The sequence below is a fragment of the Citrobacter sp. Cpo074 genome, assembly GCF_030332745.1.
Lineage (GTDB): Bacteria > Pseudomonadota > Gammaproteobacteria > Enterobacterales > Enterobacteriaceae > Citrobacter > Citrobacter portucalensis.
Genome location: NZ_JAOWHG010000034.1, coordinates 121,558 through 236,900, shown reverse-complemented (window position 1 = coordinate 236,900; position 115,343 = coordinate 121,558). Strand labels below are relative to the sequence as shown.

The 115,343-nt window shown below is 53.0% G+C and carries 106 protein-coding genes, 2 tRNA genes, 1 other RNA gene and 2 pseudogenes (2 of these 111 only partly in view); 64 read left to right on the top strand and 47 right to left on the bottom strand.

Features of this window, described 5'->3' with window-relative positions:
• A pseudogene (locus OGX83_RS19280) lies at window positions 1-65 on the top strand (VasL domain-containing protein) (it extends 1,388 nt beyond the left edge of the window).
• Window positions 1-456 carry the 3' portion of an Hcp family type VI secretion system effector gene (locus tag OGX83_RS19275; protein ID WP_047408701.1) on the top strand. 24 nt of this gene lie to the left of the window's left edge, so the window shows 456 of its 480 coding nt (coding positions 25-480); the start codon falls outside the window, past its left edge; the stop codon is at window positions 454-456. Before OGX83_RS19280 ends, OGX83_RS19275 begins: the two are co-directional and overlap by 89 nt.
• A 228-nt stretch (window positions 457-684) precedes the next feature.
• Here OGX83_RS19275 and OGX83_RS19270 read toward each other — a convergent pair whose 3' ends face one another.
• The 3 genes from OGX83_RS19270 to OGX83_RS19260 form a co-directional block, all read right to left on the bottom strand.
• A complete protein-coding gene (locus OGX83_RS19270; protein ID WP_048236740.1) occupies window positions 685-1,467 on the bottom strand; it encodes a lipoprotein YafT in 783 nt (260 codons plus the stop codon).
• Between the two features lie 633 nt (window positions 1,468-2,100).
• Window positions 2,101-2,176: transfer RNA gene (locus tag OGX83_RS19265), tRNA-Phe, on the bottom strand.
• Window positions 2,177-2,281: 105 nt separating this feature from the next.
• Window positions 2,282-2,989 (bottom strand): DUF554 domain-containing protein, encoded by a 708-nt coding sequence (locus OGX83_RS19260; RefSeq protein WP_008785781.1) that lies wholly within the window; start codon window positions 2,987-2,989, stop codon window positions 2,282-2,284.
• Between the two features lie 468 nt (window positions 2,990-3,457).
• Between OGX83_RS19260 and OGX83_RS19255 the strand changes: the two genes are divergently transcribed.
• Entirely contained in the window at window positions 3,458-5,593 is a 2,136-nt protein-coding gene (locus tag OGX83_RS19255; protein WP_191238137.1) for an ornithine decarboxylase, read from the top strand.
• Window positions 5,594-5,645: 52 nt separating this feature from the next.
• Here the strand turns inward: OGX83_RS19255 and OGX83_RS19250 are convergent, their stop codons facing one another.
• The 4 genes from OGX83_RS19250 to mutY form a co-directional block, all read right to left on the bottom strand.
• Window positions 5,646-6,902, bottom strand: coding sequence for a nucleoside permease (locus OGX83_RS19250; protein ID WP_071445575.1), 1,257 nt, complete (start codon window positions 6,900-6,902; stop codon window positions 5,646-5,648).
• Window positions 6,903-7,112: 210 nt separating this feature from the next.
• Window positions 7,113-8,198, bottom strand: a complete 1,086-nt coding sequence (gene mltC, locus OGX83_RS19245) for a membrane-bound lytic murein transglycosylase MltC (RefSeq protein WP_008785777.1) — start codon at window positions 8,196-8,198, stop codon at window positions 7,113-7,115.
• Between the two features lie 86 nt (window positions 8,199-8,284).
• Entirely contained in the window at window positions 8,285-8,554 is a 270-nt protein-coding gene (locus tag OGX83_RS19240) for an oxidative damage protection protein (protein WP_003027126.1), read from the bottom strand.
• Window positions 8,555-8,581: 27 nt separating this feature from the next.
• On the bottom strand, window positions 8,582-9,634 hold the full coding sequence (mutY, locus tag OGX83_RS19235) for an A/G-specific adenine glycosylase (protein WP_286588905.1): 1,053 nt from the start codon (window positions 9,632-9,634) through the stop codon (window positions 8,582-8,584).
• Between the two features lie 160 nt (window positions 9,635-9,794).
• Here mutY and trmB point away from each other — a divergent pair, with 160 nt between their 5' ends.
• From trmB to ansB, 4 genes are all read left to right on the top strand, one after another.
• A complete protein-coding gene (gene trmB / locus OGX83_RS19230; RefSeq protein WP_003825406.1) occupies window positions 9,795-10,514 on the top strand; it encodes a tRNA (guanosine(46)-N7)-methyltransferase TrmB in 720 nt (239 codons plus the stop codon).
• Window positions 10,514-10,840 (top strand): YggL family protein, encoded by a 327-nt coding sequence (locus OGX83_RS19225; protein ID WP_003027115.1) that lies wholly within the window; start codon window positions 10,514-10,516, stop codon window positions 10,838-10,840. Before trmB ends, OGX83_RS19225 begins: the two co-directional genes overlap by 1 nt.
• Before the next feature lie 49 nt (window positions 10,841-10,889).
• A complete protein-coding gene (locus tag OGX83_RS19220) occupies window positions 10,890-11,609 on the top strand; it encodes a YggN family protein (protein WP_003825409.1) in 720 nt (239 codons plus the stop codon).
• Between the two features lie 188 nt (window positions 11,610-11,797).
• The gene (gene ansB, locus OGX83_RS19215; RefSeq protein ID WP_003027108.1) at window positions 11,798-12,844 is read left to right on the top strand and encodes an L-asparaginase 2; all 1,047 of its coding nucleotides are present in this window, start codon (window positions 11,798-11,800) and stop codon (window positions 12,842-12,844) included.
• Window positions 12,845-12,958: 114 nt separating this feature from the next.
• Here ansB and hemW read toward each other — a convergent pair whose 3' ends face one another.
• The 5 genes from hemW to OGX83_RS19190 are packed head-to-tail and all read right to left on the bottom strand — an operon-like array spanning window position 12,959 to window position 16,265.
• A complete protein-coding gene (gene hemW, locus OGX83_RS19210; RefSeq protein WP_003825412.1) occupies window positions 12,959-14,095 on the bottom strand; it encodes a radical SAM family heme chaperone HemW in 1,137 nt (378 codons plus the stop codon).
• On the bottom strand, window positions 14,088-14,681 hold the full coding sequence (locus OGX83_RS19205; protein ID WP_048236734.1) for an XTP/dITP diphosphatase: 594 nt from the start codon (window positions 14,679-14,681) through the stop codon (window positions 14,088-14,090). The genes hemW and OGX83_RS19205 overlap by 8 nt, the downstream gene beginning before the upstream one ends.
• Before the next feature lie 7 nt (window positions 14,682-14,688).
• Complete coding sequence (yggU, locus tag OGX83_RS19200) at window positions 14,689-14,979, bottom strand: DUF167 family protein YggU (protein WP_003027101.1); 291 nt, start codon at window positions 14,977-14,979, stop codon at window positions 14,689-14,691.
• Complete coding sequence (locus tag OGX83_RS19195; RefSeq protein ID WP_003825417.1) at window positions 14,976-15,542, bottom strand: YggT family protein; 567 nt, start codon at window positions 15,540-15,542, stop codon at window positions 14,976-14,978. Before OGX83_RS19195 ends, yggU begins: the two co-directional genes overlap by 4 nt.
• Before the next feature lie 18 nt (window positions 15,543-15,560).
• Window positions 15,561-16,265: a YggS family pyridoxal phosphate-dependent enzyme gene (locus OGX83_RS19190; protein ID WP_057067562.1), complete on the bottom strand. Its 705-nt coding sequence runs from the start codon at window positions 16,263-16,265 to the stop codon at window positions 15,561-15,563.
• A 17-nt stretch (window positions 16,266-16,282) separates the two neighbouring features.
• On the opposite strand from OGX83_RS19190, the gene OGX83_RS19185 reads away from it, so the two are divergent.
• The gene (locus OGX83_RS19185) at window positions 16,283-17,251 is read left to right on the top strand and encodes a type IV pilus twitching motility protein PilT (RefSeq protein WP_286588903.1); all 969 of its coding nucleotides are present in this window, start codon (window positions 16,283-16,285) and stop codon (window positions 17,249-17,251) included.
• Window positions 17,252-17,259: 8 nt separating this feature from the next.
• On the opposite strand, the gene ruvX is transcribed toward OGX83_RS19185, so the two are convergent.
• From ruvX to metK, 8 genes are all read right to left on the bottom strand, one after another.
• The gene (gene ruvX, locus OGX83_RS19180; protein ID WP_008785771.1) at window positions 17,260-17,676 is read right to left on the bottom strand and encodes a Holliday junction resolvase RuvX; all 417 of its coding nucleotides are present in this window, start codon (window positions 17,674-17,676) and stop codon (window positions 17,260-17,262) included.
• Window positions 17,676-18,239: a YqgE/AlgH family protein gene (locus OGX83_RS19175; protein WP_003027086.1), complete on the bottom strand. Its 564-nt coding sequence runs from the start codon at window positions 18,237-18,239 to the stop codon at window positions 17,676-17,678. The genes ruvX and OGX83_RS19175 overlap by 1 nt, the downstream gene beginning before the upstream one ends.
• Window positions 18,240-18,415: 176 nt before the next feature.
• Window positions 18,416-19,363, bottom strand: coding sequence for a glutathione synthase (gene gshB, locus OGX83_RS19170; RefSeq protein WP_003027083.1), 948 nt, complete (start codon window positions 19,361-19,363; stop codon window positions 18,416-18,418).
• 19 nt (window positions 19,364-19,382) lie between these two features.
• Window positions 19,383-20,114 (bottom strand): 16S rRNA (uracil(1498)-N(3))-methyltransferase, encoded by a 732-nt coding sequence (gene rsmE / locus OGX83_RS19165; protein WP_008785768.1) that lies wholly within the window; start codon window positions 20,112-20,114, stop codon window positions 19,383-19,385.
• A 74-nt stretch (window positions 20,115-20,188) separates the two neighbouring features.
• The gene (gene endA / locus OGX83_RS19160) at window positions 20,189-20,896 is read right to left on the bottom strand and encodes a deoxyribonuclease I (protein ID WP_008785767.1); all 708 of its coding nucleotides are present in this window, start codon (window positions 20,894-20,896) and stop codon (window positions 20,189-20,191) included.
• 94 nt (window positions 20,897-20,990) lie between these two features.
• Window positions 20,991-21,488 (bottom strand): SprT family zinc-dependent metalloprotease, encoded by a 498-nt coding sequence (locus OGX83_RS19155; protein WP_003825440.1) that lies wholly within the window; start codon window positions 21,486-21,488, stop codon window positions 20,991-20,993.
• 76 nt (window positions 21,489-21,564) lie between these two features.
• Window positions 21,565-22,959, bottom strand: a complete 1,395-nt coding sequence (gene galP / locus OGX83_RS19150; RefSeq protein WP_008785766.1) for a galactose/proton symporter — start codon at window positions 22,957-22,959, stop codon at window positions 21,565-21,567.
• 398 nt (window positions 22,960-23,357) lie between these two features.
• On the bottom strand, window positions 23,358-24,512 hold the full coding sequence (gene metK / locus OGX83_RS19145; RefSeq protein WP_020996311.1) for a methionine adenosyltransferase: 1,155 nt from the start codon (window positions 24,510-24,512) through the stop codon (window positions 23,358-23,360).
• Window positions 24,513-24,930: 418 nt separating this feature from the next.
• On the opposite strand from metK, the pseudogene yqgG reads away from it, so the two are divergent.
• The 4 genes and pseudogenes from yqgG to speB form a co-directional block, all read left to right on the top strand.
• Window positions 24,931-25,032, top strand: a pseudogene (gene yqgG / locus OGX83_RS19140) (small protein YqgG); the annotation flags it as partial.
• Window positions 25,033-25,290: 258 nt separating this feature from the next.
• The gene (gene yqgB / locus OGX83_RS19135) at window positions 25,291-25,437 is read left to right on the top strand and encodes an acid stress response protein YqgB (protein ID WP_071692618.1); all 147 of its coding nucleotides are present in this window, start codon (window positions 25,291-25,293) and stop codon (window positions 25,435-25,437) included.
• Window positions 25,430-27,406: a biosynthetic arginine decarboxylase gene (gene speA / locus OGX83_RS19130; RefSeq protein ID WP_071692619.1), complete on the top strand. Its 1,977-nt coding sequence runs from the start codon at window positions 25,430-25,432 to the stop codon at window positions 27,404-27,406. The genes yqgB and speA overlap by 8 nt, the downstream gene beginning before the upstream one ends.
• A gap of 207 nt (window positions 27,407-27,613) precedes the next feature.
• On the top strand, window positions 27,614-28,534 hold the full coding sequence (gene speB / locus OGX83_RS19125; protein WP_003027056.1) for an agmatinase: 921 nt from the start codon (window positions 27,614-27,616) through the stop codon (window positions 28,532-28,534).
• Between the two features lie 99 nt (window positions 28,535-28,633).
• On the opposite strand, the gene loiP is transcribed toward speB, so the two are convergent.
• Entirely contained in the window at window positions 28,634-29,392 is a 759-nt protein-coding gene (loiP, locus tag OGX83_RS19120; RefSeq protein WP_003825452.1) for a metalloprotease LoiP, read from the bottom strand.
• Window positions 29,393-29,671: 279 nt separating this feature from the next.
• Between loiP and tkt the strand changes: the two genes are divergently transcribed.
• The 8 genes from tkt (at window position 29,672) to srsR (ending at window position 39,294) form a co-directional block, all read left to right on the top strand.
• Entirely contained in the window at window positions 29,672-31,663 is a 1,992-nt protein-coding gene (tkt, locus tag OGX83_RS19115; protein ID WP_003825453.1) for a transketolase, read from the top strand.
• 491 nt (window positions 31,664-32,154) lie between these two features.
• Window positions 32,155-33,183, top strand: a complete 1,029-nt coding sequence (gene epd / locus OGX83_RS19110) for an erythrose-4-phosphate dehydrogenase (RefSeq protein WP_008785759.1) — start codon at window positions 32,155-32,157, stop codon at window positions 33,181-33,183.
• A 39-nt stretch (window positions 33,184-33,222) separates the two neighbouring features.
• Complete coding sequence (gene pgk, locus OGX83_RS19105; RefSeq protein WP_003027032.1) at window positions 33,223-34,386, top strand: phosphoglycerate kinase; 1,164 nt, start codon at window positions 33,223-33,225, stop codon at window positions 34,384-34,386.
• Window positions 34,387-34,474: 88 nt separating this feature from the next.
• Window positions 34,475-35,554, top strand: coding sequence for a class II fructose-bisphosphate aldolase (gene fbaA, locus OGX83_RS19100; RefSeq protein ID WP_003027029.1), 1,080 nt, complete (start codon window positions 34,475-34,477; stop codon window positions 35,552-35,554).
• A 191-nt stretch (window positions 35,555-35,745) separates the two neighbouring features.
• Window positions 35,746-36,606, top strand: coding sequence for a small-conductance mechanosensitive channel MscS (locus OGX83_RS19095; RefSeq protein ID WP_003825461.1), 861 nt, complete (start codon window positions 35,746-35,748; stop codon window positions 36,604-36,606).
• 192 nt (window positions 36,607-36,798) lie between these two features.
• Window positions 36,799-37,434 carry an arginine exporter ArgO gene (gene argO / locus OGX83_RS19090; RefSeq protein ID WP_003027005.1) on the top strand — a complete coding sequence of 212 codons (636 nt, stop codon included), beginning with the start codon at window positions 36,799-36,801 and terminating at the stop codon, window positions 37,432-37,434.
• Window positions 37,435-37,527: 93 nt separating this feature from the next.
• On the top strand, window positions 37,528-38,274 hold the full coding sequence (locus OGX83_RS19085; RefSeq protein ID WP_003825465.1) for an oxidative stress defense protein: 747 nt from the start codon (window positions 37,528-37,530) through the stop codon (window positions 38,272-38,274).
• Between the two features lie 123 nt (window positions 38,275-38,397).
• Window positions 38,398-39,294, top strand: coding sequence for a LysR family transcriptional regulator SrsR (srsR, locus tag OGX83_RS19080; RefSeq protein ID WP_003026999.1), 897 nt, complete (start codon window positions 38,398-38,400; stop codon window positions 39,292-39,294).
• Here the strand turns inward: srsR and scpC are convergent.
• From scpC to argP, 5 genes are all read right to left on the bottom strand, one after another.
• Entirely contained in the window at window positions 39,291-40,757 is a 1,467-nt protein-coding gene (scpC, locus tag OGX83_RS19075) for a succinyl-CoA:acetate CoA-transferase ScpC (protein ID WP_008785758.1), read from the bottom strand. The genes srsR and scpC overlap by 4 nt on opposite strands.
• A 24-nt stretch (window positions 40,758-40,781) precedes the next feature.
• Entirely contained in the window at window positions 40,782-41,567 is a 786-nt protein-coding gene (gene scpB, locus OGX83_RS19070; RefSeq protein ID WP_060683268.1) for a methylmalonyl-CoA decarboxylase, read from the bottom strand.
• A 10-nt stretch (window positions 41,568-41,577) separates the two neighbouring features.
• Complete coding sequence (gene meaB, locus OGX83_RS19065) at window positions 41,578-42,573, bottom strand: methylmalonyl Co-A mutase-associated GTPase MeaB (RefSeq protein ID WP_186413012.1); 996 nt, start codon at window positions 42,571-42,573, stop codon at window positions 41,578-41,580.
• On the bottom strand, window positions 42,566-44,710 hold the full coding sequence (gene scpA, locus OGX83_RS19060; protein WP_186413013.1) for a methylmalonyl-CoA mutase: 2,145 nt from the start codon (window positions 44,708-44,710) through the stop codon (window positions 42,566-42,568). Before scpA ends, meaB begins: the two co-directional genes overlap by 8 nt.
• A 233-nt stretch (window positions 44,711-44,943) precedes the next feature.
• Complete coding sequence (argP, locus tag OGX83_RS19055; protein WP_003825477.1) at window positions 44,944-45,837, bottom strand: DNA-binding transcriptional regulator ArgP; 894 nt, start codon at window positions 45,835-45,837, stop codon at window positions 44,944-44,946.
• Between the two features lie 170 nt (window positions 45,838-46,007).
• Between argP and rpiA the strand changes: the two genes are divergently transcribed.
• Entirely contained in the window at window positions 46,008-46,667 is a 660-nt protein-coding gene (gene rpiA, locus OGX83_RS19050; protein ID WP_003825479.1) for a ribose-5-phosphate isomerase RpiA, read from the top strand.
• A gap of 271 nt (window positions 46,668-46,938) precedes the next feature.
• On the top strand, window positions 46,939-48,171 hold the full coding sequence (gene serA / locus OGX83_RS19045) for a phosphoglycerate dehydrogenase (RefSeq protein ID WP_003825480.1): 1,233 nt from the start codon (window positions 46,939-46,941) through the stop codon (window positions 48,169-48,171).
• A gap of 121 nt (window positions 48,172-48,292) precedes the next feature.
• Here serA and OGX83_RS19040 read toward each other — a convergent pair whose 3' ends face one another.
• The 3 genes from OGX83_RS19040 to zapA all read right to left on the bottom strand — a co-directional run bounded on the left by OGX83_RS19040 (window position 48,293) and on the right by zapA (window position 49,463).
• A complete protein-coding gene (locus OGX83_RS19040; RefSeq protein ID WP_003825482.1) occupies window positions 48,293-48,889 on the bottom strand; it encodes a 5-formyltetrahydrofolate cyclo-ligase in 597 nt (198 codons plus the stop codon).
• A gap of 19 nt (window positions 48,890-48,908) precedes the next feature.
• A non-coding RNA gene (ssrS, locus tag OGX83_RS19035) (6S RNA) lies at window positions 48,909-49,092 on the bottom strand.
• A 41-nt stretch (window positions 49,093-49,133) separates the two neighbouring features.
• Window positions 49,134-49,463 carry a cell division protein ZapA gene (gene zapA, locus OGX83_RS19030; protein ID WP_003026980.1) on the bottom strand — a complete coding sequence of 110 codons (330 nt, stop codon included), beginning with the start codon at window positions 49,461-49,463 and terminating at the stop codon, window positions 49,134-49,136.
• A 167-nt stretch (window positions 49,464-49,630) separates the two neighbouring features.
• On the opposite strand from zapA, the gene OGX83_RS19025 reads away from it, so the two are divergent.
• The 8 genes from OGX83_RS19025 to OGX83_RS18990 all read left to right on the top strand — a co-directional run bounded on the left by OGX83_RS19025 (window position 49,631) and on the right by OGX83_RS18990 (window position 59,836).
• Window positions 49,631-50,209: a YecA/YgfB family protein gene (locus OGX83_RS19025; protein WP_003026978.1), complete on the top strand. Its 579-nt coding sequence runs from the start codon at window positions 49,631-49,633 to the stop codon at window positions 50,207-50,209.
• Between the two features lie 24 nt (window positions 50,210-50,233).
• Window positions 50,234-51,559, top strand: coding sequence for a Xaa-Pro aminopeptidase (gene pepP, locus OGX83_RS19020; protein WP_286588898.1), 1,326 nt, complete (start codon window positions 50,234-50,236; stop codon window positions 51,557-51,559).
• Window positions 51,556-52,734, top strand: coding sequence for a 2-octaprenyl-6-methoxyphenyl hydroxylase (gene ubiH / locus OGX83_RS19015; RefSeq protein ID WP_241176419.1), 1,179 nt, complete (start codon window positions 51,556-51,558; stop codon window positions 52,732-52,734). Before pepP ends, ubiH begins: the two co-directional genes overlap by 4 nt.
• A gap of 115 nt (window positions 52,735-52,849) precedes the next feature.
• A complete protein-coding gene (gene ubiI / locus OGX83_RS19010) occupies window positions 52,850-54,052 on the top strand; it encodes an FAD-dependent 2-octaprenylphenol hydroxylase (RefSeq protein WP_008785748.1) in 1,203 nt (400 codons plus the stop codon).
• Between the two features lie 452 nt (window positions 54,053-54,504).
• Complete coding sequence (gene gcvT / locus OGX83_RS19005) at window positions 54,505-55,599, top strand: glycine cleavage system aminomethyltransferase GcvT (protein WP_048215585.1); 1,095 nt, start codon at window positions 54,505-54,507, stop codon at window positions 55,597-55,599.
• A gap of 25 nt (window positions 55,600-55,624) precedes the next feature.
• Window positions 55,625-56,014, top strand: coding sequence for a glycine cleavage system protein GcvH (gene gcvH, locus OGX83_RS19000; RefSeq protein WP_003026965.1), 390 nt, complete (start codon window positions 55,625-55,627; stop codon window positions 56,012-56,014).
• A 127-nt stretch (window positions 56,015-56,141) separates the two neighbouring features.
• On the top strand, window positions 56,142-59,015 hold the full coding sequence (gene gcvP / locus OGX83_RS18995) for an aminomethyl-transferring glycine dehydrogenase (RefSeq protein ID WP_128611722.1): 2,874 nt from the start codon (window positions 56,142-56,144) through the stop codon (window positions 59,013-59,015).
• Window positions 59,016-59,092: 77 nt separating this feature from the next.
• Window positions 59,093-59,836 carry an SDR family oxidoreductase gene (locus OGX83_RS18990; RefSeq protein ID WP_149334914.1) on the top strand — a complete coding sequence of 248 codons (744 nt, stop codon included), beginning with the start codon at window positions 59,093-59,095 and terminating at the stop codon, window positions 59,834-59,836.
• 93 nt (window positions 59,837-59,929) lie between these two features.
• Here OGX83_RS18990 and bglA read toward each other — a convergent pair whose 3' ends face one another.
• Together bglA and OGX83_RS18980 are read right to left on the bottom strand one after the other, a co-directional pair.
• Window positions 59,930-61,363, bottom strand: coding sequence for a 6-phospho-beta-glucosidase BglA (bglA, locus tag OGX83_RS18985; protein WP_267445172.1), 1,434 nt, complete (start codon window positions 61,361-61,363; stop codon window positions 59,930-59,932).
• A 120-nt stretch (window positions 61,364-61,483) separates the two neighbouring features.
• On the bottom strand, window positions 61,484-62,212 hold the full coding sequence (locus OGX83_RS18980; RefSeq protein ID WP_071445579.1) for a MurR/RpiR family transcriptional regulator: 729 nt from the start codon (window positions 62,210-62,212) through the stop codon (window positions 61,484-61,486).
• A gap of 52 nt (window positions 62,213-62,264) precedes the next feature.
• Between OGX83_RS18980 and yqfB the strand changes: the two genes are divergently transcribed.
• Both yqfB and trhA read left to right on the top strand, forming a co-directional pair.
• Window positions 62,265-62,576 (top strand): N(4)-acetylcytidine aminohydrolase, encoded by a 312-nt coding sequence (gene yqfB, locus OGX83_RS18975; protein ID WP_048225466.1) that lies wholly within the window; start codon window positions 62,265-62,267, stop codon window positions 62,574-62,576.
• Window positions 62,577-62,739: 163 nt separating this feature from the next.
• On the top strand, window positions 62,740-63,402 hold the full coding sequence (gene trhA, locus OGX83_RS18970; RefSeq protein ID WP_060683277.1) for a PAQR family membrane homeostasis protein TrhA: 663 nt from the start codon (window positions 62,740-62,742) through the stop codon (window positions 63,400-63,402).
• A 131-nt stretch (window positions 63,403-63,533) separates the two neighbouring features.
• Here the strand turns inward: trhA and ygfZ are convergent, their stop codons facing one another.
• A complete protein-coding gene (gene ygfZ, locus OGX83_RS18965) occupies window positions 63,534-64,517 on the bottom strand; it encodes a tRNA-modifying protein YgfZ (RefSeq protein ID WP_153752296.1) in 984 nt (327 codons plus the stop codon).
• 257 nt (window positions 64,518-64,774) lie between these two features.
• Between ygfZ and sdhE the strand changes: the two genes are divergently transcribed.
• Both sdhE and OGX83_RS18955 read left to right on the top strand, forming a co-directional pair.
• Window positions 64,775-65,041: an FAD assembly factor SdhE gene (gene sdhE, locus OGX83_RS18960; RefSeq protein WP_003825514.1), complete on the top strand. Its 267-nt coding sequence runs from the start codon at window positions 64,775-64,777 to the stop codon at window positions 65,039-65,041.
• Entirely contained in the window at window positions 65,022-65,429 is a 408-nt protein-coding gene (locus tag OGX83_RS18955; RefSeq protein ID WP_213752655.1) for a protein YgfX, read from the top strand. The genes sdhE and OGX83_RS18955 overlap by 20 nt, the downstream gene beginning before the upstream one ends.
• 101 nt (window positions 65,430-65,530) lie before the next feature.
• Here the strand turns inward: OGX83_RS18955 and fldB are convergent, their stop codons facing one another.
• Complete coding sequence (gene fldB / locus OGX83_RS18950; RefSeq protein ID WP_003026933.1) at window positions 65,531-66,052, bottom strand: flavodoxin FldB; 522 nt, start codon at window positions 66,050-66,052, stop codon at window positions 65,531-65,533.
• A 113-nt stretch (window positions 66,053-66,165) separates the two neighbouring features.
• On the opposite strand from fldB, the gene xerD reads away from it, so the two are divergent.
• The 5 genes from xerD to lysS all read left to right on the top strand — a co-directional run bounded on the left by xerD (window position 66,166) and on the right by lysS (window position 72,255).
• Window positions 66,166-67,062 carry a site-specific tyrosine recombinase XerD gene (xerD, locus tag OGX83_RS18945; RefSeq protein ID WP_003825519.1) on the top strand — a complete coding sequence of 299 codons (897 nt, stop codon included), beginning with the start codon at window positions 66,166-66,168 and terminating at the stop codon, window positions 67,060-67,062.
• Between the two features lie 23 nt (window positions 67,063-67,085).
• The gene (dsbC, locus tag OGX83_RS18940) at window positions 67,086-67,799 is read left to right on the top strand and encodes a bifunctional protein-disulfide isomerase/oxidoreductase DsbC (protein ID WP_003825520.1); all 714 of its coding nucleotides are present in this window, start codon (window positions 67,086-67,088) and stop codon (window positions 67,797-67,799) included.
• Between the two features lie 5 nt (window positions 67,800-67,804).
• Window positions 67,805-69,538: a single-stranded-DNA-specific exonuclease RecJ gene (gene recJ / locus OGX83_RS18935; protein ID WP_168978773.1), complete on the top strand. Its 1,734-nt coding sequence runs from the start codon at window positions 67,805-67,807 to the stop codon at window positions 69,536-69,538.
• Between the two features lie 91 nt (window positions 69,539-69,629).
• Window positions 69,630-70,728 (top strand): peptide chain release factor 2 gene (prfB, locus tag OGX83_RS18930; RefSeq protein ID WP_100194817.1). Its coding sequence is split into 2 segments (ribosomal slippage): window positions 69,630-69,704 and window positions 69,706-70,728, totalling 1,098 coding nucleotides; the frame shifts between segments, so codons are not numbered across the junction.
• Window positions 70,729-70,737: 9 nt separating this feature from the next.
• A complete protein-coding gene (lysS, locus tag OGX83_RS18925; protein WP_003026911.1) occupies window positions 70,738-72,255 on the top strand; it encodes a lysine--tRNA ligase in 1,518 nt (505 codons plus the stop codon).
• 77 nt (window positions 72,256-72,332) lie between these two features.
• Here the strand turns inward: lysS and idi are convergent, their stop codons facing one another.
• Window positions 72,333-72,887 carry an isopentenyl-diphosphate Delta-isomerase gene (idi, locus tag OGX83_RS18920; RefSeq protein ID WP_265639208.1) on the bottom strand — a complete coding sequence of 185 codons (555 nt, stop codon included), beginning with the start codon at window positions 72,885-72,887 and terminating at the stop codon, window positions 72,333-72,335.
• Between the two features lie 166 nt (window positions 72,888-73,053).
• Between idi and actS the strand changes: the two genes are divergently transcribed.
• Both actS and OGX83_RS18910 read left to right on the top strand, forming a co-directional pair.
• Window positions 73,054-73,812, top strand: coding sequence for an amidase activator ActS (gene actS / locus OGX83_RS18915; protein ID WP_103285965.1), 759 nt, complete (start codon window positions 73,054-73,056; stop codon window positions 73,810-73,812).
• Between the two features lie 79 nt (window positions 73,813-73,891).
• Window positions 73,892-73,965 (top strand) — tRNA-Gly (locus OGX83_RS18910).
• A gap of 34 nt (window positions 73,966-73,999) precedes the next feature.
• On the opposite strand, the gene OGX83_RS18905 is transcribed toward OGX83_RS18910, so the two are convergent.
• A complete protein-coding gene (locus OGX83_RS18905; RefSeq protein WP_100271941.1) occupies window positions 74,000-74,536 on the bottom strand; it encodes a GNAT family N-acetyltransferase in 537 nt (178 codons plus the stop codon).
• A gap of 816 nt (window positions 74,537-75,352) precedes the next feature.
• Between OGX83_RS18905 and pgaA the strand changes: the two genes are divergently transcribed.
• The 6 genes from pgaA (at window position 75,353) to OGX83_RS18875 (ending at window position 82,277) form a co-directional block, all read left to right on the top strand.
• Window positions 75,353-77,815, top strand: a complete 2,463-nt coding sequence (gene pgaA / locus OGX83_RS18900; RefSeq protein WP_057067439.1) for a poly-beta-1,6 N-acetyl-D-glucosamine export porin PgaA — start codon at window positions 75,353-75,355, stop codon at window positions 77,813-77,815.
• A 9-nt stretch (window positions 77,816-77,824) separates the two neighbouring features.
• A complete protein-coding gene (gene pgaB / locus OGX83_RS18895) occupies window positions 77,825-79,846 on the top strand; it encodes a poly-beta-1,6-N-acetyl-D-glucosamine N-deacetylase PgaB (protein WP_048215612.1) in 2,022 nt (673 codons plus the stop codon).
• Window positions 79,843-81,177 carry a poly-beta-1,6-N-acetyl-D-glucosamine synthase gene (gene pgaC / locus OGX83_RS18890; protein ID WP_048236716.1) on the top strand — a complete coding sequence of 445 codons (1,335 nt, stop codon included), beginning with the start codon at window positions 79,843-79,845 and terminating at the stop codon, window positions 81,175-81,177. Before pgaB ends, pgaC begins: the two co-directional genes overlap by 4 nt.
• Window positions 81,174-81,680 carry a poly-beta-1,6-N-acetyl-D-glucosamine biosynthesis protein PgaD gene (gene pgaD / locus OGX83_RS18885; protein WP_003825542.1) on the top strand — a complete coding sequence of 169 codons (507 nt, stop codon included), beginning with the start codon at window positions 81,174-81,176 and terminating at the stop codon, window positions 81,678-81,680. Before pgaC ends, pgaD begins: the two co-directional genes overlap by 4 nt.
• Window positions 81,681-81,762: 82 nt before the next feature.
• Entirely contained in the window at window positions 81,763-81,993 is a 231-nt protein-coding gene (gene yjdI, locus OGX83_RS18880; protein ID WP_003825544.1) for a 4Fe-4S mono-cluster protein YjdI, read from the top strand.
• 11 nt (window positions 81,994-82,004) lie between these two features.
• Window positions 82,005-82,277 (top strand): GNAT family N-acetyltransferase, encoded by a 273-nt coding sequence (locus OGX83_RS18875; protein WP_003033869.1) that lies wholly within the window; start codon window positions 82,005-82,007, stop codon window positions 82,275-82,277.
• A gap of 42 nt (window positions 82,278-82,319) precedes the next feature.
• Here the strand turns inward: OGX83_RS18875 and OGX83_RS18870 are convergent, their stop codons facing one another.
• Entirely contained in the window at window positions 82,320-83,249 is a 930-nt protein-coding gene (locus tag OGX83_RS18870) for a LysR substrate-binding domain-containing protein (RefSeq protein WP_003825551.1), read from the bottom strand.
• Window positions 83,250-83,639: 390 nt separating this feature from the next.
• Between OGX83_RS18870 and OGX83_RS18865 the strand changes: the two genes are divergently transcribed.
• The 7 genes from OGX83_RS18865 (at window position 83,640) to OGX83_RS18835 (ending at window position 92,143) form a co-directional block, all read left to right on the top strand.
• The gene (locus OGX83_RS18865) at window positions 83,640-84,245 is read left to right on the top strand and encodes an ankyrin repeat domain-containing protein (RefSeq protein WP_038633392.1); all 606 of its coding nucleotides are present in this window, start codon (window positions 83,640-83,642) and stop codon (window positions 84,243-84,245) included.
• 15 nt (window positions 84,246-84,260) lie between these two features.
• Window positions 84,261-85,160 (top strand): oxamate carbamoyltransferase subunit AllH family protein, encoded by a 900-nt coding sequence (locus OGX83_RS18860; RefSeq protein WP_502873523.1) that lies wholly within the window; start codon window positions 84,261-84,263, stop codon window positions 85,158-85,160.
• On the top strand, window positions 85,138-86,685 hold the full coding sequence (fdrA, locus tag OGX83_RS18855) for an acyl-CoA synthetase FdrA (RefSeq protein WP_258735722.1): 1,548 nt from the start codon (window positions 85,138-85,140) through the stop codon (window positions 86,683-86,685). The genes OGX83_RS18860 and fdrA overlap by 23 nt, the downstream gene beginning before the upstream one ends.
• Window positions 86,685-88,103, top strand: a complete 1,419-nt coding sequence (locus OGX83_RS18850) for a YlbE family protein (RefSeq protein ID WP_008785728.1) — start codon at window positions 86,685-86,687, stop codon at window positions 88,101-88,103. The genes fdrA and OGX83_RS18850 overlap by 1 nt, the downstream gene beginning before the upstream one ends.
• 117 nt (window positions 88,104-88,220) lie before the next feature.
• Window positions 88,221-89,771 (top strand): xanthine permease, encoded by a 1,551-nt coding sequence (locus OGX83_RS18845; protein WP_286588891.1) that lies wholly within the window; start codon window positions 88,221-88,223, stop codon window positions 89,769-89,771.
• 26 nt (window positions 89,772-89,797) lie between these two features.
• Window positions 89,798-90,748 carry a carbamate kinase family protein gene (locus OGX83_RS18840; RefSeq protein ID WP_008785727.1) on the top strand — a complete coding sequence of 317 codons (951 nt, stop codon included), beginning with the start codon at window positions 89,798-89,800 and terminating at the stop codon, window positions 90,746-90,748.
• Between the two features lie 12 nt (window positions 90,749-90,760).
• Complete coding sequence (locus tag OGX83_RS18835; RefSeq protein WP_286588890.1) at window positions 90,761-92,143, top strand: amidohydrolase family protein; 1,383 nt, start codon at window positions 90,761-90,763, stop codon at window positions 92,141-92,143.
• Window positions 92,144-92,188: 45 nt separating this feature from the next.
• On the opposite strand, the gene OGX83_RS18830 is transcribed toward OGX83_RS18835, so the two are convergent.
• Window positions 92,189-93,076, bottom strand: coding sequence for a nickel/cobalt efflux protein RcnA (locus OGX83_RS18830; protein WP_286588889.1), 888 nt, complete (start codon window positions 93,074-93,076; stop codon window positions 92,189-92,191).
• A 120-nt stretch (window positions 93,077-93,196) separates the two neighbouring features.
• On the opposite strand from OGX83_RS18830, the gene rcnR reads away from it, so the two are divergent.
• Window positions 93,197-93,469 (top strand): Ni(II)/Co(II)-binding transcriptional repressor RcnR, encoded by a 273-nt coding sequence (gene rcnR / locus OGX83_RS18825; RefSeq protein WP_003825567.1) that lies wholly within the window; start codon window positions 93,197-93,199, stop codon window positions 93,467-93,469.
• A gap of 784 nt (window positions 93,470-94,253) precedes the next feature.
• On the opposite strand, the gene OGX83_RS18820 is transcribed toward rcnR, so the two are convergent.
• Both OGX83_RS18820 and OGX83_RS18815 read right to left on the bottom strand, forming a co-directional pair.
• A complete protein-coding gene (locus OGX83_RS18820; RefSeq protein ID WP_008785724.1) occupies window positions 94,254-95,483 on the bottom strand; it encodes an amino acid permease in 1,230 nt (409 codons plus the stop codon).
• Between the two features lie 142 nt (window positions 95,484-95,625).
• Complete coding sequence (locus OGX83_RS18815) at window positions 95,626-96,081, bottom strand: multidrug/biocide efflux PACE transporter (RefSeq protein WP_008785723.1); 456 nt, start codon at window positions 96,079-96,081, stop codon at window positions 95,626-95,628.
• Window positions 96,082-96,182: 101 nt separating this feature from the next.
• Here OGX83_RS18815 and OGX83_RS18810 point away from each other — a divergent pair, with 101 nt between their 5' ends.
• From OGX83_RS18810 to araE, 5 genes are all read left to right on the top strand, one after another.
• Window positions 96,183-97,067: a LysR family transcriptional regulator gene (locus tag OGX83_RS18810; RefSeq protein ID WP_008785722.1), complete on the top strand. Its 885-nt coding sequence runs from the start codon at window positions 96,183-96,185 to the stop codon at window positions 97,065-97,067.
• A 102-nt stretch (window positions 97,068-97,169) separates the two neighbouring features.
• Window positions 97,170-98,348, top strand: a complete 1,179-nt coding sequence (locus OGX83_RS18805) for an acetyl-CoA C-acetyltransferase (protein ID WP_286588888.1) — start codon at window positions 97,170-97,172, stop codon at window positions 98,346-98,348.
• Window positions 98,349-98,832: 484 nt separating this feature from the next.
• Window positions 98,833-99,669, top strand: coding sequence for a 5-dehydro-4-deoxy-D-glucuronate isomerase (gene kduI, locus OGX83_RS18800; protein ID WP_048215619.1), 837 nt, complete (start codon window positions 98,833-98,835; stop codon window positions 99,667-99,669).
• Between the two features lie 58 nt (window positions 99,670-99,727).
• Window positions 99,728-100,489 (top strand): 2-dehydro-3-deoxy-D-gluconate 5-dehydrogenase KduD, encoded by a 762-nt coding sequence (gene kduD / locus OGX83_RS18795; RefSeq protein WP_003033923.1) that lies wholly within the window; start codon window positions 99,728-99,730, stop codon window positions 100,487-100,489.
• Window positions 100,490-100,804: 315 nt separating this feature from the next.
• Entirely contained in the window at window positions 100,805-102,223 is a 1,419-nt protein-coding gene (araE, locus tag OGX83_RS18790) for an arabinose-proton symporter AraE (protein ID WP_003033926.1), read from the top strand.
• Window positions 102,224-102,329: 106 nt separating this feature from the next.
• Here araE and OGX83_RS18785 read toward each other — a convergent pair whose 3' ends face one another.
• A complete protein-coding gene (locus OGX83_RS18785) occupies window positions 102,330-102,656 on the bottom strand; it encodes a cupin domain-containing protein (protein ID WP_003825583.1) in 327 nt (108 codons plus the stop codon).
• Between the two features lie 141 nt (window positions 102,657-102,797).
• Here OGX83_RS18785 and OGX83_RS18780 point away from each other — a divergent pair, with 141 nt between their 5' ends.
• Window positions 102,798-103,505, top strand: coding sequence for an aspartate/glutamate racemase (locus tag OGX83_RS18780; protein ID WP_284960931.1), 708 nt, complete (start codon window positions 102,798-102,800; stop codon window positions 103,503-103,505).
• Here the strand turns inward: OGX83_RS18780 and OGX83_RS18775 are convergent.
• Entirely contained in the window at window positions 103,477-104,412 is a 936-nt protein-coding gene (locus OGX83_RS18775) for a LysR family transcriptional regulator (RefSeq protein ID WP_008785717.1), read from the bottom strand. The two genes, OGX83_RS18780 and OGX83_RS18775, sit on opposite strands and share 29 nt — an antisense overlap.
• A gap of 118 nt (window positions 104,413-104,530) precedes the next feature.
• On the opposite strand from OGX83_RS18775, the gene lysA reads away from it, so the two are divergent.
• On the top strand, window positions 104,531-105,787 hold the full coding sequence (lysA, locus tag OGX83_RS18770; RefSeq protein WP_286588887.1) for a diaminopimelate decarboxylase: 1,257 nt from the start codon (window positions 104,531-104,533) through the stop codon (window positions 105,785-105,787).
• Between the two features lie 107 nt (window positions 105,788-105,894).
• On the opposite strand, the gene OGX83_RS18765 is transcribed toward lysA, so the two are convergent.
• Window positions 105,895-106,905: a LacI family DNA-binding transcriptional regulator gene (locus tag OGX83_RS18765; protein ID WP_008785715.1), complete on the bottom strand. Its 1,011-nt coding sequence runs from the start codon at window positions 106,903-106,905 to the stop codon at window positions 105,895-105,897.
• Window positions 106,906-106,918: 13 nt separating this feature from the next.
• Window positions 106,919-107,947, bottom strand: coding sequence for an HTH-type transcriptional regulator GalR (galR, locus tag OGX83_RS18760; protein WP_048215625.1), 1,029 nt, complete (start codon window positions 107,945-107,947; stop codon window positions 106,919-106,921).
• Between the two features lie 597 nt (window positions 107,948-108,544).
• On the opposite strand from galR, the gene aas reads away from it, so the two are divergent.
• Both aas and lplT read left to right on the top strand, forming a co-directional pair.
• The gene (aas, locus tag OGX83_RS18755; RefSeq protein ID WP_286588886.1) at window positions 108,545-110,704 is read left to right on the top strand and encodes a bifunctional acyl-ACP--phospholipid O-acyltransferase/long-chain-fatty-acid--ACP ligase; all 2,160 of its coding nucleotides are present in this window, start codon (window positions 108,545-108,547) and stop codon (window positions 110,702-110,704) included.
• Window positions 110,697-111,890 (top strand): lysophospholipid transporter LplT, encoded by a 1,194-nt coding sequence (lplT, locus tag OGX83_RS18750; protein WP_008785713.1) that lies wholly within the window; start codon window positions 110,697-110,699, stop codon window positions 111,888-111,890. Before aas ends, lplT begins: the two co-directional genes overlap by 8 nt.
• Before the next feature lie 215 nt (window positions 111,891-112,105).
• Here the strand turns inward: lplT and OGX83_RS18745 are convergent, their stop codons facing one another.
• The 4 genes from OGX83_RS18745 to mutH all read right to left on the bottom strand — a co-directional run bounded on the left by OGX83_RS18745 (window position 112,106) and on the right by mutH (window position 115,100).
• Window positions 112,106-113,146, bottom strand: a complete 1,041-nt coding sequence (locus OGX83_RS18745) for an NADP(H)-dependent aldo-keto reductase (RefSeq protein WP_032944858.1) — start codon at window positions 113,144-113,146, stop codon at window positions 112,106-112,108.
• 106 nt (window positions 113,147-113,252) lie between these two features.
• A complete protein-coding gene (gene ygdR, locus OGX83_RS18740) occupies window positions 113,253-113,471 on the bottom strand; it encodes a lipoprotein YgdR (protein WP_000758660.1) in 219 nt (72 codons plus the stop codon).
• 144 nt (window positions 113,472-113,615) lie between these two features.
• Window positions 113,616-114,329: a TerC family protein gene (locus OGX83_RS18735; protein WP_003033961.1), complete on the bottom strand. Its 714-nt coding sequence runs from the start codon at window positions 114,327-114,329 to the stop codon at window positions 113,616-113,618.
• A gap of 75 nt (window positions 114,330-114,404) precedes the next feature.
• The gene (gene mutH, locus OGX83_RS18730; RefSeq protein ID WP_003033965.1) at window positions 114,405-115,100 is read right to left on the bottom strand and encodes a DNA mismatch repair endonuclease MutH; all 696 of its coding nucleotides are present in this window, start codon (window positions 115,098-115,100) and stop codon (window positions 114,405-114,407) included.
• Window positions 115,101-115,343: the final 243 nt, after the last annotated feature.

Genomic DNA, 115,343 nt, shown 5'->3' with positions numbered 1-115,343 from the left:
TTGAACGGCGACCTTCAGGGGCTGATCTCCGCAGGCTGTTCTTCCATGGCCTCCATTGGCAATAAAGCGCAGATTACGCATACGGATCAGATTATGGTGCTGGGTTTGTCCCACGCACTGACTCGCGCACAGAATGTGAATCATCAGACGCTGGTGATCCAGAAGCCGGTGGATAAATCCTCCCCGTTACTGACTAAAGCCATCAGTGAGAATGAGTGTCTGACCTGCGATTTTGAGTATTATCGTACCAACCGCTTTGGCATTAATGAACTGTATTACAAAGTGAAGCTGATTAATGCCCGTATCGCCAGCATCAAGCATGTTGTGCCGCACACCATTAATAACAGCCAGGGGCAACCGGAAGAATCATTGTCACTGAGCTATGAAAGTATTACCCAGGAGCACTGTATTGCTGGAACCAGCGCCTATAGCTTGTGGGAGGAGCGGCTTTTCTGAGGAATATACATTGTGAAGAGTATTTATTTCGATCCAATCATCATTGCAGCTCTTGTCTGCAAAAATATCTGGGGTCTATAGCAAAAGTCGAAGTTGTCTGGTTAATCCCCGCATAGATATTCTGCGCGGTCAATGGCATTATCTGTCAGCAAAAAAGGTGAGCCGTACACCCTGAAATTTTCATATCGATGGCTACCGCCGCAAATTATCGGCGGTAGCCAGGACGGATTACTGGTAACGGTTCACCAGGTCTTTAACCATTGATGCATAGGCTTTTTGCTTAAGCTGCGAAATCTGTTGTTCAGTCGCTATGTCTGCGGCATTTTTTTTCCCTGACAGCGGTAGTAGTACTTTATCTTCATAATTGACCGGCGACCAGGTAGCCCATTCACCTGTTGCCACGTCCACTAGAGTGAAACGCACCAGATAACGTAGTGATGTATTGTCGATTAGTTTTTCATTTTTATAATCTGACCAGACTATGCTTTTTGTCGCAGCGTCATATTTGCCTGACTGCAATGTATCCTGATAAACGATGATTGCTTTCTGATGACCTTTCGCGGCGACATAACGCAGAGCCTGCATCCAGTTCATGTTTTCTACAACAGCAATATCCTGGCTCTCGTCTTTATTTTTATCTTTATTACAAGTCACGGTCTTTTGCCTGTCCGGGATACCGGAGAAGGTTGCGACGGTATAATATCGACTCATTTCCTGCTGCATGATGGCTTCCGGTGCTCGGCTACCGGACTGTACCAGAATAACAGGCGAACTCAGAGGTACGCGAAATACATTCCCTTCCAGCGCAGCCTGGATCTCCTCTTCGGACACCGCCAGCGTAGTTTCATTGCCAAAAATATCCTTGTCCGTCAGTTTCTGTGCTGAAGCAGTCTTACTTACGCCGTTCTCTGTCCGTGCCCCTGCTTTCTTTACATCAATAGGAGAGTGTGGCGCGCAGCCAGCTAGCAGAAATACTGCTGTACATAAAAATACTGCTGACCTGGAATTCATATTTGCATCCTCAATGGCGTCAGGTGTTTCCTGCAATTATTTATCTGAAAACTCAAACTGAATTATACACATGAAATAAAGACCTAAAAAGAGAGTTGCTGTTTATTAAAACATTCGGTTAAATAATAATTGATGGTTTTGTATGTATTATTTAAATATATGCAATCCTATTGCAGAGTACAGTTTATCCGTGTGGGGCTGGCTGGCAGTATTATTGGGAGAATTATAACAGTACGAAGAGTTTTTAGGGGGATGCAATATTCGGGAGCGAAACTATATTATTGCCTTAGCACTAATATTGGTTTGTTCTCCTGAATGAATTTAAGCCGGAAATACATGATGAAAATTCTGGAATATACAACATCAGAGTAAGACAAGAAGCGTCTCCTTCGGATCAGATTTTAAGATTTCGGGTATACAGGTGGGGGGGCGGTGTGTCTCAACGTCCTGGATTCGCCCATGCTCTTGAGTGTTGCCGAGAAAGGTAGATGCCAGCAGCTTACGCGCGACTTCTGCCAATCTAATTTGTGTATAAGAGTAGACGAATTGGAGGTGAGCAGCTGGCGAAGTTCGATGGAGAGTCCGCTTCGCCAAAAGCAAAAAACCAGCCCTAAGGCTGGTTTTTCTAAATAGTGGTGCCCGGACTCGGAATCGAACCAAGGACACGGGGATTTTCAATCCCCTGCTCTACCGACTGAGCTATCCGGGCAACGAGGCGCATTAAAACCGATTCGCTTCGTTTCGTCAACGAAATTTCTTCAAATCAACGCAGACTGCACAATCTATCACCACATTGTTGCTATTGCACGCATTCTCAGGCAAAAAATGCCGTCCACGCGGCGGAAAGCGGCATTGCCAGCAGAAGGGCAGGAAGCATATTCACAACCGCAAACATTTTGATTCCACAAATACGTAAACCGGTTGCCAACAACAGTAGCCCACCTACGGCGCTGAAATCGGCCATCATGGCTGGCGTCGTTAGGGGCAAAATCATTGCCGCGCAGGTGGCAAGCGTTAACTGGATTGCCAGCATTGGTACACAAATTGCCGATACCGCGATACCTAATGAACAGGCAAAAATGATGGCCGTGAAGAAATCAAGAAACGACTTGGCGATTAAAATATTTGGATCGCCGGTCATCCCTTCATGTATTGCCCCGAAGATCCCGGTACCACTGGCGCAAAATAGCACGATGATGGCCACATAGCTCTGGATGAAGGATTCGTGCGTGGTGTTGGCATCCGACTGGGTGAAAAGCTGCTGCGCTTTGGCAACCGCGGTATTGATCCCTTTTTCCAGATAACAGAACTCGCCAATTAATGCACCGACCAACGTAGCCAGAACCATCACCGGTAGGTTAGCGCACTTGATAACCAGCAAAATACCAATTCCCAAAGAGCACAGTCCGAATATGGAGGTCATGGAGGCACGAATGCGTTCCGGTAAATGCTGGCTGAGTAGTGCGCCGAGAACACCACCAAATAAAATGGCGCCAGCATTAATAAAGGGTCCAATTACCACGTTTGCTCCTGCATACCCATTATCGTCTTGATGCTAAAGGCAATTCTCTGGGTAAAATATGTTTTCAGATTGCATTATTATGCCGCGATTGACAGGCGGATTGCTTGTTTATCTGTGAGGTTCAGGCTCCGGATTTTATCTTGCGCCTGAAAGTGAAAGGTGCCATGATTGCGCGAATTTTCTCCTGTCTGAATGGGGCTGCCTGGGATGATATTACTCCCCCTACATCGCCTTCAACATCGCCTTTTTGCGCGACGTTTGCCCCTTCCTGCGACTTATCTTTACGCTCCCACCATGCGGTGAGGGCAGCGCACGCTCACTGCAGGATAACAGTAAAATCAGAGGCTATCTGCTTTTACTGATGTCTGGCGGTCGGGGCTGGTAACCAGTTTGACCTGTCATTTCGTGGGCAAAGCAATATGGCTTTGTCCGGGACTTTTGATTTTCCCGAAACGGGTTATTGCGCTTATGAAATCAATGAAAATTGCCGCCAGTGGAGAACTGGTTTCTCGTCTGTCCAGCCATCGTCAGGTGGTGTCGCTGGACAGTACTGATTTTACTGACGTTGCGGCAGTCGTCATTACCGTTGCGGATAGCCGCAGCGGGATCCTTGCTTTGCTGAAACGCACCGGTTTTCATATACCCGTGTTTCTGTTCGCAGAGTCGGATGTTGATCTGCCGGCGGGCGTGAATGCGGTCATTCGCGGTCAGGCGCAGGACTGGCTGGAGCTGGAGTCTGCTGCCTGTCAGTATGAAGAAGATTTGCTGCCGCCGTTCTATGACACGTTGACTCAGTATGTCGAGATGGGGAACAGCACATTTGCCTGCCCAGGACATCAACACGGTGAGTTCTTTAAAAAGCATCCCGCGGGGCGCCATTTCTACGAGTTCTTTGGCGAGAATCTGTTTCGCGCGGATATGTGCAACGCCGACGTTAAGCTTGGCGATCTGCTGATTCATGAAGGCTCGGCGAAACATGCGCAGAAATTTGCTGCGAAAGTTTTCCACGCGGATAAAACCTACTTTGTGCTGAACGGGACCTCTGCGGCCAATAAAGTAGTAACCAATGCGCTGCTGACGCGCGGCGATCTGGTGCTGTTTGACCGTAATAACCATAAGTCGAACCACCACGGTGCGCTGATCCAGGCGGGTGCGACGCCGGTGTATCTGGAAGCGGCGCGTAATCCGTTTGGCTTTATTGGCGGTATTGACGAGCACTGCTTTGATGAGGAGTACCTGCGCCAGCAACTTCGCGAGGTTGCGCCGCAAAAGGCCGATCAACCGCGCCCATTCCGTCTGGCGATCATTCAGCTCGGCACCTATGACGGTACGATCTACAACGCCCGGCAGGTGATCGACAAGATCGGTCATCTGTGTGATTACATCCTGTTTGACTCTGCATGGGTCGGTTACGAGCAATTTATTCCGATGATGGCCGATGGGTCACCGCTGCTGTTGGATCTCGATGCTAACGATCCGGGGATCTTTGTCACCCAGTCGGTACACAAACAGCAGGCCGGATTCTCGCAAACTTCGCAGATCCACAAAAAGGATAACCATATTCGCGGTCAGGCGCGGTTCTGCCCGCATAAGCGTCTGAATAATGCATTTATGCTGCATGCTTCTACCAGTCCGTTTTACCCGCTGTTTGCGGCGTTGGATGTTAACGCCAAAATCCATGAAGGCGAGAGCGGCCGTCGGCTATGGGCGGAGTGTGTGACGCTGGGCATTGAGGCCCGTAAAGCGATTCTTACCCGCTGCAAGATGATTCAGCCGTTTATTCCCCCGGTAGTTGATGGCAAACCGTGGGAAAGCTATCCGACGCAGGTGATTGCCAGCGAGCGCCGCTTCTTTAGCTTTGAACCGGGTGCTAAATGGCATGGTTTTTCCGGCTACGCGCGTGACCAGTATTTCGTTGACCCTTGCAAACTGCTGTTAACCACTCCAGGCATTGACGCACAAACCGGGCAATATACCGAGTTTGGTATTCCGGCGACGATTCTGGCGCATTACCTGCGTGAAAACGGCATCGTACCGGAGAAATGCGACCTTAACTCGATTCTGTTCCTGCTGACCCCGGCAGAAAGCGCAGAGAAACTGGCGCAACTGGTGGCGATGCTGGCGCAGTTTGAGCAGCATATTGAAGACGATACGCCGCTGGCAGATGTGCTGCCCACTATCTTCAACAAGTATCCGGTACGCTATCGGGATTACACGCTGCGTGAACTGTGCCAGGAGATGCACTCACTGTACGTCAGCTTTGATGTGAAAGATCTGCAAAAAGCGATGTTCCGTCAGGAAAGTTTACCTGCCGTGGCGATGAACCCACAGGATGCGAACAGCGCTTTTATCCGTGGTGATGTTGAACTGGTGCGGATTAGTGAAGCAGCTGGCCGCATTGCGGCGGAAGGTGCGCTGCCTTATCCTCCGGGCGTGCTGTGCGTGGTACCGGGCGAAGTATGGGGTGGGGCGGTACAGCAATATTTCCTGGCGCTGGAAGAGGGCGTAAACCTGCTGCCAGGCTTCTCGCCGGAGCTGCAAGGAGTTTACAGTGAAACGGATGCAGACGGTATTAAGCGTCTGTATGGATATGTGGTGAAGTAAGCGCAAAAAAAGCGGGTTACCTTTTGGCAACCCGCTTTTCTCTGCGTAAACGTTAGTGCGCGATAGTCTGGGTGCCTGCTGGAACGCGTACGTGTTTGTATTTAAACAGCGCAACGAAGGCAAAAGCCAGAACCAGCGAGTAACCTGCGAAGATCAACCACACGGTCTGCCAGTCGGTAATACCGTTCAGCGTATAGTGTTCAACGACTTTACCGCTCACCAGTCCGCCCAGAATACAACCGAAACCGTTGGTCATCATCAGGAACATACCCTGTGCGCTGGCGCGGATTTCAGGGCGTACTTCTTTCTCCACGAACACGGAACCAGAGATGTTGAAGAAGTCGAAGGCGCAGCCGTAAACAATCATCGACAGAACCAGCAGCACGGTACCGAACGGCGTTGGATCGCCGTAGGCAAACAGGCCGAAGCGCAGCATCCACGCCACAATACTGATAAGCATCACGTTCTTAATACCGTAACGGCTTAAGAAGAACGGGATGGTCAGGATAAACAGCGTCTCGGAAATCTGTGAAATCGACATCATCACTGATGCGTGTTCCACGATAAAGCTACCGGAGAACAGTGGGTTGTTATCGAAGCTGTGCAGGAAGGTGTTACCAAACATATTGGTAATCTGCAGCTCTGCGCCTAGCATCATTGAGAAGATGAAGAAAATCGCCATACGCTTGTTTTTAAACAGCGCGAAAGCATCCAGACCGAGCATTGATGTCCAGCTCTGGTTTTTCTGCTGATTGGCAACCGGAATATGCGGCAGCGTCAGGGTGAACAGTACCAGTACCAGGGACAATGTCGCACCGATGTACAGCTGCATATGGCTCAGTTCAAAGCCGGAGAAGCTCACTGCCCACATCGCCAGAATAAAGCCGATGGTGCCCCAGATACGAATTGGCGGGAAGTCGGTAACGATATCCATCCCGGCAGATTGCAGGCGATAGTAGGAGATGGTGTTGATTAGCCCCAGTGTTGGCATATAGGCCAGGGAGTTAAGCAGGATCACAAAGAACATGGCCCCTGGCGTGGTGACTTCGGCTGCGGCAAACAGCGTTCCTGCGCCGACCAGGTGGCAAAGGGCGTAAACCCACTTCGCACTGATCCATTTATCGGCCACGATCCCTAACAGCGTTGGCATAAGCACGGCGGCGATCCCCAGCGAGCTATACACCGCACCAATGGATGCACCATCGAATTTAAGGGTGACAAACATATAGGAGCCGAGGGTAGTGAGCCAACTACCCCATAAGCAGAACTGCAGAAACGAGAGAACTTTCAGCTGCAGCTTAAGATTCATGTTAATTTCCTCACACCGTAATGCGGATGAATGTTTTAAAAGGCACATTTGCCGTGGCTATATGATGTGATTCTATCAATGAGAGGCACTCTTTTTTTGTTACCTGTGACAAATATTTGCAAACAATTTCTGATTGCAAAGCAAAAGAGTGATGGAGTTAACATTTTTGGTGCTTCAGGCCCCCGTTTTAGGGGGCTGAAGAGGAATACATTAGCGGCGTCGATAGGATTTTTGTGCGGAATTGACCTTGTAAAGGTATCGGCGTGATTCAGCAGATGGATGTCGGGTGGTCAGCGTTTGATAAACGTCACCTGGAGACATGCTGTTAATGATATTCGCGGCCTGAATTTTATCGTTCGAGAACACGCGCAGCACGCTGCCCGCACCGCCGTTGTACGCGGTGATTACCGCATAGCGGCGTGAGGTCGGATTATCGATACCACCTAAATAGACATTGTTGAGCATTGCCAGATAGGCCGTGCCGGTATCAATGTTGCTGGCCGGATCAAACAAGAAGCTACGGCTTGGTGTGCCTGAGCGCCCTTGCGAGCGGAACACATCTTTCCCGGCGCTGTGCTGTACCACCTGCATCAGTCCCAGCGCATCGGCATGGCTCACCGCATACGGGTTAAACGAGGATTCGGTTTGCATGATAGCCAGAATCAGCGACTCGTCGACGCCATACTTACGTGAAGCCTGACGCACCATACCGACGTATTTATGCGCGCGCTTATCAAGGTGGTTCGGCACCAGATTGATCGTCACGCTATAGATGATACGCAGGCCATTGCTGCGGCTTTTAAGTCGTGTTTGCAGCAGGTAGTTGGCAAAGTTGGTGGCACGCCCCTCCCAACGAATGGGCTGGCCGGTATTATCAACCACCTGTCCGTACAGGAATGGCTCTTTGGAAATCTTAATGTCGTCGACATCGGAATAGAGGTCGATAGAACCCGGATCATCGCCCATCAGCAATGTCTTGATAATCGCCCGACGCAGGTGTCCGGCGGGATCTGTCCCGGCAATGGTCTCGACGGTTATCGTACCGTCATCAAAGTTGATATGGCTGCGGGTTTGATACTGATCGGTATACTTGACGTAGTCCTTCGGACCCGCAATCAGCACTTCCTTAAATCCCCACAAATTCTCAATATTATGGGCAAATTGCCCCATCAGAATATCAAAACCGTTGGTATCCTTGACCCAGGCTTCGTTATAGGAATCGCCTTTTTTGGTCGAACTGGAACAGGAGATGAGCAACGGCGCAATAACGGCAAGCGCGAGAAATTTTTTCATCATTCCGGGAGTGCGTGTTGTGTTTGTTGTTTGCAAGGACCAGATTAAAACGTAGGCCGGATAAGCGCAGCGCCATCCGGCAACGGTTCTTATGACTCTGGCGTATAGCCTTCAATATGCACATCCTTACCTTCAAACAGGAAGTTAATCATCTCCTGTTCCAGTAACTTACGGTGTTCGACGTTCATCATATTGAGTTTTTTCTCGTTAATCAGCATGGTCTGTTTATGCTGCCATTGCGCCCATGCTTCTTTAGAAATCTCGTTATAAATGCGTTTGCCCAGATCGCCCGGGTACAGCTGAAAATCCTGGCCTTCTGCTTCGCGTTGCAGGAAAGTGCAAAAAATCGTTCTGCTCATAAAAAGTCCTCTCTATCGTCCGGTACGTTAAACGTGTGTACCGGCACGTAATTGCTGTAACAAACGCTCCACGGGAGCCGCCAGTCCGACCGACGGCGGTTGCGCTAAGTTATACCAGAGCGCGTTGCCTTCATCCATGCATGAGGTGAATGAAGACACGGGAAGCCACATAGGCACAATATCTAAGTGGAAATGGCTAAAGGTATGGCGAAACGCATTAAGTTGGGTCAGATTATCTGCGTTAATTTGTCGTTGCGCCAGCCAGTTGCGCAGTCCATCTTCGTCGTCAAACTGCGGAAAACAGTATAAACCACCCCACAAGCCGCTGGGCGGTCGCTGTGAGAGCAGCACTTCGTCATCATGCTGCATCAGTAAAAAATAGCCCGTTCGTTCCGGTAACGTCTGTTTGGGCTTTTTACCGGGATACAACGCCCAACTTGCATTGGCGCTCGCCACACAGCCATTTTCCAACGGACACAGGGAACATTTAGGTTTTGAGCGCGTACAGACCATGGCGCCTAAATCCATCATCGCCTGATTAAAACGCTCAACACCCTGGGCCGGCGTAACTTGCTCGCTCAGCTCCCACAGCTTCTTTTCGACCTCTTTTTTACCCGGCCAGCCGCTTACAGCATAACAGCGAGCCAGCACGCGTTTGACGTTACCGTCGAGAATCGGAAAATGCTGACCCAGAGAGAGAGAAAGGATCGCGCCTGCGGTTGAACGTCCGACGCCAGGTAGGGCGGCTACTTCATCAAAGGTTTGCGGAAATATACCGCTATGCAGCGTCCCAACCTGCTGCGCGGCTTTATGCAGATTACGCGCACGGGCGTAATAACCCAGCCCGGTCCACAAATGCAGAACTTCATCCAGCGGCGCATGGGCCAAATCCGTTACCGTTGGGAAGCGCGCCATAAAGCGCTCAAAATAGGGGATAACGGTCGCAACCTGAGTTTGTTGCAGCATTACCTCAGAGAGCCATACTTTGTAAGGCGTCTTGTCAATTTGCCAGGGCAGCGTTTTCCGCCCGTATTTGTCGTACCAGCTCAAAACCTGAGCCGAAAATTGAGACGCTTGCATGATTACCGTTTCATTATTGCCGGGGGCAAGATTGCAGCACAGCGGCAACGGGGTGTAAACCGGAACTTTCCGCTGCTCACTTTCTTCCTTTACTTGCATCCGGCAACTAACTTTGGATAATGCCCGTTTTCAGAACTCAAACACAGCAGACTAAACTTTTATGAAGAACGACGTCATTTCACCGGAATTTGATGAAAACGGCCGCCCTCTGCGCCGGATTCGTAGTTTTGTTCGTCGCCAGGGGCGACTGACGAAAGGGCAGGAACACGCGCTGGAAAACTACTGGCCGGTGATGGGCGTTGAGTTCAGCGAAGAGCCTGTAGATTTCGCAGAACTGTTTGGCCGTGACGCGCCAGTCACGCTGGAAATCGGTTTTGGTATGGGAGCGTCGCTGGTTGCAATGGCGAAAGCGCGTCCGGAACAGAATTTCCTCGGCATTGAGGTTCACTCACCTGGCGTTGGTGCGTGTCTGGCTTCAGCCCATGAAGAGGGTGTCGAGAACCTGCGCGTCATGTGCCATGATGCCGTTGAAGTCCTGCATAAAATGATTCCTGACAATTCTTTATCTATGGTTCAGCTGTTTTTCCCTGACCCGTGGCATAAAGCACGTCATAATAAACGCCGTATCGTTCAGGTACCGTTTGCTGAGCATATCTTAAGTAAGCTGAAGCTGGGCGGCGTGTTCCATATGGCGACCGACTGGGAAGCGTATGCGGAGCACATGCTTGAAGTGATGTCCTCGATTGACGGGTATAAAAACCAGTCAGAGAGTAACGATTATGTACCGCGCCCGGAATCGCGCCCGGTAACCAAATTTGAACAACGTGGTCATCGTCTTGGCCACGGCGTATGGGACTTAATGTTCGAGAGGGTGAAATAATGGCAAAGAACCGTAGCCGTCGTCTGCGTAAAAAGATGCACATCGAAGAATTCCAGGAAGTAGGATTTTCGGTTGCATGGCGTTTCCCGGAAGGTACATCTGGAGAGCAGGTCGATCAAATCGTTGATGACTTTATCAATGAAGTCATCGAACCGAACAAACTGGCTTTTGACGGCAGCGGCTATCTGGCCTGGGAAGGTCTGATCTGTCTGCAGGAAATCGGCAAATGCACCGAAGAACACCAGGCAATCGTGCGTAAGTGGCTGGAAGAGCACAAACTCGAAGAAGTGCGTACCAGCGAACTTTTCGATATTTGGTGGGACTAAGTAGCACAGGGTCGGCAAATGCCGACCCGATTTGTATTGAGGGAAAGATATGATGCGCAAAACGCTGCTGGCGGCAGTCCTAACGTTCACGGCGATGGCCGCACATGCAGATTACCAGTGCAGCGTCACCCCGCGTGACGATGTGATTTTGAGCCCACAAACGGTGCAGGTGAAGGGCGAGAATGGCGACCTGGTTATTACCCAGGCTGGCGATGTCACCTTCAACGGTAAACAGTACAACCTGAACGCCGCACAGCGTGAGCAGGCCAAAGATTATCAGGCGGCGTTGCGTAGCAGCCTGCCGTGGATCGACGAAGGTGCCAGAGCGCGCGTAGAGAAAGGTCGCGTGGCGCTGGACAAAATCATCGCCAAAGAGGTCGGTGAAAGCAGCAACATGCGTGGCCGCTTAACCAAGCTGGATGCGCAATTGAAAGAGCAGATGAACCGCATCATCGAGCATCGAACTGATGGCCTGACTTTCCATTATAAGGCGATTGATCAGGTCCGCGCGGACGGACAACAGCTGGTGAATCAGGCGATGGGCGGCATTTTGCAGGACAGCATCAACGAGATGGGAGCGAAAGCCGTGCTCAAAGGCGGTGGTAATCCACTGCAGGGCGTACTCGGAAGCCTCGGTGGTTTGCAGACCTCAATTCAGAACGAATGGAAGAATCAGGAACAAGACTTCCAGCAGTTTGGCAAAGATGTTTGTTCCCGCGTTGTGACGCTGGAAAACGATCGTAAAACGCTGGTTAGCACTCTGAAATAATCTTCACCTCTTATTAACGGCACAGAAACATTCTGTGCCGTTTTATTTTGTATATTTCTGTTTTTTTGATATCCATCTCTAAGAACGGCAATTTGGTGGAGATATAAATCTGGTTAATTGGAACTCGTCACATTATTCATCTGTAGGATAGACATAATGCTGCAAATTCAAGTAACTGGAGAAATAACATGGAGTTTTTCAAGAAAACGGCACTTGCCGCACTGGTTATGGGTTTCAGCGGCGCGGCGCTTGCACTGCCAAACATCACCATTTTAGCTACTGGCGGAACGATTGCCGGCGGTGGTGATTCCGCGACAAAATCTAACTACACGGCAGGCAAGGTTGGCGTAGAAAATCTGGTTGAGGCCGTACCTCAATTGAAAGATATCGCTGTCGTTAAAGGCGAGCAGGTGGTGAATATCGGCTCCCAGGATATGAATGACGAAGTCTGGTTAACGCTGGCGAAAAAGATTAATACCGAGTGTGATAAAACCGACGGCTTCGTGGTAACACATGGTACGGATACCATGGAAGAAACCGCCTATTTCCTCGACCTGACCGTCAAGTGCAACAAGCCGGTGGTGCTGGTCGGTGCAATGCGTCCGTCTACGGGGATGAGCGCTGATGGCCCGTTCAACTTGTATAACGCGGTAGTAACTGCCGCAGACAAAGCCTCTGCCAACCGCGGAGTGCTGGTGGTGATGAACGACACCGTTATGGATGGTCGTGACGTGACTAAAACCAACACTACCGACGTCGCTACCTTCAAATCCGTTAACTACGGCCCGCTGGGTTACATCCATAACGGTAAAATCGACTACCAGCGTACGCCTGCGCGTAAGCACACCACGTCTACTCCGTTCGATGTGTCTAAGCTGACCGAGCTGCCGAAAGTTGGGATTGTTTATAACTACGCTAATGCCTCCGATCTGCCGGCAAAAGCGCTGGTGGATGCGGGTTACGCCGGGATCGTCAGTGCGGGTGTAGGTAACGGTAACCTGTATAAAACCATTTTCGATACGCTGGCAACCGCCGCGCATAAAGGTACCGTTGTAGTGCGTTCATCCCGTGTACCAACGGGCGCCACTACACAGGATGCAGAAGTTGATGATGCAAAATACGGATTTGTGGCTTCAGGTTCCCTGAACCCGCAAAAAGCACGTGTTCTGCTGCAGCTTGCGCTGACTCAAACCAAGGATCCTAAGCAGATCCAGGAAATGTTTAATCAGTATTAATCGATGAAGGTGGCTGCGCTTACCGCCCTAACCCTGTAGGCCGGATAAGACGCAGCCGCCATCCGGCAATTTTCCTGATGGCGCTACGCTTATCAGGCCTACGTTCACCAGCCATCACTCCGCCAGAAACAGCTCCAGCAGCGAATTCAAGAACAGCTTACCGTGTTGGGTAATCTGCCAGTACTCATCGCATTCACTCAGGTAGCCCTGGGAAATAGCCTCATCGATCTGTCGACGAATAACGTCTTCGGTAAGACCGGTATATTGCGTAAACTCCGCGCGAGGCGCGGCTTCCAGCAGCCGGAAACGATTCATGAAGAACTCGAACGGCTTATCGGCTTCGGCAACATCGCGCTGGCTTTCGAGATAACGCCCTTGCATATACCCACGCGGATGCCGTGTTTTGGTGGTGCGCAGGATGCGTCCGTCAGGGAATGTGATCTTACCGTGTGCGCCGCAGCCAATGCCAAGATAGTCGCCAAAACGCCAGTAGTTAAGGTTGTGCTGACACTGATAACCCGGTCTGGCGTAGGCTGAGGTTTCGTACTGCTGATATCCCGCGGCGGTCAGTAGCTGGTGGCCTTGCTCAAAAATATCCCACAGCGCGTCATCGTCCGGTAAAACCGGCGGTCGGGAACCGAACAGCGTGTTGGGTTCGATGGTCAACTGATACCAGGAAAGATGCGGTGGGTTGAGCGCGATGGCCTGCTGTAAATCACCCAGCGCCTCTTCCAGCGTCTGATCCGGCAAACCATGCATCAGGTCGAGGTTAAAGCTGCGTAGCCCCAGACCGCTCGCCAGGTGTGCTGCTCGTTTGGCTTCTTCCGGCCCGTGAATACGTCCCAGACGTTCGAGTTTGGCGGAGCTAAAGCTCTGTACGCCAATCGAGATACGGTTGACGCCAGCGCGTTGATAATCCACAAAGCGATCGGCTTCCACCGTCCCGGGATTCGCCTCCATCGTGATTTCTGCATCTTCGGCCAGATTCAGCCGTGCTCGCACGCCGTCGAGCAGCGTTTGCATCGCCGGGCCAGAAAGCAGGCTCGGCGTGCCACCACCGATAAAAATCGTCTTTACTTCACGGCCCTGGGCATGGGCCACCTCAGTATCCAGATCGCTCAGCAGATGCTGCACATAGTCGTCATGAGGGACTTCGCCCTTTAGCGCATGCGAGTTGAAGTCGCAGTACGGGCATTTCTGCACGCACCACGGGATGTGAATATAAAGACTTAGCGGCGGAAGCTTAACCATTACGCAGGGCATCCAGCAGCAGCTTCAGCGCCTGGCCGCGGTGAGAAATTGCACTCTTTTCTTCACGGGTCAGTTCGGCTGCGGTTTTCCCTTCAGACGGCACAAAGAAGATCGGGTCGTAGCCAAAACCACCGTTTCCGGCAGGTTCACGGGTAATCACGCCCGGCCAGCTTCCGTGGCACACAACAGGCGTTGGATCGTCTGCATGGCGCATATACACCAGCACACAATGGAACTGCGCCTGGCGCTTGTCATCAGGAATATCCTGCAGGGTGTGAAGCAGTTTTTCCAGGTTCTGCTGATCGGTCGCATCTTCGCCGGAATAGCGGGCTGAATAGATACCCGGAGCGCCGCCAAGGGCATTTACTGCCAGACCTGAGTCATCAGCTATGGCCGGTAAGCCGGTAATTTGCGCGGCATGACGCGCCTTCAGAATGGCGTTCTCAATAAACGTCAGCCCGGTCTCGTCTGCAGAATCAACACCCAGATCCGTTTGGGCAACAACATCAAGACCGAAATCACTCAGAAGAGAGGCGAGTTCACGCACTTTACCGGCATTGCCGGTCGCGAGGACAACTTTTTGCATGGGATACCTAATCAGTTAACGCCGCAATTTCGGGCGGGATCTGTTGCGGATGAATGATTTTAACCTGTTTGTGACGACCAAGCTCGCCCTTCTCAATGACGACCTGGCTTTTTGCCACACGGAACTGTTTGCCGAGAAACTTCACCAGATGGCTATTGGCCTGGCCATCTACTGGCGGGGCGGTAATGGCGACTTTAACTTCGTCGCCATGTAAACCCACAATACTGTCACGGCTGGCTTTAGGCTGAATGTAGAGCCGTAAAACCAGACCGTCGTCGCAGGGTGTAACGGCACTCATAGCGCCATCCACAGCCCCGGCAGCAGCATGTTGCCTGTCGCCTGTAACACTTCCGCGATGCCCATGTTAATAACGTAGAGCAGCAGAACCAGAATCATTGGGGAGAAATCGATCCCGCCCATGCCTGGAAGTATGCGACGGATAGGACGCAGCAGCGGATCTGCCAGTTGAATCAGCACGTACTCTACAGGACTGCGGCCCTGGCTGACCCAGCTCATAATCGCCATCACAAGCAGCACCCAGAAAATCAACAGCCCGATAGTCTTCAGGACAATCAGTACGGCGGCGATCCAGATGATCGGCTGGAACGTGACCACCTTAAACAGCACGATTGCTTTGATAAAGCTGAGAACGAGCGCAACTAATGCCGATGCGCTGTCGATCGGTCCCATAGGGGGAATAATGCGGCGTAACGGCCCAATAATGGGCTGAGTGATTTTCACTATAAACTGCGAGAACGGGTTGTAAAAATCGCAGCGAGACCATTGCATCCACACGCGCAGCAGCAGCGCCATGGTATACAGCTCAATTACCGTTGAGAGCAGGAAGGTCAACGTATTCATGGTGTTCCTTAGTTTTCCTTATTTTTTAGTGTAATCACGAGCACCAAAAATGGCAGTGCCAATGCGCACCATCGTGCTACCCGCCGCGATGGCGGCATCCATATCATCAGACATTCCCAGTGAGAGAGTGTCGATGCCTGGGTAGCGTGTTTTCAACCCGGCAAATGCTACCGCCATTTGCTGTGCAACTTCAAACTGCCTTACATAATCTGACTCTGGAGCCGGAATCGCCATCAGACCACGCAGGGTAATGCGCGGTAGTGCAGCGACTTCAGCGGCCAGTGCATCAAGCTCTGCCAGCGGAATTCCTGACTTACTGTTCTCATCGCTGATATTAATTTGGATCAGTACATTGAGCGGCGGCAGTTCCGCCGGGCGCTGTTCGCTCAGACGGGCAGCGATACGCAGACGGTCGATCGTATGGCACCAGTCAAAGTGCTCAGCGACCAGACGACTTTTGTTGGACTGCAGCGGGCCGATAAAGTGCCACTGCAGATCGTTGACGCCTTTTTCCTGGAAGTAGCGGATTTTATCCACCCCTTCCTGCACATAGTTTTCACCGAAGGCACGCTGCCCTGCGGTAATGGCTTCTTCGATGGCGCTCGCAGGTTTGGTTTTACTGACTGCAAGCAACGTAACTTCTTCTGAAGACCGCCCGCAACGCGTCGCGGCGGCTGAGATTTTGTCCCGGACATGTGCCAGGTTATGCGCGATATCGTTCATTTTCCGAGGATGTTCATATGAATATGGAAGAAATAGTGGCCCTTAGTGTAAAGCATAACGTGTCGGATCTACACCTGTGCAATGCATGGCCTGCGCGCTGGCGCATACGTGGAAAAGTCGAAATCGCACCATTTACTACGCCTGACGTGGAGAATCTGCTGATGTGCTGGCTCAGTGAGCAACAACAGGTACAGTGGCAGGAACAGGGGCAGATTGATTTTGCTATTGCGCTGGCAGGTTCCCAGCGGCTGCGCGCCAGTGCTTTTGTTCATCAACAGGGAACCTCACTGGCGCTAAGATTGCTCCCGCTTGATTGTCCATGTTTAGACGATCTCCAGACCCCTGACGTCATACCTGAACTGCTGCGCAGTGAAAATGGGTTAATTCTGGTGACAGGCGCTACCGGTAGCGGTAAATCAACGACCCTGGCGGCGATGGTAGAGTACCTTAATCAGCATGTTGCGGGGCATATTCTGACGCTGGAAGACCCGATTGAATATCGTTACACCAGCCAGCGTTGTCTTATTCAACAACGGGAGGTGGGCGTACACTGCGCTTCTTTTGCCGCCGGTTTACGCGGCGCGCTGCGTGAAGATCCCGACGTCATTTTGCTGGGCGAACTGCGCGATGCGGAAACCATTCGTCTGGCATTAACGGCAGCGGAAACCGGGCATCTGGTGCTGGCAACGTTACATACGCGAGGGGCGGCACAGGCTATCGCGCGGCTGGTGGACACCTTTTCGGCAACAGAGAAAGAGCCGGTGCGTAACCAGTTAGCAGACAGCCTGCGGGCGGTACTTTCGCAAAAGCTGGAGGAAGATAAGCTGGGAGGACGCGTGGCGCTATTTGAGCTGCTCGTCAACACGCCAGCCGTGGGCAATTTGATTCGTGAAGGGAAAACGCATCAGCTGCCCGGCGTAATTCAAACCGGGCAACAGACAGGTATGCAGACATTTGCACAAAGTCAGCAGCAGCGTCAGGCGTAGGGACGGATTTAGTAACCCTGCTCGAAATAGCTTTCGAGGATGACCACGGCAGAAGCGGAATCTACTTTGCCTTTATTCAACGCCCGGTATCCGCCTTGTTCGAACAGGCCGGAGCGGGCCTCGACGGTGCTCAAGCGTTCATCGTGCAGCGTTACGGTTACGCCAAAGCGACCGTGAATACGGTTAGCGAACTTACGCGCGCGCGCGGTAAGGGGTTGTTCTGTGCCATCCATGTTGAGCGGCAGGCCTACGATAATTTCATCCGGCTGCCATTCTTTCAGCAGGCGTTCAATCAAACTCCAGTCTGGCGTACCGTCCTGCGCCTTAATGGCGGGCAACGGTCTGGCCGTACCGGTAATGCGCTGACCAACAGCAACACCAATACTTTTCGTACCAAAATCAAAAGAGAGTAATGTTCCGCTCATCAGGCATGTCCCGCCACGCCAGGCATGGTCTGAATATCTATCCCGATAAGCTTCGCCGCATCGCGCCAGCGGTCGGCAATCGGCGTTTTGAATAAGATGTTGAGGTCTGCGGGCGCCGTGAGCCAGGCGTTATCCAGTAGCTCTTGTTCCAGTTGACCTTTTTCCCATGATGAATAACCCAGCGCAACCAGCACTTCGGACGGTTGTTCTTGTGTGCCCAGGGTTTCTAGTACATCGCGGGAGGTGGTGATGATGGTGTTATCTGAAATGCGGATACTGGATGCAAAGCGTGACGGTGGAGTGTGGAGAATAAATCCACGGTCTTCCGCCAGCGGGCCGCCGAGCATCACTGGTTTATCCAGACGAATGGCCGGATCGCGTTCTTCTGGGGTAATCTTCAGCTTTTCCAGAATCCCTTCAATTTGTAAGTTTTCCAGAGGCTTATTAACGATAATCCCCATTGCTCCGTTCTCATTATGTTCACAGATGTACACCACGGAACGGCGGAAAATCGGATCCTGGAGAGCAGGCATGGCAATCAGAAAGTGATGCTGTAAATTCATTGTCAGAGGTTCTGTTTCCTGGTTCAAAAAAGCAACAGAGCCCAGTATGTGGGCAAAGCTCGAAGATGTCACCCTCTGAAGATAGCATTGCCGGATGACGGCTTCGCCTAATCCGGTCTGCGGGGTGCAATTTCAGGCCGGATAAGACGCGATGGCGTCGCTATCCGGCAACGTATTTACTTCTGCAAACGCGCCTCAATGGCATCCATCAGCATACCGGTAATCGAAACCGGGAACTCCGCTTCGATTTCACGAATACAGGTTGGGCTGGTAACGTTAATTTCCGTCAGACGATCGCCAATGATATCCAGACCGACAAAAATCAAACCTTTCGCTTTCAGCGTTGGCCCAATGCGACGTGCAATTTCCCAGTCGCTGTCGGTCAATGGACGCGGCTCGCCACGACCGCCAGCGGCCAGGTTGCCACGGGTTTCGCCGCCCTGCGGAATACGTGCCAGGCAATAAGGAACGGGTTCGCCATCGACCACCAGGACGCGTTTATCGCCATCTTTAATTGCTGGCAGATAGTTCTGCGCCATGCAGTAGCGGGTACCGTGCTCGGTCAGCGTTTCAGCAATGACGCCAAGGTTCGGGTCGCCTTCCTTCACACGGAAAATAGATGCGCCGCCCATACCATCCAGCGGTTTGAGAATGATGTCGCTGTGTTTTTGCCAGAAGGCTTTCAGCTGCGCTTTGTTACGCGTGACCAGCGTTTCCGGCGTCAGGTCGGCAAACCATGCGGTGAACAGCTTTTCGTTGCAGTCGCGCAGGCTCTGCGGTTTGTTGACGATCAGCGTCCCTTTTTCTTCTGCACGTTCCAGAATATAGGTTGCGTAGATGAACTCGGTATCAAATGGCGGATCCTTACGCATCAGAATAACGTCCAGGTCTGCCAGCGGGAGATCCTGCTCGCTCTTGAACTCATACCATTTGTCGTAGTTCTGCTCTACGCTCAGGGTGCGCGTATGGGCGCGGGCTTCACCGTTGATCAGATAAAGATCGGCCATCTCCATATAATGAATTTCGTAACCGCGACGTTGCGCTTCCAGCAGCATAGCGAAGCTGGAATCTTTCTTGATGTTGATGCTTGCGATGGGATCCATCACGATGCCGAGCTTGATCATTTTCTTCTCCGTTTATGCCTTAGCCCAGATCGCCAAAACGCACCTGTAGCGCAGTAATGGCGGTGAGCGCGGTTGTCTCAGTACGCAGAACGCGAGGTCCTAACAGAATATCAGTAAACTGATAACGTGCGGTCATGGCAATTTCATCTGCCGACAACCCGCCTTCCGGGCCAATCAGCAAGCGGATGCGCTCCACCGGCAGCGGCAGCGTATTGATGCTGGCGCTGGCGCGCGGATGCAGGTTCAGTTTCAGACCTTCGTCCTGTTCCGCGCACCATGCTTCCAAATCCATTGCCGGGCGAATTTCGGGCACCCGGTTACGACCGCACTGTTCGCAGGCGGCAATGGCGATTTTCTGCCACTGCTGGAGCTTCTTGTTCAGGCGTTCACTGTCCAGTTTAACGCCGCAGCGCTCAGAAAAAAGTGGCGTAATGAGGCTTACACCCAGTTCGATCGATTTCTGGATAGTGAATTCCATTTTTTCACCGCGCGACATCACCTGACCCAGGTGGATGTGCAACGGCGACTCACGATCGTCGAGTTCAGCGTTAAGTACCTTCACATCCACGCTTTTTTTACTGGCGTGGGTGATTTCAGCGTCGAATACCTGATTGCTGCCATCAAACAGCTGTAGCGCCTGGCCCGGTCCCATACGCAGCACGCGGCCGATATGGTTGGCTGCATCTTCACACAGTGAAATTTGGCTGCCGGAAGTGATTGGCTCAGGGTGATAAATACGAGGAATGCGCATAGTTAAACATCCGCGTCATGGCCCTGGGCTACGAAAGGCCAGGGCATGGTTAAAAATATTGACGCTAGTGTAGGTTAGCTCTTTTGCGCCTGGCAAGCGCGTTGCACATATGGGTTATGGTTCCCCTGTACCTTTGCAATGCGTTCGTCGCGCTCACACTCCCAGTCGGTGACCGGATATTGCTTATTCCAGGCGTTAAAAAGCTGAGTTTGCTGGCGGGAGAGCGTTAGATCGTACTGGTCGCGCATGTAAAAATAGGTACGAGCAATGGCACCGCGGGCGCGGGCTGGCGGCTCGGCAACTTTCTCTTTGAAGTCGACCTTCATGGCGCATTGCCCATACTGACCCTCGCCACCGTTCCACTGGCTGTACATGAAGTTAGCGCGATCGCCATTTACCTCACCCACAGCAGGTTGCAGGTTATGCATGTCGCTTTCCATCTTACGATAGACCGGATCTTTGGCGCAGTTTTTACGCCCTCCGTCCTGCCAGCACTGACGCTGATGACCAAATTGCCAGGCGGGGACAACGTGCTCCCATTCAATTCGACTGGCGCGGTTTTCATTTTTTCGCACTTTATAGCCGCAGGATTCGAGGTCAACGACCCCTTTTTTACCTTGCCAGTTAATTTTACAACCGCAGTAGAAATCGCCCGGTGCATCGGCGTTAACCTTGACGCCTGCTGCTTTTGCCTGAGAAAAACTGTTGATGCCTTCGGCTAAAACCGGGCCTGAAAACGCAGCGGCTAACAGGGCCGCAGCAAAAGAAAAATGACGGTACATCACAAACTCCGTGTCAAAACGAGCCCGCAACGTAGCGAAAGTTATTCCAGTATGCAATCAGTTAGGTCAGAAAAGTTCCTGATAATTCTGAAGATTATTCTGCAACCAGCGGTTCGCCGCAGTGAACACAGCGGTAGGTGGCCTCACCGCGCACAACGCGGTTATGGCGGCGGACGGTCAGTTGGTGCTCCTGACACTTACAGCGGTAAGTAAAAGTCTTGCGCTGCACCGATTGCAGTTCAAACTGATGCGTGCGCCGGGCCGGTACGCCCAGAACGCTTTCCATCATCCATTTCCATTCTTTCCCGTGTGGCGGCACGCGCCCAAAGTGTTTCCACACCAGTAAATGCGCCAGTTCATGGGGCACAACTTCGTTAATGAATGCGTCGACGTTTTCCATCAGCAGGACGGGATTAAGGCGAATTTCATAGGTTTGTAGCCACGCAGTGCCGGCGGCGGTGCCGCGCTGTTGGTAAACCAGCTTTGGCTCCGGATATTGGCGTTCGAGCTTGAGATTGGCCTGGGCGAGTTTTTCCCGCAGGCTACGCATAACGGCTTGCTGGATGGCGATAGGGAGACGGGAGGTTTTCATAACGCCAGAGGATAGTGCGACAGGGAAGGGACTGCAAGAGGAAGGCTTCCTCCGCTGGGGAGGAAGCCTTTGGTGATTAGTCGTGTGCGCCAATTTCGCGCAGTTTACGACCCTTCATCAGGTTACGCTCAATGTGTTCCAGAGAGACGTTTTTAGTTTCAGGGATCAGCCACAGAGTCAGGAAGATGAACAGTACGTTCAGGCCGCCGTATACCCAGAAGGTGTTGGCGCTGCCCAGTGAGTTCAGCATCGTCAGGAAGGTTGCGCCGACGATCATGTTGGCAATCCAGTTGGTTGCAGTAGAGCAGGTGATGCCGAAATCGCGGCCTTTCAGCGGCTGGATTTCAGAGCACAGTACCCAAATCAGCGGACCGGCGCTCATCGCAAAGCCAACGATAAACATCAGCAGCATCAGTACTGCGAAGTATTGTGCGGATGCCGAGTGAATACCCACGTGCATCATTGTACCCAGCACGCCCATACCAACAGCCATCACGATAAAGCCAAGGATCAGCGTAGGCTTGCGGCCCCAACGGTCAACCAGGCCAATGGCGATAAAGGTTGCCAGCACGTTGGTCAGACCGACGATAACAGTCCCCCACATCTGCTCGGTGGTGTTGGTGTAGCCCGCCAGCTCAAAGATTTTCGGTGCGTAATACATGATGACGTTCATCCCGGTGAACTGCTGCATCACCTGTAACAGAACGCCAAGGAATACCGCGCGACGGAAGTTGCTGTTTTCTTTAAACAGCGCCCAGCCGCTCTGCTTCACCTGCAGACTTTCACGGATTTCATCCAGCTCGCGTTTGGCTTCTGCGCTGGTGTCACGCAGACGCAACAGGACGCGTTCGGCATCAACAAAACGACGTTTAGCTGCAAACCAACGTGGGCTGTCCGGCAGGAAGATAACGCCGACCAGAAGCAGCAGGGCAGGGATGATGATTACACCCAGCATCCAGCGCCATGCGCCGCTGTAGCTAAAGGCTGTATCGGAAAGATACGCGCCCAAAATACCGATGGTGATCATCAGCTGATACATAGAGATCATGCTGCCACGAATCTTTTCCGGGGCAATTTCAGACAGGTACAGTGGCGCGGTATAAGACGCAACGCCTACAGCCAGGCCGAGCAGCACGCGGGAAACCAGCAGGACTTCAACGTTTGGTGCAGCGGCGGAGAACAGTGAACCCGCAACAAACAAGATCGCACCGATCATCAGGCTTTTTTTGCGTCCCAGTTTGAAGGAGAGCCAACCGCTGCCGACAGCACCTACCGCCGCACCAAACATCATGGAACTCACCACCCATTCCTGAGTGTGCGGGGTAATTTGAAACTCGTCGGTGATGAACGGTAAAGCACCGGCAATAACACCAATATCCAGGCCAAAAAGTAATCCAGCCAGGGCTGCCAGAAAGCAGACAAAAAATGTCATGGCTTTGTTGGAACGCCCCGTTTTTTTATTGTCAGGCATGATGCCCTCCGGTTGGGTAGCTAGTTTTGTTGATGTTAAGGGTAGGTGAGTACGGGGTAAAAAAATGCGAATCACATCACATTAGTGTAATCGCTTACACTGTCATTCATGCGGATTATTGGTTAATTCATTGAAAGTTAACATTATTTATTGGGATTAAATAATGTTGGTCGTCTGAATTTAAGACAATGATGAAATATAATGTAACAGTGATGCAAGTGTGCTGGATAAGAGATGTTAATTCAAGATAGAGGGAAATATGGTGTGATGTAATCGCTTTCATTTTCATTTAAAGCAATAGTAATCAGCGCGGTTTGGTGATGGATGTGGGAGAGGAAATAGGTATAAAAAAAGACCAGCGCGAGGCTGGTCTTCATAAGCGTTAAGTCTGGTTTAAATTACTTCAGACCGGCAGCGTCGCGCAGCAACTGTGCTTTGTCGGTTTTTTCCCATGGGAAATGTTCGCGACCAAAGTGACCGTAAGCAGCGGTTTCTTTGTAAATCGGGTGCAGCAGATCCAGCATCTGAATCAGGCCATACGGGCGCAGGTCGAAGAACTCACGCACCAGAAGAGTCAACTGCTCTGAAGGCACTTTTTCAGTACCGAACGTTTCCACCATGATAGATGTCGGTTCTGCCACGCCGATTGCGTAGGAAACCTGAATCTCACAACGGTCAGCCAGGCCTGCGGCAACGATGTTTTTCGCTACGTAACGGGCTGCATAGGCTGCGGAACGGTCAACTTTAGACGGGTCTTTACCAGAGAATGCACCGCCGCCGTGACGCGCCATGCCGCCGTAGGTATCAACGATGATTTTACGACCGGTCAGACCGCAGTCGCCCATCGGGCCGCCGATAACGAAACGACCAGTTGGGTTGATGAAGAATTTGGTCGAAGCGGTCAGCCATTCAGTCGGCAGTACCGGCTTGATGATCTCTTCCATAACGGCTTCTTGCAGCGATTTCTGGTCGATATCTTCAGAGTGCTGAGTAGACAGAACAACCGCATCAATACCGACGATTTTGCCGTCGTCATACTGGAAGGTTACCTGGCTTTTGGCATCCGGACGCAGCCAGGATAAGGTGCCGTTTTTACGCACTTCAGCCTGACGCTGCACCAGACGGTGAGCATAGGTAATAGGTGCTGGCATCAGCACGTCGGTTTCGTTGGTTGCATAACCAAACATCAGGCCCTGGTCGCCTGCGCCCTGTTCCAGCGGATCGGCACGGTCAACACCCTGGTTGATGTCCGGAGACTGTTTACCAATCGCGCTCAGTACCGCGCAAGAGTTGGCGTCAAAGCCCATGTCGGAATGCACATAGCCAATTTCGCGAACCGTGTTACGGGTGATCTCTTCGATATCGACCCATGCGCTGGTGGTGATCTCACCGCCAACTAAAACCATACCGGTTTTGACGTAGGTTTCGCAGGCAACGCGTGCTTTTGGATCCTGTTCCAGGATTGCATCCAGCACAGCATCAGAGATTTGGTCAGCGATTTTGTCAGGATGCCCTTCTGATACGGACTCGGACGTAAAAAGGTGTTTTGCCATATTTAATTTCACCTAAGGAGAATTTGGTTAGCTCAAACTGTCGAGTGGAATAGCCATGTGTAGAAGATTCTACCATGAGTCTGCAGATGACGGACACTGGCAGTCTGAGTGTTAATCGGTATAGATGGATTAACATCTGGACGGCTATTTTAGGACAGTTCTTCGCCTGATTTCCAGCTTTTTTTGATTGAGGTCGCATTGTACTGAAAATGTAACTGGAAATTTTTCCTGACGGTGCTGGCAATGTGCATATTTATCTTTTGCTTTTTGACTTTCTTATCGGTATAAAACGCGGCGCGCGGCTCATACAAAAGCACACGACGTTTTCATCGTGTTGCCACTTCCAGCCGGGTTAAAACTTTAGCTTTGGCTTGTGGGTTCGTTCCGTAAGGAGCAACCGTGGAGGTGATACGAGATAATGAACCGTTGTATTCTGCAGAATCTGTCGCACCGTTCTGGTGTACATATGTCCCCCGCAATCTGCATCTCTGCTTTGCATACCTGTCGATGTTATATACACAAAATCATTTATGCTGCGTCGAGGCGGCAAGTGAATGAGTCCCCTGAACGTACGAGTAGTACGTGACTGGGGCGAATGAGCGTAGCCAACAAAGAGGCTGCATGAAGGATGAAGTGTATACCCATCTCGGCGTATCTCAGGACTCAAGAGCCGGTAACGGTCACTAAGAACTGAACAAGGGCGCTCTTGGTAAACAAGAGTTTTCTCGTGGTTTCGCCGAACCGTCAGCATTAAGTTCGGTTACGTGTTTACATTGATATGAAAAAGAAACCGGTCGCACAGTCGGAGCGTCAGCACTATCTGCTGCAAATTCTGCCTGTATTTGGGTTGTTATCGCGTCTTCGGATTGCGATAGTAGTCAACTGTTTTACACTTGTTAATAAAATTGAGGTTCGCTATGTCTGACGACATTTCTTTGGGTTCGCCTTCGTCAGCAGGCGAACACGGTGTACTACGCTCCATGCAGGAGGTTGCAATGAGTTCCCAGGAAGCCAGCAAGATGCTGCGTACTTACAATATTGCCTGGTGGGGTAATAACTACTACGACGTCAATGAACTGGGTCACATCAGCGTGTGCCCGGATCCGGACGTACCCGAAGCGCGCGTTGACCTTGCTGAGTTGGTGAAAGCCCGTGAAGCGCAGGGCCAGCGTTTGCCTGCATTGTTCTGCTTCCCGCAGATCCTGCAACACCGTCTGCGTTCGATTAACGCCGCGTTTAAACGTGCCCGTGAATCTTACGGTTACAACGGTGACTATTTCCTCGTTTACCCGATCAAGGTCAACCAGCACCGCCGCGTGATTGAATCGCTGATCCACTCCGGCGAACCGCTGGGACTGGAAGCGGGTTCCAAAGCTGAACTGATGGCCGTTCTGGCTCATGCCGGAATGACCCGTAGCGTGATCGTGTGTAACGGTTATAAAGACCGCGAATATATCCGTCTGGCGCTGATTGGCGAGAAGATGGGCCATAAGGTCTATCTGGTCATCGAGAAGATGTCTGAAATTGCAATCGTGCTGGATGAAGCTGAACGCCTGAATGTCGTTCCGCGTCTGGGCGTGCGTGCGCGTCTGGCGTCGCAGGGCTCTGGCAAGTGGCAGTCCTCCGGCGGGGAAAAATCAAAATTCGGCCTGGCGGCAAACCAGGTGCTGCAGCTGGTCGAAATTCTGCGCGAGCGCGGTCGTCTGGACAGCATTCAGTTGCTGCACTTCCACCTTGGCTCGCAGATGGCGAACATTCGTGATATCGCCACCGGCGTACGTGAATCGGCGCGTTTCTACGTTGAGCTGCACAAGCTTGGCGTCAATATCCAGTGCTTCGACGTGGGCGGTGGTCTGGGCGTGGATTACGAAGGTACCCGTTCGCAGTCTGACTGTTCCGTAAACTACGGCCTGAACGAATACGCCAACAACATCATCTGGGCAATTGGCGACGCCTGTGAAGAACACGGTCTGCCGCATCCGACGGTAATCACCGAGTCTGGCCGCGCGGTTACCGCGCACCATACCGTGCTGGTATCTAACATTATCGGCGTTGAGCGTAGTGAACACACAGAAGCAACGCCTCCGGCTGACGATGCGCCGCGTGCTCTGCAAAGCATGTGGGAAACCTGGCAAGAAATGCATGAACCGGGAACTCGCCGTTCGCTGCGTGAATGGCTGCACGACAGCCAGATGGATCTGCACGATATTCACGTTGGTTACTCTTCAGGTACTTTTAGCCTGCAAGAGCGCGCGTGGGCTGAGCAGCTTTATCTGAACATGTGCCATGAAGTGCAGAAACAACTCGACCCGAGCAACCGTGCGCACCGTCCGATTATCGACGAGCTGCAGGAGCGAATGGCGGATAAGATTTACGTCAACTTCTCGCTGTTCCAGTCGATGCCGGATGCGTGGGGGATTGATCAGCTGTTCCCGGTAATGCCGCTGGAAGGGTTGAACCAGGTGCCTGAACGCCGTGCGGTGCTGTTGGATATCACCTGCGACTCTGATGGTGCTATCGACCACTACGTTGACGGTGATGGCATCGCGACCACGATGCCGATGCCGGAATATGACCCGGAGAACCCGCCGATGCTGGGCTTCTTTATGGTGGGGGCGTACCAGGAGATCCTCGGCAACATGCACAACCTGTTTGGTGATACCGAAGCGGTTGACGTGTTCGTCTTCCCTGACGGCAGCGTAGAAGTGGAATTGTCCGACGAAGGGGATACCGTGGCGGATATGCTGCAGTACGTGCAGTTGGATCCGAATACCCTGCTGACGCAGTTCCGTGACCAGGTGAAAAACACCGATCTGGATACCGAGCTGCAGCAACAGTTCCTCGAAGAGTTTGAGGCCGGTCTGTACGGTTATACTTATCTGGAAGATGAGTAACGATAAATGCCTGCTGGCGCTACGCTTACCGGGCCTACGAAAGTAGGCCGGATAAAGCGAAGCCGCATTTGTGGCACTTACTTGAATCCGTACAAAATAACGGCGATAATTTGCCGTAAATATGCAGTTACCAAATCAATCCCTTCCTCGTCGGGCTTAACGACGCGGAGGGGATTTTTTTTCATCGATTTTTAAAGAGGTCAGTACATGAGCACCTTAGGTCATCAATACGACAACTCCCTGGTTTCTAACGCCTTTGGTTTTTTACGTCTGCCGATGAACTTCATGCCATACGACAGCGACGCCGATTGGGTGATCACCGGCGTACCGTTTGATATGGCAACGTCTGGTCGTGCGGGCGGGCGTCATGGTCCGGCGGCGATCCGTCAGGTTTCCACTAACCTGGCGTGGGAGCATAACCGCTTCCCGTGGAACTTCGATATGCGCGAGCGCCTGAACGTGGTGGACTGCGGCGATCTGGTTTATGCCTTCGGTGATGCGCGTGAAATGAGTGAAAAACTGCAGGCTCATGCTGAGAAGCTGCTTTCTGCCGGTAAGCGCATGCTCTCCTTCGGCGGCGACCACTTCGTCACGTTGCCGCTGCTGCGCGCGCACGCAAAACACTTTGGTAAAATGGCGCTGGTGCACTTTGATGCCCACACCGACACCTACGCGAACGGCTGCGAATTCGACCACGGCACCATGTTCTACACTGCGCCGAACGAAGGGCTGATCGATCCGAATCACTCTGTGCAGATTGGTATTCGTACCGAATTCGACAAAGACAACGGCTTTACCGTGCTGGATGCCTGCCAGGTGAACGATCGCAGCGTAGATGACATCATCGCCCAGGTTAAGCAGATTGTCGGTGATATGCCGGTGTATCTGACCTTTGATATCGACTGCCTGGATCCTGCGTTTGCGCCGGGTACCGGTACGCCAGTGATTGGCGGTCTGACTTCCGATCGCGCGATCAAGCTGGTTCGTGGTCTGAAAGATCTGAACATCGTCGGGATGGATGTTGTTGAAGTGGCTCCGGCCTACGATCAGTCAGAGATCACCGCGCTGGCGGCGGCTACGCTGGCTCTGGAAATGCTGTACATCCAGGCAGCGAAAAAAGGCGAGTAAGTTGTTTTGCCGGATGGCGCTAACGCTTATCCGGCCTACAGCTGGTTGATGTTTGTAGGCCGGATAAGGCGTTCACGCCGCATCCGGCACGATTAACGGTTATTTGATCCCGTCTGCGCTCATGCGATCGCGAATATGTTGCGCACGTTCTGCGGATGCCGGGTGATCGTCAAACATTGAGCTTTGACGTCCAGCTTCCAGTTTGGCCAGTTTCTCAAAGCTGGTGGCTAAACCTGCCGGATTGATCCCGCGTTTGCGCAACAAATCATACGAGTAATCATCCGCCTCGGATTCCTGACGCTGGGAGAACTGCGAGTTCACCAGTTTCTCGCCAAGATCGCCCAATTGCGACTGCGACAGGCTGCCGACAATGCCGCCAGCGGATGCCGCCGCTGCACGTACGGCGTTGGTACCCAGCGCAACCTGCATACCTTTTTTCACGTGACCCAGCGCGACGTGGCCCATTTCATGGCCGATCACCGCTTCGACTTCGTTGTCGGTCATCATATCCATCAGGCCGCTGTACACGCGGATACAGCCGTTTGCCATGGCAAAGGCATTCACATCTTTCGCCATATAGACTTTGTAGTTCACCGGCTGGCCGTTAATGTTATCGCCAAGCGCGGCGGCGATTTTGCCAAGACGCGTTGCGTACTCGCTGCTGGCCGGGGCGATAGTAGCCTTGCTGTCCATATCTTTACAGGCCTGATCGCTCAGCGCTTTTACCTGAGCATCGCTCAGACTGTAGGCCTGAAAAGCCTCCGCGCCAGAAGAAAGCAGTCCGTTGGAGTCCATGTTCTGGCAGCCGGTCAATGCCGCAGCCATGCTCGTAGCAAGCAGTAAAGCGCGAATTTTCATTTTTTCTCTTCCGCACAAAGTCAGGATTATTCTAAAAATTACGTCGTTTGCAGGTGAACCGACGCTCGGCCTAAGTATAAAGAAAAGAACAATACGCGGGCGAGAAGATTGCGCAACTTGCGCGCATGATCCAGAGATTTCTGAAGCGGCAAAAGGATGCTCCATGTACATGACACGCGGCTTGGGTTACATTGTTGGCACTTTTTTCCGGCGTAGCCCAAAACGCGCTGTCGTCAAGTCGTTAAGGGCTCAGCCTTCATTATCCGATCTGGAGTCAAAATGTCCTCACGTAAAGAGCTTGCCAATGCTATTCGTGCGCTGAGCATGGACGCAGTACAGAAAGCCAAATCCGGTCACCCGGGTGCCCCGATGGGTATGGCTGACATTGCCGAAGTCCTGTGGCGTGATTTCCTGAACCACAACCCGACTAACCCGTCCTGGGCTGACCGTGACCGCTTCGTGCTGTCCAACGGTCACGGCTCCATGCTGATTTATAGCCTGCTGCACCTCACCGGCTACGATCTGCCGATGTCCGAGCTGCAGAACTTCCGTCAGCTGCACTCCAAAACTCCGGGTCACCCGGAAGTGGGTTACACCGCGGGTGTTGAAACCACTACAGGTCCTCTGGGTCAGGGTATTGCGAATGCAGTGGGTATGGCTATCGCTGAAAAAACGCTGGCGGCGCAGTTTAACCGTCCAGGTCACGACATCGTTGACCACTTCACCTATGCTTTCATGGGCGACGGCTGCATGATGGAAGGTATCTCTCACGAGGTATGTTCCCTGGCCGGTACGCTGAAGCTGGGTAAACTGGTTGCGTTCTACGATGACAACGGCATCTCTATCGATGGCCACGTTGAAGGCTGGTTCACCGATGACACCGCGAAGCGTTTTGAAGCTTACGGCTGGCATGTGGTCCGTGGCGTTGATGGCCACGATGCTGACGCCATTAAACGCGCAGTTGAAGAAGCACGCGCAGTAACCGACAAACCGTCCCTGCTGATGTGCAAAACCATCATCGGTTTCGGTTCTCCGAACAAAGCGGGTACTCACGACTCTCACGGTGCGCCGCTGGGCGATGCTGAAATCGCACTGACCCGTGAACAGCTGGGCTGGAAATACGCGCCGTTCGAAATCCCGTCTGAAATCTACGCGCAGTGGGATGCGAAAGAAGCCGGTCAGGCAAAAGAAGCTGCATGGAACGAGAAGTTCGCTGCTTATGCGAAAGCCTACCCGCAGGAAGCGGCTGAATTCACCCGTCGTATGAAAGGTGAAATGCCGTCTGACTTCGACGCCAAAGCGAACGAGTTCATTGCTAAGTTGCAGGCTAATCCGGCGAAAATCGCCAGCCGTAAAGCTTCTCAGAACGCGATTGAAGCCTTCGGTCCTCTGCTGCCTGAATTCCTCGGCGGCTCCGCTGACCTGGCACCGTCTAACCTGACGCTGTGGTCTGGTTCGAAAGCGATTAACGAAGATACTGCCGGTAACTACATCCATTACGGTGTGCGTGAATTCGGTATGACCGCTATCGCGAACGGTATCTCCCTGCACGGTGGTTTCCTGCCGTACACCTCCACCTTCCTGATGTTTGTGGAATATGCCCGTAACGCGGTGCGTATGGCTGCGCTGATGAAACAGCGTCAGGTCATGGTCTACACCCACGACTCCATCGGTCTGGGCGAAGACGGCCCGACTCACCAGCCGGTAGAGCAGGTTGCTTCTCTGCGTGTGACCCCGAACATGAGCACATGGCGTCCGTGTGACCAGGTTGAATCCGCCGTTGCGTGGAAATACGGTGTTGAGCGTCAGGACGGCCCGACCGCGCTGATCCTCTCCCGCCAGAACCTGGCACAGCAGGAGCGTACCGAAGAACAGCTGGCAAACATCGCTCGCGGTGGTTACGTGCTGAAAGACTGCGACGGTCAGCCGGAACTGATTTTCATCGCTACCGGTTCTGAAGTTGAGCTGGCTGTGGCTGCGTGGGACAAACTGACTGCCGAAGGCGTGAAGGCTCGCGTGGTTTCCATGCCGTCTACCGACGCGTTCGACAAACAGGATGCCGCTTACCGTGAGTCTGTGCTGCCGAAAGCGGTTTCCGCTCGCGTTGCAGTGGAAGCAGGTATCGCTGACTACTGGTTCAAATATGTGGGCCTGAACGGCGCAATCGTCGGTATGACCACCTTTGGTGAGTCTGCTCCGGCAGAGCTGCTGTTTGAAGAGTTCGGCTTCACCGTAGATAACGTTGTCGCGAAAGCTAAAGAACTGCTGTAATTTCGATTACAGGTGAAAACGGGTCGCTCAGGCGGCCCGTTTTTTTTTGCTTTTCCGCAACGCGCCGCGCGTTGCGCAATCGCACGGCTCAGTCTGCTATCCAGACCGTCTGCGGCATCATTGAAGGGCTCCGGGACTCGGACCTCGCGCTGGTGATTAGATGCAGGTTAGGGGGCTTTCTGATTTAAATCAGGGTGTGTAACACGACAATGAAATAATTTTGCTACGGTTATTCGTCATTCTGGAATATGGAATAAATTTAGCGTTGAAGGGCGTTAAAATGTGACGTAAGTCAGATAACTGTGTTCTGTTGCTGGACAATCATTCCTTTTATTCCGCGTTTCGCTTATTCTAGCTGAAGCGTTTCAGTCGATTAAATGTTCGACAATTAACCAATTAGTCGCAGTTTGCGACAGGTAAGGTTTCCCTGAGCGATTTGCTGCATTACTCTGTCTGCCACATCGTTTCTGAGAAATCCTTGCAGGAGACCTATGACCGTACGCGTAGCGATTAATGGTTTCGGTCGCATCGGACGCAACGTGGTTCGTGCTTTGTATGAATCCGGGCGTCGGGCGGAAATCACCGTGGTGGCAATCAACGAACTTGCGGATGCTGCAGGCATGGCGCATTTGTTGAAATATGACACCAGCCATGGACGTTTTGCCTGGGATGTTCGTCAGGAACGTGACCAGCTCATCGTTGGCGATGACGCTATCCGCATTCTGCATGAGCGAACACTCGATGCACTTCCATGGCGCGAACTGGGTGTCGACATCGTGCTGGATTGTACGGGGGTCTTCGGCAATCGCGAACACGGCGAGGCGCATATTGCCGCTGGTGCAAAAAAAGTGCTCTTTTCACATCCTGGTAGTCACGACATCGACGCAACCGTTGTGTATGGCGTTAATCAGGATCAGCTGCGCGCTGAGCACCGGATCGTTTCCAACGCTTCCTGCACCACGAATTGCATAATACCCGTCATTAAATTGCTGGATGATGCTTACGGCATTGAGTCTGGTACCGTCACCACGATCCACTCCGCGATGCACGATCAGCAGGTTATTGATGCTTATCATCCTGACCTACGTCGCACGCGAGCGGCCAGCCAGTCGATTATTCCGGTTGATACCAAACTGGCGGCGGGCATCACGCGAATTTTCCCGCAGTTTAACGATCGTTTTGAAGCGATAGCGGTGCGTGTACCGACCATAAATGTGACGGCGATCGACTTAAGCGTGACGGTGAAAAAACCAGTAAAAGCCAGTGAAGTCAACCAGTTGCTGCAAAAAGCAGCACAAGGTGCATTTCATGGTATAGTTGACTATACGGAATTACCGTTGGTCTCTGTAGATTTTAACCACGACCCGCACAGCGCCATCGTTGATGGTACGCAAACGCGTGTGAGTGGCGCTCACCTGATCAAAACGCTGGTCTGGTGTGATAATGAATGGGGCTTTGCTAACCGTATGCTCGACACTACGTTAGCGATGGCTGCTATTGGTTTCAGGCTCGACGCTTGAGCGTCGACAAAACTTTATGAATCAACGAGAGGATTCACCATGTCTGTAATTAAGATGACCGATCTGGATCTGGCTGGTAAACGCGTTTTTATCCGTGCGGACCTGAACGTACCAGTTAAAGAAGGGAAAGTAACCAGCGATGCGCGTATCCGTGCTTCTCTGCCGACCATCGAACTGGCCCTGAAACAGGGTGCGAAAGTGATGGTAACTTCCCACCTGGGTCGTCCTACCGAAGGCGAGTACAACGAAGAATTCTCTCTGCTGCCGGTTGTTAACTACCTGAAAGACAAACTGTCTGCTCCGGTTCGCCTGGTAAAAGATTACCTGGACGGCGTTGAAGTCGCTGCCGGTGAACTGGTGGTTCTGGAAAACGTTCGCTTCAACAAAGGCGAGAAGAAAGACGACGAAGCACTGTCCAAAAAATATGCTGCGCTGTGCGACGTATTCGTAATGGACGCTTTCGGTACAGCTCACCGTGCACAGGCTTCTACTCACGGTATCGGTAAATTCGCTGATGTAGCTTGCGCAGGTCCGCTGCTGGCTGCTGAGCTGGATGCGCTGGGTAAAGCACTGAAAGAACCTGCTCGTCCGATGGTTGCTATCGTTGGCGGTTCTAAAGTTTCCACCAAACTGACCGTTCTGGATTCTCTGTCAAAAATCGCTGACCAGCTGATCGTTGGCGGTGGTATCGCGAACACCTTCGTTGCCGCTCAAGGCCACAACGTGGGTAAATCCCTGTACGAAGCTGACCTGGTTGACGAAGCTAAGCGTCTGCTGACCACTTGCGACATCCCGGTCCCGACTGACGTTCGCGTAGCGACTGAATTCTCTGAAACTGCACCGGCTACTCTGAAGTCCGTTAGCGATGTGAAAGAAGACGAGCAGATCCTGGACATCGGCGACGCTTCTGCACAGCAGCTGGCTGACATCCTGAAAAATGCGAAAACCATTCTGTGGAATGGCCCGGTTGGCGTGTTCGAATTCCCGAACTTCCGCAAAGGTACTGAAATCGTTGCTAACGCTATCGCAGACAGCGAAGCGTTCTCTATCGCAGGCGGCGGTGACACCCTGGCAGCAATCGACCTGTTCGGCATTGCTGACAAAATCTCCTACATCTCCACTGGCGGCGGCGCTTTCCTCGAATTCGTGGAAGGTAAAGTATTGCCAGCAGTAGCGATGCTCGAAGAGCGCGCTAAAAAGTAAGCATTTAATGGGCAGGGAAACCTGCCCAATTATTAGCGCGCTTTAGAGCGCGCGCCCTTTCCAAGGCCGAAGATACAGGATTCGTAATATGTCTAAAATTTTTGATTTCGTAAAACCAGGCGTAATCACTGGTGATGACGTACAGAAAGTTTTCCAGGTAGCAAAAGAAAACAACTTTGCCCTGCCAGCTGTTAACTGCGTTGGTACCGACTCCATCAACGCCGTTCTGGAAACCGCTGCAAAAGTTAAAGCGCCGGTAATCGTACAGTTCTCCAACGGTGGTGCTTCTTTCATCGCGGGTAAAGGCGTGAAGTCTGACGTTCCTCAGGGCGCTGCAATCCTGGGTGCTATCTCTGGCGCGCATCACGTTCACCAGATGGCTGAACACTACGGTGTTCCGGTTATCCTGCACACTGACCACTGCGCGAAGAAACTGCTGCCGTGGATCGACGGTCTGCTGGACGCGGGTGAAAAACACTTCGCAGCAACCGGCAAACCGCTGTTCTCTTCTCACATGATCGACCTGTCTGAAGAGTCTCTGGAAGAGAACATCGAAATCTGCTCCAAATACCTGGCGCGCATGTCCAAAATGGGCATGACCCTGGAAATCGAACTGGGTTGCACCGGTGGCGAAGAAGACGGCGTGGACAACAGCCATATGGACGCTTCTGCACTGTACACCCAGCCGGAAGACGTTGATTACGCATACACCGAGCTGAGCAAAATCAGCCCGCGTTTCACCATCGCAGCTTCCTTCGGTAACGTACACGGCGTTTACAAGCCGGGTAACGTTGTTCTGACCCCGACCATCCTGCGCGACTCTCAGGACTATGTTTCTAAGAAACATAACCTGCCGCACAACAGCCTGAACTTCGTCTTCCACGGCGGTTCCGGTTCTACTGCTCAGGAAATCAAAGACTCCGTAAGCTATGGCGTAGTGAAAATGAACATCGACACCGATACCCAATGGGCTACCTGGGAAGGTGTTCTGAACTACTACAAAGCGAACGAAGCTTACCTGCAGGGCCAGCTGGGCAACCCGAAAGGCGAAGATCAGCCGAACAAGAAATACTACGATCCGCGCGTATGGCTGCGTGCTGGTCAGGCAACCATGATCACCCGTCTGGAACAGGCTTTCAAAGAACTGAACGCGGTTGACGTTCTGTAATTTACGCCGTTCTACGTGACATGAGGCCCGCAAATGCGGGCCTTTTTTATTGCCATTTCAATATGCTGCTGGCAGAGAATTCTGTGATCTGTTTGGCAAAATCCAGGTTTATTGTTTACCCTTGTCAGATTGCCAGTCCCGTTGGGACGGCTTTATTTTTCCCATTTGGGTAAGCAAAAAAGGAATATTGAATGGAAGATTTGAATGTTGTCGACAGCATAAATGGTGCGGGCACCTGGCTGGTCCGCAATCAGGAGCTGCTGTTAAGCTATGCCGTCAACATCGTTGCGGCCATCGCCATTGTCATTATCGGTATGATTGTGGCGCGCATCGTATCAAACACCGTTAACCGCCTGATGGTGGCACGTAAAATTGATGCAACCGTTGCTGACTTCCTCTCCGCACTGGTGCGCTACGGTATTATCGCGTTCACGCTGATTGCCGCTCTGGGTCGCGTTGGGGTACAAACCGCTTCTGTGATTGCCGTTCTCGGTGCCGCAGGTTTAGCCGTTGGTCTGGCGCTGCAAGGTTCGCTGTCCAACCTCGCCGCTGGCGTGCTGCTGGTGATGTTCCGTCCGTTCCGCGCAGGTGAGTATGTAGACCTCGGCGGCGTAGCGGGAACCGTACTCAACGTGCAGATTTTCTCCACGACTATGCGTACCGTAGACGGTAAGATTGTTGTGATCCCAAACGGTAAAATCATTGCCGGGAACATCATTAACTTCTCTCGTGAGCCGGTTCGTCGTAACGAATTTATCATCGGCGTGGCTTACGACTCCGATATCGATCAGGTGAAAAAAATCCTCACCGATATCATTCAGTCTGACGAGCGTATCCTTAAAGATCGTGAAATGACGGTGCGCCTGAATGAGCTGGGCGCTTCCTCGATTAATTTTGTGGTACGCGTCTGGAGCAACAGTAGCGATCTGCAAAGCGTCTACTGGGACGTACTGGAGCGTATTAAACGCGAGTTTGACGCCAACGGTATCAGCTTCCCGTACCCGCAGATGGATGTGAACTTCAAGCGTGTGAAAGAGAGCGCGGCAGAGTAATCGCGTGCCCGGTGGCGCTATCGCTTACCGGGCCCGCAGGTTTTGTAGGCCGGATAAGGCGTCAGCCGTCATCCGGCATTTCCCCCCCCTTGGTATTAATTCTTCTTATCCCTGATTAAAATTATCCATTTCCGCTAATGTTTTCCCCGCGCTATAGTCTGCTCCTAAGAGAAACAGTTCGGGATGATTAACGTGTTATCGTATTATTTTCAAGGGCTTGCACTTGGTGCGGCTATGATACTTCCGCTCGGTCCACAAAACGCCTTCGTGATGAATCAGGGGATCCGTCGCCAGTATCACATCATGATTGCTTTACTCTGCGCTATCAGCGACTTAGTGCTGATTTGCGCGGGGATCTTTGGCGGTAGCGCCTTGCTGATGCAGTCACCATGGCTGATGGCGCTTGTCACCTGGGGTGGGGTGGCATTTTTACTCTGGTACGGTTTCGGGGCGTTAAAAACGGCGATGAGCAGTAACCTGGAACTGGCCAGCGCCGAGGTGATGAAGCAGGGACGCTGGAAAATTATCGCTACTATGCTGGCGGTGACATGGCTCAATCCCCATGTTTACCTGGATACCTTTGTGGTGCTTGGGAGTCTGGGAGGCCAACTGGACGTTGAGCCTAAGCGCTGGTTTGCGCTGGGTACTGTCAGCGCTTCGTTCCTGTGGTTCTTCGGCCTGGCATTGCTGGCGGCCTGGCTCGCTCCGCGTTTGCGCACTGCTAAAGCACAGCGGATCATCAATACCCTGGTAGGATTGGTGATGTGGTTTATCGCTTTTCAGTTGGCAAAAGAAGGTGTTGCGCACGTTCATGCGTTGTTCAACTAAGTGTTGTCTGATGGACAACGCAGCGAGATCGGCTAAGCTTGCCTGCATGTGCCCTGAGTTTCGGGGTAATTAATGAAACATGGAGGAACGACCGTGAAGTTCAAAATAATGGCCCTGGCGGCATTAGTCGGATTCAGCGCACTATCGGTACAGGCAAATGAGTTGCCAAATGGACCGCACATCGTGACTTCCGGAACGGCAAGCGTGGATGCGACACCAGACATCGCTACTCTGGCGATTGAAGTGAATGTAGCTGCAAAGGATGCGGCTTCAGCGAAGAAGCAGGCTGATGAGCGCGTGGCGCAATATCTGTCCTTCCTTGAACAGAACCAGATAGCGAAGAAAGATATTAGCGCGGCAAACCTGCGCACCCAGCCGGACTACGACTACCAGAATGGTAAAAGCGTCCTTAAAGGCTATCGTGCGGTACGTACCGTTGAGGTCACGCTGCGTCAGTTGGACAAACTCAATGCGCTGCTCGATGGTGCACTGAAGGCCGGTCTGAATGAGATCCGTTCGGTATCGCTTGGCGTTGCCCAGCCGGATACTTACAAAGATAAAGCGCGTAAAGCAGCAATTGATGATGCTATTCATCAGGCTGAGCAGTTAGCTGCGGGCTTTAACAGCAAACTGGGGCCCGTTTACAGCGTGCGTTACCACGTTTCCAATTATCAACCGAGCCCGATGGTACGGATGATGAAAGCAGATGCAGCACCTGCGACATCCGCTCAGGAAACCTACGAACAGCCGGTTATTCAGTTTGACGATCAGGTTGATGTGGTCTTCCAGATTGAGCCGACGGCGGGGCAACCAGCAGCAACGCCAGCCAAAACCCAGTAATCATTGCAGACCCGGCTTTCCAGCCGGGTTTTTTCTGTGAGCAACTGTAAAAATGAGACCCTACATCCAGTCTTTTTTTTCGCCGTAATGAGGATAGGCCATAGCGATTTTTAAGGGGACGCTATGGATATTTTTATCTCGAAAAAGATGCGTAATTTCATTCTGCTGGCGCAAACCAATAACATCGCCAGAGCGGCAGAAAAAATACATATGACCGCATCGCCTTTCGGTAAAAGCATTGCCGCACTGGAAGATCAAATCGGCTATACGCTGTTTACCCGCAAAGATAACAACATCAGCCTGAATAAAGCCGGACAGGAGCTGTATCAGAAACTGTTTCCCGTTTATCAGCGCCTTTCTGCCATTGATAACGAAATCCATAACGCCTCTCGCCGTTCGCGGGAAATCGTCATCGGGATCGACAATACCTACCCAACGATTATTTTTGACCAGTTGATTAGCCTTGGTGATAAGTATGACGGCGTGACGGCTCAGGCCGTTGAATTCAGCGAGAATGGGGTGATTGATAACCTGTTCGATCGCAAACTGGATTTTATTATCTCGCCGCAGCACGTTTCCCCCCGCGTCCAGGAACTGGAGAATCTGGCGATTAGCGAGCTGCCCCCGCTGCGTCTGGGGTTTCTCGTTTCCCGGCGCTACGAAGAAAAACAGCCGCAGGATCTGCTGCGCGAGCTGCCCTGGCTGCAAATGCGCTTCCAGAATCGCGCCAACTTTGAGGCGATGCTGGATGCATACATGCGGCCCTGTGGGATCAACCCGACGATTATCTACCGTCCGTACAGCTTTATGGCCAAGATCAGCGCGGTAGAGCGCGGGCAGTTTTTGACGGTGATCCCTCACTTCGCCTGGCGGCTGGTGAACCCGTCGACGCTAAAGTATTTCGATGCGCCCGGCAGCCCCATGTATATGCAGGAGTTTCTCTATTCGCTGAAAAATCATCGCTATACCGCCACTATGCTCCAGCATATTGCTGAAGATCGTGACGGTAGCGCAAGTTAGCCGAGCATCGATCCAGTCTCGAGAAGGTTGCGATGCAGATCGAACGCATGGCTGAGATCGTGATGAATATGCCCGCCGGGCGCTTTCTCCAGATAGCGGTGCAGATAATCCCGGTAAAGAGGGTGCGCACAGTTATCGATAATCGTGTGCGCCCGCTGCATCGGAGATAGCCCACGCAGATCGGCAATCCCTTGTTCGGTCACGATCACTTTAACGCTATGTTCGCTGTGGTCGACATGGCTGCACATCGGTACGATGGTGGAGATTTTCCCGCCTTTGGCAATCGACGGCGCCATAAAGATAGACAGGTAGGCGTTGCGCTCGAAATCCCCGCTGCCGCCGATGCCATTCATCAGGTTCACCCCCGCAACGTGCGTGGAATTGGCATGGCCGTAGATATCAAACTCCAGACCGACGTTGAGCGCAATAACCCCCAGCCGACGGATGATTTCCGGGTTATTGGAGATCTCCTGCGGGCGTAGCACTATCCGGCTGGCGAAGAAGTCCATGTTGTCGTAAATCTTCTGTAGCGACGGGGCTGAAATGGTCAGGCTGGAGGCGCTGGCACCTGTTATCTTGCCCGTTTCCAGCAGATGCACCACCGACTCTTGCAACACCTCCGAATACATCATAAAGGGCGGGATATCCGGGTTCTCGCCCAGTCGCGCCATTACCGCGTTGTTGATATTGCCCACGCCGCTTTGTAAGGGCAGAAACTCAGCTGGAATACGTTTGTGGGCCATTTCTGCCAGCAGGAAAGTGACTACGTTATCGGCAATTTGCTGGCTGACCGGATTGGTTTTATCCGCCGCATTTCCGGCATCGGGCAGCTCGGTATCCACCACCGCAACCACCTTTTTGGGATCTATCTGCACGCACTGGCTGCCTACGCGATCCATGGTATGAAAAATGGGTACGCTGTTACGCCGTGGTGGCGCACCGGGTATCACGATGTCGGCAAACTCCGCCACACGCGGATTATGGTAATGATTCAGCTCGATTATCACCTTTTTCGCCCGCAGCAGCCAGGTGGGGGCATTGCCAATACCGCTGGAAAGCCAAATCCGGCCATCTGGCGCGATGGCGGAGGCTTCAATGACGGCAACATCGATTTCGCCAAAAAAACCGTAATTAACCATTTGCGCCACTTCACTCAAATGGAGATCGACAAACCTCACCTGGCCCTGATTAATTTTCTCGCGCAGGCCCGTTGACGTTTGATAAGGCGCACGCCAGGAAACGGCATCCGCCGCGGATAGAACATCATCAGCGGCGGCGCCAATTGATGCTCCGGTCAGCAGGCGGATCTGAAAAGGCTGCCCGTTCTGATGCCGTTCGCAGGCGCGTTGGGCAATTGCGCTGGGTAACGCTTTGGGTGAACCCGCAGGGGTAAAGCCGCTAAACGCCACCATATCATCGTGCTGGATAATTTCTGCCGCCTGTTCGGCGCTCATCCGTTTCATGGCCGTCTCCTTCCTCGGACGTGATTAATGGCCAACAAAATTTGGTTTACGTTTTTCCATAAACGCGTTCATCCCTTCCTGATAATCCTCGCTGTCGTACACCGCGCGGCGCATGCCCTGAATACGCTCGAACTCATCAGAATTCATGGTGTGCGCTTCACCCAGCACGCGCAGTTCTTCTTTGATGACGGCGATGGCCAGCGGCGCTTTTTCCGAGATGTGGTGCGCCATTTGCAGAGTGAAATCTTCCAGTTCCTCGACGGGCACGACATGGTTAAGGATCCCGACCGCCATGGCGCGTTGAGCGGTGATGGGCGAAGCGGTAAAAATCAGCTCTTTTACTATGTGAAAACCAGCGTCGCGGGTCAGGTTGTGGATGCCCACCAGGTTATATGGCACACCGAGGTTGACCGGGGTCATCGAGAAAGTGGAGGTATTGGCTGCAATGATCAGATCGGAACTCATGATCATCTCAAACGCGCCGCCCCAGACGCTGCCTTCGACCATGGAGATCACCGGCTTCGGGTATTTTTGGATCATACGGGTTATCTGACGCAGCGGATCGTCATAAGAGAGCGGATCGCGACGTCCGGTCGGGAGTTCATGAATATCATGCCCGGCAGAAAACACTTTGGCCCCGCTTGGAGCGCGCAGAATGATGCAGCGAATGTCTGCACGATTGAGATCGCTCAGCGCCTGCATCAGATCGTCAATAAACACTTTACTCAGGGCATTGAGCTTGCGGGCGTAATTGAACTCAATAACCGCGACTTTCTGGATGATGACCACGTTGACGTATTGATAAGACATAATGTTCTCTTTATTGAAAGTAATGATGCTGAATAAATTCGCTGATGTGCCGCAGACCGGTGCGCGGCGAAAGATCATTGTTTTTGACGGCCTGAAGCGTCTGCTGGAAATAGCGGTCGAAATCAGTGCGGGCAAACAACAGATGCAGGGCTTCTTCTTCAGCCTGTTGGTGTAACCAGTCCACCGCCTGCTGCTGGCGAACTTTTTCCAGTCGGCCGCTGGCGGTCAGGCACGTTTTAAAGTCGCTAATCGCCTGCCAAACCTCCTCGATACCGCGTTTTTCCAGGGCGCTACAGGTCAGAACCCGCGGCTGCCACTCGTCATATTTGCGGCGCAGAATATGCAGGGCGGATTCGTACATATGGCGGGCAATGGCAACGCTGGTATGGTTATCACCGTCGTCCTTATTGATGACGACCAGATCCGCCATTTCCATCAGTCCTTTTTTGATGCCCTGTAAATCGTCGCCACCGCCAGCGATTTGCAGTGAGATAAAGCAATCCACCATGCCTGCGACTTCGGTTTCTGACTGTCCTACGCCGACGGTTTCTACAATCACCACGTCAAAGCCAGCCGCTTCGCACAGCAGCATTAATTCGCGGGCACGGTGGCTGGCACCGCCTAAATGACCGCAGGAAGGGACCGGGCGAATAAACGCAGATTCGGCGCGGGCCAGCTCCGTCATGCGGGTTTTATCGCCAAGAATGCTGCCGCCGCTGACCGGGCTGCTGGGATCGACGGCGATCACCGCCACCCGTAATCCGTGGTGGATGAGCAACATGCCGAATGCTTCCAGGAAAGTGCTTTTGCCCGCGCCCGGCGTACCGGTGATCCCCAAACGCAGGGCGTTACCGGTGAACGGCATTATCGCGTCCAGCAATTGCGTACTCAGTGGCTGGTGGCGCGGGTGGTTGCTTTCGACCAGCGTCATCGCCTGGGCGAGCGTAGCCCGTTCGCCGAGTCGCAAACGGCGGACGGTATCTTCAAGCGTGGCGGCGTTAATCATGATGCTGACTGATACGGGTTAACACATCGCGGACGCTGTCGAGCATTGGCGTGCCGGGACCATAAATGGCTGCCACGCCATGTTCGTGCAGGAAGGCGTAATCCTGTGGCGGAATAACGCCTCCTGCTACCACGCAGATATCTTCACGCCCCCATTTTTTGAGTGCGGTAACCAACTCAGGAATCAGCGTTTTATGGCCAGCCGCCAGTGACGATGCGCCTATTACATGCACATCGTTTTCTACCGCCAGACGGGCGATCTCTTCCGGAGTGGAGAACATCGGGCTGAGATCGACATCGAAACCGAGATCGGAATAGGCGCTGGCGATCACCTTCGCGCCGCGATCGTGGCCGTCCTGACCCATCTTGGCGATCAGAATACGCGGGCGGCGGCCATTTTCCGCGAGGAACTGCTCGGTTTGCGCAACGATAGCGTCAAACTCATCGGCGGATTTGTCTGACTGATGATAGCTTTGCGCAATCACGCCGGTGACGCAGTGGCTGGGAACCAGATACCGATCAAAAGCGACTTCCAGCGCGTCGGAGATTTCACCGAGCGTGGCGCGAACGCGAGCGGCGTTGACGGCAGCAGCCAGCAGGTTTTCATTATGCTGCGCGGCGTGGGTCAGTGCCGTGAGCGCGGCTTTAACGGCATCGTTGTCGCGGGTGGTGCGGATATGTTTCAGCGAGGCAATCTGCTCGTTGCGCACCTTCACGTTGTCGATCTCCAGTACCGACGTCTCGTCTTCTTTATCCAGCTTGTACTTATTGACGCCGACGATAACGCGCTTACCCTGGTCGATCAGCGACTGTTCACGCGCGGAAGCTTCTTCGATCATCCGTTTAGGGAGCCCGGCTTCGATCGCTTTCGCCATGCCGCCTGCCTCGTCAATCTGTTTGATGATCGTGCGTGCCTGCTTCACAATTTGATCGGTGAGTGACTCGACGTAATACGATCCGGCCAGCGGATCAACGGTGCGGCAGATCTCTGATTCTTCCTGAATGATGATTTGCGTATTACGCGCAATACGGGCGGAGAAATCGGTGGGCAGACCGAGCGCTTCATCAAAGGCGTTGGTATGCAGCGACTGGGTACCGCCAAGCGTAGCGCCGAGTGCTTCAATGGTAGTACGCACCACGTTGTTGTACGGGTCCTGCTCGGTCAGGCTCCAGCCGGACGTCTGGCAGTGGGTACGCAGAGCGAGAGATTTCGGGTTGGTCGCACCAAAGCTGCTGACCGCTTCACTCCACAAATAGCGCGCCGCGCGCAGCATGGCGACGTTCATAAACAGATCCATGCCGATGCCGAAGAAGAACGACAGGCGCGGGGCGAAGTCATCAATTTTCAGTCCGGCGGAGAGTGCGGCTTTGATGTATTCAATACCGTCTGCCAGCGTAAACGCTACCTGCTGCACGCAGTTCGCTCCGGCTTCACCCATGTGATAGCCGCTGATGCTGATGGTGTTAAAGCGCGGCATGTTGCCGGAGCACCAGGCGATGATGTCGGCGATAATGCGCATGGACGGTTTTGGTGGATAAATGTAGGTGTTGCGGCACAGGTACTCTTTCAGAATATCGTTCTGAATGGTCCCGGTGAGTTGTTCCGGCGTTACGCCTTGTTCTTCTGCAGCGACGATATAAAACGCCAGCACCGGCAGAACCGCGCCGTTCATGGTCATCGATACTGACATCTTATCCAGCGGGATCTGGTCGAACAGTATCTTCATATCTTCGACGGTATCGATCGCCACGCCCGCTTTGCCGACGTCACCCGCCACGCGCGGGTTGTCAGAGTCATAGCCACGATGGGTGGCAAGGTCAAAGGCGACGGAAAGCCCTTTTTGCCCGGCGGCGAGGTTGCGGCGGTAAAAGGCGTTGGACTCTTTGGCGGTAGAGAAACCGGCGTACTGACGAATGGTCCACGGCTGCGCGGTATACATGGTGGCGCGCGGGCCACGCACGTAAGGCGGCAGGCCGGGAAGGGTGCCCGTGACTTCCAGATTATCGAGGTCCGCTTCGGTGTACAGCGGCTTGATGGCAATCCCTTCCGCCGTCTGTCTTTCCAGCGACTCGACGGTTTTTTCCCGTCGACTGAGTTCTTTATTGGCGAGTGTTTGCCACTCCTGCACGTTTGCCATTTTTTGCTCCGTATTACGCAATAAGTTGAATCTTTGCGAATACGGTGAGCTTTTTCATTTGGCTTGTCGCCAGCAAAAAATAGCCAACAGGGCGTCGTTTTTTGCCGCGTGGCGTGTTTGATTTTGTGATTTATTTCAAAGACGTGGCGGGAATAGCATGAAAAGAGGGTAAAAGGCTTGTCGGCCGGATAGGGCGTTACGCCACCATCCGGCACTCAGAGGTTATGAGCGGTTTAATCCTGACGCAGTACGTTGTGACCATAGGCCAGCAGCGCATCGGTGACGTTGCGCATCATGCGGCTTTCCGGTGCAAAACGGTGCCAGTACAGCATCCGGCGCTGGAACAGACCTGGCGTTAAGTCGATAAGCTCACCGCTTTCCAGTTCTTTCTCAATCTGCAAGTGGGGGATCATGCAGCAGGTCGTTCCCTGGCGCGCCAGTTGAACGAAGGCTTCAGACGAGTTAACGATATGGCACGGCACGCTGCCTGGCGGCAGGTCGAAGTTTTGTTGCAGGAACGCCTGGTGCATATCATCAAGATGGTCAAACGCTACCGCCGGGGCTTTCAGCAGGGCAGAGCGGGTGACGCCGTTAGGGAAATAACGCTCGGCGAAAGGTTTGGATCCAACAAACAGGTAGTCCAGCGCGCCGAGTTTATCCACCAGACAGCTTGGCAGCGCCTGATGTTGAATACTCACCGCACCGACCACTTCACCACGACGCAGACGTTCCTGAGTTCGGGTTTCATCCTCAACCTGCAGGTTCAGCCGAATCGGCGAATTTGCCAGTACCGGAGCTAGCGCCGGAAGCAACCAGGTCGCCAGACTGTCGGCGTTCACCGCCAGTGAGAGCAGCAGCGGCGTCGAGCCGGTTTGTTCATCACCCAGCCACTCGTCTTCCAGCAGTTCAACCTGGCGCAAAAGCGCCAGTAGTTTCTGCCCCTGTTCGGTTGGGCGTGGTGGTACGGTACGCACCAGCAGCGGTTGTCCGAACATATTCTCAAGCTGTTTTATGCGCTGTGAAACCGCGGATTGCGTGATGCACAGCTTTTGCGCCGCGCGCTCAAATCCTCGTTCACGAATAACCGCATCCAGTGCTTGTAGTGTTCTGTAGTCCGGACGTTTCATTGCTTTGACGCACTCCTGAAAATTTTGCTTGTTCTGCACTATGACACAAATTTAGGTTGGGTAAAGACGAAATCCGCCGCTTGCGAGCGGGTGTGGGAACATTTTTCTGCACAATGTTCTATAATGCGCGTGAATTTTCCCACCATATTCACACCACAGGCGAAACGATCATGACGCAGGATGAACTGAAAAAAGCAGTAGGATGGGCGGCACTTCAGTATGTACAGCCCGGTACCATTGTGGGCGTAGGTACAGGTTCAACAGCCGCACACTTTATTGATGCGCTGGGCACAATGAAAGGTCAGATTGAAGGTGCGGTATCCAGTTCGGACGCTTCAACCGAAAAACTCAAAAGCCTCGGTATCCACGTGTTCGATCTTAACGAAGTGGACAGCCTCGGCGTATACGTTGACGGCGCGGATGAAATCAACGGCCACATGCAGATGATCAAGGGCGGCGGCGCAGCGTTGACCCGTGAAAAAATTATTGCTTCCGTGGCGAAGAAATTTATCTGCATTGCCGACGCGTCCAAAGAAGTCGATATTCTCGGTAACTTCCCGCTGCCGGTTGAAGTGATCCCAATGGCGCGCAGCGCTGTGGCTCGCCAGTTGGTGAAGCTGGGCGGTCGTCCTGAATACCGTCAGGGCGTAGTGACGGACAATGGTAACGTGATCCTTGATGTACACGGTCTGGAGATCCTCGATGCCATCGCGATGGAAAACGCCATCAATGCAATTCCGGGCGTGGTAACCGTCGGTCTGTTTGCCAACCGTGGTGCGGATGTTGCGCTGATCGGTACGCCAGACGGCGTGAAAACTATCGTAAAATGATCTGACGGGAGTGTCTTCTCCCGTTAAAAAAATTTTGGCAGGGCAAATTTGGTGACTTGTGTCACGTTTATAATATTGTCCTGCCGATCTCTCCAAAGAAAAAGTTATCGCCAGTATTTTCCTCTGACATTTCTCTCTGAATGACATTTCTTCAGCACGGCGACGCAAACGTTCATATTGCCGCAATATTATTTTTTGATATGTTGAAGAGACGGATGAAAATCCCACACACAACACATCAGTTTGAACAAAAAAAGACAGGGTCGGGGAAATGGCAAAGGTATCACTGGAGAAAGATAAGATTAAATTTCTGCTGGTTGAAGGCGTGCATCAAAAAGCGCTCGAAAGCCTTCGTGCAGCAGGTTATACCAACATCGAGTTTCATAAAGGCGCTCTGGACACTGAACAACTGAAAGAGTCCATCCGTGATGCCCACTTCATTGGCCTGCGATCCCGTACCCATCTGACTGAAGATGTGATTGACGCCGCAGAGAAACTGGTCGCGATTGGCTGCTTCTGTATCGGCACCAACCAGGTTGATCTCAGCGCTGCGGCAAAGCGCGGTATCCCCGTGTTTAACGCACCATTCTCTAACACACGTTCCGTTGCGGAACTGGTGATTGGCGAACTGCTGCTGCTGCTACGCGGCGTACCCGAAGCAAACGCCAAAGCACACCGCGGCGTGTGGAATAAACTGGCTACCGGCTCGTTTGAAGCACGTGGCAAAAAACTGGGGATCATCGGCTACGGCCACATTGGTACTCAGTTGGGCATTCTGGCGGAATCGCTGGGGATGCACGTCTATTTCTATGATATTGAAAATAAACTCCCGCTCGGCAACGCCACGCAGGTGCAGCATCTTTCCGACCTGCTCAATATGAGCGACGTGGTCAGTTTGCACGTACCGGAAAATGCCTCCACCAAAAATCTGATGGGCGCGCGTGAGATTGCGTTGATGAAACCAGGAGCGCTGCTGATTAACGCCGCACGCGGTACAGTTGTTGATATTCCTGCGCTGTGCGACGCGTTAGCGACCAAGCACCTGGCAGGGGCAGCAATCGACGTATTCCCAACCGAGCCGGCAACCAACAGCGATCCTTTCACTTCGCCGCTGTGTGATTTCGACAACGTGATCCTGACGCCGCACATTGGTGGTTCAACGCTGGAAGCACAGGAAAACATCGGTCTGGAAGTGGCTGGGAAACTGACCAAGTATTCCGACAACGGCTCTACGCTGTCTGCTGTTAACTTCCCGGAAGTTTCGCTGCCGCTGCACGGCGGCCGTCGTCTGATGCACATTCACGAAAACCGTCCGGGCGTACTGACTGCGCTGAACCAGATTTTTGCCGAGCAGGGCGTCAACATTGCCGCGCAGTATCTGCAGACTTCCGCACAGGTAGGTTACGTGGTTATTGATATTGAAGCGGATGAAGATGTGGCAGAGAAAGCGCTGCTGGCGATGAAAGCCCTTCCGGGAACCATTCGTGCTCGTCTGCTGTACTGATTTCCTCTACATGGGCAGGCGGTTGACCTGCCCATCTTTCCTCTGATTTCCCGGCCTCAAAATCTCTTCCTGTAACGCATACATTCTGTTTTCGAGCCTTGCCGCAATCGGCAAAAAACGGCTACCACTCCCAGATTTTGGACGGCGTCACCACCGCAGGCAGCGGGATATCCCATTCTTCGACAGGCAGCTTTTCCACTCGCTGACAATCGTGCGCGTAGCCTACGGGCTGGATCTTATGCTGCTGCCAGTTTTGAAGCGTCCGATCGTAAAATCCGCCGCCCATACCCAGGCGTTGCCCGACCTCATCAAACGCCACTAACGGCGTAATCAGTACATCCAGCTGTGAGAGCGGCAATACGTCACGTACATCAAGTCGTGGTTCCTGGATCTTTAAGCGATTGGTTACCAGGTCGCTGTGCGGATGATAATGCAGGAACAGCAGGTTGCCAGGGCTGAAGGGATGAAGAACCGGAAGATAGACGCGCTTGCCCGCTCGCCACAGCTGATCTATTAGCGGCTGGGTATCGAGTTCGCCATCGAACGAGAGGAATACCGCCACGGTATGAGCGAGTACAACAGGGGGATAACTGAGCATTCGGGTCGCGGCTTGCTGACCGTATTGTCGTTGCTGTTCGGAAGTAAGCGCGCGACGACGCTGCCGAATTAGTTGACGGATTTCTTGCCGGGATAAAGGGAGTTCAGAAAGTAATGTCATGGCTGTTGCCAGGTAGAAGGGAATCTCCGAGATGCCGCCGCAGGCTGTAACCCTTGAACCCTTGGTTCAAGGTGAATGCGTCGTCACAGTTTTAAGGCTTCTCGGACGGGCCGAGCATGCTCACCAACCGTGGAGCGCCACATTCTTGTGGTATGAAATATCGGCTCAGGGGACTGGCCCGCTTGCAAACATCTCAGAGAAATTTTGTCTTCACGGTCACTCTACCACAGTAAACCGAAAAGTGTTATTCAAAGTTTTGGCCCGTTTTTTCGGTTATGCGACCCTGATCAAGCAACGCCTGTTCGATGGTCTGTTGTAGCATCCGAATACGTTGTTCCATGCTCGCCGCGTACTCACGCGTCTTCGCTTTTTCCTGAGTTAATTCATAGCTGATGTTCAACGCGGCGATGAAAACCAACTGCTCAGTATTTGTGACTCTAGTGCGAACTTTCAGATCTTGCAATCGCTGATTGAGATCGTCCGCAGCCTGATTCAACGCATCCCTTTGTTCAGGCGGGCAATTCACTCGCAGTGAACGGCCAAATATTTGGATATCGACGGGTTGTGCAGACATGCCACCTTCCTGCTGATTGACTGCGCTGCCTTCGTCTCCAGACCGTGGGTCCGCGAAGGGGCGACACTATAGCTACCCTGGTATCAAGATACAAGCCCTTTTCTGGTCCACCAGGGTCCAAAGTGGTAGCATACCATGAATATTCCTCCCTTTGATGACGAATGCTTATGTCTATACAGAACGAAATGCCTGGTTACAACGAAGTTAGCCAGTTTTTGAACCAACAAGGGGCTGGATTAACCCCGGCCGAAATGCACGGCTTGATAAGCGGAATGATTTGCGGCGGAAACAACGACAGCTCATGGCAGCCGCTGCTGCACGACCTGACGAACGAAGGTCTGGCCTTTGGTCACGAGCTGGCTCAGGCGCTGCTGAAAATGCACTCAGCCACCAGTGATGCCCTCGAAGACGATGGCTTCCTTTTTCAGCTTTATCTGCCTGAAGGGGATGACGTCAGCGTGTTCGATCGCGCCGATGCACTGGCGGGATGGGTAAACCACTTTTTACTGGGCCTTGGCGTCACGCAGCCGAAGCTCGACAAAGTGACCGGCGAAACCGGGGAAGCGATTGACGACCTGCGCAATATCGCTCAATTGGGATATGACGAAGACGAAGATCAGGAAGAGCTGGAAATGTCGCTCGAAGAGATCATCGAATACGTGCGCGTAGCCGCCTTGCTGTGCCATGACACGTTTACGCGTCAGCAGCCGACCGCGCCGGAAGTCCGTAAACCGACTCTGCACTAAGAACGAAACGCAAAGGAGAGTGTGATGAGCGAGATATCTCAGCAAGAATTCCAGCGTCGTCGCCAGGCTTTACTGGCACAAATGCAGCCCGGCAGCGCCGCGCTGATTTTTGCCGCACCGGAAGCGACGCGTAGCGCGGACAGTGAATACCCCTACCGCCAAAGCAGTGATTTCTGGTACTTCACCGGTTTTAACGAACCTGAAGCCGTGCTGGTGCTGATTAAAAGTGATGACACTCATAACCACAGCGTTTTGTTCAATCGGGTTCGCGATCTGACAGCGGAAATCTGGTTTGGCCGCCGTCTGGGCCAGGATGCTGCCCCGGAAAAACTTGGCGTTGACCGGGCGCTGGCCTTCAGTGAAATCAATCAACAGCTGTATTTGCTGCTCAATGGTCTGGACGCGGTATACCACGCTCAGGGCGAGTATGCCTGGGCCGACGAGATTGTGTGCACGGCGCTGGATAAACTGCGCAAAGGCTCCAGACAAAATCTGCACGCGCCTGCCGCGATTATCGACTGGCGTCCGATGGTGCATGAAATGCGCCTGTTTAAATCACCGGAAGAAATTGCGGTCATGCGTCGTGCCGGAGAAATCACCGCACTGGCGCATACCCGCGCGATGGAAAAATGCCGTCCGGGAATGTTTGAATACCAGTTAGAAGGGGAGATTCACCATGAATTTACCCGTCATGGCGCGCGTTATCCGTCCTATAACACGATTGTCGGCAGCGGTGAAAACGGCTGTATCCTGCATTACACCGAAAATGAAAGTGAAATGCGCGATGGCGATTTGGTGCTGATTGACGCTGGCTGTGAATACAAAGGCTATGCGGGTGACATTACGCGTACCTTCCCGATAAACGGTAAATTTACCCCAGCACAGCGTGAAATCTACGATATCGTACTGGAATCCTTAGAGACCAGCCTGCGTCTTTATCGTCCCGGAACGTCCATTCAGGAAGTCACTGGCGAAGTGGTGCGCATCATGATTACGGGCCTGGTGAAGCTTGGCATTCTGCACGGTGATGTCGATCAGTTGATTACCGAAAATGCTCACCGCCCATTCTTTATGCATGGCCTAAGTCACTGGCTGGGTCTGGATGTGCACGACGTCGGCGTTTATGGTCAGGACCGCTCACGTATTCTTGAGCCGGGAATGGTACTCACCGTCGAACCGGGACTGTATATCGCGCCGGACGCCGATGTACCGCCGGCTTATCGTGGTATCGGCATTCGTATTGAGGATGACATCCTCATCACCGAGGACGGCAATGAAAACCTGACCGCCAGCGTAGTGAAGAAAGCTGATGACATTGAAGCCTTAATGGCTGCGGCGCGACTGCAATGAGCGTGATTATCATTGGTGGTGGTATGGTCGGTGCGACGCTGGCGCTGGCCATTTCCCAGCTCAGTCATGGGACGCTGCCAGTTCATCTGATAGAAGCGAGCGAACCTGAAACTGACCGTCATCCTGGGTTTGACGCCCGGGCGATCGCGCTGGCGGCAGGAACCTGCCAACAGCTGGCGCGAATTGGTGTATGGCAGGCGATTGCCGATTGCGCAACGGCCATTAAAACGGTTCACGTCAGCGATCGCGGCCATGCCGGATTTGTGACGCTGGATGCGCAGGAATACCGTATTCCGGCTCTGGGCCAGGTGGTAGAACTGCACGACGTCGGGCTGCGTCTGTTTGCGCTGCTGCGCAAAGCACCTGGCGTCACATTGCACTGCCCCGACCGCGTAGCCAGCGTGTCGCGCACGCAGGAGCGCGTTGAAGTGACGCTGGAGAATGGCGAGATGATTACCGGTCGCCTGCTGGTGGCTGCTGACGGCACGCGTTCCGCACTGGCGACTGCCTGCGGTGTTGACTGGCTGCAACAGCCTTATGAGCAACTGGCGGTGATTGCCAACGTCACGACCTCTGTACCGCACGATGGGCGAGCGTTTGAACGCTTCACGCAATATGGCCCGCTGGCAATGCTGCCAATGTCTGACGGTCGCTGCTCGCTGGTGTGGTGCCATCCGCTGGAGCAGCGTGATGAGATCATGGCCTTGTCCGACGAACAGTTTTGCCGTGAACTGCAAACCGCTTTTGGCTGGCGACTGGGACGTATTACCCAGGCTGGTAAACGCAGCGCTTATCCGCTTTCGTTAACTACGGCGCTGAAAGCGATTACCCATCGTACCGTGCTGGTAGGGAACGCCGCCCAGACGCTGCACCCCATTGCCGGGCAAGGTTTCAACCTTGGCCTGCGCGATGTAATGAGCCTTGCTGAGACGTTGACGCAGGCGCAAAACGGCGCGGAAGATGTGGGTGATTATGCGGTGCTGGCACGTTATCAGCAGCGCCGCGAGCGCGATCGCGAGACGACGATTGGTGTGACCAACAATTTAGTGTATTTGTTTGCCAATCACTGGGCCCCGCTGGTTGTTGGGCGCAATGTCGGGTTGATGGCGATGGAATTATTCACCCCTGCGCGCGATGCGCTGGCGGAGCGGACCCTGGGTTGGGTTGCACGATAAATATGACCTGTAGGCTGGATAAGGCAACGCCGACATCCGGCAAGGGTCCCCGCAAAAATGCCTGATGGCGCTGCGCTTATCAGGCCTACGGATTACAGGTTTCGAGGTACAAACAGTGCAAAGTGTTGATGTAGCAATTGTTGGTGGCGGCATGGTGGGGCTGGCGGTTGCCTGCGGCCTGCAGGGCAGTGGGTTGCGCGTTGCTGTATTAGAACAACATGTTCCGCAGCCGTTGGCGGCGGATGCACCTCCTCAGCTTCGCGTTTCGGCCATTAATGCAGCCAGCGAAAAACTGCTTACCCGTCTTGGCGTCTGGTCCGATATTGTTGCCCGTCGCGCTTGCTGCTACCACGGCATGGAAGTCTGGGACAAAGACAGCTTTGGACGCATTGAATTTGATGACCAGAGCATGGGTTACAGCCATTTGGGCCACATCGTTGAAAACTCAGAAATCCATTATGCGCTGTGGCAAAAGGCGCAGCGTTCAGCGGATATTACGCTGATGGCGCCAGCTGAAATACAGCAGGTGGCCTGGGGCGAGAACGAGGCATTTCTGAGCCTCAAAGATGGCGCAATGCTGACGGCGCGTCTGGTCGTCGGTGCCGATGGTGCTAATTCCTGGCTGCGCAATAAAGCGGACATTCCGCTCACCTTCTGGGACTACCGTCATCATGCGCTGGTGGCGACTATCCGCACGCAGGAAGCTCACGGTGCGGTTGCGCGTCAGGCGTTTCATGGTGAGGGGATCCTGGCATTCCTGCCACTCAGCGATCCACACCTGTGTTCTATTGTCTGGTCGCTCTCGCCGCAGGAAGCAGAACGTATGCAGCAGGCAAGCGTTGACGAGTTTAATCAGGCGCTGAATATCGCCTTTGATAATCGTCTGGGGCTGTGCAGCCTTGAAAGCGAACGTCAGGCGTTTCCGCTGACGGGACGTTATGCTCGCCAGTTCGCGGCCCATCGTCTGGCGCTGGTGGGGGATGCGGCGCATACTATCCACCCGCTGGCGGGTCAGGGGGTTAACCTGGGCTTTATGGATGCGGCAGAGCTGATCGATGAACTTAAGCGGCTACAGCGTCAGGGCAAAGATATTGGGCAGTATCTCTATTTACGCCGCTACGAGCGCAGCCGTAAGCACAGCGCAGCGCTGATGCTGGCGGGGATGCAGGGTTTCCGTGAACTGTTTGCAGGCGAGAATCCGGCGAAAAAACTGCTACGCGATATTGGGCTGAAACTGGCCGATACCCTCCCGGGCGTAAAACCACAACTCATCCGTCAGGCGATGGGACTGAACGATCTTCCCGAGTGGTTACGTTAGTGTCCATAAGGACAATCTTAAGAGTTTGAGACCCGTCACACTTTCCTCTCCCGGCCTTCGCGCCGGGGTGCTTCTCTCATTTGAAATAATCTAATTCCACGCCTTTTTTCGCATTAGTTTTTCTAATATTACGTTTTTTTCATAACGCCATTTTTTACATTTTTTCCACATTTAATGTGGATTGGTGCTGTAATTTTGCGCTTATCTTTGTTTGTTGTTCTGATTTATTGCTATATGTATGGAGTTTTATTCTGTTGGCGATCTGGCTGTTTTTCGCCATAAGCTAATGTGATGGTTAATTTTGACTTATGGTTTAGCGTCTGTTTCGGTGGTAAGTTCAGGACAAAGAGAACGTTTGCGTCGTAGCCCCTGGAGCGGCTGCGGTGCTGGGTTTCGTGGCGAAAATTTCACCGCGAAAGAGTTGGTAGCCCCGCTTATTCAACGAGGAAAAGATGGCTCAACAGACTCCTTTGTACGAACAACACACGCTATGTGGCGCGCGCATGGTCGATTTCCATGGCTGGATGATGCCACTGCATTACGGTTCTCAGCTCGATGAACACCATGCTGTTCGCACCGACGCCGGAATGTTTGATGTGTCGCATATGACCATCGTCGACCTGCGCGGTAGCCGCACCCGGGAGTTCTTGCGTTATCTGCTGGCAAACGACGTCGCGAAGCTAACGAAGACGGGTAAAGCCCTCTACTCCGGGATGCTCAACGCTTCGGGCGGCGTGATAGATGACCTGATTGTCTACTACTTCACTGAAGATTTCTTCCGCCTCGTTGTAAACTCCGCCACCCGCGAAAAAGACCTATCCTGGATTACCCAACACGCTGAACCTTACGCCATCGACATCACCGTTCGTGACGACCTGTCGCTGATTGCGGTGCAGGGGCCAAACGCGCAGGAAAAAGCAGCCACGTTGTTTACTGACGAACAGCGCCATGCGGTAGAAGGTATGAAGCCGTTCTTTGGCGTTCAGGCGGGTGATTTGTTTATCGCAACCACCGGTTATACCGGCGAAGCAGGCTATGAAATCGCCATGCCGAATGAAAAAGCGGCTGATTTCTGGCGTGCGCTGGTACAAGCAGGCGTCAAACCTTGTGGTCTCGGCGCGCGCGACACCCTGCGTCTGGAAGCGGGTATGAACCTGTATGGTCAGGAGATGGACGAAGGGATTTCTCCGCTGGAAGCCAATATGGGTTGGACCATTGCGTGGGAACCTGCCGACCGCGACTTTATTGGTCGTGAAGCACTGGAAATGCAGCGCGAAAAAGGCCACGAACAGCTGGTCGGGCTGGTGATGACTGAGAAGGGCGTGCTGCGTAATGAACTGCCGGTGCGTTTCACCGATGCTTCTGGCAACCAGCATGAAGGCATTATCACCAGTGGCACATTCTCCCCAACCCTGGGTTACAGCATCGCGTTGGCGCGCGTGCCTGCGGGTATCGGTGAGACTGCGATCGTACAGATCCGTAACCGTGAAATGCCGGTAAAAGTGACTAAACCTGTTTTTGTGCGTAACGGCAAAGCCGTCGCGTAATTCATCCTTTTTTGGAGATTGATTGATGAGCAACGTACCTGCAGAACTGAAATACAGCAAAGAACACGAATGGCTGCGCAAAGAAGCTGACGGCTCTTACACCGTTGGTATCACCGAACACGCTCAGGAGCTGTTAGGTGACATGGTTTTCGTTGACCTGCCAGAAGTTGGCGCCACCGTCAGCGCGGGCGATGATTGCGCCGTTGCGGAGTCCGTAAAAGCGGCATCCGATATCTATGCGCCAGTAGGCGGTGAGATTGTTGCGGTTAACGATGCGCTCAGCGACTCCCCGGAACTGGTCAACAGCGAACCGTATGCGGGCGGCTGGATTTTCAAAATCAAAGCCAGCGATGAAAGCGAAATTGAATCGCTGTTGGATGCCACTGCGTACGAGGCATTACTGGAAGACGAATAAGATTGTGCCGGATGGCACTGCGTTTATCCGGCCTACGGTTTTATGTAGGCCCGGTAAGCGTCAGCGCCACCGGGCAATTGAGTTAGAGACAATCACGATTCACTGCACGTTTCAGGAACCATCGCCCATGACACAGACGTTAAGCCAGCTTGAAAACAGCGGCGCTTTCATTGAACGCCACATCGGACCGGACGCCGCGCAGCAGCAAGAGATGCTGAATGCGGTTGGCGCCGAGTCGTTAAACGCGCTGATCGGCCAGATTGTGCCGAAAGACATTCAGCTCGCAACCCCGCCACAGGTGGGCGAGGCGGCGACCGAATACGCTGCGCTGGCTGAATTAAAAGCCATCGCCGGGCGTAACAAGCGCTTCACGTCCTACATTGGCATGGGCTACACCGCCGTGCAGTTGCCACCGGTTATTCTGCGTAACATGCTGGAAAACCCAGGTTGGTACACCGCATATACGCCGTATCAGCCGGAAGTATCCCAGGGACGACTGGAAGCTCTGCTGAACTTCCAACAGGTCACGCTGGACCTGACGGGCCTGGATATGGCTTCTGCTTCTCTGCTGGATGAAGCCACTGCGGCTGCTGAAGCCATGGCGATGGCCAAACGTGTCAGCAAACTGAAAAATGCCAACCGTTTCTTTGTGGCGGCTGATGTTCACCCGCAAACGCTGGACGTGGTTCGCACCCGTGCAGAAACCTTTGGCTTTGATGTCATTGTTGATGACGCGGCGAAAGCACTGGATCACCAGGATGTGTTTGGCGTGCTGTTGCAGCAGGTTGGCACCACCGGTGAAGTGCATGACTACAGCAAACTGATTGCCGAGCTGAAATCCCGTAAAGTTGTGGTCAGTGTCGCTGCCGACTTTATGGCGCTGGTACTGCTGACTGCACCGGGCAAACAGGGCGCGGATATTGTTTTCGGCTCTGCGCAACGCTTCGGCGTACCGATGGGTTACGGCGGCCCACACGCGGCATTCTTCGCCGCTAAAGACGAATTCAAACGCTCCATGCCAGGCCGTATTATCGGCGTATCGAAAGATGCGGCGGGCAATACCGCACTGCGCATGGCGATGCAGACTCGCGAGCAGCATATCCGCCGTGAGAAAGCGAACTCCAACATTTGTACCTCGCAGGTTCTGCTGGCCAACATCGCCAGCCTGTATGCCGTTTATCATGGTCCGGTTGGCCTGAAACGTATCGCTAATCGCATCCACCGCCTGACTGATATTCTGGCGGCCGGTCTGCAGCAGAAAGGGCTGAAGCTGCGCCATGCGCACTACTTCGACACTCTGTGTGTTGAAGTGGCCGACAAAGCGGCTGTTCTGGCGCGTGCCGAAGCGGCAGAAATCAACCTGCGTAGCGATATCCATAACGCGGTAGGTATTACGCTCGATGAAACCACCACCCGTGAAAACGTGGTGCAGTTGTTCAATGTTCTGCTGGGCGACAACCACGGTTTGAATATCGATACGCTGGATAAAGATGTGGCGCTCGACAGCCGTTCCATTCAGGACAGCATGCTGCGTGACGATGCGATCCTCAGCCATCCGGTGTTTAATCGCTATCACAGCGAAACCGAGATGATGCGCTACATGCACTCGCTGGAGCGCAAAGATCTGGCGCTGAACCAGGCAATGATCCCGCTGGGTTCTTGCACCATGAAGCTGAACGCTGCCGCCGAGATGATCCCTATCACCTGGCCGGAATTCGCTGAACTTCACCCGTTCTGCCCGCCAGAGCAGGCAGAAGGTTATCACCAGATGATCGGCCAGCTTTCCGAGTGGCTGGTAAAACTGACCGGTTATGACGCCGTCTGCATGCAGCCGAACTCCGGCGCGCAGGGCGAGTATGCGGGTCTGCTGGCGATTCGTCACTATCACGAAAGCCGTAACGAAGGCCATCGCGATATCTGTCTGATCCCGGCTTCTGCCCACGGCACTAACCCGGCATCCGCACAGATGGCGGGGATGCAGGTTGTGGTTGTCGCTTGTGATAAGAACGGCAACATCGACCTGGACGATCTGCGAGCAAAAGCAGAACAACATGCTGCAAATCTCTCCTGCATCATGGTGACCTATCCGTCTACTCACGGCGTGTATGAAGAAACGATCCGTGAAGTGTGCGACGTTGTACACCAGTTTGGCGGCCAGGTTTACCTTGATGGTGCGAACATGAACGCTCAGGTTGGGATCACCACGCCGGGCTTTATCGGCGCAGATGTCTCGCACCTCAACCTGCATAAAACATTCTGCATTCCGCACGGCGGCGGCGGCCCAGGTATGGGACCGATTGGCGTCAAATCACATCTGGCACCGTTTGTACCGGGTCACAGCGTAGTGCAGATTGAAGGAATGCTCACCCGTCAGGGCGCAGTTTCAGCGGCGCCGTTCGGTAGTGCATCCATTCTGCCAATCAGCTGGATGTATATCCGTATGATGGGTGCAGAAGGTCTGAAGCAGGCAAGCCAGGTGGCTATCCTTAACGCTAACTACATTGCCAGCCGTCTGAAAGATGCTTATCCGGTGCTGTATACCGGTCGCGACGGTCGCGTGGCGCATGAATGCATTCTCGACATTCGCCCACTGAAAGAAGAGACCGGCATCAGCGAACTGGATATTGCCAAGCGTCTGATCGATTACGGTTTCCATGCGCCGACCATGTCATTCCCGGTCGCGGGTACCCTGATGGTTGAACCGACTGAATCTGAAAGCAAAGTGGAACTTGATCGCTTTATCAATGCGATGCTGGCAATCCGCGCTGAAATCGATCGCGTGAAAGCCGGTGAATGGTCACTGGAAGATAACCCGCTGGTTAACTCACCGCACACGCAAAACGAGCTGGTCGCGGAGTGGAATCACGGTTATAGCCGCGAAATCGCCGTCTTCCCGGCTGGTGTGGCGAACAAATACTGGCCGACCGTGAAACGCCTTGATGATGTTTACGGTGACCGTAACCTGTTCTGCTCCTGCGTACCGATGAGCGAATATCAGTAACTTTTCCGCGCAGTAAAGCTTTTGTAGGCCGGGTAAGGCGAAGTCGCCTCCCGGCTTTTTCATATCTGGAGGTATCCATGGGAATCGCACTGGTTACTGGCGGCAGTCGCGGCATCGGGCGGGCAACCGCGCTGCAGTTAGCGCAAGAGGGTTACACGGTTGCGGTTAACTTTCATCACAATATCCGTGCGGCAACGGAGGTGGTGAATACTATTGTCGCTGCCGGGGGAAAGGCGTTTGCTCTACGGGCTGATATCAGCGATGAAAGCCAGGTTGTGGCAATGTTTGAATCTATTGACCGTGAAGGTGAACCACTGACTGCGTTAGTGAATAATGCCGGGATTTTGTTTGAACAGAGCACGGTGGAAAGCCTAACCGCCGAAAGAATTAACCGCGTGCTGGCGACCAATGTTACCGGCTATTTTTTGTGTTGTCGGGAAGCGGTAAAGCGCATGTCGTTCAAACACGGAGGGCCAGGCGGGGCGATTGTGAATGTCTCTTCGGCGGCATCGCGGCTTGGTGCGCCATTCGAATATGTTGATTACGCGGCCTCAAAAGGCGCTGTGGACACGCTCACCACCGGCCTTGCGCTGGAGGTTGCAGCGCAAGGGATCCGCGTAAACTGCGTGCGACCTGGTCTTATCTACACTGAAATGCACGCTTCAGGCGGCGAGCCGGGAAGGGTCGATCGCGTGAAATCGATGTTGCCTATGCAGCGCGGCGGACAACCGGAGGAGGTCGCGCAGGCGATTACCTGGCTGCTGAGCGAGAAGGCGTCGTACGTAACGGGCAGTTTTCTGGAACTGGCTGGCGGGAAGTAGGATTTAATCGCCGGATGGCGCTACGCTTATCCGGCCTACGGGAATTTAATCTGTAGGCTGTATAAGGCGTTTACGCCGCCATCCGGCAAAAAATCAAAGTTTCTCGCCGTTGCTGGCAATCACCGCTTTGTACCAGTTAAAACTTTTCTTGCGTGAACGCGACATATCGCCGGTGCCGTCGTCGTGTTTGTTCACGTAGATAAAGCCGTAGCGCTTGCTGTACTGACCGGTGGTGAACGAGACACAGTCGATGCAGCCCCACGGCGTGTAGCCCATCAGGTCTACGCCATCATACGTTACCGCTTTCATCATCTCTTCAACGTGGGCGCGCAAATAGTCGATGCGATAGTCGTCGTTGATGCTGCCGTCTTCTTCCACTCTGTCGTAGGCACCAAATCCGTTTTCTACGATAAATAGCGGTTTCTGATAGCGCTCATACAGTTCACATAAGGCGTAACGCAGACCGACCGGATCAATCTGCCAACCCCAGTCGGACGCTTTTACGTGCGGGTTCGGTACGCTGCCCTCAAAACCAGAAATGGCATCGCCGCTGCCGCCTTCCGCTTTTACCGCGTTGGTCATGTAGTAACTGAATCCGAGATAGTCACAGGTGCCTTCACGCAGGATTTGCTCATCTCCGGCTTCCATTCGGATGTTGAATTCGCGGCGTTCCCACTCGTTCAGTACATATGATGGATAGTAGCCGCGCAGTTGAACGTCGGTGAAAACGTAGCGCTCACGCATCGATTCCTGCGCGAACATCACATCTTCAGGCTTACAGGAGAACGGGTACAGCGGCACCATCGCCAGCATGCAGCCGACTTTCATTTCCGGGTTGATGCGGCGTGCGGCTTTCACTGCCAGAGCGCTGGCCACGAACTGGTGATGCAGCACCTGGTACATGGTTTCTTCCGGGTTTTCATGCTCGGTATACACCACGCCGGAGCAGCAATAACCAAACAGCGGTGCGCGCCAGTTGCGCTGGTTGTTGATCTCGTTAAAGGTCATCCAGTATTTGACCTTGTGCTTGTAGCGCTCAAAAACGACTTCAGCAAATCGGACAAAGAAATCGACGACTTTACGATTGGTCCAGCTACCGTATTGTTGAACCAGGTGCAGCGGCATTTCAAAGTGGGAAAGGGTGATGACCGGTTCGATGTTGTACTTCAGCAGTTCATCGAACATGTCGTCGTAGAACTTTAGCCCTTCTTCATTCGGCTGGCTTTCATCCCCTTTGGGGAAGATACGCGTCCAGGCGATTGAGGTACGGAAGCATTTGAAGCCCATCTCGGCAAACAGCTTAATGTCTTCTTTGTAATGACCGTAAAAATCGACGGCTTCGTGGTTGGGGTAGTACTTACCGGGCACAACTTCCTGAGTGATTTCTCGCGGAACGCCGTGCGCACCACCGGTCAGTACATCGCAAATACTGGGGCCTTTGCCACCTTTGTTCCAGCCGCCTTCAACCTGGTGCGCCGCAACCGCGCCACCCCATAAAAAATCTTTTGGTAAGGTAAGTTTTTTCATCTGCGCTCAGTCTCAAATTAATACCATCTGATTTTGAGTCTAACAAAGGAAAGATAAATGTCACGATATAACAAAATAGCGCTAATGTGATTTGTTACATCCAAAAAACAGATTGTTTTTTTACGCTATTCTTTTCGCCAGCTTGCGGCCGAGTGACTCCAGAATATAAATAACAGGGATCTGTGTGGTTATATCGTATACCCCGGCAATGCGCGTCTGTGGAACGTGCCAGGAGAGATTAAAGTCAGCCAATTTGGCCAGCCGCGAATGTTCATGACTGGTGACAGACAGGACCCTACAGTTATGCAGGCTGAACTGGCTGGCAAAACGCAGGATCTCTTCTGTTTCACCGGAAACGGAAAGCACGATCGCCAGCGCGTTTCTGGCCATGTCATTCGTTACCGGGAAATAAGGATCATCAATGTGATTACTGAATTTTCCAACGTTTGAGAAAAAACGTGCGCCATATTTGGCTAAGGCTCCGGATGTTCCCGCTCCGACGAATATAATACGTTCGGAAGATAATATAATATCAACAGCCTGATCGAGCAGGTTATCGAACTCATCATTATTAACGCCTTTAAAGAAGCTGATAATTTCGCTGGCACCGAAATTAGCCTGTTGCGGTTCATTCTGCTCTAAATATAATTTGAAGCGCACGCGAAATTCTGAGTAACCTTCACACTTAAGCTTGCGGCAAAAGCGCAGTACGGTGGTAGTGGAAACACCCACGGCATCGGCCAGTTCGCGAATGGTCATGTACATGACTTTGTCACGGTTTTTGATGACATAGTTGTAGACCAGCATCTCAAGATTGTTGAGACTGGCGATGGCAGCGTGGGAGAACATACTCACAATGGCAAAACTCACTCATCAGACTTCATCTACAGGGAATAATAACATGCAGCCAAATGACATCACTTTTTTTCAGCGTTTCCAGGATGACATTCTGGCCGGACGCAAGACCATCACTATTCGTGACGAGTCTGAATCACACTTCAAAGCCGGGGACATTTTACGGGTTGGGCGCTTCGAAGATGACGGTTACTTCTGCACGATTGAGGTTGTTGGCACCTCAACCGTCACGCTGGATACGCTGACGGATAAACATGCCCAGCAGGAAAATATGACGCTTGAAGAACTTAAACATGTCATTGCCGAGATTTACCCGGATCAGACGCAATTTTATGTGATTGATTTTAAATGTCTTTGATTTTAATGGTACGCATGTTAGCTGAAATTTAAAAACTAACACCATGATTTTTAATGGTAAATATTTATCTGGTAATTATTTTAGCTAACAGGTGTTCACTGGAACCATTCTCAGTTACGCTAGAGGAGCAATCACGATAGGGTTCGTTTCTCGGGAGTAAGTTATGGTTCAGAAGCCATTAATCGCGCAGGGATATTCGCTGGCAGAGGAAATAGCCAACAGCATCAGTCACGGTATCGGGCTGGTGTTTGGGATTGTCGGACTGGTGTTGTTGCTGGTTCAGGCAGTGGATACCAATGCCAGCGCTATGGCGATTACCAGCTATAGCCTGTACGGCGGCAGCATGATCCTGCTGTTCCTCGCCTCAACCTTGTATCACGCGATCCCCCATCAGAGAGCGAAAGTCTGGCTGAAAAAGTTCGACCACTGTGCGATTTATCTGCTGATTGCCGGGACCTACACGCCATTTCTGCTGGTGGGGCTTGATTCGCCGCTGGCACGTGGACTTATGATTGTTATCTGGAGCCTGGCGCTGATCGGTATTTTATTCAAACTGACCATCGCACACCGGTTTAAAATTCTGTCGCTGGTGACTTACCTGACAATGGGCTGGCTTTCGCTGATTGTGGTGTATCAACTGGCGGTGAAGTTGGCGACGGGAGGCGTGACGTTGCTGGCTGTTGGCGGTGTGGTGTATTCGCTGGGCGTAATTTTCTACGTCTGTAAGCGTATTCCTTATAACCATGCGATCTGGCACGGTTTTGTGCTGGGCGGCAGCGTTTGCCACTTCCTGGCGATCTATCTGTACGTGGGGCAACACGCATAGATTCAGTGCAACCCCGGGGGCGGCGTAAACGCCTCGCCCGGGCTGTATTTTGTTGGCCGGACGAGGCAATGCCGCAATCCGGCGGCCTGTGCCGAATTGCCTAATGGCGCTGCGCTTATCAGGCCTACCAATTACTCTTCGTCTAACGAATATGGCAGCGGTACGATACGCAGCGTTTTTGCGTCGTCACGGACGCGGAACACGCTGTCGGCCTCCATGTCGTTATTCATCACAACCTGCACCAGTACCTGACCATCGGCCAGTTGTACTGCAGCAAGTACGGTACCAGTACGACGCCAGTTCTCGCCCATTTTTAATTCAAGGTCTTCGCCAGCTTCCGGTACTCGACCGGCGGCACCCGCCAAAGTCCACATGGCGCGTTTGTTGGCTCCGCGGAATTTTGCACGAGCCACCATTTCCTGACCGGTGTAGCAGCCTTTTTTAAAGCTGATCCCGCCCAGAGCCTGCAGATTGGTAGCCTGTGGAATAAACTGTGCACTGTTGGCTGTATCAATCACGGGGATACCCGCTTCGATATCCAGCGCCAGCCACTGCTGGCTGTTATTTAACTCAGCTTCGCCACGCAGCTTTTCAACCAAGGTTTCTGCGGTGGTGGCATCAACGATCAGCAGAAAACGTTCGGCAGGGTGTTCGAACCACAATACCGTGGAGGCACCTTCGGTAATGACCTGCTTATCACTGTTCGGTAATTCGCTGAAGATATTGGCCAGCGCTGCACGTGCCTGGAATCCCGCTACGCCCAACAGGACGCGCTCGTCGTCTGGGGCGATCGCCACCTTCGAGAAGACCGCGTATTTTTTCAGCTCAGTGAGCTGCGCATCACGCAGGCTACGGCGCTCAAGCCATGCAAAACCGTCACCCCGGCGGAACAGACGCAGGTTGCTCCACATTTTACCTTTGGCGTCACAATGTGCAGCCAACAGGTGCTGATGCTCGGTCATCTGGCTGACATCCGCCGTGACCTGACCCTGAATATACTTCTCACTGTCGACACCGGTGATGGTGGCGAGCGCCCAGTCATCGAGCGTCATTAGCGTCAGAGGTAAACGCGTTGACGCAAAAGGCTGGCGAGGAGGAAAAGATGTAAAAGCCATAATAATGTCCTGATTTGCTTAACGCAGTGATGATGACTAATGGTAAAAGAGCTATGGCCCATTGCAAGCGGTTTAAACAGGCTATTTGTGCCATATATTGTGCTTTGCGAGGAGACATCCAAAATTGGTGAATCCTTTGGCTTAATAAGGTTTTATTTAGCGAGCGAGCTTCAGTTTACTGATATTCCCGTAAAAAGAGCGGGAAAAACACGTTACAATAGCGGGATACTTCGTTTTCGCGAGACAGGGAGAAGAACATGGATATTAACAACAAAGCACGTATTCATTGGGCATGCCGCCGCGGTATGCGCGAGCTGGACATCTCGATCATGCCGTTTTTTGAACATGAATATGACAGCTTAAGTGACGAAGAAAAACGTATCTTCATCCGTCTGCTAGAATGTGATGATCCAGATTTATTTAACTGGTTGATGAATCATGGGAAACCAGCTGATGAGCAGCTGGAACAGATGGTGCGACTTATCCAGACACGGAATCGGGAACGTGGTCCAGTGGCAATCTGATTTACGCGTATCATGGCGCGCGCAGTGGCTTTCACTGCTAATTCATGGGCTGGTCGCGGTGTTTATTTTATTGATGCCCTGGCCATTGAGCTACACCCCATTATGGCTGGTTTTGCTCTCTCTGGTGGTGTTCGATAGCGTTCGCAGTCAGCGTCGAATCAACGCCTGTCAGGGTGAGATTCGGCTATTGATGGATGGCCGTCTGCGCTGGCAAGGGCAAGAGTGGTCTATCGTTAACGCCCCCTGGATGGTTAAAACAGGCATGATGCTGCGTTTGCGATCTGATGCCGGAAAACGTCAACATTTGTGGCTGGCAGCAGACAGTATGGATGATGCAGAGTGGCGGGATTTACGGCGGTTGATGCTGCAAAAGGCGAAGCAAGGGTAACGCATGACACATGCCTGATGGCGCGCAGCTTGAAGGCCTACAGTTAGGTGCGTCATGCAGGCCGGATAACGCATTTACGCCGTCATCCGGCAAATCGGTTATCAGGACCAGTGCTCGGCCATTTCCCCAAGAATTTGCTCGCACCAGGCCTGAATGCGTTCATCGCTGAGATCGTACTGGTTTGTCTCATCCAGCGCCAGGCCAACAAACAGTTGTCCATCAGCAATGACGGGTTTATCGCTGGTGAATTCGTAGCCTTCGGTGGGCCAGTAGCCGACAAACTTTACACCTTTGGTGATCAGTTTATCGTGCAGCATACCCAACGCATCCAGGAACCATTCGCCGTATCCCAACTGATCGCCCATACCGTAAAGTGCGACAATCTTGCCTTCCAGGTTGAGGTCGTCCAGTTGCTCCCAGACCGCTTCCCAGTCCTCCTGAATTTCACCGAAATCCCAGGTTGGGATGCCCAAAATGAGCACGTCATATTGCTCCATTAGGGTCGGAGAATCGTCTTTGAGGTTGTGCAGTGTCACCAGTTCGGGACCCAGGATATCGCGGATTTTTTCTGCTGCCATTTCGGTGTAGCAGGTGCTGGAACCGTAAAAAAGACCCATGTTCATGACGTAAACATCTCAATTCTGCTGTAGCGTTGCGGGTAGTGTAACAGAATCGCCGCATTCTCGGCACAATGAGGCATAATGCATCAAAAATGAGAGTGGAATAAGGGGCGCGAGTGGAACAGGATCTGGCGCGCATCGAGCAGTTTCTTGATGCCCTGTGGCTGGAACGAAATCTGGCGGAAAACACATTAAGTGCGTATCGTCGCGATCTGACCATGCTTGTGGAATGGTTACATCACCGCGGCGCTTCGCTTGCGACCGCGCAAAGTGATGATCTGCAAGCCTTGCTGGCTGAGCGGATGGATGGAGGGTATAAAGCCACCAGTTCCGCACGTTTGCTCAGTGCGACGCGACGTTTTTTTCAGCATCTGTACCGCGAAAAATATCGCGAAGATGACCCCAGCGCCTCGCTTGCATCACCTAAACTTCCGCAGCGCCTGCCTAAAGATCTCAGCGAAGCGCAGGTTGAGCGGCTGCTACAAGCGCCGCTTATTGAGCAACCGCTGGAGCTACGCGACAAAGCCATGCTGGAAGTGCTGTATGCAACAGGCCTGCGCGTGTCTGAACTGGTAGGACTGACGATGAGTGACGTCAGCCTGCGTCAGGGTGTGGTACGGGTGATCGGTAAAGGTAACAAAGAGCGCCTTGTCCCGTTGGGTGAGGAGGCTGTGTACTGGCTGGAAACTTACCTGGAGCATGGGCGTCCATGGTTGCTCAACGGCGTATCGATTGATGTGCTGTTTCCTAGTCAGCGGGCGCAACAGATGACCCGTCAGACCTTCTGGCATCGTATCAAACACTATGCTGTGTTGGCGGGAATCGACAGCGAAAAGCTGTCACCGCACGTCCTGCGGCACGCGTTTGCCACGCATCTGCTCAACCATGGAGCAGACCTGCGCGTGGTGCAGATGCTACTGGGGCATAGCGATCTCTCGACAACGCAGATTTATACTCATGTCGCAACGGAGCGCTTGCGGCAACTACATCAACAGCATCACCCGCGAGCGTGAGTGCTGACAGGATAGGATAGGCTATGAAAAAACGTTTTATGATGTTCACCCTTCTGGCGACGGCGTTTTCCGGCATGGTACATGCAGACGACGCGGCAATTCGTCAGTCATTAGCAAAGCTGGGTGTGCAGAGCACCGAGATTCAACCTGCTCCGGTTGCGGGCATGAAAACCGTACTGACCAATAGCGGCGTGCTGTACGTAACTGAAGACGGTAAACATATTATCCAGGGACCGATGTACGACGTGAGCGGCGCAAGTCCGGTGAATGTCACCAACCAACTGCTGATGAAGCATCTGAACGCGCTGGAAAAAGAGATGATCATCTACAAAGCGCCGCAGGAAAAACACGTCATTACCGTTTTCACCGACATCACTTGTGGTTACTGCCACAAGCTGCATGAAGAGATGAAAGATTACAATGCGTTGGGGATCACCGTACGTTATCTGGCCTTCCCACGTCAGGGGCTGGACAGCCAGGCTGAGCAAGACATGAAGTCTATCTGGTGTGCTAAGGACAAAAACAAAGCCTTTGACGACGCGATGACTGGCAAGGGTGTGAAAGCGGCGACCTGTGATGTGGATATCGCTAACCACTATGCGCTGGGCGTACAGTTTGGCGTCAGCGGTACACCGGCGATTGTGCTGAGCAATGGCTATGTCGTACCTGGTTATCAGGGCCCGAAAGAGATGAAAGAATTCCTCGACGCACATGCAAAACAGACCAGCGGTAAATAATTCGCGTGAAACAACAGATACAACTTCGTCGGCGTGAAGCCGACGAGACAGCCGAGCTACCTGCCGACTTACCGCCGCTGCTGCGCCGTTTATACGCCAGTCGCGGTGTACGTAGCGCGCAGGAACTTGAGCGTAGCGTCAAAGGAATGCTGCCTTGGCAGCATTTAAACGGTGTCGAAAAGGCGGTTGAGATCCTCTACAACGCCTTTCGTGCGGGAACTCGCATCATCGTTGTTGGCGATTTCGATGCCGATGGCGCGACCAGCACGGCGCTAAGCATCCTGGCGATGCGCGCGTTGGGCTGTAGTAACGTTGACTACCTGGTGCCAAATCGTTTTGAGGACGGTTATGGTTTAAGCCCGGAAGTCGTTGATCAGGCCCATGCCCGTGGTGCTCAGCTGATTGTCACCGTAGACAACGGCATCTCGTCTCACGCGGGTGTCGAACATGCCAGAACGTTGGGGATCCCGGTCGTTGTGACCGATCACCACCTGCCAGGGGATACGCTGCCGGGCGCGGAGGCGATCATCAATCCTAACCTGCACGACTGTGAGTTCCCGTCGAAATCGCTGGCAGGCGTTGGTGTAGCCTTCTATCTGATGCTGGCGCTGCGCACTTTCCTGCGTGACAAAGGCTGGTTTGATGAGCGAGGCATTGCACCGCCGAACCTGGCGGATTTGCTCGATCTGGTTGCGCTTGGCACGGTGGCGGACGTGGTACCGCTGGATGCCAATAACCGCATTCTGACGTGGCAAGGCTTAAGCCGTATCCGTGCTGGAAAATGCCGCCCTGGTATTAAAGCTCTGCTGGAGATTTCCAATCGCGACCCCCTAAAGCTGGCAGCCAGTGATTTAGGTTTTGCCCTCGGGCCACGGCTGAATGCGGCGGGGCGTCTGGACGATATGTCCGTTGGCGTAGCGCTGTTGCTGTGCGACAACATTGGTGAAGCGCGCGTGCTGGCCAATGAGCTGGACGCACTCAACCAGACGCGCAAAGAAATTGAGCAGGGTATGCAGGCAGAAGCGCTGACCCTGTGTGAAAAGCTGGAACGCAGTAGCGATACGCTTCCGGGCGGCCTGGCAATGTATCATCCCGAGTGGCATCAGGGCGTTGTGGGGATTCTGGCATCGCGCATTAAAGAGCGATTCCATCGTCCGGTGATAGCGTTTGCCCCGGCAGGTGATGGTACTCTCAAAGGCTCCGGGCGTTCGATTCAGGGGCTGCACATGCGTGATGCGCTGGAGCGCCTGGACACCCTTCATCCGGGCATGATCATCAAGTTTGGCGGTCACGCCATGGCGGCGGGGTTATCGCTTGAAGAGGCGCAGTTTGAGCGTTTCCAGCAGCGTTTTGGCGAACTGGTTACCGAGTGGCTGGATCCCGCCTTACTGCAAGGTGAAGTGGTGTCGGATGGCCCACTGAGCGCAGCGGAGATGACCATGGAGGTCGCACAAATGCTACGCGATGCCGGACCGTGGGGACAAATGTTCCCGGAACCGCTGTTTGACGGGCATTTCCGTTTGCTCCAGCAGCGTCTGGTCGGTGAGCGTCATCTGAAGGTAATGGTCGAGCCCGTAGGCGGTGGTCCGCTGCTGGACGGCATTGCGTTTAACATCGATACCACCTGCTGGCCGGACAACGGCGTGCGCGAAGTTCAGCTTGCCTACAAACTGGATATTAATGAGTTTCGCGGCAACCGTAGTTTGCAGATTATAATCGACAATATCTGGCCACTTTAGCGTCACTAATCGCTATAAAAAAGGGCGTGGATTAGTTACAATCCCGCTCTTATCACCGCATTTTGACTAGTCCAATAAAAGAAATCAGACAATGTTTGAAATTAATCCGGTAAATAACCGCATTCAGGACCTCACGGAGCGCTCTGACGTTCTTAGGGGGTATCTTTGACTATGATGCCAAGAAAGAGCGTCTGGAAGAAGTAAACGCCGAGCTGGAACAGCCGGACGTATGGAACGAACCCGAACGCGCGCAGGCGCTGGGTAAAGAGCGTTCTTCTCTTGAAGCCATCGTTGATACGCTCGATCAGATGAGCCAGGGCCTGGAAGATGTCTCCGGCCTGCTGGAACTGGCTGTAGAAGCCGACGACGAAGAAACCTTTAACGAAGCCGTAGCAGAACTCGACACGCTGGAAGATAAGCTGGCCCAGCTGGAATTCCGTCGTATGTTCTCCGGTGAATATGACAGCGCAGATTGCTATCTCGATATTCAGGCAGGTTCTGGCGGTACGGAAGCGCAGGACTGGGCAAGCATGCTGATGCGCATGTATCTGCGTTGGGCTGAAGCGCGCGGCTTTAAGACTGAAATTATTGAAGAGTCTGAAGGTGAAGTGGCGGGTATTAAATCCGTAACCATCAGAATTGCTGGCGAATATGCGTACGGTTGGCTGCGTACTGAAACCGGCGTACACCGTCTGGTTCGTAAGAGTCCGTTCGACTCCGGCGGACGTCGCCATACGTCGTTCAGTTCTGCGTTTGTTTATCCGGAAGTTGATGATGATATTGATATCGATATCAACCCGGCGGATCTGCGTATTGACGTTTACCGTGCCTCCGGTGCGGGTGGTCAGCACGTTAACCGTACGGAATCTGCGGTGCGTATTACCCACATCCCGACTGGGATTGTGACGCAGTGTCAGAACGACCGTTCCCAGCACAAGAACAAAGACCAGGCCATGAAGCAGATGAAAGCGAAGCTTTATGAACTGGAAATGCAGAAGAAGAATGCCGAGAAACAGGCGATGGAAGACAACAAGTCAGATATCGGCTGGGGTAGCCAGATTCGTTCTTATGTCCTTGATGACTCCCGCATCAAAGATCTGCGTACCGGGGTTGAAACCCGTAACACGCAGGCGGTGCTGGATGGCAGCCTGGATCAATTTATCGAAGCAAGTTTGAAAGCAGGGTTATGAGGAACCAACATGTCTGAACAACACGTACAGGGCGCTGACGCGGTAGCCGACCTTAACAATGAACTGAAAACGCGCCGTGAGAAGCTGGCGAGCCTGCGTGAGCAGGGGATCCCGTTCCCGAACGATTTCCGTCGCGATCATACCTCAGACCAACTGCATGCTGACTTCGACGCGAAAGAAAACGAAGAGCTGGAAGCGCTGAACATTGAGGTATCCGTTGCTGGCCGTATGATGACTCGTCGTATTATGGGTAAAGCATCATTCGTTACGCTGCAGGACGTTGGCGGCCGTATTCAGCTGTACGTAGCTCGCGATGACCTGCCGGAAGGCGTCTACAACGAGCAGTTCAAAAAATGGGATCTTGGCGATATCCTCGGCGCGAAAGGTAAGTTGTTCAAGACTAAGACCGGTGAGTTGTCTATTCACTGCACCGAACTGCGTCTGCTGACCAAAGCGCTGCGCCCGCTGCCGGACAAATTCCACGGTCTGCAGGATCAGGAAGCGCGCTATCGTCAACGTTACCTGGATCTCATCTCTAACGATGAATCCCGCAATACCTTTAAAGTGCGTTCACAGATTATGGCTGGCATCCGTCAGTTCATGGTTGCTCGTGGCTTTATGGAAGTAGAAACCCCGATGATGCAGGTGATCCCTGGCGGTGCGGCAGCGCGTCCGTTTATCACTCATCATAACGCGCTGGATCTGGACATGTACCTGCGTATCGCGCCGGAACTGTACCTCAAGCGTCTGGTGGTTGGCGGCTTCGAACGCGTATTCGAAATTAACCGTAACTTCCGTAACGAAGGCATCTCTGTTCGCCATAACCCAGAGTTCACCATGATGGAACTCTACATGGCTTATGCGGACTACAAAGATCTGATCGAACTGACCGAATCGCTGTTCCGTACGCTGGCGCAGAACGTTCTGGGAACGACTGAAGTGCCTTACGGTGAAGAAGTCTTCGACTTCGGTAAGCCGTTCGAAAAACTGACCATGCGCGAAGCGATTCAGAAATACCGTCCGGAAACCAACATGGCCGATCTGGATAACTTCGACTCTGCAAAAGCGATTGCTGAATCTATCGGCATCAAAGTTGAGAAGAGCTGGGGTCTGGGCCGTATCGTGACCGAGATCTTTGAAGAAGTTGCGGAAGCGCACCTGATTCAACCGACCTTCATTACCGAGTACCCGGCAGAAGTTTCTCCGCTGGCGCGTCGTAATGACGAAAACCCGGAAATCACTGACCGCTTCGAATTCTTCATCGGCGGACGTGAAATCGGTAACGGTTTCAGCGAGCTGAACGATGCGGAAGATCAGGCGCAGCGTTTCCAGGATCAGGTTAACGCTAAAGATGCGGGTGATGACGAAGCAATGTTCTATGACGAAGACTACGTTACCGCTCTGGAACACGGTCTGCCGCCGACTGCGGGTCTGGGCATTGGTATCGACCGTATGGTTATGCTGTTCACCAACAGCCACACTATCCGCGACGTGATCCTGTTCCCGGCGATGCGCCCGGTTAAGTAAGATGTGAAATGCCGGATGGCGGCTGACGCCTTATCCGGCCTACGATTCGTTATGTAGGCCAGATAAGCGTAGCGCCATCAGGCAATAATTTGTTGGCAGTAATTCCGCAACAGCGCACGCGCTTCTTTGTCTGCAACCTGCATTACCATCCACGGGCTAAAAGCCCACGGCGTCGCGTCAATCCCGCTTAAGACATCCTCAAGACTGCTCCACTGGCAATCCATCACTTCATCTGGGTTTAGCTGTAGCGGACTCACGATATGTGCGGCATAAACCGGGCACACTTCGTTTTCCACAATTCCACTCGGGTCTGTAGCGCGATAACGAAAGTCAGCATACACGGGGCTGAGCGAGTCGATGTCTGCACCCAGTTCGAAGCGAGCCCGGCGGACAATAGCGGCTTCGTGGGTTTCACCCAACTGCGGGTGACCACAGACAGAGTTGGTCCAGACGCCAGGCCAGGCTTTTTTGTGCAGCGAGCGGCGGGTGACCAGCAGTTGGCCCTGCTCGTTAAATATCCAGCACGAGAAAGCGGAATGCAGGGGGGTTGTGGCGGTATGCGCCGCATATTTTTCCAGCGTTCCGCAGGGTTGGTCCTGCTCATTCAATAAAATGACATGTTCCTGTCGCATAGCGTCCACCATCAATCTTAAGCATCCATATTATATGCTTAATTAAGTCAGATTGATTAACAGAGGGTGTGAAATGCCAGGGCCGACGGTTCGTTGCGCGATATGATTTGGCATCCGGTTTCTGGCTGCTATGATAAAGCGTCTGAAAATGTTGCGAGGTATTGTTTTGAGTGCAGGACGCCTGAAGAAAAATGGCCTGGGTATCGTGATGTTGCTGTGCGTCGGTCTGCTGTTAGCAGGGTGTTCCGGGAGCAAGTCGTCTGATACAGGAAGTTATTCCGGCTCCGTGTATACCGTGAAGCGGGGGGATACGCTATACCGTATTTCGCGCGCTACCGGGACCAGCGTGAAAGAGATCGCCCGCCTGAATAATATTTCACCGCCCTATACCATTGAAGTAGGGCAAAAACTGAAGGTCAGCGGTGGCGCGAAAACCAGTTCTAACTCTGGCAAAACAACCAAGAAATCCTCAACCAAAACGGCAGCGGCCAGACCGTCTTCGTCCGTACCGCAGTCTTCCTGGCCTCCGGTAGGGCAACGTTGCTGGCAGTGGCCTGCCAGCGGTAAGGTGATCCTGCCTTATTCAACCGCGGACGGCGGCAACAAGGGCATTGATATCTCGGCTGCGCGCGGTACACCGATTTATGCCGCCGGCGCCGGGAAGGTGGTTTACGTCGGTAATCAGCTGCGGGGCTATGGTAATCTCATCATGATTAAGCACAGTGAGGACTACATCACTGCGTATGCGCATAATGACACCATGCTGGTGAACAACGGTCAAAACGTGAAGGCCGGGCAGAAAATCGCGACGATGGGCAGCTCGGATGCGACTACGGTGCGGCTGCATTTCCAAATCCGCTACCGGGCGACGGCTATCGATCCGCTGCGTTATTTGCCGCCGCAGGGCAGTAAGCCAAAATGCTGACGGTGATTTAATCGCCAGTCAGTCGGTTAGTCCCTTGCCAAGAAGAGCGTAAGGTTTATAATCCCTTACGCACTTCGATGCGGGCGTAGTTCAATGGTAGAACGAGAGCTTCCCAAGCTCTATACGAGGGTTCGATTCCCTTCGCCCGCTCCAAAAATTCTCTCCCTGTAGTTAATCCTTAAAAACGTTAGATAGCGACACCGGAATCCGGTGGCAGCGTGCTGTTACCTTCACCCAGATTACGTTGTAGCAATACCGTGTCGAGCCATAGCCCATGTTTGAAGCCAATGTTTTTCAGTGTGCCGATTTGCGTAAATCCGGCCTGCTGATGGACTTTTAACGATCCCTGATTATTGCTGTCGCCGACGATGGCAATCAGTTGCCGATAACCCTGTGCTTCAGCCCAGCCAATCACATGACGCAGTAAGGCTTTTCCTACACCCTGACGCTGAGCCGTTGGAGCAATATAAATCGAATCCTCAAGGGTATAGCGGTAGGCATAGCGCTCGCGGTAGCGGGTGAGGTAGCAATACCCGATGACCTTATCTTCCTGCAGAGCGACGACCCACGGCAGCCCGAGGCTGCGGATTTTTTCCAGACGAGCAAGCATCTCGTGTGCATCCGGCGGGTCGGTTTCAAAGCTGCCGGTACCGTGAAGAACATGATGTGCATAGATATCGCGTATGGCGAGGATGTGCTTTTCTTCTGCGTTAACGATTTTCATTGACCGGCTCCCATTGGCGTCTTTGCCCAGATTACCTGAAAGTCTGAGGGGAAGGTAAGTGCAAAAAATTATGCTTCTATCAGTTGCTTGTAATGCAAATAGGCTTTCATATTGTAAGGGGAAATAATTGATTGTGGTTGATATTGTCAATAGTACGCAAGGTTGGTAAATATATTAACAGGTAGAGTAATACACAATTATTCACGCACGTATTTGATTGAGTTTCCAAATACCAATTATGGTAGGTTTCGAAAAATGATAAATAAAGTTGTTTGATTTCAACGCATTGTTACTGTATCTAATTCTTCTTGCGCCTGTACCCTTATTTTCATTTCATTGGCCCTGTTTGAGCCCTAAAAATTAAGTTATATTTTGTTGTTAGCAGAGAGCCTATTATCAGATTTTTCTCTATTCACCTCTCAAAATAGTTACCATGCAAACAGTTGCGCGGTGTAGCTATGCTAACCAGCAATAGTAAGCATCGTCACATGATGTCACCGGGCAAACTTTGTTTAAATCCAGAATTCAATCCCAAGAGTATTAGGATTATTTAGTCTAAAATACTTTTTTGCCTAAGACTTTTCTTATTGCGTAGCCACGAACTACATGGAGTGATAAAATTCCCGAGTTTATGCCTCCTGTCCAACGATTAGAGGACGCGGTGCGGGTAGTCAATAAGACGAAAGAATTAATTGCTTCATAACCCTATTACGAAATAAGCGGCAGTGCATCTTACATGGTCGGCAACTGTCAGGGATTGACCGTAACTTATTGAAAACGCTTATTTTTACTCTGATGTAAGATATAAGGGCAGATATGTTCAGTATGCGTCGACATGCCAACTTCATTAAACGTTTTAAGTCTGTAAGCTGTTTATTTACGGCAAGCATTCTTTTCCCTATGCAAATCTCTGCTGCGGTATCAGATTATGATGCTTTGGTTATTGAAGCGCGGGGGGGGAATAGTGCGCCACTATTGCGCTACCTTGAGGATCAGGGAAAGAAAAGTGCGTTAACGCCAAATCAGGTTGCCGACTGGCTGCAAGTTTCTGGTTGGGTTGAGAACAACGATAAAACAACCATTCAAATCTGGCAGCGGTATCGTGGGCAGATGGATGTGCCTGCGCGCGGCAAAGTCGCCGCTGCACGTGCGTACCGTAACCAGAAAAACTGGAATGATTCATTGGCGGTGTGGGAAAGCGTTTTACAGGAAGAGCCTGATAACGTGGATGTACGCACCGGCTGGATAATGACGTTGGCGGATGCGCGCTACAATCAGCAAGCCCTTACTGAAGCGAATAAATGGGCGCAGGCGCATCCGGGCGCAGACTCCGACGCACTGCTTGCCTACGTATATCATTCTCAGGGGAAAAACTGGGATGCACTGTTGGTTGCCAGCCAGGCGGATGATGTTGATCCAGGCAACAAAAATGCAAAATCCACGCTGCTATCTGCGCTGTCGGCGAACCGCGTTTCCGGACCCGCTTTAAATATGGCGGAGGTCGTTCCCACGGCTGATCCAGTGAAGCGCCGTCTTGAGCTTGATGCGGCGGCTGAAATGGTACGCTCCTCCTATACGTCCGCACGTAATGAAGAAGAACGGTTTATCGTGGCCGATAAAGCGCTGGCCCGTTATGACCAGTTGCTGGCGGCCTGGAAAGATGAGCCGTCTGCGCAGAATGATGTCCGTCGGGCGAGAATTGACCGTATGGGTGCCCTGTTGGTGCGTAAGCGTACTGCCGAAGTGATTGATGAGTATGAGTCCCTTTCTGCAAGCGGCGAAGTACCAAACTATGCAAAACGCTGGGTGGCATCAGCATGGTTAAGCGAACGTCAGCCGGAAAAAACCGAAGCGATGCTGGCGAGCATCTACTACCCGAATGGACCTATCCCGGTGACGCCGCTCAGTCCTGAGGATCAACAAGATCTGTTCTACGCGCACATTGATAATGAAAACTTCGATGCTGCCAAAAAACAAGTCGATGATTTGATCAAAGAGAGTCCGTATCTGCGGCGTATCTATGGCTCGCCAACGCCGCAGCCTAACGATAACTGGCTGCTCGGACAGTCGCTACTGACGCAATATCATATCGCTGCCAATGAACTGCCAGAGGCAGAAAAGCTCGCAGAGCATCTGGCACGAACAGGCTCTGGTAACCAGGGATTGCGCATATCTTATGCCTCTGTGCTTGAAGCGCGTGGATTGCCGCATGCGGCGGAGAAAGAGCTTAAGCTGGCGGAAGTCATTGAGCCAAGTAACCTGGAGCTGGAACGTCAGCAGGCTTACGTTGCACTGGATCTTCAGGAGTGGAAACAGGCAGATGAACTGACGGATGACGTTATTGCCCGTAGCCCGGATGATGAAGCGACGCTGCGCCTCGCGCGTATTCGTGATGTCCACAAAATGTCGGAAGTGCGTATTAGCGGAACGCAGGGGATCTCGTCCGATAGCCCGGTCAGCGGTAAGAATGACTTCAACATCAACACGGCTATTTACAGTCCGCCGATTAATGACAACTGGCGACTGTTTACCGGATTCAACTTTGCTACCGGTGAATTTGAGGAAGGGAAGGGCATCAGCCGCGATCTGGCGGCGGGGGCAGAATGGACTTCCCGTGATTACTGGGCGGAAATGGAAGTGTCAGGCCGAAATTATGGCGATGGTCAGAAGATTGGCGGGCGTCTATCCGGCTGGCATGACTTTAATGACAACTGGCGCGTTGGTGGGTCGGCCGAACGCCTCTCTCGCAATACCCCGTTGCGCGCGCTGCGTAGTGGCGTGTATGCCAACGGCGGCGATATGTTTGTTCGCTGGTATCAAAACGAACGACGTGAATATCAACTGTCGTTTGCCGCATCACATTTCTCGGACGGTAACGATCGCATCGAATATGGACTCAGCGGAAAAGAGCGCATGTGGACCACGCCGCGCTTCACGCTGGACTTTACGCCGGGTATCGGCGGGAGCACCAACACCAAAGAAAATGTTCCGTATTACAACCCGAAGAGTGATTTTTCGGTTGTCCCTGGCCTGAGCGCAGAGCAGGTTCTTTACCGCCACTATGATACCGTCTGGACACAGCAAGGTCTGGCTGGCGTAGGTGGCTACTGGCAGCAAGGTGAAGATGCAGGCGCTATCGTCCAGGTGGGATACGGACAACGGCTTAAATGGAACAACGTCGTAGATGGCGGGGTGATGCTGATTTGGGATAAACGCCCCTATGACGGTAAACGTGAGCGGAATATCTCCCTCGCTTTCGATTTAAATGTCAGGTTTTAAGGATTGTTCATGCTGAAAAGATGCCTGTGGCTTAGCGCATTAATCGCTGGCTGGTTGATGATTACCGCGTGCAGCAGCGCGCACAATACAACGCCTCGCTATGTTCCTCCCGCAGAGAGAACGCCGCTGACGGCGGATCATCCGTGGCCGAAAAATAGCTTTCTGGTGCTCGGCTACCATGATGTGGAGGATGGTGCAGCCGACCAGCGCTACCTCTCTGTGCGTACCAGCGCGTTGAGCGACCAAATGGCCTGGCTGCGTGATAATGGCTATCAGCCGATCAGCGTGCAGCAAATTCTGGACGCCCATGACGGTAAAATTGTACTGCCGGAAAAAGCGGTACTGCTCACCTTTGACGATGGATATAGCAGTTTTTATACCCGCGTCTGGCCGCTACTGAAAGCCTACAACTGGCCTGCGCTCTGGGCGCCAGTAGGCAGTTGGGTTGATGCGCCAGCCAACAAAAAAGTCGATTTTGGTGGCTTAATGACCGCGCGAGACAAATTCGCCACCTGGAAAATGGTCGAAGAAATGGGCAAGTCGCCGTTGGTGGAAGTCGGTGCGCACACCTGGAACTCGCACTTTGGCGCTGAGGCCAACCCGCAGGGGAGTAAAGAGCCCGCTGTGGCGAACCGCCTGTATGATAAGAAAACCGGCACTTACGAAACGGACGAACAGTACACGCGACGTATAAACACGGATATCTCTCTGATCACTAACAAGATCAAAGCGGTGACCGGCAAATCGCCGCGCGCGTGGGTATGGCCTTACGGCGCAGCCAACGGTACAACGTTAAACCTGGCCAAAGAGCATGGCTATAAGATGGCCTTTACGCTTAATGAAGGGTTGGCGAATGCCGCGTTTCTCGATGATATTCCGCGCGTGCTGATTTCTGATAACCCATCCCTTAAGCGCTTTGCCAGTCAGGTCGCTCAGGTCCGTGAACCACAGACGATGCGCGTGATGCATGTCGATCTGGATTACGTGTATGACAAAGACCCTGCTCAGCAGAAGCGAAATATCGATAAGCTGATCCAGCGCGTTTATGACATGCGTATTTCTCATGTCTTCCTGCAGGCGTACGCCGATCCGCAGGGCGACGGGAATATTCGCGAACTCTATTTCCCTAACCGTTGGCTGCCGATGCGTGCCGATCTCTTTAACTATATCTCCTGGCAGTTACAAACGCGGGCCGGGGTGACGGTGTATGCCTGGATGCCGGTTCTGGCTTTCGATCTCGACGCGTCCATTCCACGCGTAACCGCATGGGATCCGAAAACGGGACGCACTGCTATCAATCATGAGAACTATGTTCGTCTCTCGCCCTGGGACAGCGAAGCGCGCAAACGCATCACTGAAATCTATGAAGACCTGGCGAAGCACGCCAGCTTCAAAGGTATTTTGTTCCATGACGATGCTTTCCTGACGGATTTTGAAGATGCGTCACCGGAGGCGTTAGCCGCCTACCGTGCCGCAGGGCTTCCGGGCAGTATCGAGCAAATACGTAATAATCCTCAGGCGTTCGAGCGCTGGACTCGCCTGAAAAGTAAGATGCTGATTGACTTCACCAAACAACTGACCCGGACGGTGCGTAATATTCGCGGTCCACAGGTGCAAACCGCGCGCAATATTTACGCCATGCCGGTACTGGAGCCTGAAAGTGAAGCCTGGTTTGCACAAAACCTGAATGATTTCCTCAATACCTATGACTGGACGGCGCCGATGGCGATGCCATTCATGGAACAGATCCCGGCCAATGATGCCAACGCATGGCTTGACCGACTGGTGAATGCCGTTGCACAAACCCCTGGGGCGCTGGATAAAACCGTGTTTGAACTGCAGGCACGAGACTGGCGTAAATCCGGGGATCAGGCTGAAATCAGCGGAAAACAAATAGCCGAATGGATGCGCCAGCTGAAATTAAGCGGTGCAGGTAACTACGGCTATTACCCGGATGATTTCATCAGCGACAAACCTGAGATGTCAGAGATTCGCTCGACGTTCTCCTCATACTGGTATCCGCAAAAATGACCGATCGCATTATTGCTTTCCTGATACTTTGCCTGATGTTCAGCCTGCCGTTTGGTGTGGCTGTCATCTTTACAGGTGAAGTGATGTTGAACTTCGTCTTCTTCTGGCCTTTATTCATGTCTGGCTTATGGATAAGCGGCGGAGTCTATTTCTGGTTTTACCGTGAACGTCACTGGAAATGGGGAGATGACACTCCACCACCGACATTGCAGGGGAATCCACTGGTTTCCATTCTGATCCCCTGTTTTAACGAAGGGATCAATGCGCGTGAAACCATTGAGGCAGCACTGGCCCAGCGATATAAGAATATCGAAGTGATCGCCATCAACGATGGTTCGACGGATGACACTCACGACGTGCTGGAACAACTGGCAGTGGAATACCCCAGCCTGCGGGTGATTCATCTGGCTGAAAACCAGGGCAAAGCGCTGGCGCTCAAGACCGGTGCGGCCGCGGCGCGCAGCGATTATCTGGTGTGTATTGATGGCGATGCGTTACTGGAACGCGATGCCGTCGCTTATATGGTGGCTCCGCTGATCCAGTTCCCGCGCGTTGGTGCAGTGACGGGGAACCCGCGAATTCGAACCCGCTCTACGTTAATCGGTCGTGTGCAGGTCGGTGAGTTCACTTCCATTATCGGCTTGATTAAGCGTACTCAGCGAGTCTATGGGCAGATCTTTAGTGTCTCAGGTGTGGTTGCGGCGTTTCGTCGTCGCGCGCTGGCCGAGGTCGGTTACTGGAGCCCGGACATGATCACCGAAGATATCGATATCAGTTGGAAGCTGCAATTGCGCCACTGGTCGGTATTCTTTGAGCCGCGCGCACTGTGCTGGATCCTGATGCCTGAAACCTTAAGAGGGCTGTGGAAGCAGCGTTTGCGCTGGGCGCAGGGTGGTGCAGAGGTGTTTATCGTTAACATGCGTCGTCTGTGGTCGTGGGAGTTCCGCCGCATGTGGCCGCTGTTTCTTGAGTTCTGTTTTTCTACCGCCTGGGCATTTGCCTATGCGATCAGTATCGTGCTGTTCCTGTTAGGGCTGATGATCCCGATGCCGGACTCGCTGTATGTACAGCATCTGTTCCCACCAGCCTTTACCGGGCTTATCCTCGGCGTGGTGTGCTTGCTGCAGTTTGCGGTGAGCCTGATGATTGAACGACGCTATGAAAAAAATATTGGCGCTTCATTGTTCTGGATTATCTGGTTCCCGGTGGTGTACTGGATGCTAAGCCTGTTCACCACGCTGGTGTCATTCCCGAAAGTGATGCTCAAACGCAAACGTGGCAGAGCGCGTTGGGTGAGTCCTGACCGCGGTATTGGGAGGATCGAATCATGAACCAGCCACTGATCTTCACGGAGCGGCGTTTGCTGCCGCGCATCATCGATGTGTTGTTGACGGCCATCGCATGGGTTGGATTTATCTATTTGATCTATAAAGGGCTGATCACAGCCCTGGCGCATTCACCGTATATGGGGGTGCGACCCTTTTTCACCACGCTGGATACGGTCACGTTTTATATCCTTGTCGCCCTGGTCAACGGCCTGGTGCTGATTGGCTGGGCGAAGTACAACCAGTTTCGTTTTCGGGTGGAGCGTCGCAGTCGCAGACCCGGGCTTGAAGACCATGAGCTGGCAGAAAGTTTGCGTATTACCCGGGAGCTGGTTACGGAACTGAACAAGGCGAGGGTGCTGACGGTCCACCATCATGAGAATGGCGAAATCAGTCATATCGATGTGGACAGGGATATTGCCGATAACCGCCTCCCGCCGCCGACGCCTGCGATGCTGGAGTATTTGCCGCCAGAGCCGCAGCCGTCGATACAGAAAAAGCCTGAATGATATTTCTGCTTTCAGCCGCTTCCTTCAGCCTCGCATAGGTCTATGATTAGACCCAGACAATAAAAAAATGCGAGGCAATGTCGTGGATAAGGAACTACTGGATGCAGGTTACCGGGCCTATACCGGCGAGAAGATTGACGTCTACTTCAACACGGCGATGTGTCAGCATTCGGGCAATTGCGTGCGGGGAAGCGCGAAGCTGTTTAACCTGAAACGTAAACCGTGGATTATTCCGGATGAAGTGGACGTTGCCACGGTCATCAAGGTCATCGATACCTGTCCGAGCGGTGCGCTGAAATATCGCCAAAAATGAGTGAGGGAAGCATGGAGATTCTTGCAGGCCATAACAAGTTTTATGTCAATGATGCTGAGGGCAACCAGGTTGCCGAGATTGTTTTCGTGCCGACGGGCGAGCATCTGAGCATCATTGAACATACCGATGTTGATCCCAGCCTGAAAGGTCAGGGCGTCGGCAAACAGCTGGTGGCGAAAGTGGTAGAGAAGATGCGCGCTGAAAACCGCAAAGTGATTCCGCTGTGCCCGTTTGCCAAACATGAATTTGATAAAACCCGCGAGTACGACGATATCCGCGCCTGATTATCTTATATGCACCGGAAGGTATAACAGCCATCCGGTGCATCACGCCCGATGCAGTAAATCCTGATAAATCCCCGTCAGTATCCCTTGTGGGCCAAACTCTTTTTTAATCCACTGAGTGACACGACCGGTTGCCGAGTGCTGGGTTGCCAATAGCATTCGTGAATCCTGACGTGGGTTGTGGATCTGCCGTGTCACCAGCAATGACTTTTCCATCGCCTCGCGCACCATATAGTCTGGCAGAAAACCGATGCCCTCCCCCAGGATCTGGCACTGGCACTTGGTATTAAAATCGGGAACCAGAATCGACTCTTGACCGTGTAACAGCCAACCGACTTTTTTGTTGATGGTGTGCGCGGTGTCTTCCACCATGATGTTCGGGTACAGGCGCAGTTGGCTCTCAGAGATGGGTTCAGGCATAAACGCCAGCGGATGATCCGGGGCAATCGCGAACGACCAACGGATCGCGCCGATCTCGGTGTAATCAATTCCGCCGCCGTCCAGTAATGTATCGGGCGCGCCAATCGCGATATTGGCCAGGTTATTGATGATCGAATCCCAGACGCCGTTATACACCTCTGTAGTGACGGTTATCTGGCAGGTTGGAAACTGTTTCTTGAGTACCTGCAGCAGCCTCGCCGTATGTTGAGGGGTATACAACAGCTGGTTAATGCAGATGCGCACCCGAGCCTCAATTCCCTGAGCGATGGTATCAATGCTGCGCTTGATGGCGTGGAAATCGTTGAGCAGGTCGGTCGCCTTGCGAAACAGATAGCGTCCGGACTCGGTCAGCTCAATGCTGCGAGTACTGCGGGTAAACAGCACCACGTCGAGACCCATTTCCATGCGCTTAATGGTGTAACTAATTGCCGATGTGGTTAAGCCAAGCTCCTCCGCTGCCTTGCTGAAACTGCTATAGCGGGCAGCCATCGTAAATGCCAGTAGGTTTTCCTCGGTAAATATTGAATTCATCTTTCTCCCCTCCGGCGACAATGCGCATCCGCAACACGATGATTGTTGAATGTATTTGTAATCCTTATACAGAGCAATCAGTTTTGAACAGAATTTAACACCAGTTTTACATTTGATTTGAAGGCAATCACACTTCTGTATTTTAATTGCAGGCCGCTATCCGTGCAGCATACCGCCTGATTTCCCGGACTACTGATTAGTGGCTAAAAGGGGCCCAGCCATAAGGGAAAGATTGCACTACAGCACGTTTTGTCCTCATTGTTAAAATTGATTCAATAATCGATGCGCTAACGATGAATGAAATTTAAGCGGATGTTATTCTCTGCACTCTATTGCTATTCTCAGGTTATCGGATATTTAAAAAGTCTAAAAAACTGCAGGAGAGCGATTATGTCAGAGAAAGAACTCATTACTGAATTTCTGCTGGCGGCAGAACAGGGCAATGCCGATGGATTAAAATCCTGTCTGGCAAAAAATGTGGATATTAACGCCACTAACCGCCAGGGGCGTACTGCCATTATTATTGCCAGCCTGAATAAACATTATGACTGTGTTTCTTTATTGATTGCTGCGGGTGCCGATATTAATAAACAAGATCAAACTTGTTTTAACCCCTTCCTGATTAGCTGCCTGACGAATGATTTAACGCTGTTGCGTACGGTATTACCCGCTAACCCCGACCTCAATTGCCTGAGCCGTTTTGGCGGCGTTGGTATTACACCTGCCAGCGAAAAAGGTCATGTCGAGATCGTGCGCGAGCTGCTGCTGCGTACCGATATCAATGTCAACCATACTAATTTTGTTGGCTGGACGCCACTCCTGGAAGCCATCGTGCTAAATGACGGCGGTGCGAAGCAGCAGGAGATCGTTAAGCTGCTGCTCGACCATGGCGCAAACCCACACATGACGGATAAATACGGTAAAACCCCGCTGGAACTGGCGCGAGAGAAAGGGTACCACGAAATTGCCGAGCTGCTGATTGCGGCCGGAGCCTGACACAGGAGCGCCATTATCGCTACGCCATCACGGCGATGCGTACGGGCGCTAACCGCAGACAGCGCGTTTCTCACTTTCCGGGGAACGGGACGGGTTGAACAGGTTTTTTCTCACGCGGTAAACCTGTTGATACCCGAACAGCAGCGGCTGCTGACGTTACTGAGTGAAGATTGTGATAACGCACCTAACAGCTGTCGGTTGGCGTTGACGCATTGTGAAGACCTGTTTCACCCCGGTGAGCGGGTCAATTTTAGCGGGTCGGGAATAGTTGTTGGCAATGATAAATGGATAGAAACCGCCGGTTGCCTGCTGTGGCGAATACCACGGTGGACATCTGATGCAGCAAGCCTTGCCGCAGTCGGCTGGCAGCACTGGGAAGAGGTTATCCGCCAACAGCTAAGAAGCGACGACACATTATTTCTGTACCGGGGTGACAATCCGTTTTATCAGGAAATCACCCGTCAATTACTCAACCGCCGACAAACATTACTGACGGCGTTGCGTACAGGAGAAAATATTACTACGGCGGTCAGCCATTTAATTGGTTTGGGGATAGGGCTGACGCCCTCATCGGATGATTATTTAGTAGGCTTAAGCACCATTTTATTTATTCCCGGACATCCGCTGAGGAAATATAGAGATGATTTTTTAGCGGCATTGCAACGTGCAGGAAATAATACGACGCTACTTAGCAAAATAACGCTAGAGGAAGCATTTAATCAGCGTTATCGGGAAAGCATCGGACGGCTGCTGAACCAATTTATTACTGAGCAACAACTCGTTTCTACGCAATATATTACTGACATTAAAAATATCGGTTCAAGTTCTGGCTGCGACATGCTGTATGGCATGGCGGATGCCTGCGCCCTGAGCCACAGGTCCGGAGGGAATTATGTCGATCAGGATAGTTGTTAAAAAGAACACGTATTTTGATTCTGTCTCACTGATGTCTATCTCCACGCGCGCAAATAAGCTCGATGGCGTTGAGCAGGCGTTTGTGGCTATGGCGACAGAGATGAATAAGGGCGTGCTGAAGAATCTCGGCCTGCTGACGCCTGAGCTGGAAGAGGCGAAAAGTGGCGATCTGATGATTGTCATTAAAGGTGCCAGCGAGGCGGCGAACGACCAAACGCTGGTGGCGATTGACGATCTGTTTACGCATAAAGAGCAGGGTGGCCAGCATGAAGCGCGATATGCCACGCTTGCCAGCGCGAAGAAGCATGTTCCTGAGAGCAATCTGGCGGTGATCTCGGTCAATGGCCTGTTTGCCGCGCGTGAAGCGCGCCAGGCGCTGCAAAATAACCTCAATGTGATGCTGTTCTCTGACAACGTCTCTCTTGAGGACGAGCTGGCGCTTAAGCAGCTGGCGCATGAAAAAGGACTGTTGATGATGGGGCCAGATTGCGGAACCGCCATCATTAACGGCGCGGCGCTGTGTTTTGGCAACGCGGTGCGTCGCGGCAACATCGGAATTATTGGTGCCTCCGGTACCGGCAGCCAGGAGCTGAGCGTACGCATTCACGAATTTGGCGGCGGAATTTCCCAGTTGATTGGCACAGGTGGACGCGATCTTAGCGAAAAGATTGGCGGCCTGATGATGCTTGACGCGATTGGCATGCTGGAGGCCGATCCGCAAACTGAGATCATCGCACTTATCTCCAAACCGCCTGCGTCAGCGGTGGCGCGCAAGGTGCTGGAACGTGCGCGCGCCTGTCATAAGCCCGTGGTGGTGTGTTTCCTCGGACGTGAAGCCGCGCCTGCGGATGAAAAAGGCCTGCAGTTTGCCCGCGGTACTAAAGAGGCGGCGTTGAAAGCGGTACTGCTGACCGGCGTGAAAAAAGAGAGTCTGGATCTGCATCCGCTCAACTGGCCGCTGATTGAAGAGGTTCGCGCCCGTCTGACTCCACAGCAAAAGTACATCCGTGGCTTGTTCTGTGGCGGCACGTTGTGCGATGAGGCGATGTTTGCTGCCATGGAAAAACATGCCGAAGTTTACAGCAACATTCATCCGGATCCGGCATTCCGCCTGAAAGATCTCAACCGCAGCGTGGCGCATACCTTCCTCGATTTCGGTGATGACGATTTTACCAACGGCAAACCGCACCCGATGATCGATCCCACCAACCGCATTAGTCGTCTGTTACAGGAAGCGCGCGATCCTGAAGTTGGCGTGATCGTGATGGACTTCGTCCTTGGATTTGGATCGCATGAAGATCCGGTTGGCGTGATGCTCGATGCGATCGTTGAAGCCAAAGCGATCGCCGCCGCAGACGGTCGTCCGCTTGAGATCCTCGGCTATGTGCTGGGAACCGATCTTGATACGCCGTCGCTGGAAAAACAGTGTCAGATGCTGACCGACGCCGGGGTTATCTGGGCGAGCAGTAGCACCAACACCGGATTGCTGGCGCGTGAATTTATCTGTAAAGGGGAGGAAGCCTGATGAGCCAGACACTGTTTAACCAGCCGCTGAACGTGATTAACGTTGGCATCGCGATGTTCAGCGATGACCTGAAAAAGCAGAACGTACCGGTGACCCAGCTCGACTGGACGCCGCCGGGGCAGGGCAACATGCAGGTCGTGGCTGCGCTGGACGACATTGCCGATTCGCCGCTGGCAGACAAAATCGCGGCCGCTAACCAGCAGGCGCTGGAACGCATTATCCAGTCGCATCCGGTGCTGATTGGCTATGACCAGGCGATCAACGTCGTGCCGGGCATGACCCGTAACACCATCCTGCACGCCGGGCCGCCAATCCGCTGGGAAAAAATGTGCGGCGCAATGAAGGGGGCGGTAACCGGGGCGCTGGTCTTTGAAGGGCTGGCGAAAGATCTGGATGAAGCCGCCGAACTGGCCGCCTCGGGTGAAATCATCTTCTCTCCGTGCCACGAGCATGACTGTGTCGGCTCGATGGCGGGCGTGACATCGGCATCGATGTTTATGCACATCGTCGAGAACAAAACCTATGGCAACCGCGCATATACCAATATGAGCGAGCAGATGGCGAAGATCCTGCGCATGGGCGCGAACGATCAGAGCGTTATCGATCGTTTGAACTGGATGCGCGATGTGCTGGGACCGATGCTGCGCGACGCTATGAAACTGGCGGGCGAAATCGATCTGCGCCTGATGCTGGCGCAGGCATTGCACATGGGTGATGAGTGCCATAACCGCAACAACGCCGGGACGGCGCTGCTGATTCAGGCGCTGACGCCGTGGATTATTCAGACCGGCTATCCGGTTGAACAGCAACGTGAGGTGTTCGAGTTCGTCCTTAGTAGTGATTACTTCTCCGGACCGACCTGGATGGCGATGTGTAAAGCCGCAATGGACGCTGCACACGGTATTGAATACAGCACCGTGGTGACGACGATGGCGCGCAACGGCGTTGAGTTCGGTCTGCGCATTAGCGGCTTACCGGGCCAGTGGTTTACCGGTCCGGCGCAGCAGGTGATTGGGCCGATGTTTGCGGGCTACAAGCCGGAAGATTCCGGACGTGATATCGGCGATAGCGCGATAACAGAAACCTACGGCATTGGCGGTTTCGCGATGGCGACGGCACCGGCCATCGTAGCGCTGGTGGGCGGTACGGTCGAAGAGGCCGTTGATTTCTCTCGCCAGATGCGAGAAATCACTCTCGGCGAAAACCCCAACGTCACCATTCCACTGCTTGGTTTTATGGGCGTACCGACCGCTATCGATATTACGCGCGTAGGCAGCACTGGCATTCTGCCGGTGATCAACACCGCTATTGCGCACAAAGACGCGGGGATCGGCATGATCGGCGCCGGAATAGTTCACCCGCCGTTCGCCTGTTTTGAAAAGGCGATCCTCAACTGGCGCGACCGCTACTGCCAATAACAATAACCGGGGCTAACGCGGTTAGCCCCACAGTAGCGAAGCGAAAAACGTTGCTTACCTGCAGGGCTGGGCGATCTCCGCGATCGCAAATGATGCTTAACCTGTTAAGGATATTCCATGAACAGCATAAAACTAGAATGGAAACGTGGTGACTGGGCGGCTTACTTTGGGCTGATGACCAACAACCTGACTAACCTGCTGACAATGATGGGGCTGCTCATTTTTGTCGTCGGGATCCCTACCGAAATTGTCTATGGTCGCATTGCGCCTGCCTTTGGTCTGGCGGTGCTGGTGGCCAGCGTCTGCTACGCCTGGTTTGGCCTGCAGATGGCAAAGCACACCGGGCGTAACGACGTAACGGCGCTGCCGTCCGGACCGAGTGCACCGTCAATCTTCACCGTGACCTTCCTGGTGCTGATGCCGGTTTATCAGCAAACCAAAGATGCCAACTTCGCTATCCAGATAGCCCTGGTGTGGTGCTTTGTCGAAGCGTTGATCCTGGTCGGCGGCTCCTTCCTGGGCGAGACCATCCGCAAGATGATCCCGCGTACGGTACTGCTTTCTTGTCTGTCCGGCCTGGGGCTGTTGCTGCTGGCGATGAACCCGATGCTGCAGGCATTCGAAGCGCCGACGGTTTCTTTCATCGTCCTGTTGCTGATCTTCATTAACTGGTTCGGTAAGAAGCCGATTTTTGCCCGTATTCCTACCGGTTTGCTGCTGCTGATTGCCGGTACGGCCCTGGCGTGGATCTCCGGTTTACAAAGCCCGGAAGCCATTAAAGCGTCGATGTCTTCCTTTGGCTTCAACCCGCCGGAAATTCATGTCGACAGCTTCTTGCAAGGTTTACCGCACGCACTGCCGTATCTGGCTTCTGCAGTTCCTTTGGGCCTGGCGAACTATATTTTTGACCTTGAGAACATTGAAAGTGCGCACGCGGCGGGCGATGAGTACAACACCCGTAAGGTCATGATGGCGAACGGCTTTGCCTCCATGCTCGGCTGCATGCTGGGTAACCCGTTCCCGGTGACCGTATATGTTGGGCATGCGGGCTGGAAAGCGATGGGCGCCAGCATCGGCTATACCCTCGCTTCAGGCATCACCATGTTCCTGGTGCCGCTGTTTGGGCTGGGCGCGTTTATGCTCGCCATTATTCCGATGACCGCGATAGTGCCGATTCTGGTGTTTATCGGCGTGGTGACCGCCAACCAGGTGGTGCGAGAAACGCCCAAAGTCGAGGTTCCCGTTATCTTCATCTGTCTGTTCCCGTGGATCGCCAACTGGGCATTGACCATCGTCAACAGCGTGATGGGGGCCGCCGGAACATCCGCGGGGAAACTGGGTAGTGACTTGCTGCACAGCAAAGGTGTCTATTACGACGGACTGGTGCATCTGGGAAGCGGCGCACCGCTGGCCAGCATGCTGTGGGGCTGCGTCGCTATCTTCGCCATTATGAACAAGCCGTTACGCGGGGCGATTGCCGCAGCCTTTGGTGCGCTGTTATCACTGTTTGGCGTGATCCACTCCCCGGCGGTTGGCTTTGCGGAAGGCAGCTCGATGATGTTTGTTGTGGCCTACCTGATGATGAGCGGCATGTTTGTCCTCAAGCATCTTCTTGATAGCCGTGAAGCGGTGACTGCGCCTGAGCAGGAACCGACGAAAACGACCTGAATTGCCTGCAAGCGGAAGATAACACTATGAAAGAACTTGTGGTCGTTGCCATTGGCGGCAACAGCATTATCAAAGATAACGCCAGCCAGTCGATTGAACACCAGGCTGAAGCGGTGAAAGCGGTAGCGGATACGGTGCTGGAGATGCTGGCATCGGACTACAACATTGTGCTGACGCACGGTAACGGGCCACAGGTAGGGCTGGATCTGCGGCGTGCGGAAATCGCGCACGAGCGTGAAGGGCTGCCGCTTACCCCGCTGGCAAACTGCGTTGCTGATACGCAGGGCGGTATCGGTTACCTGATCCAACAGGCGCTGAATAACCGTCTGGCGCGGCGCGGTGAGCAGAGGGCAGTTACGGTGGTCACGCAGGTGGAGGTCGACAAAAACGATCCGGGCTTCGCTAATCCGACCAAGCCCATTGGCGCGTTCTTTAGCGAAGTGCAGCGTGATGAACTGCAGCGGGTCAATCCGGGCTGGCGCTTTGTTGAGGATTCGGGGCGCGGCTACCGTCGGGTAGTCGCCTCTCCACAACCGAAGCGCATTGTCGAGGCGGAGGCGATCAAAACGCTGACCCAGCAAGGCTTTGTGGTTATTGGTGCGGGCGGCGGCGGGATCCCGGTGGTGCGTAGCGATCAAGGGGATTACCAGAGCGTGGACGCGGTGATTGATAAAGATCTCTCCACGGCGCTACTGGCGCAGGAGATCCGCGCCGACATTTTGGTGATCACCACCGGCGTCGAGCAGGTCTGTATTCATTTTGGCAAACCCAACCAGCAGGCGCTGGATACGGTGGATGTCGCAACGATGACCCGTTACATGCAGGAGGGACATTTCCCGCCTGGCAGCATGTTACCCAAGATCGTTGCCAGCCTGGCGTTTCTGGAGCGTGGCGGTAAACGAGTGATCATCACCACGCCGGAATGCCTGCCTGCCGCACTGCGTGGCGAAACGGGCACCCATATTGTCCATTCCTGAGAGGAAACGTGAATGAAGGAAAGTAACAGCCGCCGTGACTTTTTAAGTCAGAGTGGAAAAATGGTGACAGCTGCCGCGCTGTTTGGCGCAGTGGCTCCGGTCGCGTATGCTGCTAATCCTGTCGGGAACACCTGCGGGTCGAAGAGCACAATGACGATTAACGATAAGCACTATTACCTGGATAACGTCCTGCTGGAAGCCGGGTTTGATTACGAAAACTCGGTGGTGGTGCATACCCGTACCGCGCTACAAACCGTTGAAATCCAGGACGGGAAAATTGTTGCGCTGCGCGAGAATAAGCAGCATCCGGATGCGACGCTGCCGCACTATGATGCGGGAGGAAAGCTGATGCTGCCCGCCATGCGCGACATGCACATCCATCTGGATAAAACCTTTTACGGCGGTCCCTGGCGTTCACTGAACCGTCCGGCTGGCACCACTATTCAGGATATGATCCGCCTGGAACAAAAGCTGCTGCCTGAACTCCAGCCTTACACACAGGAGCGCGCGGAAAAGCTGATCGATCTACTGCAGTCAAAAGGCACCTCGATCGCGCGCAGCCACTGTAATATCGAACCGGTTTCCGGGCTGAAAAATCTCGAAAACCTGCAGGCGGTACTGGCGCGTCGTCAACCGGGTTTTGCCTGTGAAATCGTGGCATTTCCGCAGCATGGCCTGCTGTTATCAAAATCTGAACCGCTGATGCGCGAAGCGATGCAGGCGGGAGCGCATTACGTCGGCGGTCTGGACCCAACCAGCGTCGATGGAGCGATGGAAAAATCCCTCGACACCATGTTCCAGATTGCGCTGGATTACGATAAAGGCGTAGATATCCATCTGCATGAAACCAGTCCGGCGGGTGTGGCGGCGGTGAATTACATGGTGGAAACGGTGGAGAAAACGCCGCAGCTAAAGGGCAAACTGACCATCAGCCACGCGTTTGCGCTGGCAACGCTGAACGAGCAGCAGGTTGACGCGCTGGCGACCCGTATGGCGGCGCAGCAGATTACAATTGCCTCGACGGTGCCGATCGGCACCTTGCACATGCCGCTCAAGCAGCTGAGAGACAAAGGCGTGGAGGTGATTACCGGCACCGACAGCGTGATTGACCACTGGTCGCCGTACGGGCTGGGAGACATGCTGGAGAAGGCGAATCTGTACGCCCAGCTCTATATTCGCCCCAACGAACTGAACCTGTCGCGGGCGTTGTTCCTCGCCACCGGCGATGTGTTGCCGCTTAACGATAAAGGCGAGCGCGTCTGGCCGAAAGCGCAGGATGAAGCCAGCTTTGTGCTGGTGGATGCCTCCTGTTCGGCGGAAGCGGTCGCGCGAATTTCCCCACGCACCGCGACCTTCCATAAAGGGCAACTGGTGTGGGGGAATGTCGCAAGCTAGCCTGGTTTTACGCGCAGCGGCAAGCGCTGCTGCGCTCTCTTAGTGTTAACCGACGATCCCCATATAGCCGTGAATCCCCATATATAAACCGACCATCGCAATGAGCACACTGGAAAAATAGGGGGCTTTGCGTGCCATCGTGTTAAATCCGCTCCAGCGTTTGGCCGCCTGCTGCACGCTGATTGCCGCTCCCACGCCCACCGTTACCAGCGTCAGCGCCAGCCCGAGGCTGAAGCACAGCACCATGGTCGCACCCAGCGTGAAGGCTTTGAGCTGGATGCAAATCAGCAGCACCGTAATGGCGGCTGGGCACGGGATAAGCCCGCCGGTCAGACCGAACAGTAATATTTGGCCGTTGGTGACCTCTTTGCCCGCAAAGCGGCGCTGAATATCGGTGGCATGCGCCCGTTCGTGGGCATCCTGATACTCTTTCGAGCCTTCGGTGAATCCTACCAGTGCGGCATGGTCGTGATTATGCTCGTGTTCGTGATGATGATGATGATCGTCATCGTGGTCATGATGATGGTCATCATGATCATGGTGGTGGTGATGCTCGTGATTGTGGTCGTGATGCGTCTGGGCCAGCCAGTTCTGCTCTCCCTGCCAGGTTCGCCAGAACATCCAGAATGCGGTTCCGAGAATAATAATCGCCGAGACAAACTGCAGCCATGGCTCAACGGCCTGGGCAGTAAACGCTTTGCTGATATACATCCCACCGAGCGCAATCAGCCATACCACGGCGGTATGCGACAGCGTTGCTGCCAGCCCCAGCATCACCGCCTGTTTGATGGTCCCCTTAATGGCAATAATAAAGGCCGCCATCATCGTCTTGGAATGCCCCGGTTCCAGACCGTGCAACACACCCAATAGAATCGCGCTGGGAATGAAAAACCAGGCGTTACCTTGCTGAAGAAGCGTAGAAAACTCACCCATGAGAATGATTCTTAGTTGTTTAATTTCGCCTGATTCTACTCCCCCCCAGTATCAAATACTACCCCCCAGTAGAATGTCGATGGTATTGTCCCTACAGCCAGACGTTAAAAAGGTAAAGTTATGTCACATACGATCCGCGACAAACAAAAGCTGAAAGCCCGAACCAGCAAGATTCAGGGGCAGGTAGCGGCGTTGAAAACCATGCTGGATGAACCGCATGAATGCGCGGCAGTATTGCAGCAAATAGCGGCGATCCGCGGGGCAGTAAACGGATTAATGCGTGAAGTGATTAAAGGTCATCTGACCGAGCACATTGTGCATCAAGGCGATGAAATTAAGCGCGAAGAGGATTTGGATGTGGTCCTGAAAGTGCTGGATTCGTACATCAAATAAGTCAGTTTAACGGCTCATCCACGTTCAATACCGTCCAGTTAAGCATGTAGGGTGAACATGTGATTCTTTCTCAGGGTTCCGTTCACCTCAGCAGTGTTATTTTTCTGAAGCATTGATACCCGTGAACGTGTAAAGGGCGTTCTTCGCCACGCCCTTTACAATCCCGGCTCCCGGCGGGAAAATTGCCGCTCCGCGGTCCCCTCCGCTTATTCCTCCAGGCTACCGGGTCGGGCGCGAGGAAGCATCCCTGCAAAGCGCGCCCTGAGCCAGCATCCATGCTGGCTCTCCCGGGCTTACGGAAACACGTCGGCAATTTTCAGCCGGACCAGCCCACACCTCACCATCTGCGTTTTTGGTCTGAACAGCAAAACAGATTTAACTGGAAATCAGAGCGTTGAAGCGATGACTCGGGTCCGGCTGAAAATCGATGAGGAGTTGACGTCTGACCGGGGCTGTCCGCAGGGATGCGGACAGAGGGGACGGGCTGCATGGACGCAGGCTCGGCCCCGACCCGACAGGCAGACGGCATAAGACGAATGAATCGCGTAGCGACGATTTTCCCGCCGGGAGCCTGGGTTGCAAGGGAGGCGGCGGTGAGCCTCCCTTGCACGTTCACAGGAATCGGTGCTTCAGAGAAACGATGAACATGAGGTGAACGGAACCCTTCTCTGAGATAGCATGTTCATTACTTCCGCCAACACAGGTTGAAACTTTCTGAAATTGAGTCGTTAACTGAACGACATCGCACCCACTTTCAGGAGAATGAGCCGTTAAACAACACGTTCTAGCCAAAAAACATCACAGATACGCACAGCAGACCGACAATCAGGGTGATCAGATTACCCACTGAACGGTACGGCTTCAGCGCCGGGATCAGATAGGTAGACAATGTCGGCATGATAAACAGAATCATGGCAATCAGCGGGCCGCTTATCGCGTAAATCATTGAAATGGCATTAGGATTAATGCAGCAGATGATAAACGTGATAGCCGAGACAAGCATGATGGACAGAGCGCGGTTAAAGGCCCGGCTTTTCTTCACACCCACCTGATGCAACGACGTTTTTACTACCTCCGTTGCCCCTTCAATCACGCCAAAGTAGGTGCCGAGGAACGATTTTGACATCGCGACAACGGCAACGATGATCCCGGAAATCGACAGCCATGCCGGTGCGTTTGGCATCATCGACAGCGCGGAAAGAATCGTCACGCCTTCATTTTTCGCGTCTTCGATATAGTTTGTCGGAATCGAAAGCAAGCAGCTGAAGACGAAAAACAGTACGCTCAGGCAGATGATGACGTAGGCTACCTTCATGATTTTTTTGCATTTACCCATGGCCTGCTCGCCGTATTTCTCTCGTCTGTCGATGGCGAACGTAGAGATAATTGGCGTATGGCTAAAAGCGAAAACCATCACGGGAATAGATATCCAAACCTGATGAAGCGTGTGCTGATCGAAAGACATCTGGCCGGTGAGTAGCGTTGGCTGCCAGCTTCCGGTCAGGTAGAGCGAAAGGAACAAAAAGTACGCGATGAGCGGGAACACCAAAAAGCCCATGACCCGAATAGTGGCTTGTCGGCCCATCAGAAAAATCAGGTTCAGCACCAGCACCACGCCAAGGCTGACCAACATGCGGATCCGCAGATCGATAGTGATATGTTTTGCCAGCTGTTCAGTGAGTGAATTGGTTATCGCTACGGCGTAGATCAGCACCACCACAAAGAAGGCAATAAAATAGAGGGTGGTGATCAGGCTGCCAATCTTCTTGCCGTAGTAGTGGGTAACCGCGCCAGTGATCCCTTCACCAGCCGACGTTTTTGAGGACAGGATAAACTGACACAGCGCCTTGTGCGGCCAGTAGGTTAAAGGCCAGGCGACGAGTGCGGTGATAAACAATACCACCGCGCCTGCAGAACCCAGCTGTATGGGTAGGAATAGGGTTCCTGCGCCGACGGCAGTCCCATATAGTGCGAAGCTCCAGAGAGTCTCTTCTTTTGACCAAAATTTCGACATTATTTGAACGTATCAACTATAAAATAAACAAAAAGAAGCGCAATTTACCACAAATGGCAGGGGCTGGGGGAGGTGTGAACAAGCGGGCGAGTGAATGGGACAATAGCCGGAACCGAGAAGATTCCGACTATTATTTTAATTATCAGGCAGTAACGCGCTGCTGGCGGCGCTTCATAACGCGCTCGCGTAACGTGTCATAAGCCCAGTTATAGAACATGGTGTACGGCAGGAAGAACAGGAAGAAACCTATTTCCAGCGTGAATGCCTGAACCAGGCTGACGTTCAGCACATACGCCACGATGCTCACCCCAATCACAATAAAACCGCTCTCGAAGCCTAAGGCGTGAAATGCTCGCACTTTCGCCGTACGTTTTACCAGGTGCGACGGCCACAAACGGTCAAACAGGGCGTTATAAATGATATTCCAGATCATCGCTGTGGTGGCGAGAAGAATGGTCAGTCCGCCCATTTCCAGCACCGAGCGCTGCATCAACCATGCGGTGGTTGGTGCGAGGATCGCGGTGGCAATGCCTTCAAAGCAGACGGCATGAAAAATACGCTCCACTAACGAGCGGCGTTGGACAGTATCGTGTTGCATAACCTAAAACCTTCTTTGATGCCCGGATAACGGAATGGTGGCAATTTTATCGTTTTATGTGATATCTAAAAGATAGTATCCATCGATAAAGTAGATAGATCATGCGTTATTCTCCTGAAGCATTAACGGCGTTTGTGGAGACCGTTTCCTGCGGTTCATTTTCTGCGGCGGCCCGGCGGCTGCGTAAAAGCCAGTCCACTATCAGTACGGCCATTGCGCATCTGGAAGCCGATCTTGGTTTTGCGCTGTTTGACCGCTCATCCCGCCAGCCAACGCTGACCGAGGAAGGTAAGCGGGTGTTGGGCTATGTGCAGGCTATTCTGACGGCCAGCGAACGTCTCGATGAGGCGGCGATCTCGCTGTCGGGTGAAACTGAGGCGCGTCTGACCTTTGTGCTGTCTGACACGCTGCATCCGGATGTGCTGGAAGAGTTGATGGTGCAGTTTGATCGCAAGTTTCCCCATACCGAGTTTGAATGCCTGATTGGCGAAGATGAAGACGTGATCGATCTGCTGCAAAAAGGACGTGCTCAGGTGGGGTTGATCGAGGCGCGGGAAGATTACCCGACCGACATGGGCGTTACGCGTCTGCCGATGCAAACCTGGATGGGATTATACGTTGCAGCGTCGCATCCGCTCGCGGCTCAAGAAAAACTGCAGTGGGAGCAGCTACACACCTGGCGCGAGCTGCGTTTGAATACCTATCTGGAAAGCGGCACCAACGTGGCGCGCGGCCCCGTCTGGTCTGCTCCTAACTATCTGTTATTGCTAAGTATGGCTGTTCAGGGATTCGGCTGGTGCGCGCTCCCTTGTGCGCTGGTGGAGGAGTTTGCGGCAGAAAAACCACTGGTGCAATTAAAGATGCCTGGCTGGCCAAAGGCTATCTCTATCGATCTGTTGTGGAATAAGAAATCACCGCCTGGTGTGGCAGGAAGTTGGCTGCGTGACCATTTACAGCAGAGTGGCGTTCAGATGACCAATAAGTGATACGAATTTCCTTTGTGATAAAAATCACCGTTTTTAAACAACCTTGATAACTATTTTTAACAATCATCTACTATTGCGGTGTTATTTTGCGCTGAGGTAGTGATGAAAGAGGTTGTGATCGTCGGGGCATTAAGGACACCGATTGGCTGCTTCCAGGGGACGCTGGCGCACCACTCTGCCGTTGAGTTAGGCAGCATGGTGGTCAAGGCGTTACTGGAACGCACGGGCGTGGACGTTCACGCTGTGGATGAAGTGATCCTCGGACAGGTGCTTACCGCAGGTGCCGGGCAGAACCCTGCGCGTCAGTCTGCCATCAATGGTGGGCTACCCAATACCGTTTCCGCCATCACCATTAACGATGTCTGTGGCTCGGGTCTGAAAGCGCTGCATCTGGCGACCCAGGCTATCCAGTGTGGCGAAGCCGACATTGTGATTGCGGGCGGGCAAGAGAATATGAGCCGTGCACCGCATGTCCTTACTGATAGCCGCACTGGCGCACAGCTGGGGAACAGCCAACTGGTCGACAGCCTGGTACATGACGGTCTGTGGGATGCCTTCAACGATTATCACATGGGCGTTACCGCGGAAAACCTGGCGCGAGAATACGGAATCAGCCGCGAATTGCAGGATGCCTACGCGCTACACTCGCAGCACAAAGCGCGGATGGCAATTGATGCCGGACGCTTTAAAGATGAAATCGTGCCGGTGGTAACACAGCGTAATGGGCAATCGTTCGTGGTGGACACCGACGAACAACCGCGTACCGATGCCAGCGCCGAAGGGCTGGCGCGTCTGGATCCTACCTTTGACAGACTTGGTTCGGTAACGGCGGGTAACGCGTCATCCATCAACGACGGTGCCGCTGCGGTAATGATGATGAGCGAGGCCAAGGCGCAGGAACTTAACTTACCTGTGTTGGCCCGTATTCGCGCCTTTGCCAGCGTCGGAGTCGACCCTGCGCTCATGGGGATTGCGCCAGTGTATGCAACACGCCGCTGCCTTGAGCGTGTGGGCTGGCAACTGGCTGATGTTGATCTTATCGAAGCTAATGAAGCCTTCGCCGCGCAGGCATTATCCGTTGGGAAAATGCTGGAGTGGGATGAACGGCGGGTGAATGTGAACGGCGGGGCCATTGCGCTCGGCCATCCGATTGGCGCTTCTGGCTGTCGTATTCTGGTTTCGCTGGTACATGAAATGGTGAAACGTCGGGCGCACAAGGGCCTGGCAACGCTGTGTATTGGTGGTGGTCAGGGGGTGGCGCTCGCTATCGAACGAGACTAATTTCCCTTCGATTTCTCTGCTTTAACGCCTTTTCTGATGACTTTCTCCTGCATCTATAAAAAAGCCCTCCAACAGGAGGGCAAGGCCAGTTACAGAAACATACACTCTAAACCCTGTCAACATATCAAAACGTTGTTTCATTTCATGTGATTGATAGCGCACTTTGTTAGAAAAGGTGTGTGAATGACGTATGAGCCTGGCTGTATTTTCAATATCTTATCCCTGCCACTATTGATCTACTTTTTTGTGTTTTTATCTATCTAATTGTTTTAAATGATTTTATTGAAACAGATTTTGCGATTTATATGCGCTAGCGTGATCGCACTTACACTTTTGATAATAAGATGCGGAAAAAGTGAAACATCGTTTTAGTTATAATTGAAAACACATTCAGGGAGGGATATCATGAGCGCATAAGATAAAACGGAACAGCGTTTTGCTATTCGTTTAAGCATTCACGGTCAATTTATCACTGGAGGTAAATGTGGACGTAAGACAAAGCATCCATAGTGCGCATGCGAAAACCCTGGACACTCAGGGGCTGCGTAATGAGTTTTTGGTCGAAGAAGTGTTTGTCGCAGATGAATACACCATGGTCTACAGCCACATCGACCGCATCATTGTTGGCGGCATTATGCCAGTGGCCAAAACCGTCTCTGTGGGTGGCGAAGTCGGCAAACAGCTGGGCGTAACCTATTTCCTCGAACGTCGTGAGCTGGGTGTGATCAATATCGGCGGCCCGGGCACGATTACCGTTGACGGCCAGTGCTATGAAATTGGTCATCGCGACGCGCTGTACGTCGGAAAAGGGGCAAAAGAAGTGGTATTCGCCAGTATTGATACGGCGAAACCGGCGAAGTTTTACTACAACTGCGCGCCGGCACACACGACTTACCCAACTAAGAAAGTCACGCCTGCAGACGTTGCGCCAGTGACGCTGGGTGATGACCTCACCAGTAACCGTCGTACCATCAACAAATACTTTGTGCCGGATGTTCTGGAAACCTGCCAGTTGAGCATGGGTCTGACTGAACTGGCACCGGGTAACCTGTGGAACACCATGCCGTGTCATACCCATGAACGTCGTATGGAAGTCTATTTCTACTTCAATATGGAAGAAGACACCTGCGTCTTCCACATGATGGGTCAGCCTCAGGAAACGCGTCATATTGTGATGCACAACGAGCAGGCGGTGATTTCTCCAAGCTGGTCTATTCACTCCGGTGTCGGCACAAAAGCTTATACGTTCATTTGGGGCATGGTCGGCGAAAACCAGGTCTTTGATGATATGGACCATGTTGCAGTAAAAGATCTGCGCTAGTTGCGGGCGACAGCCGTGCCTGCTGCGGCGGGCATTATAAAAAAATTAAGGATTTACAATGATTTTGAATGCATTCTCTCTTGAAGGTAAAGTCGCCGTTGTGACCGGTTGTGACACAGGTTTGGGTCAGGGTATGGCGCTGGGCCTGGCTGAAGCGGGCTGCGATATCGTCGGTATCAACATTGTTGAACCGACAGAAACCATCGAACGCGTGACCGCACTGGGCCGCCGTTTTTTAAGCCTGACCGCCGATCTGCGTCAAATCGATGGTATTCCGGCACTGCTGGAGCGCGCAGTGGCAGAATTCGGCCATATCGATATTCTGGTCAACAACGCGGGTCTTATCCGTCGTGACGATGCGATCGACTTCAGCGAAAAAGACTGGGATGACGTGATGAACCTGAACATTAAGAGCGTGTTCTTTATGTCTCAGGCCGCGGCGAAGCACTTTATCGCTCAGGGTAACGGCGGCAAAATTATCAATATCGCCTCTATGCTTTCCTTCCAGGGCGGGATCCGCGTGCCGTCTTACACCGCATCTAAAAGCGGCGTAATGGGTGTTACCCGTCTGATGGCGAACGAGTGGGCAAAACATAACATCAACGTCAACGCGATTGCACCGGGTTACATGGCGACGAATAACACTCAACAGCTGCGTGCTGATGAGCAGCGTAGCGCAGAGATCCTCGATCGTATCCCGGCGGGTCGTTGGGGTCTGCCGAGCGATCTGATGGGGCCTGTCGTGTTCCTGGCGTCCAGCGCATCTGACTATATCAACGGCTATACCGTTGCAGTAGATGGCGGCTGGCTGGCACGTTAATTCGCTTTCCAGAACCGTTAAACCCTGCCCTCTGGCAGGGTTTTTTTATATTCGGATCACAATAATCCATATTGTGGTTATAAATTATTCCATATTAAATTTCATACGTATAAATTTTTTGTTTTTAATATTCTTTAATATCAACGAATTAAATTTAATTGAGTGATTGTCGGTAAATTTTAAAATTGGAATATCCATCACATAACCATGTGGTGTAGCTATTTAATCCATGTTTTTGCCGTTTCCCGCCTGACGCTTCCTGCAAGGGATCCCTTACTTTCAATGGCATGGTTACTCTGTATCTGGCAGGAAAAAATGGTCTCAATAAATAATGATGCTGCTTTAGCGCCGCGCCCAGTGCGCGATACGCGACGTATGAATATGTTTGTTTCTATCTCTGCGGCTGTCGCAGGGTTGTTATTCGGCCTGGATATTGGCGTGATTGCTGGCGCGTTGCCTTTTATCACCGATCACTTTGTGTTGACCAGCCGCCTGCAGGAGTGGGTGGTAAGCAGCATGATGCTGGGTGCGGCAATTGGTGCGCTGTTTAACGGTTGGTTGTCATTCCGCCTGGGGCGCAAATACAGCCTGATGGCGGGCGCGATCCTTTTCGTCGTCGGATCTCTGGGCTCGGCGTTTGCCTCCAGCGTAGAAATGCTCATTTTTGCCCGCGTGGTGCTGGGCGTAGCGGTGGGGATCGCGTCTTACACCGCACCGCTCTATCTCTCCGAAATGGCCAGCGAAAACGTGCGTGGCAAGATGATCAGTATGTATCAGCTGATGGTGACGCTGGGCATCGTTCTGGCCTTTTTGTCCGATACCGCGTTCAGCTACAGCGGTAACTGGCGCGCTATGCTTGGCGTGCTGGCGCTTCCGGCTGTATTGCTGATTATTCTGGTTGTTTTCTTGCCCAACAGCCCGCGCTGGCTGGCGGAGAAAGGTCGCCACATCGAAGCTGAAGAAGTACTGCGCATGTTGCGCGATACGTCAGAAAAAGCCCGCGATGAGCTGAACGAAATCCGTGAAAGCCTGAAGCTGAAGCAAGGTGGTTGGGCGCTGTTTAAAATTAACCGTAACGTGCGTCGTGCGGTTTTCCTCGGAATGTTACTGCAGGCGATGCAGCAGTTCACCGGGATGAACATCATCATGTACTACGCGCCGCGCATTTTTAAAATGGCGGGTTTTACCACCACAGAGCAGCAGATGATTGCCACGCTGGTAGTTGGCTTAACGTTTATGTTCGCCACCTTTATTGCCGTCTTCACGGTCGACAAAGCAGGACGTAAACCGGCGCTGAAAATTGGTTTCAGCGTAATGGCCATCGGGACGCTGGTGCTTGGTTATTGTCTGATGCAGTTTGATAACGGCACGGCTTCCAGTGGGCTATCCTGGCTGTCAGTTGGTATGACGATGATGTGTATTGCAGGCTATGCGATGAGCGCCGCGCCGGTGGTGTGGATCCTGTGTTCGGAAATTCAGCCACTGAAATGCCGTGATTTTGGTATTACCTGCTCCACCACCACCAACTGGGTGTCGAACATGATCATTGGCGCAACGTTCCTGACGCTGCTCGACAGCATTGGCGCCGCCGGTACGTTCTGGCTCTATACTGCGCTGAACGTCGTGTTTATTGGCATCACGTTCTGGCTGATTCCAGAAACCAAAAACGTCACGCTGGAGCATATCGAACGTAAGCTGATGGCAGGCGAGAAGTTAAGAGATATTGGGGTGTAAGTCAGACAAGCATGCCGGATGGCGGTTCAGCCTTATCCGGCCTGCGAGTGGAGTCTCTTATAGGCCGGGAAAGCGTCAACGCGACCCGGTTTTTTTATTTAGCACCTTACCCGTGCAGAAAATCTTCGCGAATTGGGGTAAAGGTATCCAGCAGCGTTCCCGGTTTTAAGCAGACGCAGCCATGCATAATGTTGGGCTGTTTATACAGAGTATCGCCCGCCCTAACGATATGTTTCTCTTCGCCGATGGTAAATTCAAACTCACCGGACAACACGTAAGTCAGCTGCTCGTGCGGATGATTGTGCATCGGGCCGATTGCGCCTTGCTCGAAGTTCACCTCAACCGCCATCATGTTACCGCCGTGAGCAAGAATGCGCCGGGTAACGCCATTGCCCAGATCGTCAAGCGTGGTCTCTTTATGAAAAATAAACATCCGACCTTCCTGTAATTAATTAAAACAATGTTTCATTAAACCTATATCAGAAAATTAAAAAAAGAAATGCACGCCAACAGATGTGGAAAGTTGATCACATCTTTGGTTCACTGGAGAGACAACAACGAGTCAGGGGAAATGATGAAAACGATCGGTCTGTTAGGCGGTATGAGCTGGGAATCTACCATTCCTTATTATCGACTCATTAATGAAGGCATAAAACAGCGTCTGGGCGGCCTGCATTCTGCGCAGATTCTGTTGCACAGCGTGGATTTTCACGAGATTGAAGTCTGCCAGTCAAGCGGTGACTGGCAGCGAGCCGGTGAGATCCTCGCGCAGGCCGCCACAGGGCTACAGCAAGCCGGGGCGCAAGGAATTGTGCTGTGTACCAACACCATGCACAAAGTTGCTGAGGCGATTGAAAGCGCCTGTGATGTGCCGTTTCTGCATATTGCCGACGCGACGGGGCGGGCGATACAAAAGCAGCAGATGAACAACGTGGCGCTACTGGGTACGCGTTACACCATGGAGCAGGATTTTTACCGCGGGCGTTTACAGACTGAATTCGGCATTAGCACGCTGATCCCTGAAGCTGATGATCGTCAGAAAATAAACCAGATTATTTTCGATGAGCTGTGTCTCGGTGAATTCAGCGAGGCTTCCCGCGATTATTACCTGAGCGTCATCGACCAACTGGCGAAACAGGGGGCGCAAGGGGTTATCTTTGGCTGTACCGAGATTGGTCTGCTGGTTCCCACCGAGCTAAGCCCACTACCGGTTTTCGACACTGCGGCAATCCATGCGCAAGATGCGGTGGCGTTTATGCTTTCGGCTGCGGATGCAAAATAGCCTCCAGTGGGTCAATAAGCCTCGGTAGATGGGCCTGCAGATGCGCCGTAAAAGCATCAACCAGCGCCGAGGCGGGGCGATGAAGCGGGTGAATCAGGCTGACTGTAAAGGGGACCGAAATACTGAAGCGGCGGATAACGACTCCGCTGCTGGCGTAATCCAGCGCGGTCAGTGGGTTCACCACCGAGATCCCCACACCTGCCCGTACCATTGCACAAATTGAAGCGGCGCTATGGGTTTCAATCACCATGCGGCGCTTCACCTGGTGCTCATTAAACAGAGTATCCAGTAGCTGACGGTAGCTGTCGGTGCGCGACAGGCTGATGTAGTTTTCTCCCTGAAAATCCTGCGGCGTTAACACCGCTTTCTTAGTCAGCGGATGGCCCTGCGGCAGCACGCACACTTCATCCAGCGCCAGCAATTCGGTGCGTTTCGTTCCGGCAGGCGTATGCAGCGTTTCCGTTAACCCCAGATCGTGGCGCTGCGCCGACAGCCACTCTTCCAGCAGCGGTGACTCCTGCGGCACTATCTGAATATTGACCTGTGGATAGCGAGCGAGGAATGGCTGCAGCAGCGGCGGTAAAAAAGACTGTGAGAATACCGGCAGGCAAACAATCGACAATTCGCCCTGGCGAAACTCGCGCAGGCTTTCGGCGGCGCTCACAATTCTGTCCAGGCCATACCACGAACGTTGCACCTCTTCAAACAGACGTAACCCTTGCACGGTTGGATGCAGTCGGCCACGCGTACGTTCAAACAGCGTTAATCCCAGCACTTTCTCGAATCGGGCCAGTTCCCGGCTGACGGTGGGCTGCGAGGTATGTAGCATGCGCGCAGCTTCTGTCAGATTACCTGCCGTCATGATGGCGTGAAAAATTTCGATGTGTCGCAGGTTAACGGCGGGCATGGGCAATCCTCGAATGAATCAATCCATATCATTTTTGCATAGACTCACGATAAAACGATATTTTTTATTCTTTTCGGGCTGTGGCGTAATCATAAAAAAGCCAATATCGGAGCACACTATGCCACGCCCACTCAATAGTACTGACACTGACCTGAACGCCGACAACCTGCTGCGCCTGCCTGCCGAATTCGGCTGCCCGGTGTGGGTCTATGATGCTCAGATTATCCGCGGGCAGATTGCCAAATTGAGTCAGTTTGACGTGGTGCGTTTCGCCCAAAAGGCATGTTCGAATATTCATATTTTGCGCCTGATGCGCGAGCAGGGCGTGAAGGTTGATTCCGTCTCGCTTGGCGAAATTGAACGTGCGCTGGCGGCAGGCTTCGTACCGGGGAAAGATGAAATCGTCTTTACCGCCGATATGATTGATGAAGCGACGCTCGCGCGGGTGCATGAATTGCGCATTCCGGTAAATGCCGGGTCGGTGGATATGCTGGAACAACTGGGCCAGGTCTCGCCGGGCCATCGCGTGTGGCTACGCGTAAACCCTGGCTTTGGGCATGGGCACAGCCAGAAAACCAATACCGGCGGCGAAAACAGCAAGCACGGGATCTGGTATAGCGATCTTCCCGCGGCGCTGGAGGTGATTCAGCGCTATAAGCTGAAGCTGGTGGGGATTCATATGCATATCGGCTCCGGCGTGGACTATGCGCATCTGGAGCAGGTGTGCGGTGCGATGGTGCGCCAGGTGGTTGAATTTGGCCAGGATCTGGAGGCGATCTCCGCGGGTGGCGGTTTATCAATCCCGTATCGCGAAGGCGAAGAGGCGATCGATACCGATCACTACTTTGGATTGTGGAACGCTGCGCGTGAACAGATTGCTAAACACCTGGGTCACCCGGTCGCGCTTGAGATAGAGCCAGGTCGTTTTCTGGTCGCGGAAGCCGGTGTGTTAGTGGCGCAGGTGCGTAGCGTAAAAGAGATGGGTAGCCGCCACTTTGTGCTGATCGATGCGGGCTTCAACGATCTAATGCGCCCGGCCATGTACGGTAGTTATCACCATATCTCCGCGCTGGCAGGGGATGGTCGCTCTCTGGAACACACCCCACAACGGGAAACCGTGGTAGCCGGGCCGCTGTGCGAATCCGGCGACGTGTTTACCCAGCAGGAAGGCGGAAATGTGGAAACCCGTCTGTTGCCTGCGGTGGTGCCGGGCGATTATCTGGTGCTGCATGATACTGGGGCGTACGGCGCGTCAATGTCGTCAAACTACAATAGCCGTCCGCTGCTGCCGGAGGTTTTGTTCGATAACGGCGTGGCGCGGCTAATTCGCCGTCGCCAGACCATTGATGAGCTGTTAGCGCTGGAATTAATCTGATTACAGCGTTGTGAAATGCCGGATGACGCTACGCTTATCCGGCCTACGAGATTAACTGCGGGGCCTGTAGGCCGGATAAGGCGCTTGCGCCGCCATCCGGCATTTGATTACTTAAAGTATGGCCCGAGCGTTACTGAGTCACGTAGTACCAGTTTGCCGGTGAACGGTGGGATTGGCTCGACGCTCTCGCCGTTGGCCAGCCGGATAGCCTGGTCGATTGCCGTGGTTATCATGGTATCAATCGGTAGATAAACGGTAGACAGCCCCGGCTCCAGCCATTTGGCGCTGGGCGCATCATCAAAACCAAACAGTGAGACATCCGTTGGGATCCTCAGCCCGGCCTGATGTAACGCTTTTGATGCGCCTAATGCCATGTCATCGTTACAGGCGAACAGGGCGCTAAATTTCACCCCTTCCTCCAGCAGTTCACGGCAGGCCTCATAGCCTCGCGTCATCGTGGAGTCGCCGTATTTGACCTTATCGGGATCCCAGGGAATACCGTTTTTTTCCAGCGCTTTACGATACCCCATCAGGCGGGATTTACCGGTAGGCGTATGGCCTGGCACAGTGATACAAGCAATATCGCTATGGCCCTGGGAGATCAGGTAATTGACCGCCTGATAGGCCGCGTCTTCCTGTTCAAAGAAAATTGCGCGATCGCGAGCCTGGCTGACATCACGGTTGATGACCAGCAAGGGCATAGCAATGCTGTTCATCAACGACATAATCGCCTTTTCACTCATATAGCGGGTATAGAGAATAATGGCGTCGCACTGCCTGTCCGCCAGCATTTGCACGGCTTCCTGCTCACGCTCTGGTGTGTCGTGGCCGTCGGTGACGATCAACTGCTTGCCGTGAGATTCCGTCTGGCGTGAAGCCTGTTGCAGCAGGCGGCCAAAGTAGAATCCATCAAATGTGGAAACTACCAGACCAATGCTGTTGCTGGTGCGGTTTGCCAAAGAGCGCGCTAAAAAATTAGGCCGATAATCAAGTGCCTGCATGGCCTTAAACACTTTCTGGCGCGTGCTCTCTTTTACCTGACCCGTGCCATTCAGTACGCGCGAAACGGTCGCTTTTGAGACGCCTGCGTGTCGTGAAACGTCCAACATCGTAGTCATAACGCTATCCTGGTTATTCGTTTGACGATGAATTCCCCGGCTCTGTCAGCGTCGAAACGGAATGGCGACGCACCAGAGTTGGGTTAAAAACGTGGGTAATTTCAGGCACGGGACGCTTCTCCGCCAGCGCGAGCGCCAGTTCGGCAGCCTGGGTTGCCATCGTCACGATCGGGTAGCGCACCGTGGTCAGACGCGGGCGCACGTAGCGGGAAACCAGCACATCATCAAAACCAATCAGCGAGATTTCTCCCGGCACATCAATGCCGTTATCATTCAATACGCCCATGGCACCAGCCGCCATTGAGTCGTTGTAGCAGGCTACCGCAGTGAAGTTTTTGCCACGGCCAAGTAACTCTGTCATGGCCTGCTCACCGCCGCTTTCATCCGGTTCACCAAACGTTACCAGTCGATCGCTGACAGGAATATTGCTCTCTGCCAGCGCGTCGTAATAGCCTTGCAGACGATCTTCCGCATCTGAAATCGTGTGATTGGAGCACAGATAGCCAATGCGCGTATGGCCCTGCTGAATGAGGTGTCGGGTCGCGAGCCAGGCGCCGAAACGGTCATCAAGGGCAACGCAACGTTGTTCGAATCCCGGCAGAATTCGGTTAATCAATACCATGCCGGGGATTTGCTTCATGAGTGATGCCAGCTCAGCATCCGGGATAATTTTTGCGTGGACAACAAGGGCTGCGCAGCGGTGGCGAATGAGCTGTTCAATCGCCTGTCGTTCCTTCTGTTCATTATGGTAGCCGTTACCAATCAGTAAAAAATTACCGGTGTTATACGCCACCTGCTCGACAGCTTTAACCATTGCCCCAAAAAATGGATCGGACACATCACCTACCACCAGACCGATGGTTTCAGTGGATTGTTGTGCCAGCGCACGTGCATTGGCGTTGGGGTGGTAGCTGAGTGATTCCATTGCACTCGTTACGGCCAGGCGCGATGCTTCGCTGGCTTTAGGGGAATCATTAATCACTCGAGAAACGGTGGCGACTGATACACCAGCTAGTCGGGCTACATCCTTTATGGTCGCCATGATAGTACCTGTTGTGGGTAAACGCTTACATTCCGTCAGTGTTACGGAAAATGGCTGGCTGTTCAAGCAGATTGCCCGTCAGAACGTCGCAAATGTGAGCGCACACGAGCGAAGTAAGACAGAAAATAGAAAATGCTAATTTTTGCTTACACTTTGCGATGTGCTGTTGCGATTGTTCGCTGGTGAGAGAACTGAGCAGATTGCTAGAGTTGAGATCCCAGAGGTATTGATAGGTGAAATCAACTTTCGGGTTGATCACTAGAATTACACCAGCCTGCGCAGATGCGCAGGTTTTTTTTTACCTTCAGCCTATCTGTAACAGTAACCGATAATTTACACAACTCGTTGCATTTGGGTTCATTCCTTTGCGTTTTCGCACTGGCGTATCTGGCTGCTGACGACCACAATCAAGATCCCAGAGGTATTGATTGGTGAGATTATTCGGTACGCACTTCGTACCTGTCTCTTGCACCAACCTGCGCGGATGCGCAGGTTTTTTTTCGGATTGTATTTACCAGTTACCTGTCGCGCCCATTCCCCAACTCGTATACTCTCCCACCATTGATGTTTATATAATTAATGGCACAGGGAGTTGAGATGCTATTTGGCTTTTTTCGTAATCTGTTTCGCGTGCTTTTCCGCGTTCGCGTCACGGGCGATGTCAGCGCGCTACAGGGAGAACGCGTTCTAATCACTCCCAACCATGTCTCATTTATAGACGGCATCCTGTTGGCGCTCTTTTTACCGATTCGTCCCGTCTTCGCTGTTTACACCTCGATCAGCCAGCAATGGTATATGCGCTGGCTAACCCCGCTGATTGATTTCGTACCGTTAGATCCAACCAAACCGATGTCGATTAAACATCTGGTTCGTCTGGTCGAACAGGGCCGTCCGGTGGTTATTTTCCCGGAAGGACGTATTTCGACGTCCGGTTCGTTAATGAAAATTTATGATGGCGCGGGGTTTGTTGCCGCAAAGTCTGGGGCGACGGTCGTTCCTGTGCGCATTGAAGGCGCGGAGCTTTCCCGCTTTAGCCGCCTGAAAGGTTTGGTTAAACAGCGATTCTTCCCGCGCATCCGCTTACATATCCTACCGCCGACACAACTGCCGATGCCGGAAGCACCGCGTGCTCGCGATCGCCGCAAAATTGCCGGAGAGATGCTGCATCAAATTATGATGGAAGCACGCATGGCGGTTCGTCCGCGTGAAACGCTATACGAGTCGCTGCTGGCGGCGAAATACCGTTTTGGCGCAGGCAAAAACTGCATTGAAGATGTTAACTTTACCCCGGACAGCTACCGCAAACTGCTGACAAAGACGCTCTTTGTGGCCCGTATTCTGGAAAAATACAGCGTCGAAGGTGAAAAAATCGGCCTGATGCTGCCAAACGCGGGGATCAGCGCGGCGGTTATTTTTGGCGCCATTGCGCGTCGACGCATTCCGGCCATGATGAACTACACCGCGGGCGTGAAAGGATTAACCAGCGCCATTACTGCGTCTGAAATTAAAACGATCTTCACATCCCGACAGTTTCTCGATAAAGGCAAACTCTGGCATTTACCGGAACAGCTCACCCAGGTGCGTTGGGTTTATCTGGAAGACTTAAAAGCTGATGTGACCTTCAGCGATAAGCTGTGGATTTTCTCACATCTGCTGGCACCTCATCTGGCGCAGGTGAAGCAGCAGCCGGAAGACGCTGCGGTGATCCTCTTTACTTCTGGTTCAGAAGGCCATCCGAAAGGTGTGGTTCACAGTCATAAAAGCATTCTGGCGAACGTTGAGCAGATCAAAACGATTGCCGATTTCACCGCCGATGACCGTTTTATGTCGGCGCTGCCGCTGTTCCACTCCTTTGGCCTGACGGTGGGATTATTCACGCCGCTACTGACTGGCGCAGAAGTGTTTCTTTATCCCAGCCCGCTGCATTACCGCATTGTGCCAGAGCTGGTATACGACCGGAACTGCACCGTGTTGTTTGGTACTTCAACGTTCCTCGGCAACTATGCGCGTTTTGCGCATCCGTACGATTTCCACCGCCTGCGCTATGTGGTGGCGGGAGCGGAAAAACTTCAGGACAGCACAAAGCAGCTGTGGCAGGAGAAATTTGGCCTGCGCGTTCTTGAAGGCTATGGCGTGACGGAATGTGCGCCGGTTGTGTCGATTAACGTACCAATGGCGGCAAAATCGAGAACGGTAGGGCGCATCTTGCCTGGTATGGATGCTCGACTGTTGGCCGTTCCGGGAATTGAGGACGGTGGGCGTTTACAGCTGAAAGGTCCTAATATTATGAGCGGCTATTTGCGCGTCGAAAAACCTGGCGTGCTGGAAGTGCCGACAGCAGAGAATGCGCAAGGTGAGATTGAGCGCGGCTGGTATGACACCGGAGACATCGTGCGCTTTGATGAAAACGGCTTTGTACAGATTCAGGGGCGCGCTAAGCGTTTCGCTAAAATTGCCGGAGAGATGGTTTCGCTGGAAATGGTTGAGCAACTGGCGTTGGCGGTATCCGCAGACAAAATGCACGCCACAGCGATCAAGAGTGATGCCAGCAAAGGTGAGGCGCTGGTGCTGTTCACTACCGACAGCGAGCTGACACGTGAAAAACTACAGCAGTATGCGCGGGCGCACGGTGTACCTGAACTCGCCGTACCGCGTGATATTCGCCATCTGAAGCAACTCCCCTTACTCGGCAGCGGTAAGCCGGATTTTGTTACGCTGAAAAGCTGGGTCGATGAGCCGGAAAAACAACATGAGTGAGTCAGTGCACACTAACACTTCAATCTGGTCCAAAGGGATGATGTCCGTTATCGCCGCGCAGTTTCTGTCGGCGTTTGGCGATAATGCGTTGCTGTTTGCTACGCTGGCGTTGCTGAAAGAACAATTCTATCCGGACTGGAGTCAGCCAATCCTGCAAATGGTGTTTGTGGGCGCTTACATTCTGTTTGCTCCCTTTGTGGGACAGGTGGCGGATAGCTTTGCCAAAGGCAGAGTGATGATGTTCGCGAACGCTCTGAAACTGCTGGGCGCGGCGAGTATTTGCTTCGGCATTAATCCGTTTCTTGGGTATACGCTGGTGGGGATCGGCGCGGCGGCATATTCACCGGCCAAGTACGGCATTCTCGGTGAACTGACTACCGGCGACAAACTGGTGAAGGCTAACGGCCTGATGGAAGCCTCCACCATTGCCGCGATTTTGCTCGGTTCTGTCGCCGGCGGCGTTCTGGCCGACTGGCACGTGATTGCCGCGCTTTCTGCCTGTGCCCTGGCCTATGCTGGCGCGGTGGTGGCTAACCTGTATATCCCGAAACTGGCCGCGGCTCGTCCTGGCCAGTCCTGGCATCTGGGGAAAATGACGCGCAGTTTCTTCTGTGCGGCTTCATCGTTGTGGCGTAATGGCGAGACGCGTTTCTCGCTGGTGGGAACCAGCCTTTTTTGGGGCGCGGGCGTTACGCTGCGTTTTCTGCTGGTGCTGTGGGTCCCGGTGGCGCTCGGCATCACCGATAACGCCACACCGACCTACCTCAATGCCATGGTAGCGATCGGGATTGTGGTCGGTGCGGGTGCGGCAGCGAAGCTGGTAACGCTGGAAACCGTGTCGCGCTGTATGCCTGCGGGGATCCTGATTGGCGTCGTGGTGCTGATTTTCTCTCTTCAACATTCGCTGCTTCCGGCCTACGCATTGCTGATGCTTATCGGCGTGTCGGGTGGCTTCTTTGTGGTGCCGCTGAATGCGTTGCTGCAGGAACGGGGTAAGAAAAGCGTCGGCGCGGGTAATGCGATAGCGGTGCAAAACCTGGGCGAAAACAGCGCGATGCTGTTGATGCTCGGTATTTACTCACTGGCGGTGCTGGTGGGGATCCCGGCTGTTGCGATTGGTATTGGATTTGGTGCGCTGTTTGCGCTGGCGATTGCGGCATTGTGGATTTGGCAGCGCCGCCATTAGTCTGTTGTATGCTGTTGCCGGATGGCGGCGTTGCCTTATCCGGCCTACAGGATGCTCACTTTGTAGGCCTGATAAGCGCAGCGCCATCAGGCGCTAATCGTCACGGTTCGAGATGAGCATGCTATGAATGTGCCGGATGGCGGCGTTACCGTATACGGCCTACAGGGCGTTCACTTTGTAGGCCTGATAAGCGTAGCGCCATCAGGCGCTAACCGTTACGGTGCAGGATAGGTATACACCTGATGCACCGCTTCAATCTCTGCCAGTACTTCTTCGCTCAACTCCAGATGCAGGCTTTCAACGTTGGTTTTTAGCTGCTCCATCGTCGTGGCGCCCAGCAAAGTGCTGGCGACAAACGGCTGACGACGCACGAACGCCAGCGCCATTTGCGCAGGATCCAGATTATGGCGTTTCGCGATATCCACATAGGCCGCAACGGCTTTCTGCGTCTGCTCGCCGCTGTAGCGCGTGAAACGGCTAAACAACGTATTGCGTGCACCGGCAGGTTTCGCGCCGTTCAGGTATTTCCCGGTTAACGTACCGAAGCCCAGGCAAGAGTAAGCCAGCAGCTCAACGCCTTCATACTGGCTCACTTCAGCCAGTCCAACCTCAAAGCTGCGGTTCAGCAGGCTGTAGGGGTTCTGGATGGTGGCGATGCGTGGCAGATCGTGTTTGTCCGCCAGGTGTAGATAGCGCATCACGCCAAACGCGGTTTCATTAGAAACGCCGATGTAGCGAATTTTCCCGGCGCGCTGAAACTCGGCCAGTGCGTCCAGCGTATCGAGAAGGGAAACGACCGGCGCGGAGTCTGTCCAGCTGTAGCCTAACTTACCAAAACAGTTGGTCGGGCGTTGTGGCCAGTGAACCTGATACAGATCCAGATAATCGGTTTTCAGTCTTTTCAGGCTGTCGTGCAGCGCTTCACGGATATTTTTACGGTCCAGCGCCTGATTCGGTCGAATGCCGCTGTCGTTGTTACGTGATGGTCCGCTGACCTTAGACGCAACGAGCAGCTTTTCGCGGCTGCCGTGTTTGGCGAGCCAGTTACCTACGTAGGTTTCGGTGAGACCCTGGGTTTCAGGACGCGGCGGTACCGGATACATCTCGGCAACGTCGATCAAATTAATGCCCTGTGCTACGGCATAATCGAGCTGTGCATGTGCGTCGGCTTCGCTGTTTTGTTCACCAAACGTCATTGTGCCCAGCCCCAGTGTACTGACTTCCAGCGAGCTGTGGGGTATACGGTGATATTGCATAGCCGTTTCCTTTTTATAATCACGACATAAGGATTATAAAAATGGCTGAGGGAAGAGAAAAAGGGAAGTAAAATTGTTAAGGCCAGCGCGCTGCTGACCTCAACCATCAGCGTTCAATGATTTGAGACACATCATCGCGGTTAATCTGCATCGCATTGCCCTGCTGGTCGTGATAGCTCACCAGACCAGTATCATCGTCAATTTCTGGTTTTCCATCGGTCAGGATCATTCGACCATCTTTTGTCGCCATAACATAATCGCTGCTGCATCCGGAAACGGCAAAAGCCAGTCCTACGGCGGAAATCAAAACTGCCCATTTTTTCATCTGCTTATCCTCACATGGCCTGCGTCTGACAATAGTTTAGTAATAACGCGAAGTTGTGCAGGGTGAAAGCAGTAAAATCTTAAACTGTGAGAAGGGGTAGGTGTGGCTGGCATTCGCTCCCCTTGCGGGGAGCGATGGATTTCATCAGAGCGGATTTTTTTTATTACGCCACAGGTTCAGGGTCTCTACCGCGATAGAGAAGAACATGGCGAAATAGATATATCCTTTTGGAACGTGGACGTCGAAACTTTCCAGAATCAGCGTAAAACCGACCAGAATCAGAAACGAGAGCGCCAGCATTTTTACCGAAGGGTGGCGATCGACAAACTCACCAATCGGGCGAGCAGCAAACATCATCACGCCTACGGCAATCACCACCGCCGCCATCATGATAAACAGATGATCGGACAAACCAACCGCAGTAATCACGGAATCCAGACTGAAGATAATGTCTAACAACATGATCTGTACAATCGCGCCCAGGAAAGAAGATACGCGGGTTTTTAACCCCTCTTCCTCACCTTCAATGGATTCGTGGATCTCTTTACTGGCTTTCCAGATCAGAAACAATCCCCCCAGCAGAAGGATCAGGTCGCGTGCTGATATCGCCTCGCCAAACAGCTCGAATAACGGGTTTGTCAGCCGCGTTACCCAGGCGATAGAAGCCAGCAGTGCCAGACGCATGATCATCGCCGCCGCCAGCCCAATACGTCGGGCATGATTGCGTTGCGCTGTCGGGAGTTTGGCTACAACCAGAGAAAGGAAAATAATATTGTCGATCCCAAGAACGATCTCCAGCAGCGTCAGCGTACCGAGCGCAAGCCAGGCGTTAGGATCGGTTATCCATGCAAATAACATCGAACAAAGTCCTGCCAAAAAAAAGAAGCGGTAATTATAGGCCCGTAACGCGGCGGGTGAAAGGCCGGACGGTGCCTATTGCGCCTGGAACAAGAAATGTCGCTCAAGCAATGCGCGGGTGAAGTTCTTTTTCAGGTAAAAGCCGCGTGGCAGGGTCAGGATGGGTTCGCCGTTGGCGCCAATGGCCTCGGTAAGCGCGCGGGCGTTGGCGGCTTTAGGACGCAGTTGCAGTACTTCCCCATGGCGAGCGGTGATGCGTTCGACATGTCCTAACACAATCATGTCCATTAACTCTTCCCAGTCCAGACGCAATTGCCGGTCTTCTTCTTCATTCGGGCTCCACAGCAGGGGAGAGCCGACGCGGCGCTCAGCCAGAGGGATGCTGCGTTCGCCTTCTACCGGGATCCACAGAACACGTTTGAGTTTGTGCCGTACATGGCTGGTTTCCCAGGTGACGCCGGTATTGCCGGTTAACGGCGCCACACACACAAAGGTGGTTTCCAGCGGTCTGCCAAGACTGTCCACAGGGATCGTTTTCAGCTCCACGCCCAGCGCCGCAAAATCCTGCTCTGGTTTACTGCCCGCGCTGGCACCGAGCCAGATTTCCAGCAGGACGCCAATCCAGCCTTTATCGCGCTTAAGATCCTTCGGCGTAACGATTCCCGCCATTGCCGCTAATTCTCCTAACGCGTAGCCCGAAAGCTGCCGTGCCTGGCTCAGCAACTGGGCTTCAGATTCAGGGGGAGAAAGTAACGGACGGAGTTCTGGCATCGGGTTAACCCTTAGGTGAAAAAATGAGCAATGATTTTATACCGTGTGGACAGAGTTTATCTTTTTCCACATGCTTTATTCAATTCTATGATTTATATTGGTTTTTAGATTTACGTTCGCAGAGTTGCGCAACAGCGAAGCGGGTTTTCCAATTCTGGTCACTGACAATGAACAGGATCTTACACCATGTTATCCACAGAAAGATGGGATAACTGTGAAAAACCCCCACTACTGTTTCAATTT

Bases quoted from the DNA above. Each gene is read 5' to 3' on its own strand.
- galP (WP_008785766.1), bottom strand. From the start codon at position 22,959: ATGCCTGACAATAAAAAAACGGGGCGTTCCAACAAAGCCATGACATTT.
- dsbC (WP_003825520.1), top strand. From the start codon at position 67,086: ATGAAAAAACGTTTTATGATGTTCACCCTTCTGGCGACGGCGTTTTCC.
- OGX83_RS18845 (WP_286588891.1), top strand. From the start codon at position 88,221: ATGAACAGCATAAAACTAGAATGGAAACGTGGTGACTGGGCGGCTTAC.
- aas (WP_286588886.1), top strand. From the start codon at position 108,545: ATGCTATTTGGCTTTTTTCGTAATCTGTTTCGCGTGCTTTTCCGCGTT.
- endA (WP_008785767.1), bottom strand. From the start codon at position 20,896: ATGTACCGTCATTTTTCTTTTGCTGCGGCCCTGTTAGCCGCTGCGTTT.
- OGX83_RS18840 (WP_008785727.1), top strand. From the start codon at position 89,798: ATGAAAGAACTTGTGGTCGTTGCCATTGGCGGCAACAGCATTATCAAA.
- OGX83_RS18765 (WP_008785715.1), bottom strand. From the start codon at position 106,905: ATGACTACGATGTTGGACGTTTCACGACACGCAGGCGTCTCAAAAGCG.
- fdrA (WP_258735722.1), top strand. From the start codon at position 85,138: ATGTCGATCAGGATAGTTGTTAAAAAGAACACGTATTTTGATTCTGTC.
- ygfZ (WP_153752296.1), bottom strand. From the start codon at position 64,517: ATGGCTTTTACATCTTTTCCTCCTCGCCAGCCTTTTGCGTCAACGCGT.
- galR (WP_048215625.1), bottom strand. From the start codon at position 107,947: ATGGCGACCATAAAGGATGTAGCCCGACTAGCTGGTGTATCAGTCGCC.
- OGX83_RS19025 (WP_003026978.1), top strand. From the start codon at position 49,631: ATGTCTATACAGAACGAAATGCCTGGTTACAACGAAGTTAGCCAGTTT.
- OGX83_RS18990 (WP_149334914.1), top strand. From the start codon at position 59,093: ATGGGAATCGCACTGGTTACTGGCGGCAGTCGCGGCATCGGGCGGGCA.
- fldB (WP_003026933.1), bottom strand. From the start codon at position 66,052: ATGAACATGGGTCTTTTTTACGGTTCCAGCACCTGCTACACCGAAATG.
- bglA (WP_267445172.1), bottom strand. From the start codon at position 61,363: ATGAAAAAACTTACCTTACCAAAAGATTTTTTATGGGGTGGCGCGGTT.
- speB (WP_003027056.1), top strand. From the start codon at position 27,614: ATGAGCACCTTAGGTCATCAATACGACAACTCCCTGGTTTCTAACGCC.
- argP (WP_003825477.1), bottom strand. From the start codon at position 45,837: ATGAAACGTCCGGACTACAGAACACTACAAGCACTGGATGCGGTTATT.
- OGX83_RS18835 (WP_286588890.1), top strand. From the start codon at position 90,761: ATGAAGGAAAGTAACAGCCGCCGTGACTTTTTAAGTCAGAGTGGAAAA.
- epd (WP_008785759.1), top strand. From the start codon at position 32,155: ATGACCGTACGCGTAGCGATTAATGGTTTCGGTCGCATCGGACGCAAC.
- OGX83_RS18980 (WP_071445579.1), bottom strand. From the start codon at position 62,212: ATGTTCTCCCACGCTGCCATCGCCAGTCTCAACAATCTTGAGATGCTG.
- pgaA (WP_057067439.1), top strand. From the start codon at position 75,353: ATGTTCAGTATGCGTCGACATGCCAACTTCATTAAACGTTTTAAGTCT.
- serA (WP_003825480.1), top strand. From the start codon at position 46,939: ATGGCAAAGGTATCACTGGAGAAAGATAAGATTAAATTTCTGCTGGTT.
- speA (WP_071692619.1), top strand. From the start codon at position 25,430: ATGTCTGACGACATTTCTTTGGGTTCGCCTTCGTCAGCAGGCGAACAC.
- yqfB (WP_048225466.1), top strand. From the start codon at position 62,265: ATGCAGCCAAATGACATCACTTTTTTTCAGCGTTTCCAGGATGACATT.
- OGX83_RS18775 (WP_008785717.1), bottom strand. From the start codon at position 104,412: ATGCCCGCCGTTAACCTGCGACACATCGAAATTTTTCACGCCATCATG.
- sdhE (WP_003825514.1), top strand. From the start codon at position 64,775: ATGGATATTAACAACAAAGCACGTATTCATTGGGCATGCCGCCGCGGT.
- OGX83_RS19175 (WP_003027086.1), bottom strand. From the start codon at position 18,239: ATGAATTTACAGCATCACTTTCTGATTGCCATGCCTGCTCTCCAGGAT.
- OGX83_RS19195 (WP_003825417.1), bottom strand. From the start codon at position 15,542: ATGAATACGTTGACCTTCCTGCTCTCAACGGTAATTGAGCTGTATACC.
- lysS (WP_003026911.1), top strand. From the start codon at position 70,738: ATGTCTGAACAACACGTACAGGGCGCTGACGCGGTAGCCGACCTTAAC.
- OGX83_RS19270 (WP_048236740.1), bottom strand. From the start codon at position 1,467: ATGAATTCCAGGTCAGCAGTATTTTTATGTACAGCAGTATTTCTGCTA.
- gcvT (WP_048215585.1), top strand. From the start codon at position 54,505: ATGGCTCAACAGACTCCTTTGTACGAACAACACACGCTATGTGGCGCG.
- idi (WP_265639208.1), bottom strand. From the start codon at position 72,887: ATGCGACAGGAACATGTCATTTTATTGAATGAGCAGGACCAACCCTGC.
- mltC (WP_008785777.1), bottom strand. From the start codon at position 8,198: ATGATGAAAAAATTTCTCGCGCTTGCCGTTATTGCGCCGTTGCTCATC.
- rcnR (WP_003825567.1), top strand. From the start codon at position 93,197: ATGTCACATACGATCCGCGACAAACAAAAGCTGAAAGCCCGAACCAGC.
- meaB (WP_186413012.1), bottom strand. From the start codon at position 42,573: ATGATTAACGCCGCCACGCTTGAAGATACCGTCCGCCGTTTGCGACTC.
- fbaA (WP_003027029.1), top strand. From the start codon at position 34,475: ATGTCTAAAATTTTTGATTTCGTAAAACCAGGCGTAATCACTGGTGAT.
- OGX83_RS18905 (WP_100271941.1), bottom strand. From the start codon at position 74,536: ATGAAAATCGTTAACGCAGAAGAAAAGCACATCCTCGCCATACGCGAT.
- OGX83_RS18865 (WP_038633392.1), top strand. From the start codon at position 83,640: ATGTCAGAGAAAGAACTCATTACTGAATTTCTGCTGGCGGCAGAACAG.
- trmB (WP_003825406.1), top strand. From the start codon at position 9,795: ATGAAGAACGACGTCATTTCACCGGAATTTGATGAAAACGGCCGCCCT.
- gcvP (WP_128611722.1), top strand. From the start codon at position 56,142: ATGACACAGACGTTAAGCCAGCTTGAAAACAGCGGCGCTTTCATTGAA.
- yqgB (WP_071692618.1), top strand. From the start codon at position 25,291: ATGAAAAAGAAACCGGTCGCACAGTCGGAGCGTCAGCACTATCTGCTG.
- tkt (WP_003825453.1), top strand. From the start codon at position 29,672: ATGTCCTCACGTAAAGAGCTTGCCAATGCTATTCGTGCGCTGAGCATG.
- OGX83_RS18815 (WP_008785723.1), bottom strand. From the start codon at position 96,081: ATGCAACACGATACTGTCCAACGCCGCTCGTTAGTGGAGCGTATTTTT.
- scpB (WP_060683268.1), bottom strand. From the start codon at position 41,567: ATGTCTTATCAATACGTCAACGTGGTCATCATCCAGAAAGTCGCGGTT.
- OGX83_RS19040 (WP_003825482.1), bottom strand. From the start codon at position 48,889: ATGACATTACTTTCTGAACTCCCTTTATCCCGGCAAGAAATCCGTCAA.
- OGX83_RS19205 (WP_048236734.1), bottom strand. From the start codon at position 14,681: ATGCAAAAAGTTGTCCTCGCGACCGGCAATGCCGGTAAAGTGCGTGAA.
- OGX83_RS19255 (WP_191238137.1), top strand. From the start codon at position 3,458: ATGAAATCAATGAAAATTGCCGCCAGTGGAGAACTGGTTTCTCGTCTG.
- ruvX (WP_008785771.1), bottom strand. From the start codon at position 17,676: ATGAGCGGAACATTACTCTCTTTTGATTTTGGTACGAAAAGTATTGGT.
- OGX83_RS18810 (WP_008785722.1), top strand. From the start codon at position 96,183: ATGCGTTATTCTCCTGAAGCATTAACGGCGTTTGTGGAGACCGTTTCC.
- trhA (WP_060683277.1), top strand. From the start codon at position 62,740: ATGGTTCAGAAGCCATTAATCGCGCAGGGATATTCGCTGGCAGAGGAA.
- OGX83_RS18870 (WP_003825551.1), bottom strand. From the start codon at position 83,249: ATGAATTCAATATTTACCGAGGAAAACCTACTGGCATTTACGATGGCT.
- gcvH (WP_003026965.1), top strand. From the start codon at position 55,625: ATGAGCAACGTACCTGCAGAACTGAAATACAGCAAAGAACACGAATGG.
- OGX83_RS19240 (WP_003027126.1), bottom strand. From the start codon at position 8,554: ATGAGCAGAACGATTTTTTGCACTTTCCTGCAACGCGAAGCAGAAGGC.
- OGX83_RS19185 (WP_286588903.1), top strand. From the start codon at position 16,283: ATGAATATGGAAGAAATAGTGGCCCTTAGTGTAAAGCATAACGTGTCG.
- OGX83_RS18820 (WP_008785724.1), bottom strand. From the start codon at position 95,483: ATGTCGAAATTTTGGTCAAAAGAAGAGACTCTCTGGAGCTTCGCACTA.
- gshB (WP_003027083.1), bottom strand. From the start codon at position 19,363: ATGATCAAGCTCGGCATCGTGATGGATCCCATCGCAAGCATCAACATC.
- lplT (WP_008785713.1), top strand. From the start codon at position 110,697: ATGAGTGAGTCAGTGCACACTAACACTTCAATCTGGTCCAAAGGGATG.
- OGX83_RS18735 (WP_003033961.1), bottom strand. From the start codon at position 114,329: ATGTTATTTGCATGGATAACCGATCCTAACGCCTGGCTTGCGCTCGGT.
- OGX83_RS18745 (WP_032944858.1), bottom strand. From the start codon at position 113,146: ATGCAATATCACCGTATACCCCACAGCTCGCTGGAAGTCAGTACACTG.
- kduD (WP_003033923.1), top strand. From the start codon at position 99,728: ATGATTTTGAATGCATTCTCTCTTGAAGGTAAAGTCGCCGTTGTGACC.
- hemW (WP_003825412.1), bottom strand. From the start codon at position 14,095: ATGGTTAAGCTTCCGCCGCTAAGTCTTTATATTCACATCCCGTGGTGC.
- rpiA (WP_003825479.1), top strand. From the start codon at position 46,008: ATGACGCAGGATGAACTGAAAAAAGCAGTAGGATGGGCGGCACTTCAG.
- OGX83_RS19155 (WP_003825440.1), bottom strand. From the start codon at position 21,488: ATGAAAACCTCCCGTCTCCCTATCGCCATCCAGCAAGCCGTTATGCGT.
- srsR (WP_003026999.1), top strand. From the start codon at position 38,398: ATGGATATTTTTATCTCGAAAAAGATGCGTAATTTCATTCTGCTGGCG.
- OGX83_RS18785 (WP_003825583.1), bottom strand. From the start codon at position 102,656: ATGTTTATTTTTCATAAAGAGACCACGCTTGACGATCTGGGCAATGGC.
- pgaC (WP_048236716.1), top strand. From the start codon at position 79,843: ATGACCGATCGCATTATTGCTTTCCTGATACTTTGCCTGATGTTCAGC.
- ygdR (WP_000758660.1), bottom strand. From the start codon at position 113,471: ATGAAAAAATGGGCAGTTTTGATTTCCGCCGTAGGACTGGCTTTTGCC.
- ansB (WP_003027108.1), top strand. From the start codon at position 11,798: ATGGAGTTTTTCAAGAAAACGGCACTTGCCGCACTGGTTATGGGTTTC.
- lysA (WP_286588887.1), top strand. From the start codon at position 104,531: ATGCCACGCCCACTCAATAGTACTGACACTGACCTGAACGCCGACAAC.
- pgaD (WP_003825542.1), top strand. From the start codon at position 81,174: ATGAACCAGCCACTGATCTTCACGGAGCGGCGTTTGCTGCCGCGCATC.
- yggU (WP_003027101.1), bottom strand. From the start codon at position 14,979: ATGAGTGCCGTTACACCCTGCGACGACGGTCTGGTTTTACGGCTCTAC.
- OGX83_RS19225 (WP_003027115.1), top strand. From the start codon at position 10,514: ATGGCAAAGAACCGTAGCCGTCGTCTGCGTAAAAAGATGCACATCGAA.
- loiP (WP_003825452.1), bottom strand. From the start codon at position 29,392: ATGAAAATTCGCGCTTTACTGCTTGCTACGAGCATGGCTGCGGCATTG.
- metK (WP_020996311.1), bottom strand. From the start codon at position 24,512: ATGGCAAAACACCTTTTTACGTCCGAGTCCGTATCAGAAGGGCATCCT.
- mutY (WP_286588905.1), bottom strand. From the start codon at position 9,634: ATGCAAGCGTCTCAATTTTCGGCTCAGGTTTTGAGCTGGTACGACAAA.
- OGX83_RS19190 (WP_057067562.1), bottom strand. From the start codon at position 16,265: ATGAACGATATCGCGCATAACCTGGCACATGTCCGGGACAAAATCTCA.
- OGX83_RS18780 (WP_284960931.1), top strand. From the start codon at position 102,798: ATGAAAACGATCGGTCTGTTAGGCGGTATGAGCTGGGAATCTACCATT.
- OGX83_RS18830 (WP_286588889.1), bottom strand. From the start codon at position 93,076: ATGGGTGAGTTTTCTACGCTTCTTCAGCAAGGTAACGCCTGGTTTTTC.
- pgaB (WP_048215612.1), top strand. From the start codon at position 77,825: ATGCTGAAAAGATGCCTGTGGCTTAGCGCATTAATCGCTGGCTGGTTG.
- scpA (WP_186413013.1), bottom strand. From the start codon at position 44,710: ATGGCAAACGTGCAGGAGTGGCAAACACTCGCCAATAAAGAACTCAGT.
- rsmE (WP_008785768.1), bottom strand. From the start codon at position 20,114: ATGCGCATTCCTCGTATTTATCACCCTGAGCCAATCACTTCCGGCAGC.
- OGX83_RS18875 (WP_003033869.1), top strand. From the start codon at position 82,005: ATGGAGATTCTTGCAGGCCATAACAAGTTTTATGTCAATGATGCTGAG.
- OGX83_RS19220 (WP_003825409.1), top strand. From the start codon at position 10,890: ATGATGCGCAAAACGCTGCTGGCGGCAGTCCTAACGTTCACGGCGATG.
- pepP (WP_286588898.1), top strand. From the start codon at position 50,234: ATGAGCGAGATATCTCAGCAAGAATTCCAGCGTCGTCGCCAGGCTTTA.
- OGX83_RS18850 (WP_008785728.1), top strand. From the start codon at position 86,685: ATGAGCCAGACACTGTTTAACCAGCCGCTGAACGTGATTAACGTTGGC.
- araE (WP_003033926.1), top strand. From the start codon at position 100,805: ATGGTCTCAATAAATAATGATGCTGCTTTAGCGCCGCGCCCAGTGCGC.
- OGX83_RS19250 (WP_071445575.1), bottom strand. From the start codon at position 6,902: ATGAATCTTAAGCTGCAGCTGAAAGTTCTCTCGTTTCTGCAGTTCTGC.
- mutH (WP_003033965.1), bottom strand. From the start codon at position 115,100: ATGCCAGAACTCCGTCCGTTACTTTCTCCCCCTGAATCTGAAGCCCAG.
- scpC (WP_008785758.1), bottom strand. From the start codon at position 40,757: ATGAAACGGATGAGCGCCGAACAGGCGGCAGAAATTATCCAGCACGAT.
- ubiH (WP_241176419.1), top strand. From the start codon at position 51,556: ATGAGCGTGATTATCATTGGTGGTGGTATGGTCGGTGCGACGCTGGCG.
- OGX83_RS18805 (WP_286588888.1), top strand. From the start codon at position 97,170: ATGAAAGAGGTTGTGATCGTCGGGGCATTAAGGACACCGATTGGCTGC.
- OGX83_RS19095 (WP_003825461.1), top strand. From the start codon at position 35,746: ATGGAAGATTTGAATGTTGTCGACAGCATAAATGGTGCGGGCACCTGG.
- zapA (WP_003026980.1), bottom strand. From the start codon at position 49,463: ATGTCTGCACAACCCGTCGATATCCAAATATTTGGCCGTTCACTGCGA.
- pgk (WP_003027032.1), top strand. From the start codon at position 33,223: ATGTCTGTAATTAAGATGACCGATCTGGATCTGGCTGGTAAACGCGTT.